General features: G+C 71.4%; 107 protein-coding genes, 6 pseudogenes and 1 riboswitch (2 of these 114 running past the window's edge). Of the genes and pseudogenes, 59 read left to right on the top strand and 54 right to left on the bottom strand.

Annotation, left to right across the window (positions count from 1 at the left end; genetic code table 11):
- The 5 genes from ACFY1J_RS09610 to ACFY1J_RS09630 form a co-directional block, all read right to left on the bottom strand.
- A protein-coding gene (locus tag ACFY1J_RS09610; RefSeq protein ID WP_390730977.1) for a carbohydrate ABC transporter permease crosses the window boundary here: on the bottom strand, positions 1–340 show its start. 497 nt of this gene lie to the left of the window's left edge; 340 of the gene's 837 nt are visible here — the first part of the coding sequence; it begins with the start codon at positions 338–340; its stop codon lies off the left edge, out of view.
- Positions 337–1,275, bottom strand: a complete 939-nt coding sequence (locus ACFY1J_RS09615) for a carbohydrate ABC transporter permease (protein ID WP_390711382.1) — start codon at positions 1,273–1,275, stop codon at positions 337–339. Before ACFY1J_RS09615 ends, ACFY1J_RS09610 begins: the two co-directional genes overlap by 4 nt.
- Positions 1,272–2,642 (bottom strand): ABC transporter substrate-binding protein, encoded by a 1,371-nt coding sequence (locus ACFY1J_RS09620; RefSeq protein WP_390730978.1) that lies wholly within the window; start codon positions 2,640–2,642, stop codon positions 1,272–1,274. The genes ACFY1J_RS09615 and ACFY1J_RS09620 overlap by 4 nt, the downstream gene beginning before the upstream one ends.
- 93 nt (positions 2,643–2,735) lie before the next feature.
- Entirely contained in the window at positions 2,736–3,506 is a 771-nt protein-coding gene (locus ACFY1J_RS09625) for a DeoR/GlpR family DNA-binding transcription regulator (protein ID WP_390711380.1), read from the bottom strand.
- Positions 3,507–3,820: 314 nt separating this feature from the next.
- The gene (locus ACFY1J_RS09630; RefSeq protein ID WP_390711379.1) at positions 3,821–4,630 is read right to left on the bottom strand and encodes an NAD-dependent epimerase/dehydratase family protein; all 810 of its coding nucleotides are present in this window, start codon (positions 4,628–4,630) and stop codon (positions 3,821–3,823) included.
- 221 nt (positions 4,631–4,851) lie between these two features.
- On the opposite strand from ACFY1J_RS09630, the gene ACFY1J_RS09635 reads away from it, so the two are divergent.
- The 17 genes and pseudogenes from ACFY1J_RS09635 to ACFY1J_RS09715 form a co-directional block, all read left to right on the top strand.
- Positions 4,852–5,793 carry a 5-dehydro-4-deoxyglucarate dehydratase gene (locus ACFY1J_RS09635; protein ID WP_390730979.1) on the top strand — a complete coding sequence of 314 codons (942 nt, stop codon included), beginning with the start codon at positions 4,852–4,854 and terminating at the stop codon, positions 5,791–5,793.
- On the top strand, positions 5,790–6,956 hold the full coding sequence (locus ACFY1J_RS09640; RefSeq protein ID WP_390711377.1) for a hypothetical protein: 1,167 nt from the start codon (positions 5,790–5,792) through the stop codon (positions 6,954–6,956). Before ACFY1J_RS09635 ends, ACFY1J_RS09640 begins: the two co-directional genes overlap by 4 nt.
- 174 nt (positions 6,957–7,130) lie before the next feature.
- Positions 7,131–7,718 carry a TIGR03086 family metal-binding protein gene (locus ACFY1J_RS09645; RefSeq protein WP_390711376.1) on the top strand — a complete coding sequence of 196 codons (588 nt, stop codon included), beginning with the start codon at positions 7,131–7,133 and terminating at the stop codon, positions 7,716–7,718.
- A gap of 51 nt (positions 7,719–7,769) precedes the next feature.
- A complete protein-coding gene (locus ACFY1J_RS09650; RefSeq protein ID WP_390711375.1) occupies positions 7,770–8,231 on the top strand; it encodes a DUF6368 family protein in 462 nt (153 codons plus the stop codon).
- A gap of 22 nt (positions 8,232–8,253) precedes the next feature.
- A pseudogene (locus ACFY1J_RS09655) lies at positions 8,254–8,998 on the top strand (MBL fold metallo-hydrolase).
- A gap of 157 nt (positions 8,999–9,155) precedes the next feature.
- Entirely contained in the window at positions 9,156–9,824 is a 669-nt protein-coding gene (locus ACFY1J_RS09660) for a GntR family transcriptional regulator (protein WP_390711374.1), read from the top strand.
- Complete coding sequence (locus ACFY1J_RS09665; RefSeq protein ID WP_390711373.1) at positions 9,821–10,732, top strand: dihydrodipicolinate synthase family protein; 912 nt, start codon at positions 9,821–9,823, stop codon at positions 10,730–10,732. The genes ACFY1J_RS09660 and ACFY1J_RS09665 overlap by 4 nt, the downstream gene beginning before the upstream one ends.
- Positions 10,720–12,462: an L-arabinonate dehydratase gene (gene araD / locus ACFY1J_RS09670; RefSeq protein WP_390711372.1), complete on the top strand. Its 1,743-nt coding sequence runs from the start codon at positions 10,720–10,722 to the stop codon at positions 12,460–12,462. The genes ACFY1J_RS09665 and araD overlap by 13 nt, the downstream gene beginning before the upstream one ends.
- A 111-nt stretch (positions 12,463–12,573) precedes the next feature.
- Complete coding sequence (locus ACFY1J_RS09675; RefSeq protein ID WP_390711371.1) at positions 12,574–13,509, top strand: carbohydrate ABC transporter permease; 936 nt, start codon at positions 12,574–12,576, stop codon at positions 13,507–13,509.
- Between the two features lie 8 nt (positions 13,510–13,517).
- Positions 13,518–14,390 (top strand): carbohydrate ABC transporter permease, encoded by an 873-nt coding sequence (locus ACFY1J_RS09680; protein ID WP_390711425.1) that lies wholly within the window; start codon positions 13,518–13,520, stop codon positions 14,388–14,390.
- A gap of 70 nt (positions 14,391–14,460) precedes the next feature.
- Complete coding sequence (locus ACFY1J_RS09685) at positions 14,461–15,606, top strand: Gfo/Idh/MocA family protein (protein ID WP_390730980.1); 1,146 nt, start codon at positions 14,461–14,463, stop codon at positions 15,604–15,606.
- Positions 15,606–15,935, top strand: a pseudogene (locus ACFY1J_RS09690) (DUF6807 family protein); the annotation flags it as partial. The gene ACFY1J_RS09685 and the pseudogene ACFY1J_RS09690, both read left to right, overlap by 1 nt.
- A gap of 101 nt (positions 15,936–16,036) precedes the next feature.
- The gene (locus tag ACFY1J_RS09695; RefSeq protein ID WP_390711369.1) at positions 16,037–17,371 is read left to right on the top strand and encodes an ABC transporter substrate-binding protein; all 1,335 of its coding nucleotides are present in this window, start codon (positions 16,037–16,039) and stop codon (positions 17,369–17,371) included.
- Positions 17,372–17,503: 132 nt separating this feature from the next.
- A complete protein-coding gene (locus ACFY1J_RS09700) occupies positions 17,504–18,283 on the top strand; it encodes a rhamnogalacturonan acetylesterase (protein ID WP_390711368.1) in 780 nt (259 codons plus the stop codon).
- Between the two features lie 16 nt (positions 18,284–18,299).
- Positions 18,300–19,613, top strand: coding sequence for a polysaccharide lyase family 1 protein (locus ACFY1J_RS09705; RefSeq protein ID WP_390711367.1), 1,314 nt, complete (start codon positions 18,300–18,302; stop codon positions 19,611–19,613).
- Between the two features lie 32 nt (positions 19,614–19,645).
- Positions 19,646–20,794: a pectinesterase family protein gene (locus tag ACFY1J_RS09710; RefSeq protein ID WP_390730981.1), complete on the top strand. Its 1,149-nt coding sequence runs from the start codon at positions 19,646–19,648 to the stop codon at positions 20,792–20,794.
- A gap of 26 nt (positions 20,795–20,820) precedes the next feature.
- Positions 20,821–20,979: pseudogene (locus ACFY1J_RS09715) on the top strand (pectate lyase); the annotation flags it as partial.
- A gap of 83 nt (positions 20,980–21,062) precedes the next feature.
- Here the strand turns inward: ACFY1J_RS09715 and ACFY1J_RS09720 are convergent.
- Positions 21,063–21,257 (bottom strand): annotated as a pseudogene (locus ACFY1J_RS09720) (zinc ribbon domain-containing protein); the annotation flags it as partial.
- Between ACFY1J_RS09720 and tnpA the strand changes: the two are divergent.
- The 3 genes and pseudogenes from tnpA to ACFY1J_RS09735 all read left to right on the top strand — a co-directional run.
- Positions 21,237–21,525: pseudogene (gene tnpA, locus ACFY1J_RS09725) on the top strand (IS200/IS605 family transposase); the annotation flags it as partial. The pseudogenes ACFY1J_RS09720 and tnpA sit on opposite strands and share 21 nt — an antisense overlap.
- Positions 21,526–21,779: 254 nt before the next feature.
- On the top strand, positions 21,780–22,577 hold the full coding sequence (locus ACFY1J_RS09730) for an HAD family acid phosphatase (RefSeq protein WP_390711365.1): 798 nt from the start codon (positions 21,780–21,782) through the stop codon (positions 22,575–22,577).
- A 161-nt stretch (positions 22,578–22,738) separates the two neighbouring features.
- Positions 22,739–24,019, top strand: a complete 1,281-nt coding sequence (locus ACFY1J_RS09735) for a right-handed parallel beta-helix repeat-containing protein (RefSeq protein ID WP_390730982.1) — start codon at positions 22,739–22,741, stop codon at positions 24,017–24,019.
- On the opposite strand, the gene ACFY1J_RS09740 is transcribed toward ACFY1J_RS09735, so the two are convergent.
- The 3 genes from ACFY1J_RS09740 to ACFY1J_RS09750 form a co-directional block, all read right to left on the bottom strand.
- Positions 23,996–24,826 (bottom strand): pectate lyase, encoded by an 831-nt coding sequence (locus ACFY1J_RS09740; protein ID WP_390711363.1) that lies wholly within the window; start codon positions 24,824–24,826, stop codon positions 23,996–23,998. The genes ACFY1J_RS09735 and ACFY1J_RS09740 overlap by 24 nt on opposite strands.
- A gap of 85 nt (positions 24,827–24,911) precedes the next feature.
- Positions 24,912–25,763, bottom strand: a complete 852-nt coding sequence (locus ACFY1J_RS09745) for a hypothetical protein (protein ID WP_390711362.1) — start codon at positions 25,761–25,763, stop codon at positions 24,912–24,914.
- Positions 25,760–26,329 carry a SigE family RNA polymerase sigma factor gene (locus ACFY1J_RS09750; protein ID WP_390711361.1) on the bottom strand — a complete coding sequence of 190 codons (570 nt, stop codon included), beginning with the start codon at positions 26,327–26,329 and terminating at the stop codon, positions 25,760–25,762. Before ACFY1J_RS09750 ends, ACFY1J_RS09745 begins: the two co-directional genes overlap by 4 nt.
- A gap of 236 nt (positions 26,330–26,565) precedes the next feature.
- Here ACFY1J_RS09750 and ACFY1J_RS09755 point away from each other — a divergent pair, with 236 nt between their 5' ends.
- Positions 26,566–28,017 (top strand): NCS2 family permease, encoded by a 1,452-nt coding sequence (locus ACFY1J_RS09755; RefSeq protein WP_390730983.1) that lies wholly within the window; start codon positions 26,566–26,568, stop codon positions 28,015–28,017.
- A 94-nt stretch (positions 28,018–28,111) separates the two neighbouring features.
- On the opposite strand, the gene ACFY1J_RS09760 is transcribed toward ACFY1J_RS09755, so the two are convergent.
- From ACFY1J_RS09760 to ACFY1J_RS09780, 5 genes are all read right to left on the bottom strand, one after another.
- Positions 28,112–29,566: a peptidoglycan D,D-transpeptidase FtsI family protein gene (locus ACFY1J_RS09760; RefSeq protein ID WP_390711359.1), complete on the bottom strand. Its 1,455-nt coding sequence runs from the start codon at positions 29,564–29,566 to the stop codon at positions 28,112–28,114.
- A gap of 53 nt (positions 29,567–29,619) precedes the next feature.
- Entirely contained in the window at positions 29,620–30,282 is a 663-nt protein-coding gene (locus tag ACFY1J_RS09765; RefSeq protein WP_390711358.1) for a response regulator, read from the bottom strand.
- Entirely contained in the window at positions 30,279–31,529 is a 1,251-nt protein-coding gene (locus ACFY1J_RS09770) for a sensor histidine kinase (RefSeq protein WP_390731027.1), read from the bottom strand. Before ACFY1J_RS09770 ends, ACFY1J_RS09765 begins: the two co-directional genes overlap by 4 nt.
- Entirely contained in the window at positions 31,526–32,494 is a 969-nt protein-coding gene (locus ACFY1J_RS09775) for a hypothetical protein (RefSeq protein ID WP_390711357.1), read from the bottom strand. Before ACFY1J_RS09775 ends, ACFY1J_RS09770 begins: the two co-directional genes overlap by 4 nt.
- Positions 32,495–32,580: 86 nt before the next feature.
- The gene (locus ACFY1J_RS09780) at positions 32,581–33,354 is read right to left on the bottom strand and encodes an IclR family transcriptional regulator (RefSeq protein WP_363297317.1); all 774 of its coding nucleotides are present in this window, start codon (positions 33,352–33,354) and stop codon (positions 32,581–32,583) included.
- 154 nt (positions 33,355–33,508) lie between these two features.
- Here ACFY1J_RS09780 and ACFY1J_RS09785 point away from each other — a divergent pair, with 154 nt between their 5' ends.
- The 5 genes from ACFY1J_RS09785 (at position 33,509) to ACFY1J_RS09805 (ending at position 38,418) form a co-directional block, all read left to right on the top strand.
- On the top strand, positions 33,509–35,038 hold the full coding sequence (locus tag ACFY1J_RS09785) for an aldehyde dehydrogenase (NADP(+)) (RefSeq protein ID WP_390730984.1): 1,530 nt from the start codon (positions 33,509–33,511) through the stop codon (positions 35,036–35,038).
- 270 nt (positions 35,039–35,308) lie between these two features.
- Positions 35,309–35,917: a DUF1349 domain-containing protein gene (locus ACFY1J_RS09790; RefSeq protein WP_390730985.1), complete on the top strand. Its 609-nt coding sequence runs from the start codon at positions 35,309–35,311 to the stop codon at positions 35,915–35,917.
- Between the two features lie 43 nt (positions 35,918–35,960).
- A complete protein-coding gene (locus ACFY1J_RS09795) occupies positions 35,961–36,482 on the top strand; it encodes a GNAT family N-acetyltransferase (protein ID WP_390730986.1) in 522 nt (173 codons plus the stop codon).
- 61 nt (positions 36,483–36,543) lie between these two features.
- Positions 36,544–37,260, top strand: coding sequence for a DsbA family oxidoreductase (locus tag ACFY1J_RS09800; protein WP_390711353.1), 717 nt, complete (start codon positions 36,544–36,546; stop codon positions 37,258–37,260).
- Positions 37,261–37,356: 96 nt separating this feature from the next.
- Positions 37,357–38,418 (top strand): aminotransferase class V-fold PLP-dependent enzyme, encoded by a 1,062-nt coding sequence (locus tag ACFY1J_RS09805; RefSeq protein ID WP_390711352.1) that lies wholly within the window; start codon positions 37,357–37,359, stop codon positions 38,416–38,418.
- A gap of 35 nt (positions 38,419–38,453) precedes the next feature.
- On the opposite strand, the gene thpD is transcribed toward ACFY1J_RS09805, so the two are convergent.
- From thpD to ACFY1J_RS09830, 5 genes and pseudogenes are all read right to left on the bottom strand, one after another.
- Entirely contained in the window at positions 38,454–39,338 is an 885-nt protein-coding gene (thpD, locus tag ACFY1J_RS09810; RefSeq protein ID WP_390711351.1) for an ectoine hydroxylase, read from the bottom strand.
- Positions 39,339–39,343: 5 nt separating this feature from the next.
- Entirely contained in the window at positions 39,344–39,748 is a 405-nt protein-coding gene (locus ACFY1J_RS09815) for an ectoine synthase (protein ID WP_390711350.1), read from the bottom strand.
- Positions 39,749–39,768: 20 nt separating this feature from the next.
- Complete coding sequence (gene ectB / locus ACFY1J_RS09820) at positions 39,769–41,040, bottom strand: diaminobutyrate--2-oxoglutarate transaminase (RefSeq protein ID WP_390711349.1); 1,272 nt, start codon at positions 41,038–41,040, stop codon at positions 39,769–39,771.
- A gap of 13 nt (positions 41,041–41,053) precedes the next feature.
- Positions 41,054–41,572, bottom strand: coding sequence for a diaminobutyrate acetyltransferase (gene ectA / locus ACFY1J_RS09825; protein WP_390711348.1), 519 nt, complete (start codon positions 41,570–41,572; stop codon positions 41,054–41,056).
- A 240-nt stretch (positions 41,573–41,812) separates the two neighbouring features.
- A pseudogene (locus tag ACFY1J_RS09830) lies at positions 41,813–42,734 on the bottom strand (aminotransferase class V-fold PLP-dependent enzyme); the annotation flags it as partial.
- Positions 42,735–42,884: 150 nt separating this feature from the next.
- Here ACFY1J_RS09830 and ACFY1J_RS09835 point away from each other — a divergent pair.
- The 5 genes from ACFY1J_RS09835 to ACFY1J_RS09855 all read left to right on the top strand — a co-directional run bounded on the left by ACFY1J_RS09835 (position 42,885) and on the right by ACFY1J_RS09855 (position 47,575).
- A complete protein-coding gene (locus ACFY1J_RS09835) occupies positions 42,885–43,739 on the top strand; it encodes a transporter substrate-binding domain-containing protein (RefSeq protein ID WP_390711347.1) in 855 nt (284 codons plus the stop codon).
- A 4-nt stretch (positions 43,740–43,743) separates the two neighbouring features.
- Entirely contained in the window at positions 43,744–44,577 is an 834-nt protein-coding gene (locus ACFY1J_RS09840) for an amino acid ABC transporter permease (RefSeq protein ID WP_390711346.1), read from the top strand.
- Positions 44,574–45,377: an amino acid ABC transporter ATP-binding protein gene (locus ACFY1J_RS09845; protein ID WP_390730987.1), complete on the top strand. Its 804-nt coding sequence runs from the start codon at positions 44,574–44,576 to the stop codon at positions 45,375–45,377. The genes ACFY1J_RS09840 and ACFY1J_RS09845 overlap by 4 nt, the downstream gene beginning before the upstream one ends.
- A 19-nt stretch (positions 45,378–45,396) precedes the next feature.
- Complete coding sequence (locus ACFY1J_RS09850; RefSeq protein ID WP_390711344.1) at positions 45,397–46,488, top strand: amidohydrolase family protein; 1,092 nt, start codon at positions 45,397–45,399, stop codon at positions 46,486–46,488.
- 151 nt (positions 46,489–46,639) lie between these two features.
- Positions 46,640–47,575: an SCO1860 family LAETG-anchored protein gene (locus ACFY1J_RS09855; RefSeq protein ID WP_390730988.1), complete on the top strand. Its 936-nt coding sequence runs from the start codon at positions 46,640–46,642 to the stop codon at positions 47,573–47,575.
- Between the two features lie 109 nt (positions 47,576–47,684).
- Here the strand turns inward: ACFY1J_RS09855 and cobC are convergent, their stop codons facing one another.
- The 6 genes from cobC to cobM are packed head-to-tail and all read right to left on the bottom strand — an operon-like array spanning position 47,685 to position 54,017.
- Entirely contained in the window at positions 47,685–48,761 is a 1,077-nt protein-coding gene (gene cobC, locus ACFY1J_RS09860) for an Rv2231c family pyridoxal phosphate-dependent protein CobC (RefSeq protein WP_390730989.1), read from the bottom strand.
- The gene (locus ACFY1J_RS09865; RefSeq protein WP_390730990.1) at positions 48,745–49,683 is read right to left on the bottom strand and encodes a sirohydrochlorin chelatase; all 939 of its coding nucleotides are present in this window, start codon (positions 49,681–49,683) and stop codon (positions 48,745–48,747) included. Before ACFY1J_RS09865 ends, cobC begins: the two co-directional genes overlap by 17 nt.
- Positions 49,680–50,264: a precorrin-8X methylmutase gene (locus ACFY1J_RS09870; RefSeq protein WP_390730991.1), complete on the bottom strand. Its 585-nt coding sequence runs from the start codon at positions 50,262–50,264 to the stop codon at positions 49,680–49,682. The genes ACFY1J_RS09865 and ACFY1J_RS09870 overlap by 4 nt, the downstream gene beginning before the upstream one ends.
- Positions 50,261–51,964 (bottom strand): precorrin-3B C(17)-methyltransferase, encoded by a 1,704-nt coding sequence (gene cobJ / locus ACFY1J_RS09875; RefSeq protein ID WP_390711339.1) that lies wholly within the window; start codon positions 51,962–51,964, stop codon positions 50,261–50,263. Before cobJ ends, ACFY1J_RS09870 begins: the two co-directional genes overlap by 4 nt.
- The gene (gene cbiE / locus ACFY1J_RS09880) at positions 51,961–53,202 is read right to left on the bottom strand and encodes a precorrin-6y C5,15-methyltransferase (decarboxylating) subunit CbiE (protein WP_390730992.1); all 1,242 of its coding nucleotides are present in this window, start codon (positions 53,200–53,202) and stop codon (positions 51,961–51,963) included. The genes cobJ and cbiE overlap by 4 nt, the downstream gene beginning before the upstream one ends.
- Complete coding sequence (gene cobM / locus ACFY1J_RS09885; protein ID WP_390711337.1) at positions 53,199–54,017, bottom strand: precorrin-4 C(11)-methyltransferase; 819 nt, start codon at positions 54,015–54,017, stop codon at positions 53,199–53,201. Before cobM ends, cbiE begins: the two co-directional genes overlap by 4 nt.
- Before the next feature lie 95 nt (positions 54,018–54,112).
- On the opposite strand from cobM, the gene ACFY1J_RS09890 reads away from it, so the two are divergent.
- Positions 54,113–54,841: a ZIP family metal transporter gene (locus ACFY1J_RS09890; RefSeq protein ID WP_390711336.1), complete on the top strand. Its 729-nt coding sequence runs from the start codon at positions 54,113–54,115 to the stop codon at positions 54,839–54,841.
- A 26-nt stretch (positions 54,842–54,867) separates the two neighbouring features.
- Here the strand turns inward: ACFY1J_RS09890 and cobI are convergent, their stop codons facing one another.
- From cobI to ACFY1J_RS09935, 9 genes are all read right to left on the bottom strand, one after another.
- Positions 54,868–55,599 carry a precorrin-2 C(20)-methyltransferase gene (gene cobI, locus ACFY1J_RS09895; protein ID WP_363297341.1) on the bottom strand — a complete coding sequence of 244 codons (732 nt, stop codon included), beginning with the start codon at positions 55,597–55,599 and terminating at the stop codon, positions 54,868–54,870.
- Positions 55,596–56,981 carry a cobyrinate a,c-diamide synthase gene (locus ACFY1J_RS09900; RefSeq protein ID WP_390730993.1) on the bottom strand — a complete coding sequence of 462 codons (1,386 nt, stop codon included), beginning with the start codon at positions 56,979–56,981 and terminating at the stop codon, positions 55,596–55,598. The genes cobI and ACFY1J_RS09900 overlap by 4 nt, the downstream gene beginning before the upstream one ends.
- Positions 56,981–57,589, bottom strand: coding sequence for a cob(I)yrinic acid a,c-diamide adenosyltransferase (gene cobO, locus ACFY1J_RS09905; RefSeq protein ID WP_390711334.1), 609 nt, complete (start codon positions 57,587–57,589; stop codon positions 56,981–56,983). Before cobO ends, ACFY1J_RS09900 begins: the two co-directional genes overlap by 1 nt.
- On the bottom strand, positions 57,589–59,598 hold the full coding sequence (locus ACFY1J_RS09910) for a putative cobaltochelatase (RefSeq protein WP_390730994.1): 2,010 nt from the start codon (positions 59,596–59,598) through the stop codon (positions 57,589–57,591). Before ACFY1J_RS09910 ends, cobO begins: the two co-directional genes overlap by 1 nt.
- Positions 59,595–63,302 (bottom strand): cobaltochelatase subunit CobN, encoded by a 3,708-nt coding sequence (gene cobN / locus ACFY1J_RS09915; protein WP_390730995.1) that lies wholly within the window; start codon positions 63,300–63,302, stop codon positions 59,595–59,597. Before cobN ends, ACFY1J_RS09910 begins: the two co-directional genes overlap by 4 nt.
- A complete protein-coding gene (locus ACFY1J_RS09920; protein WP_390730996.1) occupies positions 63,299–64,831 on the bottom strand; it encodes a cobyric acid synthase in 1,533 nt (510 codons plus the stop codon). The genes cobN and ACFY1J_RS09920 overlap by 4 nt, the downstream gene beginning before the upstream one ends.
- Positions 64,828–65,778, bottom strand: coding sequence for a cobalamin biosynthesis protein (locus ACFY1J_RS09925; RefSeq protein ID WP_390730997.1), 951 nt, complete (start codon positions 65,776–65,778; stop codon positions 64,828–64,830). The genes ACFY1J_RS09920 and ACFY1J_RS09925 overlap by 4 nt, the downstream gene beginning before the upstream one ends.
- A gap of 100 nt (positions 65,779–65,878) precedes the next feature.
- Positions 65,879–66,019: riboswitch (cobalamin riboswitch) on the bottom strand.
- Between the two features lie 158 nt (positions 66,020–66,177).
- The gene (locus ACFY1J_RS09930) at positions 66,178–66,405 is read right to left on the bottom strand and encodes a hypothetical protein (RefSeq protein WP_263207263.1); all 228 of its coding nucleotides are present in this window, start codon (positions 66,403–66,405) and stop codon (positions 66,178–66,180) included.
- Between the two features lie 32 nt (positions 66,406–66,437).
- Positions 66,438–67,685, bottom strand: coding sequence for an anion permease (locus tag ACFY1J_RS09935; protein WP_390711328.1), 1,248 nt, complete (start codon positions 67,683–67,685; stop codon positions 66,438–66,440).
- Positions 67,686–67,981: 296 nt separating this feature from the next.
- On the opposite strand from ACFY1J_RS09935, the gene ACFY1J_RS09940 reads away from it, so the two are divergent.
- From ACFY1J_RS09940 to ACFY1J_RS09950, 3 genes are all read left to right on the top strand, one after another.
- Complete coding sequence (locus ACFY1J_RS09940; RefSeq protein WP_390730998.1) at positions 67,982–68,713, top strand: class II aldolase/adducin family protein; 732 nt, start codon at positions 67,982–67,984, stop codon at positions 68,711–68,713.
- 123 nt (positions 68,714–68,836) lie between these two features.
- The gene (locus ACFY1J_RS09945) at positions 68,837–69,964 is read left to right on the top strand and encodes an alpha/beta hydrolase family protein (RefSeq protein WP_390711326.1); all 1,128 of its coding nucleotides are present in this window, start codon (positions 68,837–68,839) and stop codon (positions 69,962–69,964) included.
- Positions 69,965–70,154: 190 nt separating this feature from the next.
- Positions 70,155–71,588: a hypothetical protein gene (locus ACFY1J_RS09950; RefSeq protein ID WP_390730999.1), complete on the top strand. Its 1,434-nt coding sequence runs from the start codon at positions 70,155–70,157 to the stop codon at positions 71,586–71,588.
- 22 nt (positions 71,589–71,610) lie between these two features.
- Here the strand turns inward: ACFY1J_RS09950 and ACFY1J_RS09955 are convergent, their stop codons facing one another.
- Positions 71,611–72,024, bottom strand: coding sequence for a VOC family protein (locus ACFY1J_RS09955; RefSeq protein WP_390711324.1), 414 nt, complete (start codon positions 72,022–72,024; stop codon positions 71,611–71,613).
- Positions 72,025–72,826: 802 nt separating this feature from the next.
- Here ACFY1J_RS09955 and ACFY1J_RS09960 point away from each other — a divergent pair.
- The 3 genes from ACFY1J_RS09960 to ACFY1J_RS09970 all read left to right on the top strand — a co-directional run bounded on the left by ACFY1J_RS09960 (position 72,827) and on the right by ACFY1J_RS09970 (position 75,931).
- Positions 72,827–74,425 carry an ABC-F family ATP-binding cassette domain-containing protein gene (locus ACFY1J_RS09960; protein WP_390731000.1) on the top strand — a complete coding sequence of 533 codons (1,599 nt, stop codon included), beginning with the start codon at positions 72,827–72,829 and terminating at the stop codon, positions 74,423–74,425.
- Positions 74,426–74,760: 335 nt separating this feature from the next.
- A complete protein-coding gene (locus tag ACFY1J_RS09965) occupies positions 74,761–74,982 on the top strand; it encodes a helix-turn-helix domain-containing protein (protein ID WP_010355597.1) in 222 nt (73 codons plus the stop codon).
- A gap of 145 nt (positions 74,983–75,127) precedes the next feature.
- On the top strand, positions 75,128–75,931 hold the full coding sequence (locus tag ACFY1J_RS09970; protein WP_390711322.1) for an enoyl-CoA hydratase/isomerase family protein: 804 nt from the start codon (positions 75,128–75,130) through the stop codon (positions 75,929–75,931).
- A gap of 12 nt (positions 75,932–75,943) precedes the next feature.
- On the opposite strand, the gene ACFY1J_RS09975 is transcribed toward ACFY1J_RS09970, so the two are convergent.
- Entirely contained in the window at positions 75,944–76,663 is a 720-nt protein-coding gene (locus ACFY1J_RS09975; RefSeq protein ID WP_390731001.1) for a nucleopolyhedrovirus P10 family protein, read from the bottom strand.
- Positions 76,664–76,752: 89 nt separating this feature from the next.
- Between ACFY1J_RS09975 and ACFY1J_RS09980 the strand changes: the two genes are divergently transcribed.
- From ACFY1J_RS09980 to amaP, 5 genes are read left to right on the top strand one after another with little or no spacing between them, the layout of a single operon-like run.
- Entirely contained in the window at positions 76,753–77,232 is a 480-nt protein-coding gene (locus ACFY1J_RS09980; RefSeq protein ID WP_390711320.1) for an Asp23/Gls24 family envelope stress response protein, read from the top strand.
- Between the two features lie 48 nt (positions 77,233–77,280).
- A complete protein-coding gene (locus ACFY1J_RS09985; RefSeq protein ID WP_361814615.1) occupies positions 77,281–77,475 on the top strand; it encodes a hypothetical protein in 195 nt (64 codons plus the stop codon).
- Positions 77,472–77,855, top strand: coding sequence for a hypothetical protein (locus tag ACFY1J_RS09990; protein WP_390731002.1), 384 nt, complete (start codon positions 77,472–77,474; stop codon positions 77,853–77,855). The genes ACFY1J_RS09985 and ACFY1J_RS09990 overlap by 4 nt, the downstream gene beginning before the upstream one ends.
- A complete protein-coding gene (locus ACFY1J_RS09995; RefSeq protein WP_390731003.1) occupies positions 77,852–78,490 on the top strand; it encodes a DUF6286 domain-containing protein in 639 nt (212 codons plus the stop codon). Before ACFY1J_RS09990 ends, ACFY1J_RS09995 begins: the two co-directional genes overlap by 4 nt.
- Positions 78,487–79,074 (top strand): alkaline shock response membrane anchor protein AmaP, encoded by a 588-nt coding sequence (amaP, locus tag ACFY1J_RS10000; RefSeq protein WP_390731004.1) that lies wholly within the window; start codon positions 78,487–78,489, stop codon positions 79,072–79,074. Before ACFY1J_RS09995 ends, amaP begins: the two co-directional genes overlap by 4 nt.
- A gap of 12 nt (positions 79,075–79,086) precedes the next feature.
- On the opposite strand, the gene ACFY1J_RS10005 is transcribed toward amaP, so the two are convergent.
- Genes ACFY1J_RS10005 through ACFY1J_RS10025 form a run of 5 tightly spaced genes read right to left on the bottom strand, consistent with a single transcriptional unit; the run spans position 79,087 to position 84,082 of the window.
- Positions 79,087–79,842: an SDR family oxidoreductase gene (locus ACFY1J_RS10005; protein ID WP_390731005.1), complete on the bottom strand. Its 756-nt coding sequence runs from the start codon at positions 79,840–79,842 to the stop codon at positions 79,087–79,089.
- Positions 79,843–79,847: 5 nt separating this feature from the next.
- Complete coding sequence (locus tag ACFY1J_RS10010; protein ID WP_390731006.1) at positions 79,848–81,632, bottom strand: glycoside hydrolase family 15 protein; 1,785 nt, start codon at positions 81,630–81,632, stop codon at positions 79,848–79,850.
- A gap of 34 nt (positions 81,633–81,666) precedes the next feature.
- Positions 81,667–81,981 (bottom strand): hypothetical protein, encoded by a 315-nt coding sequence (locus ACFY1J_RS10015; protein WP_390711314.1) that lies wholly within the window; start codon positions 81,979–81,981, stop codon positions 81,667–81,669.
- Positions 81,978–82,544 (bottom strand): sigma-70 family RNA polymerase sigma factor, encoded by a 567-nt coding sequence (locus ACFY1J_RS10020; protein WP_390711313.1) that lies wholly within the window; start codon positions 82,542–82,544, stop codon positions 81,978–81,980. Before ACFY1J_RS10020 ends, ACFY1J_RS10015 begins: the two co-directional genes overlap by 4 nt.
- Positions 82,541–84,082, bottom strand: coding sequence for a sodium:solute symporter (locus ACFY1J_RS10025; RefSeq protein WP_390731007.1), 1,542 nt, complete (start codon positions 84,080–84,082; stop codon positions 82,541–82,543). Before ACFY1J_RS10025 ends, ACFY1J_RS10020 begins: the two co-directional genes overlap by 4 nt.
- Positions 84,083–84,250: 168 nt before the next feature.
- Between ACFY1J_RS10025 and ACFY1J_RS10030 the strand changes: the two genes are divergently transcribed.
- The 3 genes from ACFY1J_RS10030 to ACFY1J_RS10040 all read left to right on the top strand — a co-directional run bounded on the left by ACFY1J_RS10030 (position 84,251) and on the right by ACFY1J_RS10040 (position 86,876).
- Positions 84,251–84,466, top strand: a complete 216-nt coding sequence (locus tag ACFY1J_RS10030; protein WP_390711311.1) for a DUF3311 domain-containing protein — start codon at positions 84,251–84,253, stop codon at positions 84,464–84,466.
- Positions 84,467–84,540: 74 nt separating this feature from the next.
- Entirely contained in the window at positions 84,541–86,688 is a 2,148-nt protein-coding gene (locus ACFY1J_RS10035) for a carbon starvation CstA family protein (protein WP_390711310.1), read from the top strand.
- A complete protein-coding gene (locus ACFY1J_RS10040) occupies positions 86,685–86,876 on the top strand; it encodes a CstA-like transporter-associated (seleno)protein (RefSeq protein WP_390731008.1) in 192 nt (63 codons plus the stop codon). Before ACFY1J_RS10035 ends, ACFY1J_RS10040 begins: the two co-directional genes overlap by 4 nt.
- A 158-nt stretch (positions 86,877–87,034) precedes the next feature.
- Here ACFY1J_RS10040 and ACFY1J_RS10045 read toward each other — a convergent pair whose 3' ends face one another.
- The 3 genes from ACFY1J_RS10045 to ACFY1J_RS10055 all read right to left on the bottom strand — a co-directional run bounded on the left by ACFY1J_RS10045 (position 87,035) and on the right by ACFY1J_RS10055 (position 89,201).
- A complete protein-coding gene (locus ACFY1J_RS10045) occupies positions 87,035–87,832 on the bottom strand; it encodes an SURF1 family protein (RefSeq protein WP_390731009.1) in 798 nt (265 codons plus the stop codon).
- 49 nt (positions 87,833–87,881) lie between these two features.
- Positions 87,882–88,115, bottom strand: coding sequence for a hypothetical protein (locus ACFY1J_RS10050; protein WP_263207229.1), 234 nt, complete (start codon positions 88,113–88,115; stop codon positions 87,882–87,884).
- A gap of 90 nt (positions 88,116–88,205) precedes the next feature.
- The gene (locus ACFY1J_RS10055) at positions 88,206–89,201 is read right to left on the bottom strand and encodes a DEDDh family exonuclease (protein WP_390711307.1); all 996 of its coding nucleotides are present in this window, start codon (positions 89,199–89,201) and stop codon (positions 88,206–88,208) included.
- A gap of 204 nt (positions 89,202–89,405) precedes the next feature.
- Between ACFY1J_RS10055 and ACFY1J_RS10060 the strand changes: the two genes are divergently transcribed.
- The 8 genes from ACFY1J_RS10060 to ACFY1J_RS10095 all read left to right on the top strand — a co-directional run bounded on the left by ACFY1J_RS10060 (position 89,406) and on the right by ACFY1J_RS10095 (position 97,104).
- Positions 89,406–90,203 carry an acetoacetate decarboxylase family protein gene (locus ACFY1J_RS10060; protein ID WP_390711306.1) on the top strand — a complete coding sequence of 266 codons (798 nt, stop codon included), beginning with the start codon at positions 89,406–89,408 and terminating at the stop codon, positions 90,201–90,203.
- Positions 90,203–91,093, top strand: a complete 891-nt coding sequence (locus ACFY1J_RS10065) for an SDR family NAD(P)-dependent oxidoreductase (RefSeq protein ID WP_390731010.1) — start codon at positions 90,203–90,205, stop codon at positions 91,091–91,093. Before ACFY1J_RS10060 ends, ACFY1J_RS10065 begins: the two co-directional genes overlap by 1 nt.
- Positions 91,094–91,103: 10 nt before the next feature.
- Positions 91,104–92,387, top strand: a complete 1,284-nt coding sequence (locus ACFY1J_RS10070; RefSeq protein WP_390731011.1) for an amidohydrolase family protein — start codon at positions 91,104–91,106, stop codon at positions 92,385–92,387.
- Complete coding sequence (locus ACFY1J_RS10075) at positions 92,384–93,613, top strand: amidohydrolase family protein (protein WP_390731012.1); 1,230 nt, start codon at positions 92,384–92,386, stop codon at positions 93,611–93,613. Before ACFY1J_RS10070 ends, ACFY1J_RS10075 begins: the two co-directional genes overlap by 4 nt.
- A 25-nt stretch (positions 93,614–93,638) precedes the next feature.
- Entirely contained in the window at positions 93,639–94,349 is a 711-nt protein-coding gene (locus ACFY1J_RS10080) for a VIT family protein (protein ID WP_263207217.1), read from the top strand.
- Positions 94,350–94,493: 144 nt separating this feature from the next.
- The gene (locus tag ACFY1J_RS10085) at positions 94,494–95,360 is read left to right on the top strand and encodes a sterol desaturase family protein (RefSeq protein WP_390731013.1); all 867 of its coding nucleotides are present in this window, start codon (positions 94,494–94,496) and stop codon (positions 95,358–95,360) included.
- Entirely contained in the window at positions 95,357–96,022 is a 666-nt protein-coding gene (locus ACFY1J_RS10090) for a lysoplasmalogenase (protein ID WP_390731014.1), read from the top strand. The genes ACFY1J_RS10085 and ACFY1J_RS10090 overlap by 4 nt, the downstream gene beginning before the upstream one ends.
- A 38-nt stretch (positions 96,023–96,060) precedes the next feature.
- The gene (locus ACFY1J_RS10095) at positions 96,061–97,104 is read left to right on the top strand and encodes a zinc-dependent alcohol dehydrogenase family protein (protein ID WP_390731015.1); all 1,044 of its coding nucleotides are present in this window, start codon (positions 96,061–96,063) and stop codon (positions 97,102–97,104) included.
- Between the two features lie 12 nt (positions 97,105–97,116).
- Here ACFY1J_RS10095 and ACFY1J_RS10100 read toward each other — a convergent pair whose 3' ends face one another.
- The 5 genes from ACFY1J_RS10100 to ACFY1J_RS10120 all read right to left on the bottom strand — a co-directional run bounded on the left by ACFY1J_RS10100 (position 97,117) and on the right by ACFY1J_RS10120 (position 103,385).
- Positions 97,117–98,130 (bottom strand): CopD family protein, encoded by a 1,014-nt coding sequence (locus tag ACFY1J_RS10100; protein WP_390731016.1) that lies wholly within the window; start codon positions 98,128–98,130, stop codon positions 97,117–97,119.
- 100 nt (positions 98,131–98,230) lie between these two features.
- Positions 98,231–99,625 carry a CoA transferase gene (locus ACFY1J_RS10105; protein WP_390731017.1) on the bottom strand — a complete coding sequence of 465 codons (1,395 nt, stop codon included), beginning with the start codon at positions 99,623–99,625 and terminating at the stop codon, positions 98,231–98,233.
- A 22-nt stretch (positions 99,626–99,647) separates the two neighbouring features.
- The gene (locus tag ACFY1J_RS10110) at positions 99,648–100,175 is read right to left on the bottom strand and encodes a hypothetical protein (protein ID WP_390711296.1); all 528 of its coding nucleotides are present in this window, start codon (positions 100,173–100,175) and stop codon (positions 99,648–99,650) included.
- 98 nt (positions 100,176–100,273) lie between these two features.
- Positions 100,274–101,791: a S8 family serine peptidase gene (locus ACFY1J_RS10115; RefSeq protein ID WP_390711295.1), complete on the bottom strand. Its 1,518-nt coding sequence runs from the start codon at positions 101,789–101,791 to the stop codon at positions 100,274–100,276.
- 67 nt (positions 101,792–101,858) lie between these two features.
- Complete coding sequence (locus tag ACFY1J_RS10120; RefSeq protein ID WP_390711294.1) at positions 101,859–103,385, bottom strand: S8 family serine peptidase; 1,527 nt, start codon at positions 103,383–103,385, stop codon at positions 101,859–101,861.
- A 249-nt stretch (positions 103,386–103,634) separates the two neighbouring features.
- Here ACFY1J_RS10120 and ACFY1J_RS10125 point away from each other — a divergent pair, with 249 nt between their 5' ends.
- The 3 genes from ACFY1J_RS10125 (at position 103,635) to moaA (ending at position 106,758) form a co-directional block, all read left to right on the top strand.
- On the top strand, positions 103,635–103,991 hold the full coding sequence (locus tag ACFY1J_RS10125) for a DUF485 domain-containing protein (RefSeq protein ID WP_390711293.1): 357 nt from the start codon (positions 103,635–103,637) through the stop codon (positions 103,989–103,991).
- Positions 103,988–105,613, top strand: coding sequence for a cation acetate symporter (locus tag ACFY1J_RS10130; RefSeq protein WP_390711292.1), 1,626 nt, complete (start codon positions 103,988–103,990; stop codon positions 105,611–105,613). Before ACFY1J_RS10125 ends, ACFY1J_RS10130 begins: the two co-directional genes overlap by 4 nt.
- A gap of 155 nt (positions 105,614–105,768) precedes the next feature.
- A complete protein-coding gene (gene moaA / locus ACFY1J_RS10135) occupies positions 105,769–106,758 on the top strand; it encodes a GTP 3',8-cyclase MoaA (RefSeq protein ID WP_390731018.1) in 990 nt (329 codons plus the stop codon).
- A 16-nt stretch (positions 106,759–106,774) separates the two neighbouring features.
- Here the strand turns inward: moaA and ACFY1J_RS10140 are convergent, their stop codons facing one another.
- Together ACFY1J_RS10140 and ACFY1J_RS10145 are read right to left on the bottom strand one after the other, a co-directional pair.
- On the bottom strand, positions 106,775–106,987 hold the full coding sequence (locus ACFY1J_RS10140; RefSeq protein ID WP_390711290.1) for a hypothetical protein: 213 nt from the start codon (positions 106,985–106,987) through the stop codon (positions 106,775–106,777).
- Between the two features lie 242 nt (positions 106,988–107,229).
- Entirely contained in the window at positions 107,230–107,628 is a 399-nt protein-coding gene (locus tag ACFY1J_RS10145; RefSeq protein ID WP_390711289.1) for a DUF3099 domain-containing protein, read from the bottom strand.
- A 260-nt stretch (positions 107,629–107,888) separates the two neighbouring features.
- Between ACFY1J_RS10145 and ACFY1J_RS10150 the strand changes: the two genes are divergently transcribed.
- A complete protein-coding gene (locus tag ACFY1J_RS10150) occupies positions 107,889–108,170 on the top strand; it encodes a GlsB/YeaQ/YmgE family stress response membrane protein (protein ID WP_390711288.1) in 282 nt (93 codons plus the stop codon).
- Between the two features lie 72 nt (positions 108,171–108,242).
- On the opposite strand, the gene tyrS is transcribed toward ACFY1J_RS10150, so the two are convergent.
- From tyrS to ACFY1J_RS10165, 3 genes are all read right to left on the bottom strand, one after another.
- Positions 108,243–109,511: a tyrosine--tRNA ligase gene (gene tyrS / locus ACFY1J_RS10155; RefSeq protein ID WP_390711287.1), complete on the bottom strand. Its 1,269-nt coding sequence runs from the start codon at positions 109,509–109,511 to the stop codon at positions 108,243–108,245.
- A 66-nt stretch (positions 109,512–109,577) separates the two neighbouring features.
- Complete coding sequence (locus ACFY1J_RS10160; RefSeq protein ID WP_390731019.1) at positions 109,578–110,981, bottom strand: metallopeptidase TldD-related protein; 1,404 nt, start codon at positions 110,979–110,981, stop codon at positions 109,578–109,580.
- Positions 110,978–112,501: a TldD/PmbA family protein gene (locus ACFY1J_RS10165; RefSeq protein WP_390731020.1), complete on the bottom strand. Its 1,524-nt coding sequence runs from the start codon at positions 112,499–112,501 to the stop codon at positions 110,978–110,980. Before ACFY1J_RS10165 ends, ACFY1J_RS10160 begins: the two co-directional genes overlap by 4 nt.
- 461 nt (positions 112,502–112,962) lie before the next feature.
- Here ACFY1J_RS10165 and fabG point away from each other — a divergent pair, with 461 nt between their 5' ends.
- Positions 112,963–113,074: the beginning of a 3-oxoacyl-[acyl-carrier-protein] reductase gene (fabG, locus tag ACFY1J_RS10170; RefSeq protein WP_390711275.1), read on the top strand. It continues 608 nt past the right edge of the window; 112 of the gene's 720 nt are visible here — the first part of the coding sequence; it begins with the start codon at positions 112,963–112,965; its stop codon lies beyond the right edge, outside the window.

Here is a 113,074-nt window from a genome sequence, read left to right on the forward strand (position 1 = left end):
AGAAGAACAGGACGTCCGTCCACTTCTTCACCGGGCGGATCGACAGGGCGTACGCGGCCGGGAGCGCCAGCAGCAGCACGCACACCGTCGAGACCACCGACGCCACGGTGGAGTTGATCAGCGCGGGCCAGGGGCTCGCCCCGCCGCCCGTGCCGAAGAACTCGCGGTAGCCGTCGAGGGTGAGGGCGGCGGTGAAGGACGGCGGGTTCGTCGCCGCGTCCTGCTCGGAGTGGAAGGACGTGAGGGCCATCCAGGCGATCGGCAGGAAGAACACGATCCCCGCCAGCCAGGCCATCAGACCCAGGCCGAGGCCCTTGCGCCGCACGGCGGTTGTGGTCATGCGCGGGACACCCCCTCGCGGAACAGCGACGACACCACCCGCAGGGCGAAGGTCGCGATGACGATCGAGCCGATGACCACCAGGACGCCCGCGGCCGAGGCGAGGCCGTTCTCATGGGCCTGGTAGAAGCTCTGGTAGACGGTGTAGGGCAGGTTGGCGGTGCCGAGACCGCCGGAGGTGAGCGTGAAGACCGCGTCGAAGTTCTGGACGATGTGGATCGACCCCAGCAGGGCGCCGAGTTCGAGGTAGCGGCGCAGGTGCGGGAGCGTGAGGTGGCGGAAGATCTGCCAGTCGCTCGCGCCGTCCACCCGGGCGGCCTCGATCTGCTGCTGGTCCCGGCTCTGCAGACCGGCCAGCAGGATCAGCATCATGAAGGGCGTCCACTGCCACACCAGGGAGGCCTCGACCGCGAGCAGCGGGGTGTTCGAGATCCAGTCCGGCTGGGGGCCGCCGACATAGTGCAGCAGGCCGTTGAACAGTCCGTACTCGGGGTTGTAGAGGACGTGCTTCCAGAGCAGGGCCGCGGCGACCGGGACCACCAGGAACGGGGCGATCAGCAGGGTGCGGACGACGCCCCGGCCGCGGAACCTGCGGTCAAGGAGCAGGGCCAGCGCGAGGCCGAGCACCAGGGCGGCCAGCACCACCGCCGCGGTGAGCAGCACCGTCGTCCACACCGAGTGACGCAGGTCGGCGTCGGTCAGGACCTCGCGGTAGTTGTCGAGGCCGGTGAAGTGGCGGGCCTTGGGATAGAGGGCGTTCCAGTCGAAGAAGGAGATCACCAGCGTGGCCACGAACGGGAGCTGGGTCACGACGATCATGAAGACGAGGGCGGGCAGGAACGGGGCCCGGGTGGCCCAGGCGCGCAGGCGGGCGGAGGGCTGCCGCGTGGCGCGTACCGGTGTGGTCGCCAGGGGTGCTGTCGTGGTCGCGGTCATCGTCCCTCGTACTCCTTGGAGATCTTCTCGGCGAGCTGCTGGGACTTCTTCAGGGCCGAGTCGACGGACTGGCGTCCGGCGATGGCGGCGCTGATCTCCTGGGAGACCCTGGTGCCGAGGTCGGTGAACTCGGGGATGCCGACGAACTGGATGCCGGGCGCGGGGCGGGGCTGCACGCCGGGGTCGTCGGGGCGGGCGTTCTCGATGGCGTCCTTCGTCATGTCCTGGAACGCGGCGGCCTCCTTGCGGTAGGCGGCGTTCGTGTAGGTCGACGCGCGTTTGCCCGCCGGGACGTTCGACCAGCCGCTGGTGTCGCCGACCAGTTGCTCGTACCGCTTGCTCGACGCCCAGGAGACGAACTTCCAGGCCTTGTCGGGATTGCGGGAGGCCTTCTGGATGCCCCAGGCCCAGGTGTAGAGCCAGCCGGAGGAGTCCGTCTTCTCCACGGGGGCCGGGGCGTAGCCGAGCCTGCCCTTGACCGGGGACTCGGCCGCCTCCAGCAGGCCCGCCGCGGACGTGGCGTCGTACCACATGGCGACCTTGCCCTGGGTCATGTTGTTGAGGCACTCGGCGAAACCGGACTGGGCGGCGCCCGACTCGCCGTGCTCGCGTACGAGGTCTACATAGAACTTCGTCGCCTTTTCGAACTCGGGCGAGTCCAGGTGGGCCTTCCACCGCTGGTCGAACCAGGTGCCGCCGAAGGTGTTCACGACGGTGGTGAGCGGTGCCATCAGCTCGCCCCAGCCGGGCAGTCCGCGCAGGCAGATGCCCTTCATGCCGGGCTCGGCGCCGTCGGCCTTCGCGGCCAGGTCGGCCACCTGGGTCCAGGTCGGGTGCGCGGGCATGGCCAGGCCCTTCTTCGCGAAGACGTCCTTGCGGTACATCAGGAAGGACGACTCGCCGTAGAAGGGCTGGCCGTAGAGCCTGCCGTCGGCGCCGGTCAGGGACTGGCGCATCGGCTTGAGGACGTCCTGTTCGTCGTAGGAGGGGTCCTTGGTGACGTACGGGTCCATCTCGTGCAGCCAGCCGTTGCGGGCGTAGATCGGTATCTCGTAGTTGGAGAGGGTGGCCACGTCGTACTGGCCGGCCTGGTTGGCGAAGTCCTGGCTGATCTTGTCGCGGACGTCGTTCTCGGGCAGGACGGTGAAGTTGACCTTGATGCCGGTCTCCGCGGTGAAGTGGGCGGCGGTGAGCTTCTGCAACTCGGTCATCTGCGGGTTGTTGACCATCAGGACGTCGATGGAGTCGCCGCCGGAACCGGACCCGCCCGCCCCGGACCAGCAGCCGGAGAGCAACGGGGCGAGCATCGTCCCTGCGGCGGCCATGGCGAGCGCGGCTCGCGGCCTCCGTCGGCTCTGGGTGCGCATGGACCGCTCCTGGACGTATGTGGGGGGATGACGTATGGGGGGATAAGGGATTTCGACGGGCATGCGAATGCCCCGTGCGGTGGCGGCGGCTGCTCAGACCCGGATGACCTGTGGTCCCAGCAACGAGTAGCGATGGGCCTCGGACACCGGCAGCAGCGTGCTCGTCACGATCGCCTCCAGCGCGCCGACCTCGGCGAACCGGCAGAAGCTGACCGCCCCGAACTTGGTGTGCACCCCCGCGAAGACCGTGCGTCGCGCGGCCCGGATGGCCTGCGCCTTGACCTCGCTGACCGCGGGGTCGGGGGTGGTCATGCCGTGCTCGCGGGAGATGCCGTTGGCGCCGATGAAGGCGAGGTCGAGGACGAAGCCGGCCAGCATCTTCGTCGTCCAGTGGTCGACGGTCGCCAGCGTGCCGGGCCGGACCCGGCCGCCGAGCAGCAGTACCGAGATGTGCTCGGCCCCGGCGAGGGCGCCCGCGACCGGGAGGGAGGCGGTGACCACGGTCAGCGGCCTGTCCCTCGGCATGGCCTCGGCGATGAGCTGCGGGGTGAAGCCCTCGTCGACGAAGACCGTCTCCGCGTCCCCGAGCAGTTCCGCCGCCGCGGCCGCGATCCGGCGCTTCTCGGGCACATGGCTGGTGGCGCGATAGGCGAGCGTCGTCTCGAAGCCGGCGCTCTCCACGGGATAGGCGCCCCCGTGCGTGCGGCGCACCAGGCCGTGGTCCTCCAGGGCGCGCAGATCACGCCGGACGGTCTCCTTGGCCACGCCCAGCCGGACGGCGAGCGCGGTGACGTCGACCGAGCCCGTGGCTCGCGCGGCACGCAGAATCTCGCGCTGTCGTTCCTCCGCCGTACTGGTGCTCATGTCGTCACCCGCTTCCCTGTGGAATCGCCCGTTCGGGCCATGGGGGCAGTTCTACAGCGGGTGCGCGGCTCTGACCAGGCCTGTTGCCAGTTCGATGCTGCCCGTATCGGCCCGTTCACGGATCGGTGTGCCCGCCTCGGACCTGCGTGGCTGCGGGAGGGGACGTGAGAGCGGGCAGCACCCGTGCCCGAATGCGGGGGCGGACGGGTCCGATCGGTGTCCGAATGCGTGGGCGGGCGGGCCCGTTCGGATCACGCCCGCCTGTCCGTGAGAGCGATCGTTTCGCGTCCCTCGGAGCGATCCTTGCGCGTCCCTCAGTACGGCCAGATCGGCGGGTCGTTCACGAAGTGGCCGCCCAGATGGCTGTGGGCGGGGTTCTTCGGGTCCAGCTCGCCGTGCTCGGCGATCAGCTTCTCGGCGTACGGCTCCGAGTCGTCCCGCGGTTCATAACCGAGCGCCCGCGCGCTCGTCAGGTCCCACCACAGGCGCGTGTTGGCGGAGGAGCCGTAGACGACGGTGTGGCCGACGTTCTCGGCGGTGAGGGCGGCGTGGAAGAGGCGGGCGCCGTCGGCGGGGCTCATCCAGACCGAGAGCATGCGCACACCGGTCGGCTCCGGGAAGCAGGAGCCGATGCGCACGGAGACGGTCTCCAGGCCGTGCTTGTCCCAGTAGAACTGGGCGAGGTCCTCGCCGAAGGCCTTGGACAGGCCGTAGAAGGTGTCCGGGCGGCGCGGGGTGTCCACCGGGATCAGCGGGTCCGTGCCCCGGGGGGCCGGGGTGAAGCCGACGGCGTGGTTGGAGGAGGCGAAGACGATGCGCGGCACACCCCCCTGGCGGGCCGCCTCGTACAGGTTGTAGGTGCCCTCGATGTTCGACTTGAGGATCTTCTCGAAGGGCGCTTCCAGCGAGATGCCCGCGAGGTGCAGGACCGCGTCGACGCCCCGGACCGCCTCGCGCAGTGCCGCGGTGTCGGAGAGGTCCGCGGTGATCGCGTCCGGCTCGCCGTCGATGGGGCGCACGTCGAACAGGCGCAGCTCGTAGCCGTACTCCGGCAGGAGGGTCCGCATCAGGGTGCCGAGGCCGCCGGCGGCGCCGGTGAGCAGGACGGTGCGGGGAGCGGGCATCCACGGTCTCCTTGGCTCAACGATCGCATTCATGCCTGGCATTCACATTCGTGGACACGCTAGGGAGGGCTGACCTGGCTCGTCAAGTGAGGCGTGGCGTGCGGAAATCTGCTGCCCTGTTGCTCGTTTGTCCGCTTGACCGGTCCCGAGAAGGGCCCGTAGCGTGGACGCGTTCAGAAATATAGACGCCGATCAGAGACATGCACCGACAGGGAGCGCCCGTGACGCCAGCCCCTCTCGCCGCCCGACTCCGTGTCCCGAGCGGACCGCTGTTCTTCCCCGTCACGGCCTACGGCCCCGACGGCTCGGTCGACCTCGACGTCTACCGCACGCATGTGCGCCGGGGCGTCGAGGCAGGCGCCGCCGCCGTGTTCGCCTGCTGTGGCACCGGGGAGTTCCATGCGCTGTTGCCCGAGGAGTTCGAGGCCTGCGTACGGGCAGCCGTCGAGGCGGCCGGGGGGCGGGTACCGGTGGTCGCGGGCGCCGGGTACGGCACCGCCCTCGCCGTCCGCTACGCGCGGCTCGCCGAGGGCGCCGGTGCCGACGGGCTGCTGGCCATGCCGCCGTACCTCGTCGTCGCCGGCCAGGAGGGCCTGGTGCGGCACTACGGCGAGGTGGCCGCGGCGACCGGCCTGCCCGTGATCGTCTACCAGCGGGACAACGCCGTGTTCACCCCGCCGGCCGTCGTCGAGCTGGCGCGCACCGAGGGGATCATCGGCTTCAAGGACGGCCTCGGCGACCTCGACCTGATGCAGCGGATCATCAGCACCGTACGCGCCGAGGTCCCCGGTGACTTCCTGTACTTCAACGGGCTCCCGACCGCCGAGCAGACCCAGCTCGCCTACCGCGCCCTCGGCATCACCCTCTACTCCTCCGCCGTGTTCTGCTTCGCGCCGGAGATCGCCCTCGCCTTCCACCGCGCGCTGGAGTCGGGCGACGAGACCACCGCGCAGCGCCTCCTGGACGGCTTCTACCGGCCGTTCGTCGAACTGCGCGCCCAGGGCCGCGGTTACGCCGTCGCCCTCGTCAAGGCGGGCGTACGGCTGCGCGGCCTGGACGTGGGGGAGGTACGGCCCCCGCTGCAGGAGCCGACCGAGGACCATGTCAAGCAGCTCGCCCGGATCATCGAGCGTGGCTACGCGCTGCTGGAGGAGGACGCGTGAAGGCGTCGGCGTTCGTCTACCCCTGGGACGTCGTCGGGGACCCGGAGGCAGCCGCCCGCATCGCCGCGCTCGGGGTGGCCCAGGCGACCCTCGCGGCCGCCTACCACTCCACGCGCGCGCTGACCCCCCGCCACCCCCGCCACCGCGTCGTCACCGCCGAGCACGCGGCCGTGCTGTATCCGCCCGGCGACCGCTGGACGGGCCGCGCGATACGCCCGTACCCGGCCGGGGACTGGGCGCCCGGGGACGCCTACGGCGCGGCGGCCGCGGCGCTGGCGGCGGCCGGCCTGGAGGTGCACACCTGGGTCGTCCTCGCGCACAACTCCCGCCTGGGCGCCGAGCACCCGGACACCTCCGTCGTCAACGCCTACGGCGACCGCTACCCCTGGGCGCCGTGCATCGCACAGCCCGCCACACGCGCGTACCTCGTCGACCTGGCCGCGGAGGCCGCCGTACGGCCCGGAGCCCGGGGCACCGAGCTGGAGTCCCTCGGCTGGTACGGCCTCGCGCATCTGCACGCCCACGACAAGACCGGCGGAGTCGGCCTGGGCAAGGCCGGCCAGTACCTGATGTCGCTCTGCTTCTGTCCTGCCTGCCAGGACGGGTACGGCGGACAGGGCCTGGACCCCGACGAGCTGGCCACCGCCGTACGGGCCGCCCTGGAGCCGCTGTGGCAGGGGGCGCCCGACGACGGAGGCTGGGCGGGCGTGGAGAAACTCCTCGGCGTACAGCGGGCCGCCGCCACGCGCGCGTGGCGCGAGGAAACCGCCCGCACCCTCCAGGAGCAGGCCGTCACCGCGGTCCGCGCGGCCGCGCCCGACGGGTTCCAGGTGCTGCTCCACGCGGACCCGGTGACGTACCACTGCGGTGCCAACGCGGGCGTGGACCCGGCGCACATCCTGTCCGTCGCGGACGGTGTGGTCGTGCCCTGCACGGGCGGACCCGGTCCGCTGACGCCGTTCGCGGAGCAGGGGCGCGCGGACGCCGTTCTCGCCGCCAACTTCACCGTGGTCTCCGGGATGGGCGGCACCCCCGGCACACTCGCGGCGGACGCGGCCCGGGCGCGGGACCTGGGGGCGACGGAACTACGGCTGTATCACGCCGGGTTGGCGTCGGACGGGGACCTTGCGGCGGTGCGGGACGCGCTGCTCGACCGGCGCTGAGCGAGTACCCCGGCCGGAGCCGGACAGCGCGACGTCGGCCGGGCAGAGCGCCGTGTCGCGGTTGCGCAGGATGCGGGTCACGCTCCAGGAGGGCGCCCACCGATGAGTTCCGGGAACCCGGACAGTCCACCTTCCGTACGGAGATGTCCAGCGCAATACCCAAGGAGCAACCGGATGACCGACACGATCCTCGACCTCGGCCCGCAGACGCGCGAGCTGCTGCGGCTCGCCGAGGGTGTCACCGACGAGCAGCTCTCGGCCGCGACACCGTGTCCGGACTACGCGGTGCGCCACATGCTGGGGCACCTGATGGGGCTGTCCGTCGCCTTCCGCGACGCCGCCCGCAAGGATCTGGGTGCCACCACCGACACCAGCCCGAACACCGCCGAGCCGGACGTCGGCCCCGGTTGGCGCGAGGAGCTGCCCAAGGTCCTGGACGAGCTCGCCGAGGCCTGGCGCGAGCCCGCCGCGTGGACCGGTATGACCCGCGCGGGCGGCGTGGACCTGCCCGGCGCGGTCGCGGGTGCGGTCGTCGCCGACGAGCTGGTGATCCACGGCTGGGACCTGGCCCGCGCGACCGGCCAGCAGTACACCCCCGACCCCGCAGCCCTCCAGGCGTCGCACGGCTTCCTGCACGCCGCGGCAGACAACCCCGACCGCGGCAACGGCGCCTTCGGCCCCGTGGTCCCCGTCCCGGCCGACGCCCCTCTGCTGGACCGCGCAGTGGGACTGAGCGGGCGGGATCCGGGGTGGCGGCCGTAGGGCGGCACGAAAGAGAAACGGTTACGGAGCCGGGGCGAGGCGGACCGGGAGGTGGTGGCCGGTCTGCTTCCGTGGCCGGAGAGCTTCTGCGCACCGGTGCCGGTCCGGGACGACGGTGAGGTCGACTTCCGGGTCGAGGATCCGTCGGCGCTCGGACCGGGCGCCGATGCCGAGGGGACCGGTGCCTTCTTCTTGGCGGTGGACGAGCACGTCCCCGCGGCGGACGAGGACTATTCGGCCTCCCCGAGCCCGCCCGTCCAGGGGCTGGTCCTGGCCGCCGGCTCCCTCGGTCCGGCGGACCACCGGATGCTGGGCCACCTGGCGCTCGCGCTCGCCCGACGCCTCGACGCCCTGATCGACTTCGACGGGATGCTGGACGCGCCCGCGCTGCCCGGGCTGCTCGTCCAGGTGGCGTACGGTGCCGGTGCCGGCGGACGCGGGCTGCGTCATGTCGGGGACGCCGTATTCCTCGACGCGTGGCTGCGGCAGCCCGGATTTCGTCTGATCAAGTAGGCGGCGACATTACGCTCCGGGCATGCCCCTCACGCTCACCGTCCTCGGCACCGCCTCCCCGTACCCGCAGCCGGGGCGCCCGTGTTCCGGGTACCTGCTGCGGGGCGGTGGCGCCGAGGTGTGGGTGGCCGCCGGGCCCGGCACCTTCGCCGAGTTGCAGCGGCACACGGATCCCGCGCGGCTCACGGCGATCTGGATCTCGCATCTGCACGCGGACCACAGTGCGGATCTGCTCGCCGCCGATGGGGGTACCTCCCTGCTCGAACGAAGTTGAGGGCTTGGGGGAGCCTTCGCGTTCGGCGGCATGGCCCCGCCCGCGCCGGTTCCGGTGTACGCGCCGGGGGATTGTGCCCGGCGGCCGGCGGGCTTCTTCGGCAAGCCGGATGTGGACTTCCTGAGCGGTGTCTTCGACTTCCGGCCCCTGTGCGACGGCCATGTCGCCCAGCACTGGAATCTGCGCCTCACCGCCCGCTCCGTCGCCCACGACACCGAGGCCTACGGACGGCCCCTGTGCCGCGCTCGTCGAACTCGCCACCCGCGCCGACCTGTTCCTCTGCGAGGCGGACATCGACGGGCATCGCGAAGGCGAACGGATTCATCTGACACCGGAGGACGCGGGCCGTATCGCCCGCGAGGCCCATGTGCGCGAGCTGCTCATCACCCATGTCGGGCCCACCCTCAACCGCGAGTCGGCGACCGCCCGCGCCGCGGTGGCCTTCGGCCGGCCCACGGACACCGCCCGCGAGGGCGACAGCAGGATCGTCTGAGGCTCCCCGACGGCACGTCAACTTCCTTTGTCAGAAGCATTGACGAAACACAGAGGCGCTCCTACCTTCAACGCGTCGTACTTCGTACGTCATATATGAGACGCGATACGTGAGATCACATACGCGAGATCACATACGCGAGACCCGAGAGGCGCGCATGACCTCTGTGCCCATGCCGATCCCGTCCCGCACGCAGTTCGTGCTGAACGCGATCAAACACCGCATCCTCACCGGGCAGTTGACGCCAGGTCAGGCCCTGGTCGAGACCGAGCTCGCCGCACAGTTCGGGGTGTCCAAGACCCCGGTGCGCGAGGCGCTCAAGACCTTGGCCGGGACCGGACTGGTCGTGATGAGCCAGTACAAGGGCGTCACGGTGCGCATGGTGGACGCGGACATGGCACGCGAGGTCTACGACGTGCGGCTGCTGCTCGAACCGGAGGCGCTGAAGCGGGCCGTGCGGCTCGGCGCCTCCCTCGACGCCGCCCGTGACGCGCTGACCCGCGCCGACGAGGCGACGGACACCGCCGAACGCTCCCTCGCCAACCGGGAGTTCCACCGAGCCCTCTATCTGCCGTGCGGCAACCCGCTGCTCGGCCGGATGCTCGACGAGGTCCGCGACCAGGCCGCCCTCGTCTCCGCCGTCGCCTGGGCCGCCGACCCCTCCTGGGAACGGGAGGCCGGCGAGCACCGCGAGATCCTGCGGCTCGCCCTGGAGGGCGACGCGGACGGCGCGGCCGGCGCCCTGCACGCCCACATCGCGTCGTTCGTCCGGCGGGCGTTCCCGCAGGCCGCAGACGAGTCCCCGGCACAGGAAGGTCAGGAATGAGCGGCGTGACGTTCGAGACCCAGCGGGCGGCCCTGGCCGATGTGGTGGCGATCCCGGTGACCCCGTTCGCCGAGGACGGCACCGTCGACCGGGACGCCCACCGGGCCCTGCTGCGCAGGCTGCTCGACGGCGGTGTCACCACCCTCACGCCCAACGGCAACACCGGCGAGTTCTACGCCCTCACCCCAAAGGAGCGCCGGCTCGTCACCGAGCTGACCCTCGACGAGGTCGGCGAACGTGCCGCCGTCCTCGTCGGCGTCGGCCACGACGTGCCCACCGCCGTCGCGACCGCCCGGCACGCCCGTGAGCGGGGCGCCGGGATGGTGATGGTCCACCAGCCAGTCCACCCGTACGTCGCGCAGAGCGGCTGGGTCGACTACCACCGCGCGATCGCCGAGGCCGTCCCCGAACTGGGCGTCGTCCCCTACATCCGCAACGCCCAGCTGCCCGGCGCCCGCCTCGCCGAACTCGCGGACGCCTGCCCCAACGTCATCGGCGTCAAGTACGCGGTCCCCGACGCCGCCCGCTTCGCCGCCTTCTCCCGGGACGCGGGTCTCGACCGCTTCGTCTGGGTGGCCGGTCTCGCCGAGCCGTACGCCCCCTCGTACTTCTCCGCGGGGGCCACCGGCTTCACCTCCGGGCTCGTGAACGTCGCCCCGGCCGTTTCGCTGAACATGATCGAAGCGCTTCGATCCGGCGACTACCCCGCCGCCATGAAGGTCTGGGAGCAGATCCGTCGCTTCGAGGAACTGCGCGCCGCGAACGGCTCCGCCGACAACGTCACCGTCGTCAAGGAGGCCCTCGCCTCCCTCGGTCTGTGCCGCCCCGAGGTCCGCCCGCCCAGCAGGCAGCTGCCCGAGGACGAGTGCGCGGAGGTCGCCGCCATCGTCGCCGGATGGTCGATATGAACAACCGCATCAAGAAAGCGGAAGAGCTCAGAAGCCACCAGTGGTACGGCACCGACGGGCTGCGCTCCTTCAGCCACCGCGCCCGCACCCGCCAGCTCGGCTATCTGCCCGAGGAGCACCTGGGCAAGCCGGTCATCGCGATCCTCAACACCTGGTCGGACATCAACCCCTGTCATGTGCACCTGAGGGACCGGGCACAGGCCGTCAAGCGCGGGGTGTGGCAGGCCGGCGGCTTCCCGCTCGAATTCCCGGTCTCCACCCTCAGCGAGACCTTCCAGAAGCCGACCCCGATGCTCTACCGCAACCTGCTCTCGATGGAGACCGAGGAACTGCTGCGGTCCTACCCGGTCGACGGCGCCGTCCTGATGGGCGGCTGCGACAAGTCCACGCCCGCCCTGCTCATGGGCGCCGCGAGCGTCGACCTGCCCACGGTCTTCGTGCCCGCCGGGCCGATGCTGCCGGGCCACTGGCGGGGCGAGGTCCTCGGCTCCGGCACCGACATGTGGAAGTACTGGGACGACAAGCGCGCCGGCCTCATCGGCGACTGCGAGATGGCCGAGCTGGAGAGCGGCCTGGCCCGCTCGCCCGGCCACTGCATGACCATGGGTACGGCCTCCACGCTCACCGCCGCCGCCGAGGCGCTCGGTGTGACCGTCCCGGGCGCGTCCAGCATCCCGGCCGTGGACTCCGGGCACGACCGGATGGCCGCCGCCTCGGGCCTGCGCATCGTCGAACTGGTCCACCGGGACCGGACGTTGTCCCACATCCTCACCCGCGAGGCGTTCGAGGACGCGGTCACCACCGTCCTCGGGCTCGGCGGCTCGACCAACGCCGTGATCCATCTGATCGCCATGGCGGGCCGGGCGGGAGTGCGGCTCACCCTCGACGACTTCGACCGCATCGCCCGCACGGTCCCGGTCCTCGCCAACGTCCGCCCCGGTGGGCAGCGGTATCTGATGGAGGACTTCCACTTCGCGGGCGGCCTCGCCGGGTTCCTCTCCCGCATCCCGGACCTGCTCCATCTCGACCGGCCGACGGTCTCGTACGACACCCTGCGCGAGCAGCTCGCGGGCGCCCGGGTGCACGACGACGACGTCATCCGGACCCGCGACAACCCGGTCGCGAGCGAGGGCGGGGTCGCCGTGCTGCGCGGCAACCTCTGCCCGGACGGCGCGGTCATCAAGCACATCGCCGCCGAGCCGCACCTGCTCAAGCACACCGGTCCGGCCGTCGTCTTCGACGACTACCGGACGATGCAGCGCACCATCAACGACCCCTCGCTCGGCATCACCGCCGACAGCGTCCTCGTCCTGCGCAACGCCGGACCCAAGGGCGGGCCCGGCATGCCCGAGTACGGCATGCTGCCCCTCCCCGACCACCTGCTCAGACAGGGCGTGCGGGACATGGTACGGATCTCCGACGCCCGTATGAGCGGCACGAGTTACGGCGCGTGCGTGCTGCACGTGGCGCCCGAGTCGTATCTCGGGGGACCGCTGGCGCTGGTGCGCACCGGGGACTCCATCACCCTGGACGTCGAGGCGCGCACGCTTCAACTCCACGTGGACGACGAGGAGCTGGAGCGCAGGCGGGCCGACTGGACGCCGCCGCCCGTCCGTCACGAGCGCGGCTACGGCGCGCTCTACAACGAGCAGATCACCCAGGCCGACACCGGCTGCGACTTCGAGTTCCTGTCCCGGCCGGGCAAGGTGCCGGACCCGTACGCCGGCTGACCGGACCACCGCACACCGATCGTTGAAGCGCTTCACTCATGTGTATGAAGCAAGCGCTTCCTGTATCTGCTGCACCTGCTGTACCCGCCCCACTGCGAACGGAGAACAGTCATGGCCCAAGCCGCAGCCGTGGCGAAACCGCCCGCGCCACCCCGGCGGCGCCGTGCCTCCGCGACCCCGCGCAGGCTGCCGTACCTGCTGATCGCCCCGGCGGGCCTGCTGATGCTCGGCTTCATCGCCTATCCGGTCATCAGCGTCTTCTACTACAGCCTGCAGAACTACAACCCCACCAAGCCGTGGCGGAACGGCTACGCGGGCTTCGACAACTTCGTCCACGCCTTCACCGACGACCCCCAGTTCTGGGACACGCTGACCTTCAGCGCCAAGTGGGTGGTCGTGGAGGTGGGCCTCCAGCTGCTCTTCGGGCTCGCCCTCGCGCTGATCGTCAATCAGACCTTCGCGGGCCGGGCGCTGGGCCGCGCCCTGGTGTTCTCGCCGTGGGCCGTCTCCGGTGTGCTGACCTCCGCGATCTGGGTGCTGCTCTACAACTCCCAGACAGGCATCACGCGTTATCTCGCCGATGTGGGCATCGGCTCGTACGGCACGAGTTGGCTGTCGGACACCTCGACCGTCTTCCCGGCGGCGGTGGTCGCCGATCTGTGGCGGGGCGTCCCCTTCTTCGCGATCCTCCTCCTCGCCGACCTGCAGTCCGTCTCGAAGGACCTGTACGAGGCCGCCGAGGTCGACGGCGCGAGCCGGCTCAAGCAGTTCTGGCACATCACGCTCCCGCACCTGAAGGACGCGATCGTCCTGTCCACGCTGCTGCGCGCGGTGTGGGAGTTCAACAACGTCGACCTGCTCTACACCCTCACCGGCGGCGGCCCGGCGGGCGAGACCACCACCCTCCCGCTCTACATCGCCAACACCAGCGTCGACGCCCACAACTTCGGCTACGCGTCCGCCCTGACCACGGTCGCGTTCGTGATCCTGCTCTTCTGCTCGATCGTCCATCTGCGGCTGAGCAAGTTCGGAGGCGAGACCAAGTGATCACCGAGATCGCTCCCGCACCCGAGCGCGCGGTGTCCGAGCCCGCACGGCCGCGCCGCAGCCGCCGCTCCTGGGACGAGGTCCCACGCCGGCAGATATACCTTCCCCTGTCGGTCTACCTCCTCTTCACCCTGGTCCCCTTCTACTGGATCCTGCTCTTCGCCCTGCGCCCGGCCGGCTCCACCTCGCTCGTGCCCTGGCCGGTCACCCTCGACCACTTCCAGAAGGTGTGGACCGAGCGCAGCTTCGGCACCTACTTCGCCAACAGCGTGTACGTCGGCATCGCCACCCTGTTCCTGACCACGGTCGTCGCACTCGCCGGCGGCTACGCGCTGGCCCGCTTCGACTTCCGGATCAAGCGCGCGTTCCTGCTGGTCCTGCTGTGCTCCCAGTTCGTGCCGGGCGCGCTGCTGCTGGTCCCGCTCTTCCAGATCTTCGCCAGGCTCCAGATGATCAACTCACTGGGCAGTGTCATCGTGGCCGAGACCGTCTTCCAACTGCCGCTGTCGATGATCCTGATCAGCGGCTTCATCAGGAACGTCCCGTACTCCCTGGAAGAGGCCGCCTGGGTCGACGGCTGCAACCGTCTCACCGCCTTCCGGATCGTGGTACTCCCGCTGCTGCGGCCCGGGTTGATCGCCGTCGGCTCCTTCGCCTTCGTGCACGCCTGGAACCACTTCCTGTTCGCTCTGATGTTCCTCTCCGACCAGAGCAAGCAGACGATTCCGGTCGGCCTCAACACCCTGATGAGCTCGGACAGCGTCGATCTGGGCGCGCTGGCCGCGGGCGGCATCATCGCCGCCGTACCCGTGGTGATCGTGTTCGCGTTCATCCAGAAGTGGCTGATCACGGGCTTCAGCGCCGGGGCGGTGAAGGGATGAGACGCCATCGGGCCGCCCGCGTCCGGCCGCTTACCCTGCGGGGAAAGATCGACAACGCAGGGAGGATCCCGTGAGCACACCCGTCCCGATCGTCCTGGCGGGCGCACGCGGCCACGGCCGCTGGCACCTCGACAACATCCGCCGGCTCCAGGACAAGGGCGTCGTCCGGCTCGCCGGGATCTGCGAACTCACCCCGCTGACCGGGGACGAGGTCCCCGAGGGCCTGGGCGCCCCCCTCCAGTCGGCCGACTTCGGCGCACTCCTCGACCGCACGGACGCGCGGATCGCCGTGATCTGCACACCCATCCCCACCCACACCGACCTGGCCCTCACCGCGGCCGACCGGGGCGTCCACATCCTGCTGGAGAAGCCGCCCGCGCCCTCCTACGACGAGTTCCGCCGTATGGCCGACGGGGTCGCCAAGGCCGCAGTGGTCTGCCAGATCGGCTTCCAGTCGCTGGGCTCGCACGCCGTGCCCGCGATCAGGGAACTGATCGAGGAGGGCGCGATCGGGCAGATCACGGGCGTCGGCGGCGGCGGGGCCTGGGCGCGCGACGAGGCGTACTACCGACGGGCGCCCTGGGCGGGCAGGCGGCGGCTGAACGGCGTCGACGTGGTCGACGGCGTGCTCACCAACCCCCTCGCCCATGCGGTCGCCACCGGTCTCGCCCTTCTCGGCACCACCCGCGCCGAGGACGTCACCGGCATCGAGACCGAGCTGCTGCGCGCCAATGACATCGAGTCCGACGACACCTCCTGCGTCCGCGTGAGCACCGCGAAGGGCCCGGTCACCGTCGCCGCGACCCTGTGCGCCGAGGACCCCGGGGAGCCGTACGTCCTGGTGCACGGCGACCGGGGCCGGATCACCTTCTGGTACAAGCAGGACCGCATCCTGCTCCAACGCGCGGGCCACGGCCCGCAGGAGATCGAGTACGACCGCACGGATCTGCTGGGGAACCTCGTCGACCACCTCACCATCGGCGCCCCGCTGCTGGTCGAACCCGACGCGACGGGCGCCTTCATGAAGGTCGTTGAAGCGATTCGGCTGGCCGACGACCCGGTCGCGCTGCCCGCCGGCGCCTGGCAGCTCCTGCCCGGTGAGAACCGCCGGGTGGTGCCCGGCATCGACGGACTCGTCGATGCCGCCGCCGACACCCTCGCCCTCTACTCAGAGCTGGGCGCCCCCTGGGCGCCACCGAAACAGGGGAGCACCTGATGACGACCGACGACACCCTCGTCCTGCGCGCCGCGGGCCGCCCGGTCGGCCGCTACCTCACCCGTCCCGAACTCCCGGCCCGCCTCTCCCCGCGCCCCCATCTGCACCCCGTCACCACCCTGTCCGGCACCACGGTCACCGAGGTGGGCCCGGCCGACCACACCCACCACCTCGGCGTCGGTGTCGCCGTTCCCGACGTCGAGGGGCACAACTTCTGGGGCGGGCGGTCCCCCAAGCTCTCAACTTCGTTCGAGCAGGGAGGTGCCCCCATCGTCCGCGACCAGGGCCCCACCGAGCTCGACAACCACGGCGCCCAGCGTCACACCTCCTGAGTCCACCCGTACGCCTGTTGGGAGCCGCAATGACGCACCCCCTTGGCAAGCGCTTGCCGTCCATGTCTCCGCTGGATCCGGAAGAAGAGAGCCGACCGATGAAGAGCAGCATCCGCAGAAGCAGGCGCGCCGCCACGGCCGTCGCCCTGGGCTCCGTGCTCGCGCTGACCGCCACCGCCTGCGGCGACGACGGCAGCGGCGGCGCGGGCGACAAGGGGAACGAGGGCTCCGGCAAGGGCACGATCACCTTCTGGGACAACAACGGCGGTGTCAGGACCGACGTCTGGAAGCAGATCATCGCCGACTTCGAGAAGAAGTACCCGGACATCAAGGTCAAGTACGTGGGCGTGCCCGCCGCGAGCGTCCAGTCCAAGTACGACACCGCCATCCAGGGCGGCGGCCTGCCGGACGTCGGCGGCGTCGGCACCGCGATGCTCGCCGAGATCGCCGCGCAGGGCGCGCTGGAGCCGCTGGACAGCCGGATCTCGTCCAGTCCGCTGAACGGCAAGCTCAACGCGAAGTTCCTGGAGAGCGTGAAGGCGGCCGGCGGCGACGAGAAGACGTACACCGTGCCGACCTCGGCCAACAACGGCACGCTGTGGTACCGGACCGACCTGTTCACGGCCGCCGGGCTGGAGGCGCCGACCACCTGGACGAAGTTCTACACCGCCGCCGGCAAGCTCACCGACAAGGGCAAGAACAAGTTCGGCTACACCATCCGGGGCGGTGAGGGCTCGATCGCCCAGGCCCTGGACGCCACCTACGGGCAGAGCGGGATCACGTCCTTCTGGAACGGCGACAGGACCACGGTCAACGACGCGAAGAACGTGGCCGCGCTGGAGAAGTACGTCGGCCTGTACAAGAAGGACACCCCGTCCGCCGACGTCAACAACGACTTCACCAAGATGGTCGCCCAGTGGGACTCGGGCACGATCGGGATGCTGAGCCACAACCTCGGTTCCCATGCGGACCACGAGAAGGCGCTGAGCGGCAAGTTCAAGGGCCTTCCGAACCCGACGCTGGACGACGGGACCCGGGTGCAGGTGTCCAATCCCGTGGACGGGCTGGGGCTGTTCAAGTCGAGCGAGAACAAGTCGGCCGCCTGGAAGTTCATCGAGTTCGCGGCCTCTCATGAGTCCAACAGCAAGTGGAACGAGACGGCGGGGCAGGTGCCGGCCAACACGGAGGCGGCGCAGGACGCGTGGGTTCAGCAATCGGAGCCGACGCGACTTGCCGCCGAGGCGCTGAACGGGGCCGGCACGAAGATCGTGCAGCTGCCTTACTACCTGCCCGACTGGAACACCGTTTCCAAGGCGGACAACGAGCCGAACTTCCAGAAGGTGCTGCTCGGGAAGATGAGCGCGAAGGAATTCCTGGACACGCTTGCCGATCAGCTCAATGCGGCGCAGGTCGACTGGAAGAAGAACCACTGAGAGCTCGGGTGGTTTCGGTTGTGGGGTGACTGCGGGCCGGTTTGTGGCCGGTCGCGCCCACGCGGCGGAGCCGCAAGAAGATACAGCCTCGCGCCCCCGAGTATCCCAACCCCTGTTTGAAAGGCACCCGTTGTGTCCCTTACGCGCAGACAGGTGACTTCCGCGGCTCTGGCCGCGATTCCCCTTGCCGGTCGTTCTCCCGAGCGGCATCGCACCGTCCATCTCGCGGGTGATTCCACCGCCGCCCAGAAATACGCCGATGCCGCTCCCGAGACCGGGTGGGGAATGGCGTTTCCGTTCTTTCTCCGGAACGGATGGGTGGTCGCCAACCGCGCTGTGAACGGGCGGAGTTCGAAGAGCTTCGTCGACGAGGGCCGGCTCGACGCGATCCTCGCCGAGATCCGGGCCGGTGATCTTCTTCTGGTCCAGTTCGCGCACAACGACGAGAAGTCCGCCGACCCCACCCGCTACACCGAGCCCTGGACCACGTACCAGGACTACCTGCGGATCTACATCGACGGCGCCCGTGCGCACGGCGCCCGGCCCGTTCTCGTCACCCCGGTCGAGCGCCGCAAGTTCGACGCCGACGGCAACGCCGTGCCGACCCATGGCGACTATCCGGCGGCGATGCGCGCGCTCGCGCGGGAGGAGCGCGTGCCGCTGCTCGACATCGAGGCGTTGTCGCTCGCGCTCTGGCAGCGGCTCGGGGTCGAGGCGACGAAGACCTACTTCAACTGGACCGACACCGAGCAGGACAACACGCACTTCAATCCGCCGGGAGCCATCGCCGTGGCGCGGCTCGTCGCGCGGGAGTCGCTGCGGACGCGGGTGCTCGCGCCCCGCGACGTCGTTCGGCGGCACGACGAGATTCCCGTCTCTTGGATCAACTGGCCACCCGCATCGGATTCGTAACCGAGGAGACCGCACAGTGCGCACACGGATATGTCATGGACGTGTCATAACAGCTCTTGCCGGCTGCACGACCCTCGTGCTCGCCGTCACGGGCACCGCCTCCGCGCAGTCCCGGCATCCGGACCTCGCTCATCAGGTACTGGCCGCGAACGACGGATGGGGCGCGTACGGCACCGGCACCACGGGAGGCGCCGCCGCCGACTCCGCCCATGTCCACACCGTCACCACCTGGGAAGAGTTCAAGGCCGCCCTGGCCGACGGCGGCAGCGCGCCCAGGATCATCAAGGTGAAGGGGACGATCGACGCCGACGGGCCCAGCTGTCCCTCGTTCGAGGCGCCGGGCTACGACTTCGATACCTACCTCGCCAAGTACTCCCCGGAGAACTGGGGCCGCTCCACCAACCTGGACGCCGAACCCGACGACAGCCCCGAGGGCCTGCGCCGCGCCTCCGCCGCCAAGCAGGACGCCTACATCAAGGCGAACGTCCCGGCCGACACCACCATCGTGGGCATCGGCAGCAACGCCGGGTTCAAGGGCGCGAGCCTCCAGATCAAGGGCGTCGACAACGTCATCGTCCGCAACCTGGGCTTCGAGAGCCCGCTCGACTGCTTCCCCCAGTGGGACCCGACCGACACCACCGACGGCAACTGGAACTCCGAGTACGACAGCGCGGTGATCTACGGCTCCACGCATGTGTGGATGGACCACGACACCTTCACCGACGGGGACCACCCGGACAGCACGCTGCCGTCCTACTTCGGCCGCATCTACGAGCAGCACGACGGCGAACTGGACATCGTCAAGGGCGCCGACTACGTGACCGCCTCCTGGAACGTCTTCGAGGACCACGACAAGACGATCCTGATCGGCAACAGCGACAGCGCCGCCACGGCCGCCGTCGACCGGGGGCACCTCAACGTCACCTTCCACCACAACCTGTTCTCGAACCTGGTCGAGCGCGCCCCGCGCGTCCGCTTCGGGCAGGTCGACTCGTACAACAACCACTTCGTGGCCGAGGACGGCTTCTCCTACAGCTACGGCATCGGGATGGAGTCACAGCTCGTCGCCGAGCACAACGCGTTCACGCTGGCCGCCGGGGTCAAGGCCGGTTCGATCCTGAAGAAGTGGAAGGAGGCGCCGCTGACCGCCGACGACAACTACGTCAACGGCACCCCGACCGATCTCATCGCCGTCCACAACGCCGAAGTGCCGGGCGAGATCCTCCAGTCGGGCGCGGGCTGGACGCCGACCCTGCGGACCAAGGTCGATCCGGCGAAGGCCCTGCCCGGCATCGTCGACCACTGCGCCGGCGCCGGTCACCTGCGCTGATCCGCCGCCCTGCACCGCGAAGGAGCACGCTCATGCCCTCGCACCATCCTCGAACCTCCCTGTCCAGACGCGGTTTCCTCGTGGCGGGCGCCGCGCTGGGCCTGCTGCCGGCGGCTCCCGCGCGGGCCGACGGCGGGCCGCGCCCGTTCGGGCGGTACGGCTCACCGGCCCGCCGTCTCACCCCCGCCACCTTGTACGTCGACCCGCACGGCCGGGGCGACCACACCTCCGTCCAGGCCGCGGTGACCGCCGCTGGGGGCACCTCCCAGGCGTTGAGCACCGGGGGAGGGAGCGGCCGGACGCTGGTCATCGCACCGGGCACCTACCGGGAGACGGTCGTCGTCGACGCCGGCCGCACGGAGACGACCTGGATCGGCGCCTCGGAGGACCCCCGGGACGTCGTGATCGTGTACGACAACGCGGCCGGCACCCCCAAGCCCGGCGGCGGCACCTACGGCACCACCGGATCGGCCACCACCACTGTGCAGGCGGACGGCTTCACCGCCCGCTGGATCACCTTCGCCAACGACTGGCTGCGCGCCGACCACCCGGAGATCACGGGCACCCAGGCCGTGGCCGTCAAGGTGCAGGGCGACCGGAGCGCGTTCACGCACTGCCGGTTCCTCGGCCACCAGGACACCCTCTACGCCGACTCGATCGCGCTCGGCGTCTTCGCCCGCCAGTACTACCGCGACTGTTACGTCGAGGGCGATGTCGACTTCGTCTTCGGCCGGGCCACGGCGGTCTACGAGCGGTGCCACTTCCGCACCCTGAACCGCACCGACCTGACCGCCGCGCCGTACGGCTTCGTCTTCGCGCCCTCCACGGCGGTCGCCAACCCGCGCGGCTACCTGGTCACCCGCAGCCGTGTCAGCAGCGAGGCCCCGGACGCCTTCTACAAGCTGGCCCGCCCCTGGGTCCCCGGCTCCGACCCCACCGCCCGTCCGATGCTCACCGTCCGGGACACCCGGCTCGGCCCCGGCATCGACGCGGTCGCGCCCTACACCGACATGTCGGCCGCCTATCCGTGGCAGAGCCAGCAGTTCGCCGAGTACCGCAACACGGGCCCGGGTGCCGGGATCACCGTCCCGGAGAACCGGCCCCAGCTCACCGACGAACAGGCCGGCTCGGCGACCCGCGAGAGGTATCTCGGCGACTGGACCCCGTGGAAGGAGTGCTGACGACGATGCGCAGACGCACCCTCCTCGCCGCCGGCGCCGCCCGTCTCGGCAAGAACCTCGCGGTGAGCAACGGCAGCGGCCGGGCCAGCAAGGGCTCCTCGGTGGCCTCCGTCGGCAACAACTGGGACTCCGGCATCTCCATTCCGTCCTTCGTCTCCACGGACGCGTCCACGACGTACAACTCCCTTGACGTGCTCCTTGGCCTATAGTCCAGGGATTCCGGCCTGGGTCGTCCGACCCTTCCGGGGGCTTCCTGCTTCTACGCGCTGTGCAAAGGCTTGGGTCCGTCCCGGAATCCGCAGGCCGAGCAGACCTGCGAGGACGGGAAGGCCCGGTCCACCCTGGCGAAGGTGCGGCCGTGCTTGACCGCCTTGTACTCCAGTATGCCGACGAACGCGGACCATCCCGCGTCGTGCACGGACTTGGCGAGCCGGGTGCGCCCGAGGCCATCATGCGCAAGGTCTGCAAGGACTTCGAAGCGAAGTGAAGGAGTTCAACGGCGAACGCGATCACGTCCGCCTTCTGGTGCACTACCCGCCCAAGGTCGCCGTCTCGAAGCCGGTCAACAGCCTCAAGGGCGTCTCCGCCCGCCGGATACGGCAGGAGTTCACCGGCCGGATCAACCACGCCATCATGCACGGGCACTTGTGGTCACCGTCGTATTCTCCGCATCGTGCGGCGGAGCACCGTTGGCGACCGTCCGCCGGTACATCGAGCAGCAAGAACATCCGCTCCAAGGCGCATGTCAGAGCAGCCTTGAGATGTTTCGTCCCCGGCGTGAACGCCGGGGCTTTCACGCAAGATCACCGCTAAGCCGGACGGCTCACTGCCCTCGACGACGTTCCTGACGACGGGCAGTACGACCATCGGGGCGACCATGAACTGAGCCGGAAGGGTGATGTGAGGCCGGTGTCACCTGTGGGATAGATATCGATCAGGCAACGGGCCTCGCGCTCACCCTGGTGACGCGCGTAGAACTCTTGTCATGCATAAATCACTGCGTCTCGCGGCCGTCGCCGCCGCCTGTGCCGTCGCCGGTGGCGCCCTCTACGGGGCCGGCGCGGCCACCGCACACCAGTCGACGGCCAACTCCACCCACGAGCCCTACAACATCGGGCTCCTGGTGAAGGACATCGACACGTACTACGGCACCACCGCCGACAGCAACGGCGTGTACCAGGCGTCCCCGGACAGCCCGTACGCCAAGGACCTGGCGCGCATCGACGCCGCCGCCGAGCGCTACATCGACCGGGCCGCGCACAAGGCCCACCACCGGGGCGAGAAGCCCGCGGTCGTCTTCGACATCGACGACACGCTGCTGCTCAGCCTCGACTACGAGAAGCGCTACAACTACACCTACAACGGCACCACTTGGGCGGACTATGTGAACAAGGCCGACCGCCCGGCCGTCTTCGGCAGCCCCGAGCTGGTCCAGTACGCCGAGTCCAAGGGCGTCGAGGTCTTCTACAACTCGGGCCTGAGCGAGGCGCAGCGCACCGCCGCGGTCGAGAACCTGAAGAAGATCGGCGCCGATGTGAACCTCGACGCCGACCACATGTTCCTCAAGGACAAGGCCAACCCCCCGGCCTACCTGAAGGACTGCGCCACCCCGGGCGCCTGGAACTGCACGACCGTGCAGTACAAGGGCGGCACCCGCGAGCACATCGAGGACGACCTCGGGTACGACATCATCGCCAACTTCGGCGACCAGTACTCGGACCTCGACGGCGGCTACGCCGACCGGACGTACAAGCTCCCGAACCCGACGTACTTCGTGAGCTAGTCCGGTACGGGCCCAACGCTTGGACGGGATCGTCCCCTGCCCGGTCCATCGACCGGGCAGGGGACGATCCCGTTGCGTTTCCTTTCCTGCGGGCGCGGCAACCTCTTTTGGCCACGGCGGCGACTCGACTGCGTCCCATCCCCCTGGGAAAGGAGCGGTCAGTGCGTCAGAGCAGCGGACGCCACCGCAGGACGCGCACCCTCTCGATCGCCGCCGCGGTGGCCGCCTGCGCCGGGGCCGGCGGCGTCTGGCTCGGGCTGTCCAACAGCGGGGCCCAGGCCGCCACGACGACGGTCACCGTGTCGAGCACGGCCCAGCTGGAGTCGGCCGTGAAGAACGCCGCCGCGGGCAGCGTCATCCAGGTGCGCGGCGGCACGTACTATCCGATGGCCACCCTCAAGTCCACGGCCGACGGGACGAGTTCCAACCGGATCACGCTCCAGTCCTACGGCGCGGAGAAGGTGAAGATCGACGGGTCCAAGCTGCCCGCCGGCTCCTGGCTCGCCGGGATCCACGGCAGCTACTGGACCGTGCAGAACCTCACCTTCCAGAACTCCCCGGCCCAGGGCTTCGTCGTCACCTCCTCCACCGGCGGTGTCTTCAAGAACCTGGTCACGGCGGACAACGGCGACTCCGGCTTCACCCTGCGCGGAGACGACACGGTCGGCAACCTCGTCCAGGACCTGGACAGTTACGGCAACTACGACGCGTCCGGCCACGGCCGGAACGCGGACGGCATCGCCATCAAGTTCGGCTCCGGCAGCGGCAACAAGGTCACCGGCGCCCGCCTCTACAACAATTCGGACGACGGACTCGACCTCTGGCAGTTCTCCTCGCCGGTCACCATCGAGCACTCCTGGGCCTTCGGCAACGGCAAGAACCGCTGGCACGACTCGGCTTTCGAGGGCAACGGCAACGGCTTCAAGCTGGGCGGCGGGGGAGTCGCGGTCGCGCATGTCGTCAACGACAACGCGGCCTGGGACAACACCCTCAACGGCTTCACCGAGAACTCCAACACCGGTGCGATCGTGCTGAACCGCAACACCGCGTACGCCAACACCGAGGCGGGCTTCTACTTCGCCACCGGCAAGGCACGCCTCGCCCGCAATCTGGCGGTCGGCAACAAGGGGGGCCTGGCCAAACTGGGCTCCCGCACCGTGTCCGCCGCCAACAACTGGGACAGCGGCGTTGCCACCCCGCCCTTCAAGTCGACGGACGCGACGACGGCGTACGGATCCCGCGCGTCGAACGGCTCACTGCCCACGACCACGTTCCTGACCACGGGCGGCACGGCCATCGGCGCCACGATGAACCAGGAGCTGAGCCAGGCACAGGCGAACGCCCCCGCCGGTCGTCACCGGCGGGGGCGTTCTCATGCCGGCCGAGGGGGGCCAGGCCGGCGGATCGAGGTGGGTCGCTCACCCGTACGTGATGTCAGATGAGGAGAAGAGGCAGGAGGTTCCGTCGGGGCCGGTGCCCAGTTCCGTCGGTTCCTTGCCGGTGTTGTTGCCCTTGAAGCGGACACAGGTCTTGATCTTCTTCTTGGTGTCGCCGTGGATGCGGATCTTGCGCAGCGCCGCGGTGTCCCCGAAGTTGGAGTTGACACCGACGACGGCCTTGAGCGGCGCGGTGACATCCACGTCATTGATGATGATCGTCCGCTTGAACTGCTTCTTGCAGTTGCCGCAGGAGCGCACCAGCTTGCCGGAGTTCTCCACCTGGAACTTGCTGACCACCAGCTTGCCCGCGCCGTTGAACTGCAGCACCTTGTCGTCGGCGTTCTTCGCGCCACCCCCGTAGACCGTGTACACGGCCGAGGCGGACGTGCCCTTGAAGGTCGCGGCGTCCTCGCCGACGTCCAGCCACCACACGTTCCGCAGTGTGCAACTGCCCAGGCAGTGCACGCCGTCCGCGGCCGGGGTGCCGATGATGACGTTCTTCAGGGTCGCGCCGTCGGCGAGCTCGAAGATCGGGCCCTGGTTCTCGTCCTGGCTGTCGGTGCCCAGGGCGCCGGACCCGAAGAACTTGGTGAGCTTGCCGTCGTAGGTGCCCGACACCTCGATCGTCTTCGACACGGCCTTGCTGCCCTTGGCGGTCGGCCAGGAGGTCGCGGCGCCCGCGGAGGTCAGCATCGTCGTGGTGACGATCGCGGCGCCGGTGATGCCGAGGGCGGCGGAGCCGGCGATCAGCGCCCGCCGCTTCGTGACCCGGCGGCGGTGGCGGACGCGCTGTTCAGCTCGTGCAGTCATGCCCATTCCTTGCGTGGGGAGAGGAACCTTGCGCTTCCCGGTCGCCGCCGGTGGGGAATGGGTTGCCGCGTCCGCGGAATCTTTTTTACGAGTCGCCCGCGCCGGTGTCGTGCGCCGCGAAGTCCCCGGTCACCGCGTACTGCTTGCCGCCCGCGCCGCCCGTGATGGTGTAGCGGTCGTCCTTGGCGTCCCGGCCGCCGCGCTCATGGTTGTACTGCCCGGCGAACACCCACTGACCCGCCGCGACCTTGCGGTCCTCCTTCAGCGTCCACGTGTAGACCAGGAAGCCGTCCTCCTCGGTCACCGTCTGCGTGAAGTCGGTCTCCGGCAGCGAACGCCAGGCACCGGCCGAGGACACCCCGCCGGTCTGGGCGACCTTCAGCCGCACGGTGAGCGAGGTCAGTTGCTCCGAGGCCTTCAGGGTCACATTGCTCTGCGCCCAGAAGTCGTTGCTGTGCGGGTCCACCGAGCCGTCCGACCACAGCGGACCGTCCTGCTCGCCCCGCGCGGTGGGCGCCTGCGCGGAGCCGGAGGCCGTCGGGGCCGGCGAGGGGGAGGAACTCGGCCTGCGGGAATCGTGGGTGGCGCCGGAGCTGGGGGCCGGGTCCGCCGGTTGGACCGGCGGCCGCATCGTCGCGTCCGGCGACGGCGTGGGCGTCGGCGACACCGCGACCGTCTGCTGCGGCGGAGCCTTCTCCTTCACCGCGGACGCCACCGCGTACCCGCCGATCGCGAGGACACCGGCGACCGCGGCGGTGGCACTCACCACCCGCACCCAGCCGAACACGGGCGGGCGCGTGGCGCGGTGGTCGGGGCGGGCCTCGGCGGCCATGCCCCGCTCGACGCGGGCGAGGATGCGCGCGCGGTCGGGTTCGTGCGCCTCGGCCGCCTCGTACAGCCGGGCGCGCAGCTCGTCGTGCACGTCCTGCTGCCTCATCGGTTCCTTCCTCCGCTCTCGCCGCCACGCGCCGCCACCGCCGCGTGCACCTTCTGCGGAACACCCTGGGCGCCGAGCAGCTCCTGCAGTTCGGCCATGCCCTTGGACGTCTGGCTCTTAACCGTACCCACCGAGATCCCCAGGGCGAGGGCGGTGTCCCTTTCCGACAGGTCGAACGCATGTCGAAGCACCACACATGCGCGTTTGCGGAAGGGCAGCCGGCGCAGCGCCGACTGCACATCCACCACGCCCGCCACATCGGGGTTCTCGGTCTTCTCCTCGCGGTGCGACCAGAACAGGGCGATCCGGCGGCGCTCGCGGACCGCGCTGCGGATGCGGGTGCGGGCCAGATTGGCGACGACGCCGCGCGCGTACGCCACCGGGTGGTCGGCCGCGCGCACCCGGTCCCAGCGGTGCCACAGCGCGAGCAGCGCGTCCGCCGCGAGGTCGTCCGCGGCGTCCGCCTCGCCGGTCAGGAGGTGGGCGAGGCGGGACAGTTCGGCGTAGTGGCGTTCGAAGAAGGCGTGGAACTCCACCGAGGCGGCGTCGTCGACGACTGTGCCCACGGGTGACCTCTTCTGTCTGTGGGTGTCATGCGAATGACATGCGAGCATCCGGAGAAGTGCCGGACAGGATTCGGAGCGTAGCAGTGATCTTTTTGCCTGCTTCGTACGGGGGTTCGGACACGGTATGGCAGGCCGAACCCGATTCCGTAACACGGAGAAAACCTGAAACCGGTTCAACGTGGGAACAATCCAGCCAGCATCCACGCACGATCACTCAGACAACGAGGAGGACGACCATGTCCGAGATCCAGAAGGCAGCCGACCGGCCAAGTGCCGCGCCGCCCGCGGTGAACAGCGTCGACCGGTACTTCAAGATCTCCGAGCGGGGGTCCGGCCTCGGCCGGGAGATACGCGGCGGCTTCGCCACGTTCTTCACGATGGCCTACATCCTTGTCCTGAACCCGATCATCCTGGGCAGTGCCAAGGACAAGTTCGGCCACCAGCTCGACACCGGCCAACTGGTCACCGCCACCGCGCTGGTGGCCTGTGTGATGACGATCATCATGGGCGTCGGCGGCAACCTCCCGCTCGCCATCGCCGCCGGCCTCGGTCTCAACGCCGTCGTGGCCTTCCAGTTGGCCCCGCTGATGAGCTGGGCCGACGCCATGGGCCTGGTCGTCCTGGAGGGCATCCTGATCTGCGTCCTGGTCCTCACCGGACTCCGGGAAGCGATCATGAACGCCATCCCGCACCAGCTCAAGCAGGCCATCGGCGTCGGCATCGGCCTGTTCATCGCGTTCATCGGCTTCGTCGACGCCGGGTTCGTCAGCCGCATCCCGGACGCCGCGCACACCACTGTGCCGGTACAGCTGGGCGCCGTCGGCCGGCTCACCGGCTGGCCCGTACTGGTCTTCTGTCTCGGTGTGCTGCTGACCATCGCGCTGGTCGCGCGGAAGGTGAAGGGCGCGATCCTCATCAGCATCGTGACCATGACCGTCGTCGCGATCGTCATCAACGCCGTCGCCGACGTCAAGAGCTGGGGTCTGACCACCCCGAAGGTGCCCGACAAGATCGTCGCGACCCCGGACTTCGGACTTGTCGGTCACTTCAGCCTGTTCGGCGGCTTCGCCGAGGCCGGGGTGCTCACCGCGGTCCTGCTGGTCTTCACCCTGGTCCTGTCGGACTTCTTCGACGCCATGGGCACCATCGTCGGCATCAGCGCCGAGGCCGGGCTGCTCGACGAGAAGGGGCAGGTGCCGGGCATCGGCCGGGTCCTGTTCATCGACGGCGCCGCAGCCGTCGCGGGCGGTGTCGGCTCGGCCTCCTCCAACACCGCCTACATCGAGTCCGCGGCCGGTGTCGGCGAGGGTGCCCGAACCGGTCTCGCCAACCTGGTCACCGGCGGGCTCTTCGGTCTCGCGCTGTTCCTCACCCCGCTGCTGACCATCGTCCCGCTGCAGGCGGCGGCGCCCGCGCTGATCGCGGTGGGCTTCCTGATGATGACCCACGTCAAGCACATCGACTGGGACCGGTACGAGATCGCCATCCCGGCGTTTCTGACGATCGCCGCGATGCCGTTCACCTACTCGATCACCGATGGCATCGGGGCGGGGTTCTTGTCGTACGTCGTCATCAAGACGGTGCTGGGGAAGGCCAGGGAGGTCAACTGGCTGCTGTGGGGGGTTTCGGTGCTGTTCCTTGTCTACTTCGCGATTGATCCGGTGGAGCAGGTTCTGGGTGTGAAGTGACGGTCGCTGCGCGATCGGCTGCGGATCGGTTGTGGCTGGTCGCGCCCACGCGGCGGAGCCGCATATGGATACAGCCCCGCGCCCCTTCGGGCGCTTAGCTCAACGCCGCTTGCATCATCGCCTTGGCCACCGGGGCCGCCAAGCCGTTGCCGCTCACTTCCGACCTTGCCGCGTCCGACTGCTCCACCATCACCGCGACCGCGACCTCCTTGCCGCTGCTGTCGGACTTGCCGTACGAGGTGAACCAGGCATACGGCGTCTTGCTGTTGTTCTCGCCGTGCTGGGCCGTACCCGTCTTGCCGCCCACGGTCACGCCGTCGATCAGCGCGTTCGTACCCGTGCCGTCCTTGACGACCGTCTCCATCGCCGACTGCAACTGCTCGGCGGTGGAGGAGCTCACGATCTCCTTGGTGTCCGTGTTGTCGTCGTAGTTCTGCAGCACATCGCCACCGCTGTCCGTGATCTGCGAAACCATGTGCGGCGAGACCAGCTTGCCGTCGTTGGCTATGGCCGCCGACACCATGGCCATCTGGAGCGGGGTCGCCGTCACGTCGAACTGGCCGATGCCCGACAGGGCCGTCTGCGCCTTGTCCATCTTCGACGGGTACACGCTCGCGTAGGCGCGCACCGGCACATCCTGCTTGTCGTCGTTGAAGCCGAACTTCTCGGCCATCGCCCTCACCTTGTCCTGGCCGAGGTCGACGGCCAGCTTGCCGAAGACGTTGTTGCAGGAGTAGCGCAGGGCGACCCGGATCGAGGCGTTCTCACAGGGCGCCGACTTGTTCTCGTTGGCGAGGACCCTGGTGGTGCCGGGCAGCGTGTACGGGTCGGGGCTGTCCGTGTGTTCGTCCACGTTCTTGTACAGCCCGTCCTCCAGCGCGGCCGCCGCGACGACCAGCTTGAACGTCGAGCCAGGCGGCAGCGGCTGGCGCAGCGCGCGGTTGGTCAGCGGCTTGTCCGAGTCGGCGCCCAGCCGCTTCCAGGCGGTCCCCGCGGTGTTGGCGTCGGTGAGCGTCGTGGGGTCGTACGACGGGGTCGACACCACCGCGAGGATCTTCCCGGTCTTCGGGTCCATCGCGAGGGCCGCGCCCTTGTTGCCGCCCAGGGCGCGGTAGGCCGCCTTCTGCACATCGGGATCGATCGTCGTGACCACGTTGCCCGGATCGGCGCGCTTGCCGGTGACCGTGTCCATGATGTTCTTCAGCCGGTTGTCCGTGCCGTTGAGCAGGTCCTGGTAGATGCCCTCCAGCTGGGTCGGCGCATAGGCCTGGGACGCGTAGCCCGTGACCGCCGCGTACAACGCGCCGTTCTTGTACGTCCGCTTGTACGCGAGGTCGCCCCCCTTCGTCCGCGTCGAGCCTGTGATGGAATCGCCGGCCACGATGATGTTCCCGAGCGGCTCCGCGTACGTCTCGATCGCGTTGCGCCGGTTGTCCTTGTCGTCCGCGAGGGCCTGGCCGTCGTAGTACTGCACCCAGGTCGCCCTGATCAGCAGAGCGAGCACGAGCAGCAGAGCGAAGACGGACGCCCGCCTGATCGTCTTGTTCATCCCGGAAGAAGACGACCGACAGGGCCGCAATCGTTCCCGTACGCCCGTTTTTCTCATCGGGGTTTCAGAAAGCCCGCCTCGTACGCGGCGATCACCGCCTGTGTCCGGTCCCGTGTACCGGTCTTCGCCAGCACCGCCGCGACGTGTGTCTTCACGGTGGCGGGGCCGACCTCCATGCGCCGGGCGATCTCGGCGTTGGTGAGCCCGGCGGCCAGCTGCCGCAGCACCTCCTTCTCCCGGCCCGTGAGCCTGGCCACCCAGGCCGGAGGCGTCGGGACGGCGCGCGCGTACTCGGCGGCCAGCGTCCTCACGGCCGACGGGAACAGCAGGCTGTCGGTGCGCGCGACCAGTCGCACCGCCTGCACCAGCGCGTCGGCCTCGGCCCGCTTCAGCAGGAACCCGGCGGCCCCGGCGCGCAGCGCGTCGTACACATAGGAGTCGTTCTCGAAGGTGGTCACGACGACGATGCGGGGCGGCTCGTCGAGCGTGGCCAGGATCTGCTCGGTGGCCCGGATCCCGTCGGTCTCCGGCATGCGTACGTCCATCAGGACCACGTCGGGCCTCAGCTCCCGTACGACCGACACGGCCTCGGCGCCGGTCGCCGCCTCGCCGACGACCTCCAGGTCCGGCTCGGCGGAGAGAATGGCGCGCAGGGCCGTGCGCACCATGCGCTCGTCGTCGGCGAGGACGATCCGGACGGTCGGGGCCTGGGTCATACGGGTCCTTTCATCGGCAGTCGTACGTGCAGCCGCCACATCCCCTCGGCCGGGCCGGCCGTCACCGTGCCGCCCAGGAGGCGGACGCGGTCGGCGATGCCGCGCAGCCCGTGGCCGCCGCCGGGCCGGGAGGGGCAGGGGCCGTTCAGCGGGTTCTCCACGGTGATCTCCAGGTGCCCGTCGGCGTCCGCTATCCGCAGGGCGGCGGCGACCTCGGCGCCCGCGTGCTTGAGGACGTTGCTCAGGCCTTCCTGCACGATGCGGTAGGCCTCGCGGGAGAGCGGCGGCGGCAGCGTCGCCGGGTCGGCCGTGACGGCGGCCTCGACCCTCTGCCCGCCCGCCCGGGTGCGCCGCAGCAGCCCGTCCAGGTCGGCCGCGAGGGTCGGCGCGGGTGCCGTGCCGGGCGCGTCGCCGTCCCGCAGCACGCCGAGCACCGCGTCGAGTTCGCCCACCGTGCGCCGGGTGGTGTCCTCGATGGCGGCGAGGGCCTCGCGGACGAACTCCGGGTCGGTGTCCAGGACACGGCGGGCCGCGCTCGCCTGCAGGGTGACGGCGCTCAGGGCGTGGCCGACGGAGTCGTGCAGCTCGCGGGCGAGCCGGTTGCGCACGGCGAGGTCGGCGGCGCGCGCCTCGGCCGCCGCGAGCCGGTCCTCGGGGGTGGGCCCGAGCAGCGCGGGTGCCCAGCGGGCGAGGAGCGCCCCGGACCCGGCCGCGCAGCCGGCGAGCGCGAGCAGCATGGCGACACCGGCGACCGGCGCGAGGGCCGGCGCCCAGGTGTGGTCGAGGACTTCGGGCAGGCCGAGCCGGGTGTCGCGCAGCCACGAGAAGAGCGGCAGCGCGATCAGCACCGTCGCGAACGGCGGCACGGCGAGGGACATCCCCGAGATGATCCCGCCGAACCCCAGGTGCAGCGTGAACCAGGCCGCCGTCCGGCCCCTCGCGGCCCGGGTCCGGGCGGGACCGTGGGCCAGCGCGTCCGGGGCCACACCGCACAGGGCGCGGGCGGCACCCGCCTCCAGCGGGCGGGTCAGCGGGAACAGGGAGGTGACCGCGGCGATCGGCAACCCCACGGCGAAGGAGCCCAGTTGGACCGGCAGGTCGCCCCAGAAGCGGTTCGAGCCGAGGACAGGCCCCACGATCACCTCGCCGACGAAGACGTACGGCATGGCGAGCGCGCCGCCCAGGATCAGATGGATCCAGCGGCGACGCGCCCTACGGCCGAACAGCGGCCGGGCGAACCTCCTCACCACGCGGGCCGCTTCGGGGCCCGCGCGGACCGCTCGGCCAAGAACCGGGCGCCGAGGACCGCGACGAGGACGCCGGTCGCCACCTGGCCGGCGTAGGCGAGGTTCAGCAGTGCTGTCGGGCCGTCGGTGCTGTCGTTCACCCCGGCGAGCGGGGCCAGTGCCTGCCACGCGCCCCAGCAGGCCACCGCCCCGGAGCCGACCCAGCCCAGGGCGAGCGGCACGCCGACCGGCAGCGGGCGGCCGCGCCGGAAGGCGAGCTGCCAGGCGCCGATGACGGCGGCGGCCAGGAAGCCGACGTACACCACCTCCATCGCCCGGCTGCCGCTCGTGTCCCGCCCGGTCGTGACCCCACAGGCCCACAGCAGCCGGAGCGTGCCCGGAACCAGCGCGAGCACGGCCGCCGTCACGGCGATCGTCCGCTGCGCGGCCGACGCGCTCTGCGCGGGCAGGTCCCACACCCGCCCCTGCCACAGGTGTCCCCACCGCTCGCGGGCGTACCCGACGAAGAGCGCCCCCAGCGCGATCCCCTGCACGATGAACCCCCCATACACGACCCCGAACACCCACCCGTCGAGGAACGGCCGGTCGTCACCGGTGTCCGTACCCCCGTGGACGACCAGTTGCAGCGGAAATCCCACCATGATCGGCGCGAGAAGTCCCGTGGCGACCCACATCGGCACCGCGAGCAGCCAGGAGGGCACCCGCCGTCCCCACGGCCGGGTCAGCAACAGCGCCAGCACGATGACCGCCGCGTCCATCAGCACGGTGAGCCCGTTGGCGACCACCATGGTCACCCGGTGCTTCAGCAGCGGACTCCCGTCCGGGATGCCGAGGTGACTCCCGGCGATCCAGGCGAGCTTGAGGCAGAGATACGGCAGACAGGCGACGACGGCCACGAGCCGCAGCGCGCTGCGCCGGGAGCCGGTGGCAACGCGGGCCACGGCGGGCGCGGTTGAGAGGTTCATGCCTCAACGCTCCCGCGCCGACGGGCGGGTCCACCTCCTGCACGACGATGATCCACCTCCGCCGCACGGGGGAGACGCCGTCCCGCTCACAGCCTCCGCGTGGCCAGCGTCAGCCGGTCCCGGGCGTCGAACAGGGCGTCCTTGATCATCTGCTCATGGGCGGGGGTCAGCCGGGCCACCGGCACCGAGCAGCTGATGGCGTCGCGCGCGGGGGTGCGGTACGGGATCGCGACGCCGAAGCAGCGCAGCCCCAGCGTGTTCTCCTCGCGGTCCACGGCGAAGCCCTGCTCCCGGACCTGGTGCAGCTCCTCGATGAGCTGCTCCCGGTCGGTGATGGTGTGCTCTGTCAGCGCGGGCAGGGTCTCCGGGAGCAGCTTGCGGACCTGTTCGTCGGTGTGGGTCGCCAGCAGCGCCTTGCCGAGGGACGTGGAGTGGGCGGGCAGCCGGCGGCCGACGCGGGTGAACGGGCGCAGATAGTGCTGGGACTGCCGGGTGGCCAGGTACACCACGTTGGTGCCGTCCAGGCGGGCCAGGTGGATGGTCTCCGTGGTGTCGTCGGAGAGCCGGTCCAGGGTGGGCCGGGCCGCCGCGACCACCTCGTCGCCGTCGATGTAGGAGGTGCCGACGAGCAGCGCCCGCACCCCGATGCCGTACCGGGTGCCGGTCGCGTCCGTCTCCACCCAGCCCAGCTCCACCAGCGTGCGCAGCAGCATGTACAGGCTGGACTTGGGATAGCCGACAGCCTCCTGGACCGCCGCGAGGGAGTGCATACCGGGCCGGCCGGCGAAGTACTCGAGCAATTCAACGGTCCGCACCGCGGACTTGACCTGCGCCCCGCCGCCTGTCTCGCCTGCCGACATCGCCCTTGACCCCTTCGTTCGACGGGAAATAGTCTCCAACAGCATATTCATCATCAGAGACGGTGTTCAGTATATCGAACGCCCTGGTGAATGACCCAGATACTGCGGTAATTGCAGCGGCAATGCATCCGCAATGAACGTGGAGGGATCCGCGGTGGCAGCAGCACCAGTCTGGAGTGTCGACCCGCGTACCGGGAAGCAGCGTGAACAGGTTGCGGTGGAGGCCACGGCCCAGGAGGTGGACACCGCCGTCCGGGCCGCCCACGCCGCGCGGGGCTTTCTCGCCGACCGCGCGGTGCGCTCGGCCTTCCTGCGCTCCGCCGCCGCGGGCCTCGACGCGGCCAGGGACCAGCTGGTCGAGGCCGCCGACGCCGAGACCGCGCTGGGCCCGGTCCGGCTGACCGGCGAACTCGCGCGCACCACCTACCAGTTGCGGGCCTTCGCGGACATCGTCGACGAGGGCGCGTTCCTCGACGTCATCGTCAACCACCCCGACGACACCGCGACCCCGCCGATCCCGGACCTGCGCCGCTACAAGGTCCCGCTGGGCGTCGTCGCCGTCTACTCGGCATCCAACTTCCCCTTCGCCTTCTCGGTCGCCGGCGGTGACACCGCGAGTGCCCTGGCCGCGGGCAACCCGGTCGTCGTCAAGGCCCACCCCGACCACCCCGCGCTGTCCGAGCTGGTCGCCAAGGTGCTGCGCCGGACCGCCGCCGAGCACGGCATCCCCGACGGTGTCCTCGGCCTGGTCCACGGCTTCGAGGCGGGCGTCGAGCTCATCAGGCACCCGCTGGTCGCGGCGGCCGGCTTCACCGGCTCCGTACGGGGCGGGCGTGCCCTCTTCGACGCGGCCGCCGCCCGGCCGGTCCCGATCCCCTTCCACGGCGAGCTGGGCTCCCTCAACCCCGTCGTCGTCACCGAGGCCGCGGCCGCCGAGCGCGCCGAGGCGATCGGCACCGGTCTCGCCGGGTCGATGACGCTGGGCGTGGGGCAGTTCTGTGTGAAGCCGGGCCTGGTGCTGGTGCCGTCCGGCGCGGCGGGCGACGGTCTGGTCAAGTCGCTCACGGACGCGGTCAGCGACACCGAGGCGGGGGTCCTGCTCGACCACCGCATGCGGGACAACTTCGTCGCCGGTGTCGCCGAGCGGGCCGCGCTGTCCGGCGTGGAGTCCCCGGTGACCCCCGGCGCGGGCAGCGAGCACACGGTCAGCCCGGGCTTCCTGACGGTTCCGGCGGGCCGGCTGGCCGAGGAGGGGGCGTACGACCTGCTCCTGGAGGAGTGCTTCGGACCGGTGACCGTGGTGGTCCGCTACGAGGACCAGGACGAGGCGACCGCCGTACTGTCCCGGCTGCCCGGCAACCTCACCGCGACGGTGCACCTCTCGACGGAGGAGGCGGCGGGCGAGGGCCGCGGCGCGGAAATCCTGGCGGAGCTGACCCCGCTGGCCGGCCGGGTACTGGTGAACGGCTGGCCGACGGGTGTCGCGGTGGCACCGGCCCAGCACCACGGCGGCCCGTACCCGGCGACGACGTCCACCTCGACGTCCGTCGGCGGCACGGCCATCGAGCGCTGGCTGCGCCCGGTCGCCTACCAGAACGCCCCCGAGGCCCTGCTCCCGAAGGAGCTCCGCGACGACAACCCCCTGGGTCTGCCGCGCCGCTTCAACGGTCATCTGGAACGCTGACCTGCGCCTCGCGGCGGAAGGCCGACGGGCGAGGGCGCGGCGCGGAGATCCTGGCGGTGTTGGCGCCGCCGCCGGCGGGGGCGGGTTCTGGTGAAGGGCTGGCCGATGGGGGTGGCGGTGGCGTCGGCCCGGTAGCACGGCGGCCTGTGCCGGGCGACGACATCGACATCGGCCTCGAAGTCCGTCGGCCCCGCCGCTTCAACGGCCATCTGGAACGCTGAACCCGTACAGGGGCCGGTGACGGAGATCGGAAGCTGAGAGACTCTGGGCATGGACCTGGAACTTCCCGAACTTCCCTTTCTTCTCCGTACTTACGGTCCCGACGGTCACTGGTCCTATGAGGACGGCATCCTCAGCGGCTGGGCAGGGCCCCGGCAGGACCGGTTCGTGCCGCCCACCGACGAGGGGCTGGACCCCGCCTCCGACGCGCCCCGGCTGCTCGGGGCGCCGGAGGGGGAGTTCCAGCTGATCGCGCGGGTCACCGTCGGGTTCAGCGCCGCGTTCGACGCGGGTGTGCTCTACGTCCACGTGGGCGACCGGGCCTGGGCCAAACTCTGCCTGGAGTACTCCCCGGACGTGCCGACCGTGTGCACGGTGGTCACCCGGGGGCACTCCGACGACGCCAACGCCTTCTCCGTGGAGGGCAGTTCGGTCTGGCTGCGGATCAGCCGCACGGGCCGTGCCTTCGCCTTCCACGCCTCCCGCGACGGCGTGCGCTGGACCTTCGTCCGGCTCTTCACGCTGGGCGGGGAGAAGGAGACGGACGCGGCGCTGGTCGGCTTCATGACCCAGTCGCCGCTGGGGGAGGGCTGCGTGGTGACGTACGACCACATCGAGTTCAGGCCCGGCTGGCCGGACGACCTGCGCGACGGAAGCTGAGCCCCGGCGGAACCGGACCGCCTCCCGACTCGTCTTCCGCTGCATGATCAGAGAGCATCGGACCGTCGAATCCCTGGTGATCAGGACAGCCGTGCGCGCCGAGGCCCAGGTCATCGCCGACCTGCACTTCCGGGCCCGCTCCACCTACTACCCGGACGGCGTCCCGCAGTCCGACACGGACTGGAGTACCGCCTGGCAGAGCTCCATCGAGCGCCCGGACGGCCATGTGCTGTGTGCCGTCGCGCACGGCGCCATCGTCGGTATCGCCTCCTTCCGCACCCCGGAGGGCGCCCCCGCGGAGACGGTCAAGCTGTTCCAGTTCCACATCGACCCCGACCACTGGCGCTCCGGCCTCGGCACGGCCCTGCACCGGGCGTGCGTGGAGGAGTGGCGCGCCGACGGCAAGCGGACCGCCGTGCTCGACGTGCACGTGGACAACGCCCGTGCCCAGGCCTTCTACGCCCGCCAGGGCTGGGTCCCGGACCCGGACAACCCGCCCGCCGAGGGGGATCACCACCTCTTCCTGCGGTTCTCCGTGCCCGGGGAATTGAACCTCTCTGCTTGAACGTTCATGTACTGGGCGGAGAGAGCCTCCGCGCCCGTACGACCTGGAGAGAGCCGAAGACATGCGCGTCGAGATCTGGAGCGACATCGCCTGCCCCTGGTGCTACGTGGGCAAGGCCCGCTTCGAGAAGGCGCTGGCGGCCTTCCCGCACCGCGACGAGGTCGAGGTGGTGCACCGGTCCTTCGAGCTGGACCCGGGCCGCGCCAAGGGTGACGTCCAGCCGGTGCTGAGGATGCTCGCCAAGAAGTACGGCATGAGCGAGGCGCAGGCCCAGGCCGGCGAGGACAACCTGGGCGCGCAGGCCGCCGCCGAGGGCCTGGACTACCGCACCCGGGACCGCGACCACGGCAACACCTTCGACATGCATCGCCTGCTGCACTTCGCCAAGGAGCAGGGAAAGCAGGACGAGCTGATCCAGATCCTCTACCGGGCGAACTTCGCCGAGGAGCGCTCCGTCTTCAGCGAGGGCGACGAGCGGCTCGTGGCGCTCGCCGTCGAGGCGGGCCTGGACGCCGACGCCGCCCGCACGGTGCTCGCCGACCCGGCCGCGTACGCCGACGAGGTCCGCGCCGACGAGCGCGAGGCCGCCCAGCTCGGTGCGAACGGAGTGCCGTTCTTCGTCCTCGACCGGAAGTACGGGGTCTCGGGGGCTCAGCCCGCCGAGGTGTTCACGCAGGCGCTCAGCCAGGCGTGGGGTGCGCGTTCTGCGCTGAAGCTCATCGACGAGGGCGGCGCCGAGGCCTGCGGGCCGGACGGGTGCGCGGTGCCGCAGCACTGAAAACCGCAGGTCGGCGCGGACGTATAAGTGTTCCTAAGTGGATCCACGTATAGATTCGCAATGGACTTATGAATTCAGCGGCCGCAGAGTGGATCCATGGAGACCACGGAGACGTTCGAGAGCCTCGTCCGCGCCGAGTTCGCCCCGAAGAACACCTACCTCAACACCGCGAGCAACAGCCTGCTGCCGGCCCGCACCGTCGCCGCCCTGCACGAGGCGGCGCTGCTGCGGGCCGAGGGCCGTCCGCTGACCCCGCTGTTCGAGGACGTGGAGGCCTGCCGGGCCGCCTACGCCCGGCTCGCCGGAGTCCCGATGACCCGGGTCGCGGTGGGCGCCTCGGTCGCCGCGCACAGCGGGGTGATCGCCGCCTCGCTGCCCGCCGGCGCCGAAGTCCTCACCGCCGAGGACGACTTCACCTCCGTCCTGAACCCGTTCCACGTCCGCGGCGACCTCAAGGTCCGCACGGTGCCGCTGGAGCGCGTCGCAGAGTCCGTCCGCCCGGGCACCGCGCTGGTCGCGGTCAGCGCAGCCCAGTCGGCCGACGGACGCATCGCCGACCTGCCCGCCCTGCGCGAGGCCGCCCGCGAGCACGGGGCGCGCACCTACGTCGACCACTCCCAGGCCGCCGGCTGGCTCCCGATGGACGCGGACGCCTACGACTTCACCGCCGCCGTCTCCTTCAAGTGGCTGCTCGGCCCGCACGGCACGGCCTTCCTCGTGGTCCCCGAGGACTTCGGCGGGCTGAGCCCGGTGCTCGCGGGCTGGGTCGCGGGCGAGAACCCGTGGGACAGCTGCTACGGCCCGGTCGCCGAACTCGCCCACTCCGCCCGGCGCTTCGACCTCAGCCACGCCCTGTTCACCTTCGCGGGTCTGCGTCGCTCGCTCGACCTGATCGAAGAACTCGGCGTGGCCGCCGTCCACGCGCACGACGTGGCCCTCGCCGACCGGTTCCGGGCCGGACTCGCGACCCTCGGCCACGCGCCCGTGCCCGCCCCCGGCTCGGCCATCGTCTCGGTCCCCGCGCTCGGGGAGCGCCAGCCGGAGCTGAGCCGCGCCGGCATCGAGCTCTCCAACCGCGCGGGCAACCTGCGCGCCTCCTTCCACCTGTACAACACGCCCGCCGACGTCGACCGCCTGCTGGACGTCCTGTCGGGCTGACCCTCGCCGGCCCGGCTGTAGCCGGGTGCGGCAGCTCAGCGCACCGGGCTGAAGTCCCGTGCCCCGATGAACTCCGGCCGCCGTACCGGGGCCGCGAACGGCTCGACCGCCGCGTTCTCCACGCTGTTGAACACGATGAAGACGTTGCTGCGCGGGAACGGCGTGATGTTGTCGCCGGACCCGTGCATGCAGTTGCAGTCGAACCAGGTCGCGGAGCCGGCCCGGCCGGTGAAGAGCCGGATGCCGTACTCGCCCGCCATGGCGGTCAGCGCCTCGTCGGACGGCGTCCCCGCGTCCTGCATCTGCAGCGACATCTTGTAGTTGTCCTCGGGCGTGGCTCCCGCGCACCCGAGGAACGTCCGGTGCGAGCCCGGCATGATCATGAGCCCGCCGTTGGTGTCGAGGTTCTCGGTCAGCGCGATCGACACGGACACCGTCCGCATGTTCGGCAGCCCGTCCTCGGCGTGCCAGGTCTCGAAGTCGGAGTGCCAGTAGAACCCGCTGGCCCCGAACCCGGGCTTGACGTTGATCCGGGACTGATGGACGTACACGTCCGAGCCCAGGATCTGCCGGGCCCGCCCGACGACCCGCTCGTCCCGGACGAGCGAGGCGAACACCTCACTGATCCGGTGCACCTCGAAGACGGAACGGATCTCCTTCGACTTCGGTTCGACGACGGAGCGTTCGTCCGCGCGGATCGCCGGGTCGTCGACGAGCCGCTCCAGCTCCCGCCGGTAGACGGCGACCTCGTCGTCGGTGATCAGCTGGTCGATCGGAAGGAAGCCGTCGCGCTCGTACGCCTGCAGGTCGGCGCTCGCGATCGGGCCGGGGGTGTCGGGGGCGCCCCAGACGACCGGGTCCTGGCGCGGAACGGACACCTCGGTGGCGCCGCGGCTGGGATAGAGATCGGTGACGGTCATGGTCCTCACACCTCCTCGGGTTCGGTGAGCAGGGGGTAGACGCCGTTCTCGTCGTGGTCCTCCCGTCCCGTCACGGGCGGGTTGAACACGCAGATGCAGCGGAAGTCCTCCTGGACGCGGAGCGTGTGCCGCTCGTGCCCGTCGAGGAGGTACATGGTCCCGGGAGTGATGGAGTACGTCCTCCCGGTCTCGTGGTCGGTGAGCTCGGCCGCGCCCTCGACACACACGACGGCCTCGATGTGGTTCGCGTACCACATCGACGTCTCCGTCCCGGCGTACAGAACGGTCTCGTGGAGGGAGAAGCCGACCCGCTCCTTGGCGAGGACGATGCGCTTGCTCTCCCAGGTGCCGGACGCCGACCTCACATGCCGGTCGGTGCCTTCGATGTCCTTGAACGAACGGACGATCACGGTGGTGCACAGCCTCCTTGCTAGATGGTTTCGCGAACGGCCCGGGCGAGGACGCTCAGTCCCTCGTCCAGCTCCTCGGGGGTGACGGTGAGGGCGGGCAGCAGCTTGACGACCTCGCCCTCCGGGCCGGACGTCTCGATGAGCAGCCCGAGTTCGAAGGCGCGCCGCGCGACCCGGTCGGCGCGCGCCTTGTCGTGGAACTCCATGCCCCACACGAGCCCCCGGCCCCGGTACTCCTTCACGTCGGCGAGGTTCTCCTCGGTGATGGAGACGAGCGCCTGCTCGATCTGCTCGCCGCGGGCCCGGGTCTGCTTCTCCATGGCGGACCCGTCGGTCCAGTACGTCTCCAGGGCCGCGGTGGCGGTGACGAACGCGGGGTTGTTGCCGCGGAAGGTGCCGTTGTGCTCGCCCGGCTCCCAGATGTCCAGCTCGGGCCTGAACAGGCAGAGCGACATGGGCAGTCCGTAGCCGCTGATGGACTTCGACACGGTGACGATGTCGGGCACGATCCCGGCCTCCTCGAAGGAGAAGAAGGCACCGGTGCGGCCGCATCCCATCTGGATGTCGTCGACGATCAGCAGCATGTCCTGGCGCTCGCACAGCTCGGCCAGGGCGCGCAGCCACTCCGGACGCGCGACGTTGATGCCGCCCTCGCCCTGCACGGTCTCCACGATCACGGCGGCCGGCTTGTTGAGCCCGGACCCCTGGTCCTCCAGCAGCCGCTCGAACCAGAGGAAGTCGGGGACCTTGCCGTCGAAGTAGTTGTCGAACGGCATGGGCGTCCCGTGCACCAGCGGTATGCCGGCGCCGGCCCGCTTGAAGGCGTTGCCGGTCACGGCGAGCGAGCCGAGGGACATGCCGTGGAAGGCGTTGGTGAACGACACGATCGCCTCGCGGCCCTTCACCTTCCGGGCCAGCTTCAGCGCGGACTCCACGGCGTTGGTGCCGGTCGGCCCCGGGAACATGACCTTGTACGGCAGGTCGCGTGGCCGCAGCACCAGGTCCTGGAAGGTCTGCAGGAAGGACCGCTTGGCCGTGGTGGACATGTCGAGCCCGTGGGTGACCCCGTCGCGCATCAGGTAGTCGATCAATGCCCGTTTCAGTACGGGGTTGTTGTGGCCGTAGTTGAGCGAGCCCGCTCCGGCGAAGAAGTCGAGGTACCGGTGTCCGTCCTCGTCGTACATCAGGCTGCCCTGCGCACGGTCGAAGACGGTGGGCCAGCCGCGGCAGTAGCTGCGTACCTCGGACTCGAGGGTCTCGAAGACGCTGAGGTCGGGCTGGGTGATGGTCACGGTTGATCGCTCCTCAGTGCGATGTGTGGGGGGTCAACGGCCCGATGCGATACAGGATTTCGGGCTCGTGGGCGCCGTCGGGGAACAGGCCCGCGTCGAACAGCACCTCGCGGGTGACACCGGCGCCGTGCCGGTCGGCGTACGAGGTGAACAGGCGCTCGGAGGCGGTGTTGCCGGGGGTGATGGTCGTCTCGACGGAGGTGATCGGGCGCTCGGCGCCGATCCGCGCGGTCAGTCCGTCGAGCAGCGCGGCGGCGATGCCGCGCCCCCGGTGGGCCGCGTCGACCGCCACCTGCCAGACGAGCAGGGTGTGGGGGCGCTCCGGCCGTACATAGCCGGTGACGAATCCGACGGGCTTCCCGTCCGCCCCGCGCGCGACCGCCGATGTGCCGGCGAAGTCGCGGCACCACAGCAGATAGCTGTACGAGGAGTTCAGGTCGAGGTTCCCGGAGTCCTTGGCGATACGCCAGAGGGAACCCCCGTCCGTCACCTCCGGTCGGTCGATGAGCAGGTCTGCTTGTGCGGCAGTCATGCGGCTTGAATTTAGCGAGGCAAATTCAAAAATGCACGGAGTGGGGGTGTGGCCGTGATGGCATCGACTGGCTGAATATAGCGATTTGTACCGCGCAAAACGGGACAAATGCACTGCTTATGTGGAGTGTGTCACAGGGTTGAAACCAGGATGAAATTCCCCCTGTTTAGCTCCGCAAAAAGCGGGCAGAAGAACTCGGGAAAGCTATCGATGGAAAAGGATTCAGAAATTGCCCTGAATTCAGACCCCGGCAACTCCGTCGAGGTTTACGTTCAGGCCCTTCTCGGCGAGCGCCTTGCCCAGTGCCGTCAGGGAGTTCCGTACCGCCTCCGGGGTCGCGTCCGCTCCGTAGTGGTTGACCCTGATCATCTCCTTGGCCAGGACTCCGCTGCCCGCGGCCAGCGGGAGCGTGGGGTCGGACTCCAGGCCTCCGCCCAGGGCCACCGCGCCCGCTCGTGTCGCCGCCGCGGCGGACGCGTGGCGGGCCATGACCGCGTCCAGCCCCTCCGTCTCGATCCGCTCGACGCACGCCTCCAGTGCCGGCATCTCCAGCTGGGCGGGGGCGTGCAGCAGTGCCTTGCGGCCGCCGTCGATCCAGCGCTCCTTCCAGTCGAGGAGGGAGAGGTAGGAGCGGCGGGGCGCGTGCGGGTTCGCCGCCATCCGCGTCCACGCGCGCTCGCTCACCGACACCGCCGACACACCCGCCGGTCCGCCCATCGCCTTCTGCGCCCCGATCGCGCACAGGTCCACCCCCCCACGCGTCCGGCAGCACCGGCTCCGCGCCGACCGAGGCGACCGCGTCCAGGTGGAACAGCGCGCCGTGCGCCCGCACCACCGCGCCGATCTCCGCGACCGGGTTGGTGTTGCCGGTCGCCGCCTCCGCGTGCACCAGGGACACGAAGTCGATCTCCGGGTGCTCGGCGAGGGCCTCGTGGATCTGTGCGGCGTTGACCGCCGTGTGGAAGGGCACGGCCAGATCGATCACCGTGGCACCGCAGCCCCGCAGTCAGTTCCCGAAGGTCTGGCCGTACGGCCCGGTGATCACGTTCAGTGCCGTCGTGCCCGGTCCCGCAGCCGCACGGATCGCGCCCTCCAGGGGCAGCAGCGCCTCGCCCTGCATGATCACCACGTCCTGCCGGGTGTCCAGCAGCCGGGCCGAGCGTCACCGGCCGGGCCCGGCCCCCTTCGACCGTGGACTTCGCAGGCCGCGCAGCCCCGCTGCCATGGGTTTGGTTTGAGTGACCCAAACATCTCCTTATAATCGGAACTCCCGAAACCGGAATCCAAAGCTCCCCACAGGAGGTCCCCCCTCGTGAACACGCTCCTCGGGCGCCGGGCCCGCGTCCTGGCCGCAACCACCGCGACGGTCGGGCTCGTGCTCGTGGCCGGCTGCTCGTCGAGCGACAACGGCGGCGGTGCCAAGAAGACGGCCGCCGGCGGGGTCGAGCTCGCCAAGGCCGGTCAGCTCACCACCTGCACCCACCTGCCCTACCCGCCCTTCCAGTCGGAGATCGACGGCAAGGTGCAGGGCTTCGACGTGTCACTGATCGACCTCGTCGCCAAGAACCTCGGGGTGAAGCAGACGATCCTCGACACGCCGTTCGAGAACTTCAAGACCGGTGCGTTCCTGAACTCCGGCCAGTGCGACGTGGCCGCCGCGGGCATGACCATCACGGCCGAGCGCAAGAAGAACGTCGACTTCTCCGACCCGTACTTCGACGCCACCCAGGCCGTCCTCGTCGACAAGAAGAGCGGCGTCACCTCGCTCGCCGACGTCAAGGCCAAGGGCAAGAAGCTCGGCGCCCAGGCGCAGACCACCGGCGAGGACTACGCGAAGAGCAAGGGCTACGACCCGATCTCCTTCGAGTCCTCCGACGCGGTCCTCAACGGCCTGCGCACCGGCCAGGTCCAGGCGGTCGTCATCGACTACCCGGTCGTCCAGGGCTGGCTGAAGGACAAGGCCAACGCGGACGCCTTCAAGGTGGTCGACAACCTCAACACCGGTGAGCAGTACGGCTTCACGGTGAAGAAGGGCAACACCAAGCTCCTCGCCGCCATCAACAAGGCGCTCGCGGACGCCAAGTCCGACGGCACCTACCAGAAGCTGTACGAGAAGTGGATCGGCCCGTACCCCGCGTCCGCCTCCGCCTCGCCCTCCGCGTCCTGACCCCATGACCTTCACAGACGCACCACTCCAGCCGAAGAAAAAGGGTCTGACCCGGCGCCAGAAGCGCAGCCTGTCGCGTGGCGTCCAGTACACCGTCTTCGTCGCCGCCGTGATCGCCCTCGCGGTCACGGCGGACTGGGGGCGGCTGCAGAACCAGTTCGCCCAGCCGGACATCGCCCAGCAGATGTTCCCCGACGTCATCACGCTGGCGCTGAAGAACACCGTGCTCTACACGGTGTCCGGCTTCGTGCTCGCGATGGCCCTCGGGCTGGTCGTCGCGCTGATGCGGCTGTCGTCCGTGGGCCCGTACCGCTGGGTCGCGAGCGTCTTCATCGAGGTCTTCCGGGGCCTGCCCGCGCTGCTGATCTTCGTCTTCATCGGTGTGGCCGTGCCGCTGGCCTTCCCCGGCACGGAGATCCCGGGCGGCACCTACGGCAAGGCCGCCCTCGGACTGGGCCTGATCGGAGCCGCCTACATGGCGGAGACGTTCCGTGCCGGCATCCAGGCGGTCCCCAAGGGGCAGATGGAGGCGGCCCGCTCGCTGGGCTTCTCGCCCGCCCGCGCGATGGTCTCGATCATCATCCCGCAGGCGTTCCGGATCATCCTCCCGCCGCTCACCAACGAGTTCATCATGCTCTTCAAGGACTCCTCCCTGGTCCTGCTGCTCGGTGTGACCCTGGAGGAGCGCGAACTGTCGAAGTTCGGCCGTGACCTGGCCAGCACGACCGCCAACTCCACGCCGATCCTGGTCGCCGGCCTGTGCTATCTGCTCGTCACGATCCCGCTCGGCTTCGTCGCGCGCCGCTTGGAGGCCAATGCCCAGGAGGCGGTCAAGTGAGTAGTCCCGGCACCGCTGAGATCCAGGTCCGCGACCTGCACAAGTCCTTCGGCGACAACCAGGTGCTCAAGGGCATCGACCTGGAGATCGCCCAGGGCGAGGTCGTCTGCGTCATCGGCCCGTCCGGCTCCGGCAAGTCGACGCTCCTGCGGTGCGTCAACCTGCTGGAGGAACCCACCAAGGGCCAGGTCTTCGTCGGCGGCACCGAGGTCACCGACCCGGACGTCGACATCGACGCCGTACGCCGCCGTATCGGCATGGTGTTCCAGCAGTTCAACCTGTTCCCGCATCTGTCGGTGACCGAGAACCTCACCCTGCCGCAGCGCCGGGTGCTCCGGCGGGACAGGGCGACGGCCGCGCGCATCGCTGCCGAGAACCTGGCGCGGGTCGGTCTGTCCGAGAAGGCGGAGGCCTACCCGTCCTCCCTCTCCGGCGGCCAGCAGCAGCGCGTCGCCATCGCCCGCTCGCTGGCGATGGGACCCGAGGTCATGCTGTTCGACGAGCCGACCTCGGCGCTCGACCCCGAGCTGGTGGGCGACGTCCTCGCCGTCATGCGCATGCTCGCCGACGAAGGCATGACGATGATGGTCGTCACCCATGAGATGACCTTCGCCCGTGAGGTCGCCGACCGGGTCGTCTTCATGGACGGCGGCGTGATCGTCGAGGACGGCACCCCCGCCCAGGTCATCGGCAACCCGCAGCACGAGCGCACCCGCCACTTCCTCTCCCGCCTCCTCGACCCCGCGATGGCCGAGGTGGAGGAGGAGACCCCGGACCAGGTGGGGAAGTCCGAGGGGTAGCTGTCCTAAGGTGCGGTCCATGAGCGATCACGCGGTGCTGCACGTGAAGGGGCGGATCCTCGTCGGCCCCGACGAGGTCCGTGACGAGCTGTGGGTCGTCGGAGGGCGGATCTCCTACGACCGTCCGGCCGGCGCCCAGGACATCCGGACCGTCGAGGGCTGGGCGCTGCCCGGCCTCGTCGACGCGCACTGCCACGTGGGCCTGGGCGCACACGGTCCGGTCGACGCGGACGTCGCGGAGAAGCAGGCGCTGACCGACCGGGAGGCGGGCACCCTGCTGATCCGCGACGCGGGCTCGCCCTCCGACACCCGCTGGGTCGACGACCGCGAGGACCTCCCGAAGATCATCCGGGCCGGCCGGCACATCGCCCGTACCCGCCGCTACATAAGGAACTTCGCGCACGAGATCGAGCCGGACGAGCTGGTCGCGTACGTCGCGCAGGAGGCCCGGCGCGGCGACGGCTGGGTGAAGCTGGTCGGCGACTGGATCGACCGCGACCTCGGCGATCTGTCCGCCTGCTGGCCCCGCGAGGCGGTGGAGGCGGCCATCGCCGAGGCCCACCGGCTCGGCGCCCGGGTCACCGCGCACTGCTTCGCCGAGAGTTCCCTGCGGGACCTGGTCGAGGCGGGCATCGACTGCGTCGAGCACGCCACGGGCCTGACGGAGGACCTGATCCCGCTGTTCGCCGAGCGCGGTGTCGCGATCGTCCCGACCCTCGTCAACATCGCCACCTTCCCCCAGCTCGCCGCCGGTGGCGAGTCCCGGTACCCGAGCTGGTCGGCCCATATGCGACGGCTGCACGAGCGGCGCTACGACACGGTGCGCGGTGCGTACGACGCCGGGATCCCGGTGTACGTCGGCACGGACGCCGGCGGCTCACTGGCGCACGGTCTGGTCGCGGGCGAGGTGGCGGAACTGGTCACCGCGGGAATCCCGCCGGTCGAGGCCCTGTCGGCCACGGCCTGGGGCGCCCGGAAGTGGCTCGGGCGGCCCGGTCTCCAGGAGGCGGCTCCGGCGGACCTGGTGGTGTACGAGGCGGATCCGCGCGCGGACGTACGGGTGCTGGCGGCGCCGCGACGTGTGGTGCTCAACGGGAGGGTCGTCGAGTAGAGGCGAGCAGGGGAACGCCTGTGCCGTGAGATTCGAATGGGTTCGCGGAAAGTCCACGATGGAGTGAAGTAACGCAGGATTGCTGACCGTTCACCCACAGTGCGTAATTCTGACCGGGTCCCAAGCATGTCTCGTCTGGGGGTCCCACACCTTGAACGGCAACCACTTCCGCATGCCCGCACGCCGACTCGCGACCGTCGCGACGGCCTCGGCCCTCGCCGCCGGTCCCGCGGCGCTGGCCGGCGCGGGCGCCGCGCACGCGACCACCGACCACGGTCGTGCGAGCGCCGTCGTCCTGCGCACCGGGCTCGATGTGTCCCTGCTCAACAAGTCCGTGAACGTCCCGCTCGCGGTCTCGCTCAACGAGGTCCAAGCGCCGCAAAGCGCGTCGAAGACCGCGCTCACCGCCGAGCTCGACGGTGTGGCCGGCGGCAAGCCGTTCGCCGTGCTGGGCGCGGACGTCGCCGCGGCCAGGGCCACGGTCTCGGCGAGCCGCGCCGAGGGCTCCGTCCGCCTCGCCCACGCCAAGCTCCATGTCCCCGGCCTGCCCCTGCTGTCCCTCGTCGAGGTCGAGACGGTCACCGCGCAGGCGACCTGCGAGGCCGGCAAACAGCCCGTCGCGTCGTCGAACGTGCTGGGCGCGGTCACGGTGCTCGGCAAGCGCGTGACGCTCACCGCCGGCGGCCCGACGGAGGTGAAGGTGCCCGGGGCCGGCGAGGTGCGTCTGGATCTCTCCCAGCGGCAGACCACCTCCCGCACGGCCGCCGCCACCGCCCTCGAACTGAAGGTCTCCGTCAACCCTCCCCCAAGCTCTACGAGCAGGGGGGACCCCCAACTCAACGTGGCCGAGGTGGAAGGAACGTTGACCCTCGCCAGGGCGACCTGCGAGAGCCCCGCCGACCCGGCGAAGTCCGCCCCGCCGAGCACCGATCCGGCGCCCGACGTCAGACCGCAGGGAGCCCCGGGCGTGGCGGGCCTCGCGGAGACCGGCGGCAGCTCGACCACGCCCTACATCGCCGGCGGGGCGCTCGCACTGGTCGTGGCGGGCGGGGGAGCGCTGGTGCTGGCCCGGCGGCGCCGGGGCTGAGCGCCGCAGCCCGCTCGGCCTGGTCATCGGAGGCCGGACGGGCCGGTCATCGGAAGCCGGACGGCCGGTCATCGGAGGCCGGACGGGCCGAGCCGCCCGTCCGGCGGCCTCACCGTCCGGCCAGTGTCACGGCCTTGTCCAGGGCCTGCAGGAAGCCGTTCACCGTCCCCCGGTCCCGCACCGCGAGCCGCAGCCACTCCTCGTCCAGCCCCGGGAAGGTGTCCCCGCGCCGTACCGCATAGCCGAGGTGGCGCAGATGCCGGCGCACGGCGGCCGCCCGTGGCAGCCGTACGAGGACGAAGGGGCCCTCCGCGGGAGTCACCACCCGCAGCCCTTCCGGGGCGAACTCCTCCAGGCCCGCGACGAGATGGGCCCGGTCCGCAGCGATGCGATGGGCCGCGTGGGCCGCCTCCGCCAGGGCCCGGGGCGCCACACACGCCCGGGCCGCCGCCAGCGCGGGGGTGGACACCGGCCACAGCGGCTGGGCCCGCTCCAGTTCCGCGATCGTCTCCGGCGCGGCCAGCACGTAGCCGATCCGCAGCCCGGCCAGACCCCAGGTCTTCGTCAGACTGCGCAGCACCACCAGGCCGGGCACGTCGGTCCGCCCGGCCAGCGCCTCGCGCTCACCCGGCACCGCGTCCATGAACGCCTCGTCGACCACCAGGGTCCGCCCGGGACGGGCCAGTTCCGCGACGGCCGCCGCCGGGTGCAGCACCGACGTGGGATTCGTCGGATTGCCGATCACCACCAGGTCGGCGTCCTCGGGCACGGCCGCCGGATCCAGCCGGAAGCCGTCCTCCGCCCGCAGCAGCAGCCGCTCCACGGTGTGGCCCGCGTCCCGCAGCGCCGCCTCCGGCTCCGTGAACTGCGGGTGCACGACGACCGGCAGACGCACCTTCAGAGCGCGCGCCAGCAGCACGAACGCCTCGGCCGCGCCCGCCGTCAGCAGCACCCGCTCCACCGGAACCCCGTGCCGCGCCGCCACCGCCGCCCGTGCGGCCCGCCCGTCCGGGTAGGCCGCGAGACCGGTCAGCGAATCGGCGATCCGCTCCCGCAGCCACTTCGGGGGCGTGTCGGCGCGGACGTTGACGGCGAGGTCGACCAGTGCCGATCCGTCGTCCCGGACCTCGGCGTCACCGTGGTGGCGCAGATCGTGCCCGGGGGTGTCCTCAGTGCGCATGGGCATGTCCGCCGTGGTGATGATGCCCGTGCCCGTGGTGATGGTGTCCGTCGTCGTCCGGGTGGAAGTGCGGCTGCTGCGGGAGCCCCACCTTGTCCTCGAACCCGGGCAGCGCGATGCGGTACACGCACGAGTCGCAGTTCATCCGCAGCTCGCCCTTGACGGCCTCCTCGTACCGCTCCATCACCAGGTCGAGCAGTTCAGGCTCGGGCCCGATGACATCGGCCGCCCGCACGTCGAGTTCCGGATGCGCGGCCGCCCAGTCCTCGGTCTGCTGCCGCACCCGGTCCGGGAGGATGCCGGTGAACAGGAAGTACGGCAGCACGACGATCCGCTGCGCGCCCAGCTTCGCACACCGGTCGAGGCCGCTCGGCACGTCCGGCGCCGCCAGCGACACGAACGCCGTCTCCACGCCCGCGTATCCGCGTCCCTCCCACAGCAGCCGGGCCGCCTTGTGCACCTCGGCGTTGGCGTCCGGGTCCGTCGAACCGCGCCCGACCAGCAGCACGGTCACCTCGGCCCGGTCCAGCGGAGTGCGCCCACCGGCGTCGGTGCCCAGCGCCTCGTCCAGGCGCCGCTCCAGCACGCTCAGCAGCGCCGGATGCGGGCCCAGCGGACGGCCGTAGGTGTACGAGATCCCGGGGTGGCGTTCCTTCTCGCGGGCCAGCGCGGCCGGGATGTCGCCCTTGGCGTGCCCGGCGGACACCAGCATCAGCGGAACGGCGGCGAACCGGCGTACGCCCCGCTCCACCAGCTCGGTCACGGCCTCGCCCAGCGGCGGCGGGGACAGCTCGATGAAGCCTCCCGCGACGGGCAGTTCGGGGTGGCGGCGCCCCAGCTCGCGCACGAAGTCGCGGAACGCCTCGGCCCCGGCGTCGTCCCGGGTGCCATGGCCGGCGATGAGCAGGGCGGGCGGTGGGGTGGTCACGCGTTCTCCTTCGAAGTCGGGTGGTACAGAAGGGCGTTGAGCGCGGCCGCGGCGACCGCCGAACCGCCCTTCTCGGACACGTTGCTGACAGCGGGCAGCCCGCTCTCGCGCAACGCGGCCTTGGACTCGGCGGCGCCGACGAAGCCGACGGGCAGGCCGATGACGAGCGCGGGGGAGGCGTCCAGGGTGAGCAGCTCCTCCAGGGCGGTCGGCGCACAGCCGATCACCCAGAGGGCGCCGGGCCCGACCTGCTCGTACGCCAGCCGGATCGCGTGTGCCGAACGGGTGAGCCCCGGCCCGGCCTCGGCGTCCTTGAGTCGGCAGACGGTCTCCCGCCGGGTGATCCCGGCCGCGACCATCTCCACGTCCACGACCACGGGGGCCCCGGCGTGCAGCGCGGTGTGCGCCTTCTCCAGGTCGCCCTCGTCCATGACGAGGTCGGACGCGTACTCCAGGTCGGCGGCGGAGTGGATGACCCGCTCCACCACCGCCCGGGTCAGCGGCGCGAAGTGCGAGGTGTCCAGGCGGGCGCGCAGCCGCCGGAACGACTCCTGCTCGATCGGATGAACGACACGGTTCACTTGGCCTCCTCCGGGGAGCCTTCCTGCCAGCGGTAGCCGCGCGGGGTGACCATGCGCCCCGCGATGTCCCTGGTCGCGGTGTTGCCCACGGTCACGACCGTCATCATGTCGACCGTCGCCGGGTCCAGGGCGGCCAGCGTCGTCAGCCGGCTGGACTCGTCCGGCCGCGAGGCGTTGCGCACGACACCGACCGGCGTCGTCGGCTCCCGGTGCTCCGCGAGGATCGCGAGGGCCTTCGGCAACTGCCAGTCCCGGCCCCGGGAACGCGGGTTGTAGAACGTCACGACGATGTCCGCCGCCGCCGCGGCCCGCACCCGCCGCTCGATGACCTCCCACGGCGTGTGCAGATCGGAGAGGCTGATCGACACATGGTCGTGGCCCAGCGGCGCGCCCAGGATCGCCCCGGCCGCGAGCGCCGCGGTCACGCCCGGCACCCCGACCACGTCGATGTCGTCGGACGCCTCGGCGAGCGCCGGGGAGGCCATGGCGTACACGCCCGCGTCCCCGCTGCCGATCAGCGCGACCGCATGGCCCCGGCGGGCCTCGGCGACCGCCGTGCGCGCCCGCTCCTCCTCGGCCCCGAGGCCCGACTCCAGGATCCGGGTGCCGGGCCGCAGCAGATCGCGGATCTGGTCGACGTACTGGTCGAGGCCCACGAGCACGGAGGCGCGCCGTAGTTCCGCCTGCGCACGCGGGGTGAGCAGATCGCGGGCGCCGGGACCGAGCCCGACCACCGCGAGCCGTCCGCGCCCCGGCCGCCGTACAACGGCACACGTCGCCATCGCGGGCTGCCCGTCCGCCCGTACCGACTTCCGCTTGGGGACGAGGAGTTCACCCCCGCGCACCAGGGCGGCCGCCTCCGCCACGGAGGGCGTGCCGACCGCGGAGAGCGGCGCGTCGGAGGGGTTGGGCACCTCGACCGCCGCCAGCTCTTCGGCGGAGTACGTCACCAGGGGCACACCGAGGCGCTCGGCGGCGACGACGATCCCGGGTTCGTCCGACTTGGCGTCGACGGTGGCGAGTTCGGCGACAGACCCGGCAACGAGCCCGGCGTCCCGCAACGATGTCTCGATCAGCCCGAGCACCTCCTCGACGGAAGCGCCCCTGGACGCGCCGACGCCGACCACCAGGGACGGCGGGCGCAGCAGCACCTCGCGCTCGCCGGGTTCGACGGCACGGTCGGTCAGCCGGATCGTGTACGCGCCCCGCGCCGCCGTCGGCAGCGGAGGCAACGGCCACCGCACCTCGGCCTCCAGGGCGACGGGCTCGCCGTCCAGCAGGGCCCGCGAGACGGTCGCGACCGCCCCCTCGAACGGAAACCCCAGGGTGTCGAGGCCCGGCAGCCCGGCGGAGTCGGTCGCGGTCGTCACCACGGGCTCGGCACCGAGCAACCCGCCCACCTCACGGGCGAGTTCATTGGCCCCGCCGCCGTGCCCGCCGACCAGCGACACGGCGAACCGCCCGCCCTCGTCGACGCACACCACACCCGGGTCGGACGCCTTGTCACCCAGCAGCGGCGCGACGAGCCGGACCACCGCACCGGTCGCCAGGAAGCACACCAACTGCTCGCACTGAGCGAACGCGGCCCGCACGGCGTCCCCGACGGGACCCTCGTACACCCGCGTCCGGTCCGGCCACGCGGCCGCCAGCCGGTCCCGCGCCGCCGCGCCCGCCGCGGTGGCGGAAATGAGGCCGATCACCGAGCAACTCCCTCGATAGGTGCTGGAAGCCGGACGCCCCACAGCAGGAACACTGGATTGGTGGCCGCGAGCCGGGTCACGTCCCCCGGCAGCGGCGCGAGCCGCGACGACTGCAGCAGCACGCCGTCGCAGGAGAACCCGGCGCCGGTGAGCGCCTCGCGCGCGGCCGGCACCCGGTCGAGCGCGGCCATCGCGATCACCACCGTGCGCCGGGCCCGCCGCGCGCACGCGGTGACGATGGCGGGCAGTTCGCGGCCCCCGCCGCCGATGAAGACGGCGTCGGGATCGTCGAGTCCGGACAGCGCGGCCGGCGCTTCCCCGTGCACCACCCGCACGTCCACACCGTGCGCCGCGGCATTCGCCCGGATGCGCCCGGCCCCGTCCACGGTCTTCTCGACGGCGACGGCGGCGGCACCGAGCCGCGCGCACTCGACGGCCACGGACCCGGAGCCCGCTCCGACGTCCCAGACCAGGTCGCCGAGGCGCGGCCCCAGCCTGGCCAGTGCCAGGGCCCGCACCTCGAACTTGGTGATCATCGAGTCGCGGTGCGCGAACTCGGCCTCGTCCAGCGCCCATCCGGCGGGCCCGTCGAGCCCGCCCGCGACGGTCCGCACGGCGCCCAGCGCCCGCGACTCGTCCAGACACAGCACCACGCTGACCGCCGTACCCCAGTCCCGGGCCGCCGCCTCGGCGGGCGTCACCCGCTCCACGCGCTCGCGCCGCGGATCGCCGAGCGCACCGGCCACGACCAGGACGCGGTCGCCGGACACGGCGGCGCCCAGTTCGGCCGGACCGGCACCCGGCCCGGTCAGCACGGCGACCTTGGGATGCGCCCGGCACGCGTTGACGGCCGTACGCAGGTCACGCCCGTGCGCGCTGACCACGACCGCGTCGTCCCAGGGCAGCCCCAGCCGCGCGAAGGCCGTCGCCACGGAGGACACACCGGGCCGCACATCGAGCCGCCCGGCCCCGAACCGCTCCGCCAGCGCCCGCACGATCCCGAAGAACCCGGGATCCCCGGAGGCCAGCACGACAACCCGGGCGCCCTTGTCGAGATGCCGCTCGACGGCCTCCAGCGCGGGCGCCAGCGGCCCGAGGACGATCCGCTCCGCCGCCTCGGGCAGCCGTACGGCGTCCAGATGCCGCCGCCCGCCGACGACCAGAGCGGCCCCGGCGAGGACGTCCTCGGGAACCGGCGCCCCGGTCCCCGTACCGACGACGGTGATCGGCCAGGTCATGTGCTCGCACCCCGCTCGCGCAGCTCCTTGCGGGCCTGCGGGTCGGCCTTGCGGTGGCCGTGGAAGTGACCGGGGTGGTAGAGGTGCGAGCGGGTGCCGTGCGCGTCCAGGGCCGGGCCGACCAGGAACAGGGTGTGCTTCCAGAGCTTGTGCTCCTTGACCGTCTCCTCCAGCGTGCCGACCGTGCACCGCACGACCAGCTCCTCCGGCCAGGTCACCTGGTGGGCGACGATCACCGGCGTACTGGTCGGGTAGCCGCCCTCCAGCAGCTCCCGGACCAGCTGGCCGCTGCGGGCCGCCGACAGGAAGATCGCCATGGTGGTGCCGTGGCGCGCGAACTCACGGACCTCCTCGCCGGGCGGCATCGGCGTCTTGCCGCCGCCCAGCCGGGTCAGGACGACGGACTGCGCGACCTCGGGGATGGTCAGCTCGCGCCGCGCGAGGGCGGCCACGGCGGAGAAGGAGGACACGCCGGGCACGATCTCCGTGGCGATGCCGATCTCCGCGCACCGGTCGAGCTGTTCCTGCGTACCGCCCCACAGCGCCGGGTCGCCGGAGTGGATCCGGGCGACGCGCAGCCCCTCCTCCCGGGCACGCCGGTAGACGGCGACGACGTCCTCCAGGGACATGGTCGCCGAGTCGAGGATCTGTGCGTCCTCGCGCGCGTGCTGGAGGACCTCCGCCTGGACCAGGCTGGCCGCCCAGATCACGACGTCGGCCTCGGCGATGGCGTGCGCGGCACGGAACGTCAGCAGGTCGGCGGCGCCGGGGCCGGCACCGACGAAGGTCACCTTGCCGGTGGGGGCATCGGCCATGGGAAGGGGTCCTCTCGTACGAAATATCATGGTGTGGGCGGGTGGCAGTGTGGCCGGATGTGCGCGATCGGGGTGCGATCGGATAGCAAAGGCCTATGGCGGTCCTTGTCGCGCTCGGCGCGTTCCTGATGACGCTGGCCGGCGGCTGGACGGCACAGCGCGTGACCGACCGTCGCCACCTGGTTCTGGGCCTGGCCGGCGGTCTGATGCTGGGGGTGGTCGGCCTCGACCTGCTGCCCGAGGCACTGCGTGCGGCGGGCCGGGAGGTCTTCGGCGTACCGGCGGCCCTGCTGCTGTTCGTGGCCGGATTCCTGCTCGCCCATCTGGTGGAACGGCTGCTGGCCGCCCGGCAGGCCGCACACGGCGCCGAGGAGCACGGTCACCGCGCGCCCGAGGTGGGCCTCACGGCGGCCGCCGCGATGGTCGGCCACAGCGCCATGGACGGCGTGGCCATCGGCGCGGCCTTCCAGGTGGGCGGCGGCATGGGCGCGGCGGTCGCCCTCGCCGTGATCGCCCACGACTTCGCGGACGGCTTCAACACGTTCACCATCACCAGCCTGTACGGCAACGCCCGCCGCAAGGCGGTCGCCATGCTGGTCGCGGACGCGTGCGCGCCGGTCCTCGGCGCCCTGTCCACGGCGTTCCTCACCATCCCGGCGCCGCTGCTCGGCGGCTATCTCGCCCTGTTCGGCGGCGCGCTCCTCTATCTCGCCGCGGCCGAGATCCTCCCCGAGGCGCACCATGAGCACCCCGCCCGCTCCACCCTGCTGTGCACGGTGGCGGGCGCGGCCTTCATCTGGCTGGTGGTGGGCATCTCCGCCTGAGCCGGGCGGGGTTGCGTCCGAGTCGATCACAGCTTGCCGCCCCGGCCGCCGTCGCGCCGCGCGGGCGCGATCAGCGTGGAGAGGTACGGCAGCGGGGCCCCGTCGAGATCGCCCGCGGGCCGGATGGACTCCTCCGGCAGCCCGAGCGCCGACCCCCACACCGCGTCGTCGATCCGCCCGGTCTCCCGCAGCGCCTCGGCGACCTCCCCGGCCTGCCGTCCGAACTTGTACGCCACGACCGTCCCCGGACCGTTCAGCGCCTCCTTGAGCACGGCCGCCCCGGCGGTGACCGGAACGAGCGTCAACGGCTCGGTACCCTCGGTCAGCACGGCCCCCGAGCGCGCCGCGAGATCCTGCATCGCGGTGATCCCCGGCACGGTCTCGACGACCGTGCCCGGCACCAGCTCCGCGATCGTCTGCGCGAGATAGGTGAAGGTCGAGTACACGTTGGGATCGCCGATGGTCGCGAAGGCGACCGCGCCCCGCTCCCGGAGCAGCCCGGCGACCCGCTCACCGGCCGCGTCCCAGGCGGCCTCGCGGCGCCCCCGGTCGGTCCGCTCGTTGAGCGCGAACACGACCCGGACGACCTTCTCCCCGGGGACGTAGTGCAGCACGGTCGCCTCGGCCCGCCCGCGTTCTCCGGAGTCCATGACCGGTACGACGACGACATCGGCCGCGCGCAGGGCGTTGACGCCCTTGACGGTCACCAGCTCCGGGTCGCCCGGCCCCACCCCGACACCGATCAGCCTGCTGCTCATGACGTCCTGCACCTCTCCACGAACCGACGGGCCGCACCGGGCACGGACGCCCAGTGCGTGTGCAGATAACTCGCGTGCACACCCTGCTGTACGAAACCTTCGACCCGCCGTCGAGGGGCGCGCACACCCCAGGCGGGAGCCGCCCCCGAGCCGGGCTCGACGACGGTCCGGTGGAACTCGTGCCCCCGCATCCGCGTCCCCGCCACGGCGAGCACGCTGTCGCTCACGGCCACGGCGTCCCGGTACCCGAGTGTGAGCCGCTCGCTCATCCGGGCGGTGGCGTCGAGCACCCCGCACATGGGCCGTCCGTCCAGCTCCCGGCACAGATAGAGCAGCCCGGCGCACTCGGCGGCCACGGGAGCGCCAAATTCCGCGAGCGCCGCGACGGCCTTCCTGAGCGGCTCGTTGGCGGACAGCTCGGCCGCGTACACCTCGGGGAACCCGCCGCCGATGACCAACCCGCGTGTTCCGTCGGGCAGTTGCTCGTCGCGGAGGGGGTCGAAGGGGACGACGTCGGCGCCGGCAGCGGTGAGGAGTTCGGTGTGCTCGGCGTAGGAGAAGGTGAACGCTTCTCCACCGGCGACAGCCACTACGGGCGTCGGCTTCTCGGCCGACCGAGTCGGGTGCTCGTGGGTGGGCGGGGCGACGGCCTCGGCCGGGTCCCAGGCCGCACCCGACAACGCACCGGCACCACGCGCCAGCGCCATCAGCGCATCCAGATCACAGCCGTCGGAGACCTGTGCGCCCATCGCCGCGACGGCCGCTACCGCCTCCGCCCGCCGCTCGGCGACCGGCACCAGGCCCAGGTGCCGGGACGGCGTGTCCACCTGCGGCGCCCGCCGCAACACCCCCAGCACCGGCACCCCGACGGAGTCCAACGCGTCCCGCAGCAGCTCCTCGTGCCGGTCCGACGCGACCTTGTTCAGGATCACGCCCCCGACCCGCACCTCCGGATCCCAGGAGGCGAACCCGTGCACCAGCGCGGCCACCGACCGCGACTGCGACGAGGCGTCGACGACCAGTACCACCGGCGCCCGCAGCAGCTTCGCCACATGTGCGGTGGAGGCCAGTTCGCCCTCCCCGGCGGCCCCGTCGTACAGCCCCATCACCCCCTCGACGACCGCGATGTCGCAGCCGCGCGCACCGTGCACGAACAGCGGACCGACCAGCTCCGGCCCGCACAGGTACGCGTCGAGGTTCCGCCCCACGCGCCCGGTGGCGAGCGCGTGATATCCGGGGTCGATGTAGTCGGGGCCGACCTTGTGCGGGGACACGGCGAGCCCCCGCGCGGTCAGCGCGGCCATCAACCCCGTGGCGACGGTGGTCTTGCCGCTGCCCGATGAGGGCGCGGCGATGACCAGCCGGGGCACGGACGGGGACATCACCACTCGATGCCTCTCTGCCCCTTCTGACCCGCGTCCATGGGGTGCTTGACCTTGGACATGTCGGTCACGAGGTCCGCGAGGTCGAGAAGCTTCTCCGGAGCGTTCCGCCCGGTGATCACCACGTGCTGGGTCCCCGGCCGGTCGCGCAGCACCTGCACCACCTCGTCGGTGTCGACCCAGCCCCAGTGCATCGGGTACGCGAACTCGTCGAGCACGTACAGCTTGTACGTCTCGGCGGCCAGGTCCCGCTTGACCTGCTCCCAGCCCTCGCGGGCCTTCTCCTCGTTGGTCGAGTTGTCACCCTGAAGGTCCCGCTGGACCCACGACCAGCCCTCGCCCATCTTGTGCCAGTCGACGGTCCCGCCCTCGCCGGAGGCGCCCAGCACCTTGAGCGCGTTCTCCTCGCCGACCTTCCACTTCGCCGACTTGACGAACTGGAACACTCCGATGGGCCACCCCTGGTTCCAGGCGCGCAGCGCGAGCCCGAACGCGGCGGTGGACTTCCCCTTGCCGATGCCCGTGTGGACGACGACGAGCGGCCGGTTGCGCCGCTGCCGCGTCGTCAGCCCGTCGTCCGGGATCACACTCGGCTGCCCCTGAGGCATTACGCGGCCCTCCTCGATGTCCCCTGCACATTCCTGACCAACCCGGCGATGCTGTCGGCCCGCAGCTCGTCCAGCGTCACCGCCGTACCGCCCAGCTCACCCGCGAGCTGTCCGGCCAGCCCCAGCCGCACCGGCCCCGACTCGCAGTCCACGACCACGGAGGCGACCTGCTCGGCCGCGAACAGCCGCGCCGCACGCCCCGCCAGGGCGACCGGCTCCGGACCACCCGTGGCCCGCCCGTCGGTCACCACCACGACGAGCGCCCGGCGCGCCGGATCCCGCAGCCGCTCGACCCGCAGCACCTCGTGCGCCTTCAGCAGCCCGGCCGCGAGCGGGGTCCGCCCGCCCGTCGGCAGCGATTCCAGCCGGGCCGCCGCCGCGTCCACGGACGAGGTCGGCGGCAGCGCGACCTGCGCGTCCTTGCCGCGGAAGGTCACCAGTCCCACCTTGTCCCGGCGCTGGTAGGCGTCGAGCAGCAGCGACAGCACGGCACCCTTCACGGCGCCCATCCGCTGCCGCGCCGCCATCGATCCGGAGGCGTCGACCACGAAGAGCACGAGGTTCCCCTCACGCCCCTCGCGGGTGGCCTGCCGCAGATCGTCCCGGCGTACGACAAGTCCCGGCCCGGAGCGGCCGCGCGCCCGCTGATGCGGTGCCGCCGCCTGGACGGTGGCCGCCAGGTGCAGCTTGGACAGCTTGCCCTGCGGCCGCCGCGCCCCGGTCGTGCGCCCGTGCTCGGTCCGCGCCCGCGAACGCCGCCCGGCGGCGCCCTCGCCGATCCCGGGCACGCTCAGCACCTTCGTGCGGAAGGGCTCGGCGGCGCGGACGGGGGACCGCTCCGCGGAGCCGGACGCCTGCGGCTCGCCGCCCTCCCCGGTCTCGGGCCGGGCAGCCGTGTCACCGCCCTGCGGACCGGCGTCCGGCGCGGGCTGCCCGCCGCCCCCGCCCGGTCCGCCACCGTCGGGATCGGGATCGGGTTCGGAATCGTCGTCGCCGTCGCCGGAGAACTCCTCCAGCGTCTCGTCGAGCTTGTGCTCGTCGAGTCCCGGGGCGTCGAAGGGGTTCCGCCTGCGGCGGTGCGGCAGCGCCAGCAGGGCCGCCTGCCGTACGTCCTCGGCGAGCACATCGGTCCGCCCCGCCCAGGCCGCCAGCGCGGTCGCCGTACGCGCCATCACGATGTCGGCCCGCATACCGTCGACCTCGAAGGCGGCACAGGTGGCCGCGATCTGCCGCAGCGCCCCGTCGCCCAGCCGCACCTGCGGCAGCAACTCCCGTGCCGCCACGATCCGTTGCCGTACGGCGGCCTCCTCGCCGGCCCACCGCGTGGCGAAACCGTCGGGGTCGTCGTCGTACGCCAGCCGCCGCCGTACGACCTCCACCCGCTGGTCCGGCTCCCGCGAGGCCGCGACCTCGACGGTCAGCCCGAACCGGTCGAGCAACTGCGGGCGCAGTTCCCCCTCTTCGGGGTTCATGGTGCCGACGAGCAGGAAGCGGGCCGCATGCCGCACGGAGACACCCTCGCGCTCGACGTAGGAGGCGCCCATCGCGGCGGCGTCAAGGAGCAGGTCGACGAGGTGGTCGTGGAGCAGGTTGACCTCGTCGACGTACAGGATCCCGCGGTGCGCGTCGGCGAGCAGGCCGGGCTCGAAGGCCTTCACGCCCTCGGCGAGCGCCCGCTCGATGTCCAGGGCGCCCACCAGCCGGTCCTCGGAGGCGCCGACGGGCAGCTCCACCATGCGTGCCGGACGGGACTCGAACGCCCCCGGTTCGTGCGGCCCGTCCGGGCAGGCGGGGTCGGGGGAGCCGGGGGCACAGGAGAAGCGGCAGCCGGAGACGACGTCGACCTCGGGCAGCAGCGCCGAAAGGGCCCGTACGGCCGTCGACTTGGCGGTGCCCTTCTCGCCGCGCACCAGCACACCGCCGACCGCCGGCGACACGGCGTTCAGCAGCAGCGCGAGCCGCAGGTCGTCCTGACCGACGACGGCCGTGAACGGAAAGGGGGTACTCACTTCTCGTCGCCCTCCAAGTCGCCTTCCAGCTCCAGGTAGGTGGCCCGCAGCCGCTCCAGGGTGTCCGCGTCCGGCTCGGCCCACAGCCCGCGGTCGGCCGCCTCCAGCAGCCGCTCCGTGATCCCGCGCAGCGCCCAGGGGTTGGACTTCTTCATGAAGTCCCGGTTCTCCGCGTCGAAGACGTACTCGGCGCTGAGCTTCTCGTACATCCAGTCGTCCACGACGCCGGCCGTGGCGTCGTACCCGAAGAGGTAGTCGACCGTCGCCGCCATCTCGAAGGCGCCCTTGTAGCCGTGCCGCCGCATGGCCGCCATCCAGCGCGGGTTGACCACGCGGGCGCGGAAGACGCGATGAGTCTCCTCGCCCAGCGTCCGGGTCTTCACCTGGTCGGGCACGGCCGAGTCGCCGACGTACGCCTCGGGGGAGGCCCCGGTCAGATGGCGGACCATGGCCACCATGCCGCCGTGGTACTGGAAGTAGTCGTCGGCGTCGACGAGGTCGTGCTCGCGGGTGTCGACGTTCTTCGCCGCCACCGCGATCCGCCGGAACGCCGTCTCCATGTCCCCGCGCGCCGCCCGCCCGTCGAGCCCCCGCCCGTATGCGTAGCCGCCCCAGACGGCGTACACCTCGGCCAGGTCCGCGTCCGAGCGCCAGTTGCGGGCGTCGATCAGCGGCAGCAGCCCGGCGCCGTACGCCCCCGGCTTCGAGCCGAAGACCCGGGCCGTCGCGCGCCGCCGGTCGCCGTGCTCGGCGGTGTCCTCGTCGGCGTGGGCGCGCACGAAGTTCCGCTCGGCGGGCTCGGCCAGCTCGGCCACCGCCCGCACCGCGTCGTCGATCAGCCCGACCACGTGCGGGAACGCGTCCCGGAAGAAGCCCGAGATACGGACCGTGACGTCAATGCGCGGCCGGCCGAGCTCCTCCAGGGACACGATCTCGAAGCCGGTGACCCGGCGCGAGGCGTCGTCCCACACCGGGCGGCAGCCCAGCAGTGCCAGGATCTCGGCGATGTCGTCGCCCTGGGTGCGCATCGCGGACGTGCCCCAGACCGTCAGACCGACGGACTTCGGGTACTCGCCCGTGTCCTGCAGATACCGCTGCACCAGCGAGTCGGCGAGCGACTGGCCGACCTCCCAGCTCAGCCGGGACGGAATGGCCTTGGGGTCGACCGAGTAGAAGTTCCGGCCGGTCGGCAGGACGTTGACCAGGCCGCGGGTGGGGGAGCCCGAGGGACCGGCGGGGACGTAACCGCCGTTCAGCGCCCGGAGGATGTGGCCGATCTCGTCGGTGGTCCGCGCCAGGCGCGGCACGACCTCGGCGCAGGCGAACTCCAGCACGGCGACGGCGTCGGGGAGTTCGGTGCCGAGGGCGTCACGGACGAGGCCCGGGACCGCCGCCCCGTCCCAGCCGCGCTCCTCCATCCCCTCCGCGAACCGCCGGCACAGCTGCTCCAGCAGGTCGATGGCGTCGGCGGCCGTGCGCGAAGGAACAAAAGGGCGCGGAGCGCCTTCCTTGGAAGGGTGGTGGTGGGAGACGGGCGGGACCTCGACCAGGTCCGTCAGCTCCACCGGCACCTTCACCGGCGCGCCCGGCTCGGCGAGCAGCTCCTTCTCGACCAGCCCGAAGTGCTCGGCGAGCGAGGCCCGCAGCCCCGGCAGGGCGTTCGCCTGCCCGCCCCACACCTGCGAGGCGCGCAGCACGGCGAGGACCAGGTTGACGCGCGGCTCCGCGACCGGTCCGCCACCGAGAATGTGCAGGCCGTCCCGGATCTGCACGTCCTTGATCTCGCACAGATAGCCGTCGATGTGCATGACGAACGAGTCGAAGTCGTCGTCCTCGGGCTGCTCGTCCACGTGCAGGTCGTGGTGCAGCTCGGCCGCCTTGACCAGCGTCCAGATCTGCGCCCGTACGGCAGGCGCCTTGGTCGGGTCCAGGTCGGAGACCAGCGCGTACTCGTCGAGCAGCTGCTCCAGCTTGGCGAGGTCGCCGTAGGTGTCGGCGCGGGCCATCGGCGGGACCAGATGGTCGACGACCGTGGCGTGCCCGCGCCGCTTGGCCTGGGTGCCCTCGCCGGGGTCGTTGACGATGAACGGGTAGATCAGCGGCAGATCGCCGAGGACCGCGTCCGGCGCACAACCGGCGCTCAGACCAAGGCCCTTGCCCGGCAGCCACTCCATCGTGCCGTGCTTGCCCATGTGCACGATCGCGTCCGCTCCGAAGCTGTTCTCCAGCCAGCGGTAGGCGGCCATGTAGTGGTGCGACGGCGGCATGTCCGGGTCGTGGTAGATCGCGATCGGGTTCTCGCCGAAGCCGCGCGGCGGCTGGATCATCACGACGACGTTCCCGAACCGGAGGGAGGCGAGGACGATGTCGTCGCCGTCGACGTACAGCGAGCCCGGCGGCTCGCCCCACGCCTCCAGCATGCCGTCCCGCAGCTCGGGGTCGAGCTTGTCGAACCACGCCCGGTAGTCGGCGAGCGGCACGCGCGCGGGCGCCGCGGCCAGCTGCTCCTCGGTGAGCCATTCGACGTCATGGCCGCCGGCCTCGATGAGCCGGTGGATCAACTCGTCGCCGTTGTCGGGGTATTCGGTGAGGGAATAGCCGGCGTCCCGCAGCGCGTCGAGGACCCGGACCGCGGAGGCCGGGGTGTCGAGGCCCACCGCGTTGCCGACGCGCGAGTGCTTGGTCGGGTAGGCGGTGAAGACCAGCGCCACCTTCTTGTCCGCGTTCGCCTTGTGCTTCAACTGCGCGTGCCGTACGGCGATTCCGGCGACGCGTCCGGCCCGCTCGGGGTCGGCGATGTACACCGGGACGTCGTCCGGACCCTGCTCCTTGAAGGAGAACGGCACGGTGATCAGGCGGCCGTCGAACTCCGGGATCGCGACCTGCATCGCCGCGTCCATGGGGGAGAGGGCGGCGTCGGACGCGTCCCACGTGGCACGGGAGGAGGTCAGGCAGAGCCCTTGCAGCACCGGGATGTCGAGGTCGGCGAGCGCCCCGATGTCCCAGGCCTCCTCGTCGCCGCCCGCCGAGGCCTGTGAGGCGTGGGTGCCGCCGGCGGCGAGGACCGTGGCGACCAGGGCGTCGGCCCGGCCGAGGATCTCGTACAGCCCGGCGTCGGCACCGCGCAGCGAACCGCAGTACACGGGAAGCGCGTTGGCGCCCCGCGCCTCGATCGCGTCGCACAGCGTGTCGACGAAGGCGGTGTTGCCGCTCAGCTCATGGGCCCGGTAGAAGAGCACCCCGACGGTGGGCCGGCCCTCGACGAGGGCACGTTCGCCGTGGACGCCGTACTCGGGCATCTTCCGCGGCTCGTCGAAGCCCTCGCCCGTCAGCAGCACGGTGTCGGACAGGAAGCGCGCCAGTTCGGTGAGGTTGGCGGGTCCGCCCTCGACGAGGTAGCGCAGCGCCTCGGCCACGACACCGGCCGGCACGGACGACTCGGCCATCAACTCGGCGTCGGGTACCGTCTCCCCGCCCAGCAGCACGGTCGGGATCCCCGCGGCCTTCAGCGCGGCGAGCCCTTCCTCCCAGGCCCGCTTGCCGCCGAGCAGCCGTACGACGGCGAGGTCGGCCTGCCGGAGGAGTTCCGGAAGCTCCTCGGTGACGTCGACCCGGGTCGGGTTGCCGATCAGGTAGGACGCACTGGAGGCCCGGGCCGCCAGCAGATCGGTGTCGGCGGTCGACAACAACAACACTGTGCTCATGCGGGCGCTCCCGGTGGAATGAAGGGCAGTCCTTGCGGCGCGCCCGACTCGATGAGCCGCCAGAGCGCGTCCGTGTCCGCGTGCTGTTCGATCAGGTCGCCGAGCCGGTCGAGCTGCTCCTCGCGCAGCGCGGCGAACGAGGTGTCGGGCGCCGGTACGAAGCGGCGGCCCGCGGCGGCCGCCACCTCGCGCAGGAAGGCCCGCCGGAAAGCGTCCGACTCCAGGGAGCCGTGCCAGTGCGTGCCCCAGGTCTGACCGACCCGACAGCCGTCCAGGCTGCGTCCACTGCCGTCGGAGAAGAACGTCTCCCCGCCGTGGACGTCGGCGACCCCGTGGTGGATCTCGTACCCCTCGACGTGCTCGCCGAGGGCTTCGCCGACGGGCCGGGTGAGGGTCTTCTCCTTGGCGAACCGCACCCGCACGGGCAGGATCCCGAGCCCGTCCACGTGTCCCTCGCGGCTCTCGACGTCGTCCTCGATGTGCTCGCCGAGCACCTGGAAGCCGCCGCAGATGCCGAGAACGGGCCCGCCCTCGCGGGCCCTTGTGACGATGGCGTCCGCCAGTCCCCGCTTCCGCAGCCACTCCAGTGCCCGGACCGTGCCCCGGGTGCCCGGGATCACGACGAGGTCGGCGTCGGCGAGTTCCTCCGGCCGGTCCACGAACCGCACGACGACACCGGGCTCGGCGGCCAGGGCGTCCACGTCGGTGAAGTTGGACATGAGCGGGATCGCGCAGACGGCGACCCGCAGCACGTCCTCCCCGACGGGCGGGGCGACGGACGACTCGCGCACGGTGCCGCGCAGCGAGACGCGCAGCCCGTCCTCCTCGTCTATGCCGAGCCCGTGCCGGAACGGCAGCACTCCGTAGGTGCGCCGCCCGGTGAGCCCGTTCAGCATGTCGAGCCCCGGCTCCAGCAGGGACACGTCCCCACGGAACTTGTTCACCAGGAACCCGGCGACCAGTTCCTGGTCCTCGGGCGAGAGCAGGGCCACGGTCCCGAAGAAGGAGGCGAATACGCCCCCGCGGTCGATGTCGCCGACGACGAGCACAGGGAGCCGGGCGTTGCGCGCGATCCCCATGTTCACGATGTCGGTCCGCCGCAGATTGATCTCGGCGGGAGAGCCCGCCCCCTCACAGATCACCGCGTCATACGTGCCCCGCAGCTCGGCGAGACAGTCGAGAACGGTTCCGAGAAGTCTCTGCTGCCGGCCCCCGTGATAGCCGCGGGCGCTCAACTCGCCCACCGGCTTCCCCAGCAGCACGACTTGGCTGCTCTGCTCACCACCGGGCTTGAGCAGCACGGGATTCATCAGCGCGCTGGGCTCCACCCGGCACGCCTGGGCCTGCATGGCCTGTGCCCGTCCGATCTCGGCGCCCTCGCGCGTCACGAACGAGTTGAGGGACATGTTCTGCGCCTTGAAGGGCGCGACCTTGACGCCCTGTCGCACCAGCCACCGGCAGATCCCCGCCGTCACGACGCTCTTGCCCGCGTCGGAGGTGGTGCCGGCGACGAGCAGACCACCGTTCATGACGTGCCCCCCTTTGCCTTGCTTACGACGCCGCGCACGGCGACTCCGACGCCGAGCGCGAGCAGACCGACCCGACGGGAGAGCCGTACGGCCCGGTCGATGTCCTCGGTGGCCACGGCGCGGCCGGCACCGTTGAGCACGGGCCGGAGCTCGACCCGCCCTCCGTAGGAGAGGGTTCCGCCGAGCCGCACGCCCAGGGCCCCCGCGAAGGAGGCCTCGACGGGACCGGCGTTGGGACTGGGATGCCGGCGTGCGTCGGCCCGCCAGGCACGCAGGGCGCCGCGCGGATCCGGGCCCGCGACGGCGGCCAGTACGGCGGTGAGGCGGGCCCCCGGCCATCCGGCGACGTCGTCGAGCCGGGCGGAGGCCCACCCGTAGCGCCGGTACCGGGGGGACTTGTGCCCGACCATGGCGTCAAGGGTGTTGACCGCGCGGAACCCGAGCAGTCCGGGCACGCCGCCCACGGCGCCCCACACCAGCGCCCCTACGACGGCGTCGGACGTGTTCTCCGCGACGGACTCGACCACGGCCCGGGCGATCCCGTCGGCGTCGAGCGCCTGCGGATCGCGTCCGCAGAGGTGAGGCAGCCGGGCACGGGCCCCTGCCACGTCGCCCGCCTCCAGGGCACGCCCGACGGCCTGGGCCTCCCGGGCGAGCGAAGTCCCCCCGACCACGGCCCAGGTGGCGGCAGCGGTGAGCGCGACGGAGGCGGCGGGGGAGGGACGTACGGCTCGGCGGGCGAGGGCGCCGAGGGCCACGGCCCCACCGACGCACGCGGCGGTGTGCAGGGCGCCCCGGCCGCGGTGGTCCCGCCACAGCACCCGCTCCACGGCGCTTGCCGCACGCCCGAACGCGGCGACCGGATGCCCACGGCGTGGATCGCCCAGGAGAAGGTCACCGAGGAGGCCGGCGGAGGCGCCGTACGCGAAGACGCGATCGGCACGCATCGGCTCAGCCGGCCGTGGGGTCGAGCAGCGACCTGGTGCTGTACCTCAATCGGCAGCCGAGCATGGCGATATGTCCTCACTCAGGGTGTCCGCGCCCTGGTTCGACGAGACCGGCGGTGGGAGTTCCTGGCTTCCGGAGAGTTCTTCCCCGGTGACAGTGGCGGGACCGCGCCGGATTCACACCGGCTTCCTCCCTTGCCGCCGTACATGGCTCCGGCAGTCCACCACGCCCCCGGAAGGGCCGTCAACTTGCCGTTGACCTGCAAGGGGAGAGTGTGCTGAGGCCCACACCGGCGCTGCGCGGGCGGGTGTGGGGGCACGCGAAAAGGCTCCTCCCCGAAGCATCGGGGAGGAGCCCGGTGAAGCTCGCTCAGGCCTTGGCCGTGAGCTGGGCCGGGGTCAGGCCTTGGCCATGATCAGGTAGATGCCGTACGCCACCGCCGCCGCGCAGGCCGCGAAGCAGACGTACGCTCCGGTGACCGCGAGGGGGGCGGAGCCGCCCTGGGCCGTGGCGCGCTCGCGGTGCGCGAGGCCCTTGACGCCCAGGGTGAACAGGGCCACGAGGCCCACGGTGACCACGAGGCTGACGCCGAAGACGGAGCCGAGGGCTGCCCAGTCGATCTTCATGGTGATGCTTCCTTAGTAACCGGGTCTCGGGGTCAGACGGTGGCGGCCGGAGGGGCGGCCGGGTCGGTGGCGGGGGCAGTCGCGGGGGACGGGATGGTGGCCGTCAGGTCCTCGGTCACGGTGCCCGCCGGGGGCGGCGTCACGGCGGCCATCGCGGTGGTCACCACACCGGCCGGTTCCTCGGTGTCGTTGACGTTGCTGTGGTCGACCACCTGGCGGCGGGAGAGCTTCCAGATCGCGGCGCTGGAGGCGATCAGGAAGACGGCGACGACCGCGGTGCCCCAATTGCCCAGGTCGGTCACGGACTCCGCGAGCGCAGCGACCAGAGCGGCCGCCGGCAGGGTCAGCGCCCAGGCCACGACCATGCGGGTCGCGGTGGACCAGCGGACCACGCCGCCCTTGCGGCCCATGCCCGCGCCCATCACGGAGCCGGAGACGGCGTGCGTGGTGGAGAGGGAGAAGCCCAGGTGGGAGGAGGCCAGGATGACCGTCGCGGCGCTGGTCTGGGCGGAGAAGCCCTGCTGCGGCTGAAGGTCGGTCAGGCCCTTGCCCATGGTGCGGATGATGCGCCAGCCGCCGATGTAGGTGCCGAGCGCGATGGCGAGGCCGGCGGAGAGGATCACCCAGACGGGAGGGTTGGAGTCGGGGGCGATGGCGCCGCCGGCGATCAGCGCGAGGGTGATGATGCCCATCGTCTTCTGCGCGTCGTTGGTGCCGTGGGCGAGGGAGACGAGACCGGCGGAGGCGATCTGGCCGGCGCGGTAGCCCTTGCGGGTGGCCGCGCTGTCGGCGTCCTTGCCCAGCCCGTAGGAGAACCTCGTGGCGAGCATGGCGGCCACGCCGGCGACGATCGGGGCCGCGACGGCCGGGATCAGGACCTTGGTGACGAGCACGCCGCCGTGGACGGCGCCGGTGCCGGCCGACGCGATCGTCGCGCCGATCAGACCGCCCATCAGGGCGTGCGAGGAGCTGGACGGGAGCCCGACCAGCCAGGTCAGCAGGTTCCAGAGGATCGCGCCGACCAGGGCGGCGAAGATGACCTCGGGACGGATGCCGGTCTCGTCGACGAGACCCTTGGAGATCGTGTTGGCGACCTCCACGGAGAGGAAGGCGCCTACAAGGTTGAGCGCGGCGGACATGGCCACCGCGACCTTGGGCTTGAGCGCACCGGTCGAGATGGTCGTGGCCATCGCGTTGGCGGTGTCGTGGAAACCGTTCGTGAAATCAAACGCGAGTGCGGTTATCACCACAATCGCGAGGATCAGCGAGAAGTTTTCCATTTACCCAGGCAATCGTTCAGAGGACGTCATTGGCTGGTTGACCGTAGGCAACCTGGGTGAACGGAAGGTGAACTGGGGCAGGACTCAGGGTGTCGCAAACGAGGGGCCGCCGCTCCACTCCGGCCCGGCGGCCCAGACGCCCCTTGACCGGTTGCCCCGGGCGAACGACCTCAGCCGGTTCCACGGCCCGTCGAAGAGACTTTGGTCACCCCGCAGACGACCTGGTGGGACGGGACGCCGTGTCCCTTCGGCAGGCCCGCCGCGGACGCCGGGGCGCCGGCTGGCAGGATCGCCGCATGGCTGAGCAGCGGCGGGACCAGCGGGACGGACGCGATGACCGGGAGGGCGCACCGCCTGTGCCGGAGGTACGGAGGAGGTCTGCGTCCGACGGGGAGGCGCACGCCTGGGAGTCGCTCGTCGCGACGGCCCGCCGGACCGTGTCCGACGGACTGGTCGTCGGCACCTCCGGCAATGTGTCCGTGCGCGTCGGAGACACCGTGCTGGTCACGCCGTCGGGCGTGCCCTACGACCGGCTGACGCCGGACGACGTCACCGGGGTGGACCTCGCCGGGCGGCAGGTGCTCGGCACCCTCGTCCCGACCAGCGAGCTGCCCATGCACCTCGCCGTCTACCGCACCACCGACGCCCGCGCCGTCGTGCACACCCACGCCGTCCACGCGACCGCCGTCTCGACGCTCGTCACCGAACTCCCGTCGATCCACTACATGACCGGTGCCCTCGGCGGCCCCGTCCGGGTCGCCCCCTATGCGACGTACGGCACCGACGAGTTGGCCGAGAACATGCTCCAGGCCCTCACCGACCGCTCGGGCTGCCTCCTCCAGAACCACGGCACCCTCACCTACGGCACTTCCCTCGACCAGGCCTACGACCGCACCGCCCAGCTGGAGTGGATGTGCCGGCTGTGGCTGACGGCGTCATCGGTACCCGGCCTGACACCGTCGCTGCTGTCGGAGCGGCAGCTGGACGAGGCCGGGGAGCGACTGCGGGGATACGGCCAGCGCCGCTGACGGCCGTCGGGGAGGTCCGGCGCCCTCCGGGAACACCCGGTGCCACCGGCCGAAAACCGCAGGTGTCACCGGACGGGCCTGCGCCCACTGGCCGGTGACCGGGTCCGCCGGGACACTGGAGGCGTGCGCACTGTCACAGCGACGGCCGCAGCCGTCACCGCGGTCCTGGCGGCCGGCGCGGCCGGCGTCGCCGCCGGACGGATAGCCAGCGACGCCGCACTCAAGGCGCCGCCCGGCCGGCCACTGCCCACCGAGCCCCGGCTCACCGTGCACGGCACCGCCGCGGGCCGGATCACGCTCACCCGCGACCTGGCCTCCCTGCGCCCCGGCCTCTACGGCCTCTCCGGCGACGGCTCGCACGCCGTCGTCGGACCCGTCCTGGAGTCCGCCGAGCACAAGGCCGACACCGTCGTACGCCGCCTGGAACGGGTCACGCACGGCACCCTCGACTCCGGCGACAGGGTCTGGCTCACCCCGAACGTGCACGTCGGCAACCCGAGCACCGCCCTCGGCCTCGACCACGCCGACATCGACGTGCCCGGCGAACTCGGCGCCCTGCCCGCCTGGTTCGTGCCCGGATACCGGGACACCTGGGTGATCACCGTGCACGGCCTGGGCACCACCCGCGAGCACCCCATGAACGTCATGGGGTTCCTGCACCACCGGCGCCTCCCGGTGCTCGACCTCGCCTACCGCGGCGACCTCGGCGCACCCCGCCCGCCGGACGGACTCAACCACCTCGGCGAGACCGAATGGCGCGACCTGGACGCGGCGATCCGCTACGCCGTCCGGTACGGCGCGCGCCGCGTCGTCCTGTACGGCTGGTCCACCGGCGCCACCATGGCGCTGCGCGCCGCCCTGCACTCCCCGGTGCGCGACCACGTCGCCGGTCTGGTCCTCGACTCGCCGGTCCTCAGCTGGGAGGCCACGCTGCGCGCCCTGGCCACGGCCCGGCGCACCCCGGAGGCCCTGTTGCCGCTCGCGGTGCGCGCCGCCCAGGGCCGGGCCGGCCTGCACGCCGACCATGTCGCCGAGACCGCGGACCCCGACCAGCTCAGGGTGCCCACCCTGATCATCCACGGCCCGGACGACGAGGTGGCCCCCTGGGCCCACTCCCGTCGGCTCGCCGCCCGCCGCCCCGACCGCGTCGCCCTCCACACGGTGCCGCACGCCCCGCACGCGGCGATGTGGAACGCCGACCCGAAGGAGTACGAGGAGCGGCTGCGCCGGTTCCTGACCCCGCTGATGTGAGGTTTCCCGCACTCTCCCGCCTGCCGGGCGCCCGGGCCGCAAGCCCGGTCCCGGCCGTTCCGTTTAAGGCCGTACCACTGGCCTGAACCCGCCTCCCCGGCCCCCGCCGGAGCGCGTGCGTTGGCCAGCCCCGTCGCCCGCCGTGACATTCCGTTTGGGTTTTCGGACCGTCAACCGGAAGACTGCACCCGTGACGTCCCGTATCCCGCGCGACTCCAGGCTTCGACTTGTCCGACCGCGACCCCTGGCCGCCGCCCCCAGAGCGATGAACCAGCGGCCCTCGCGCCGCCCCGCACCGCGCCCTCCGGAGGGCACACCGGCCCCCGTGGAACTGGCCAGAATGGCGCGCTCCGGTCTGGCCGACGCGGCCCGCGTCGCCCACTGGGCCGACGCCGCCCTCGGCCCCGGCCGCGCCGGTGGGACCGACGACGGCAAGGCCACCCTCTCCGACGCGACCGCCGAACGGGCGGCCGCCGACCTGGGCCTGACCTCGGCTCAGGTCCGGGCCGACTGGGACATCGCCCGCCTCGCCGGCCTCGTCGAGGTGCACGGCGACAGCGCGCGCCCCGGCTGGCGGCTGCGCGCCTGGGACCGGGACGACAGTGCCGTACTGCGCGGCTGGGTCGCCCTCTTCGACGCCTGGTCGCTCGCCCACCCGGAACCCCCGGACCACGAGCCCGCCGCGGTCGCCGAGGTCGTCTCGGCCATGCCCCAGGTGCTCTCCTTCCTCCAGCTGTCCGCCGGTCCCGTCCCGGTCGAGCAGCTTCTCGACCTGCTCCAGCAGCGGGTCACCGAACTGCGCACCGAGCGCTGCGAAGTCCCCTACGAGCCAGGGCCCGCGAGCCTCACCACCGTCGTGCCCCCCGTCGGCGCCGACGCGGCGGAACCCGCACCCGTCGGGGACACCCCGCTCGCCCCCCTGCTCGACTGGTCCCTGCACGCCCTCGCCTCCGTCGGCGCCCTCACCTGCGGCGACGGCCAGGCCACGCTCACCCCGCTGGGCAGCTGGGCGGTCTGGGTCAAGCTGGAGCAGATCTGCGTGGCCGCGCAGAGCCCCGCCGGGAACATCGAGCAGGCCGCCGAGGCCATGCTGCGCGGCTGCGCCCAGCTCCGCCCCAACGCGGCCCGCGCCGAGTACCGCGCCTGGCTCGCCGCGCGCACCGTCGGCAGCGCCGTCACCGAACTCATCGGCGCCGCCCGTGGCGAGGACGCCCTGCTGCGCGGCCTCGCCTTCGAGGCGCTGCGTGTCGTAGGCGCCCCCGCCGAACCCGACGTCCGCGCGGTGGTCGACGATCCGACCCTGCGGCCGTACGCCCTGCTGTGGCTCGCCGAGCACGACGGTGCCGACCCGGAGGACGCCCACGAGGTCCTCACCCGGGAAGAGGCCACCTGGCTGTGGGTGGACACCGCCGCCGCGGTCGCCGACCACGGCGAGGCGCCGCTGCTCGTCCGCCACCTGGAGTCCGCGGTGCAGCCCACCGTCCCGCAACTGCTGGACGAGGTGCGCGCCGTCGGTCATCCCCGCACCGTGCAGGTCCTGGTCGCGCTCGCCGCGGCCCACCCCGACCCCGCCCTGGCCAAGGCCGTCCGCCGGGCGGCCTTCCAGGTGCATACCGGGGGATAGCCGGGCGGGCGAGAGGGGCCGCTCAGGCCGCTATCTCGGGGGCGTACGTGCCGAAGCTCCAGATGTTGCCCTCGGCGTCCCGGGCCATGTAGTCCCGCGAGCCGTAGTCCTGGTCCGTCGGGGGCATCAGGATGTCCGCGCCGTGGTCCACGGCGCGCTGGTGGTGTGTGTCCACGTCGTCCACGACGACGTACACACCCGCGGGGCCCGCGTCCTTCATCGCCGCGTCGAAGACGCCGCCGCGGCCCTTGGAGCCGATCATCACGGCCCCGTTGCCCTGCACCAGCTCGGCGTGCAGCACCGAGCCGTCCTCGCCCTCGTACACCGAGAGTTCGGTGAACCCGAAGGCCTCCGTGAGCTGTTTGATCGCGGCTTTCGCGTCCACGTAGAGCAACGTCGGAAAAATACTCGGCCGCCCACCGCCCGTACCTGCCATGCCGATCACTCCTCGTGCGTCGGTCCTGCACCGGTGTCGTGAGCCTGCTGCCCAGTCTGGCACCCCCCACTGACAACGCCCCGGTCCCGGAAACCAGGCCTCGGCGGAAGGTGTCGCACGGCGCGATGTCCACGGGGGCCGGGCGTACATGGCTGCGGCACGTCATATCCGCCGTCGGCGTCCCGCGCCGCCTGCCTCCGCTCCGAGCGGTGTCCGTGTCCCGGCGCCTGCCTACGGTTCGTCACGCCGGGGCCGCACCCGCACGCGGTCGCCCGGCTCGGTGCCCAGGGGCCCGGGAGCGTGCGCGGTGTCGCTGTCCGCGACCTGGGCTGGTTCGCCCCCGGTGCTCGCCGCACCTCTGTTCGCGGGTGCGGGTGCCCAGGTGCGCACGGCTGCGGCACGGCGTATCCGCAGTCCGTACCCGGCACCGCCTGCCCTCCGCTCCGAGCGGTGTCCGTGTCCCGGAGCGCGGGCGGTCGCACTGTCTGCGAGTCGGGCTCGTTCGCCGCGCGGTGTTTGCCGTCGGCGTGCGGTTCGTCACGGTCGGGGTGTTGTCCGGGCGGCCGCTCCATGTGTGCGGGCGGCCGGACCGTCCGCGGTGGTGCCGTTCGCGAGCTGGGGTGGAGTGGTCGGTGTGCGCCTGGCGCGGGAGCTCGGGCAGCCGCATCCGTGCGTCTGCGCGCAGAAAAAGCGCTTGCATCGCCCCGTTAGACTTGGCCCATGGCCATTCTCCTCGCGCATTAGACGGCGGGAACGTCCTCAGCCGCCCACCCGCCAACCCCCTCCGCCCTGGAGTCTGTCCGTGATCTCCGCCTCCGGTATCGAGCTGCGCGCCGGTGCCCGCATCCTCATCGAGAACGCCTCCTTCCGTGTCGCCAAGGGCGACCGCATCGGTCTCGTCGGCCGCAACGGCGCAGGCAAGACGACCCTGACCAAGGTCCTGGCCGGCGACGGCATCCCCGCCGGGGGCACCGTCACCCGCTCCGGCGAGGTCGGCTACCTCCCCCAGGACCCCCGCACCGGCGACCTCGACGTGCTCGCCCGTGACCGCATCCTCTCCGCGCGCGGCCTCGACGTACTGATCCGCAAGATGCGCGAGAACGAGGAGCGCATCGCCACCGGCAAGGGCACCACCCGCGAGAAGGCCCTCAAGCAGTACGAGCGCCAGGAGACCGAGTTCCTCACCAAGGGCGGGTACTCCGCCGAGGCCGAGGCCGCCACCATCGCCGCAGCGCTCAACCTGCCCGACCGTGTGCTCGGCCAGCCCCTGCACACGCTCTCCGGTGGTCAGCGCCGCCGTATCGAGCTGGCCCGGATCCTGTTCTCCGACGCGGACACGCTGCTGCTCGACGAGCCGACGAACCACCTCGACGCGGACTCGATCATCTGGCTGCGCGACTACCTGAAGACCTACCGCGGCGGCTTCATCGTGATCTCCCACGACGTCGACCTGGTCGAGACGGTCGTCAACAAGGTGTTCTACCTGGACGCCAACCGCTCCCAGATCGACATCTACAACATGGGCTGGAAGCTCTACCAGCAGCAGCGCGAGGCCGACGAGAAGCGCCGCAAGCGGGAGCGGCAGAACGCCGAGAAGAAGGCCGCCGCGCTCAACGCCCAGGCGGACAAGATGCGCGCCAAGGCCACCAAGACGGTCGCCGCGCAGAACATGGCCCGCCGCGCCGAGAAGCTGCTGTCCGGCCTCGAAGCGGCCCGCCAGTCCGACAAGGTCGCCAAGCTCCGCTTCCCCGAGCCCTCGCCCTGCGGCAAGACCCCGCTGATGGCCGAGGGGCTGTCCAAGTCGTACGGCTCGCTGGAGATCTTCACCGACGTCGACCTGGCCATCGACAAGGGGTCGAGGGTCGTCATCCTCGGTCTCAACGGTGCCGGAAAGACCACCCTGCTGCGGCTGCTCGGCGGGGTGGAGCAGCCCGACACCGGCGAGGTCGTCCCCGGCCACGGCCTCAAGCTCGGCTACTACGCCCAGGAGCACGAGACCCTGGACCCCGAGCGCACGGTCCTGGAGAACATGCGCTCGGCCGCCCCCGACCTGGACCTCGTGGAGGTCCGCAAGGTGCTGGGCTCGTTCCTGTTCTCCGGCGACGACGTGGACAAGCCGGCCGGTGTCCTCTCCGGCGGCGAGAAGACCCGGCTCGCCCTGGCCACGCTCGTGGTCTCGTCGGCGAACGTCCTGCTGCTCGACGAGCCGACCAACAACCTCGACCCGGCCAGCCGCGAGGAGATCCTCGGCGCGCTGCGCACCTACAAGGGCGCGGTCGTCCTCGTCACCCACGACGAGGGCGCCGTCGAGGCGCTCCAGCCGGAGCGCATCATCCTGCTGCCGGACGGCGTCGAGGACCTGTGGGGCGCGGACTACGCGGATCTCGTCGCGCTCGCTTGATCGAATCGGTGATCCACGGGTTATGGATCATTCGGCTTAGCCGTGATCCATCATCTGTGTGAGATCTCCTCGTATCGAGGTGTGTCCTACATCGATTTCGCGGCCGATCCCTTTGTCGACAAGAGGTCGGCCGTGCCGCGTCTCTGACCTGGCACTTCGCGAAAGAACCCGTTCGGCCGTATGGGTACACGTGTTCGGAATCGCAGATTCCGCTTGTGGGGATGTGCTCCTGTCGTCACAACCATGTCTCACGGACCTTGCCGAATGGGTGGCCATCACGCCCCGGAGGGGTGATCATGAGGGGACCAGAGCGCACTTCCCATGAGGAGGCACGGGTGGCCGAGACTCTGAAGAAGGGCAGCCGGGTGACCGGCGCCGCGCGCGACAAGCTCGCGGCAGACCTGAAGAAGAAGTACGACTCCGGTGCGAGCATCCGGGCGCTGGCCGAGGAGACCGGCCGCTCGTATGGCTTCGTACACCGGATGCTCAGCGAGTCGGGCGTCACGCTGCGTGGGCGTGGCGGAGCGACCCGGGGCAAGAAGGCCGCAACGTCCTGACCTCGGGCGGCCATCGGCTTCGATGGTGGCCACCCGGTCGGTCGGGTGATCGGCCGGGTGGTTACTGTGCAGTCACTTAGCTGTGCCGTCGTACGACCCGATGTCGTACGGTGCGCAGGAAGACCGCACCCATCGGAGGCGCCCCATGGCTTCGCCCGACCAGGACCTCGCTCCTGTACTCGACAAGGACGGCGTACGGCTCACCGTCGACGACGCGCTCGCCACGGTGACGCTGACCAACCCGGCCAAGCGCAACGCCCAAAGCCCCGCACTGTGGCGGGCGTTGGCCGAGGCCGGGCGGTTGCTGCCGGGCTCCGTCCGGGTCGTCGTGCTGCGCGGCGAGGGCAAGTCCTTCTCCGCCGGCCTGGACCGTCAGATGTTCACGCCGGAGGGGATCCCGGGCGAGCCGACGTTCACCGACATCGCGCGCCGCGACGACGCCGCGCTGGACGCGACCATCGCCGAGTACCAGGAGGGTTTCACCTGGTGGCGGCGCAACGACATCGTGTCCATCGCCGCCGTGCAGGGGCACGCCATCGGTGCCGGCTTCCAGCTCGCCCTCGCCTGTGACCTGCGCGTTGTCGCCGACGACGTGCAGTTCGCCATGCGCGAGACGAGCCTCGGGATCGTGCCCGACCTGACGGGCACGCACCCGCTGGTCGAGCTGGTCGGATACGCCCGCGCGCTGGAGATCTGCGCGACCGGGCGGTTCGTCCATGCCGAGGAGGCCGTCGGTTCGGGGCTGGCGAACCTCGCCGTGCCCGCCGGTGAACTCGACGGTGCGGTGCGGGACTTGGCGTCCGCGCTGCTCGCCGCGCCCCGGGACGCGGTCGTGGAGACCAAGGCCCTGCTGCGCGCCGCGAGCGGCCGTACGTACGAGGACCAGCGTGCCGCCGAGCGGCAGGCCCAGGCCCGCCGACTGCGGGACCTGGCCGGCGTGGGCGAATGAGCCGACGCGCACTCAGCTCACCGTGGTGACCAGCACCGCCACCGTCGGGTGATCGTCCAGCGACTCCCGCACCGCCGCGCGCACCTGCCGGGCCACGTCCAGGGCCCGGTGCTGTCCGTCCACCGCCACCTCCACCCGGACGTGGCGGTGTGGCAGCGTGGCGTCCTCGTGTCGTTCCTCGATGTGCACCGCCCGGCCAAGGCCGCCCAGGGAGCCGGTTAGATGGGTCACGCCCGGGACGCAGAGCGCTGCCTCCGCCGCGCGGATCTCGTCCGGATCCGTCGCCTCGCGAGCCCGCGCCGGCTGCGGCGGGCTCACCGCAGCGGGCTCCGTCTGCTCCTCCAGCAGGTCCGTCACCCGTAGGTCCACCTCCGCGACCGTGAGGCCGAGACCGTCCGCCGCCGTGCTCGCCAGCGCCAGACGCAGCCGGGACGCCGTCGACGGCAGGGGTTCGGCCGCCGTCGCCGCGAAGTCCGCCGTCACCCGGAGCGGTCCCGGGGGAAACCCCGCCGGCGGCGCCGGTACGGCGGCCTCGGGCGCCTCCTCCGGATCGGCGAGCGTGATCCGCAGCGGGCCCGGCACGACGCCCGGCACGTTTGCCGCCGCGCGCAGCAGCACCGCGCGGGCCGCCGCCTCCGCGATCCACACGCCGTCGCGCGGGCCGCCGAGCGGAAGCAGCCTGCCGAGACCGAGTTGATGCCGTACGGCCCGTGTCCATCCATCCGCCGTCATTGCTCCAGCCTGCCGCATCCCCGGCGCGCGACCGAGCAACCGCGCTTACGGTGGTCGGAGGGGACGACGACCGAAAGGGACGTACGGCCATGACCGACATGACGGAGCAGAACCGGACGACGACCCCCGAGGGCGATCAGCCGGTGTCCACGCGCAAGCCCACCCGACGCGGTGGCGGCGATCCGGCCGGCCGGGGGCGCACGACCATCGCCGACGGTGTCGTGGAGAAGATCGCCGGGATGGCCGCGCGGGACGTGCTCGGCGTACATGCCATGGGCAGCGGGCTGTCGCGGACCTTCGGGGCCGTACGGGACCGGGTGCCGGGCGGCTCGAAGTCGGTGGCCCGCGGGGTGAAGGCCGAGGTCGGCGAGGTGCAGACCGCCCTCGACCTGGAGATCGTCGTGGACTACGGCGTGTCGATCGGCGATGTCGCCCGGGCCGTACGCGAGAACGTGGTCGCCGCGGTGGAACGGATGACCGGACTCGAAGTCGTCGAGGTCAACATCGCGGTGAGTGATGTCAAGCTGCCCGAGGAAGAAGAAGAGGAGCCGGAGCCCCGGATCCAGTGACGCCCGGCGACCTGACAACGCACGGCTGAGGAGCTAGAGGAGCGCAGCATGAGCATGGCCGTGGTCGGCATGATCGCCGGGATGGCGCTCGGCTTCGCCGGATATTTCGGCGGGTTCGGTGCCTTCCTGCTGGTGGCGGCGCTGGGCGCCGTCGGGTTCGTCGCCGGCCGGTTCCTGGAGGGGGACCTGGAACTGGGCGACTTCTTCCGCACCCGTGACGACCGGCGCGACCGGCGGCGGTGACTTCCGTGCGCGAGGGAGCCGGTGACCTGCGCAGACTTCCGGCCGTGGTGGCACCGGGGGAGCGCGGTGCGCTGCGGATCGCCGACCGGGTCGTCGCCAAGATCGCGGCCCAGGCGGCACGCGAGGCGGCCGCACCGCTGGCGAAGGAAGCCGCTGCCCCGCAGGCCACGGTCGTCGTCCACCACGACGCGGTCCGGGTCCGCGTCCACCTCGAACTCGACTACCCGAGCGACATCGGCGCCCGGTGCGCGGCCGTGCGTCGCCATGTCGTCGAGCGGGTAGGCGCGTTGGTGGGAATGGAGGTGCCGGAGGTCGCCGTCCAGGTGGAGCGGCTGCACCCGGCGCACCCACAGGGCACGGCACAGGGGAGGACGCGATGAGCGAACCCCGGGGATCCGAGACGACGCCGCTGACCGTCATCGAGAAGGCGCCCGAGCCGCCCCCGCCGGCGGCGGAGGAAGGAACCGACGGCCGCAGCGACCGCTTCTGGTCGGTGCGCCGCGTTCCCGCGGGCTTCGTCGCGCTGCTGCTCCTGGTCGTCGCGGCCGCCTTGCTGTACGACATCGCCGCCGTACGAGCCCACCGGCCCGCGATGCGCTGGCGCCGCGAACTGGCCACCCAGCTCTCCACGCGGCCCCTGGACGACACCTGGGTGCTGGTCGGCGCCGGAGTCGCCGTAGCCCTCGGCCTGTGGCTGATCGTGCTCGCCGTCACGCCCGGTCTGCGCGCCCTGCTGCCGATGCGGCGCCCGCACACCGACGTCCGGGCCGGACTGCGGCGCGACGCCGCGGCCATGGTGCTGCGCGACCGGGCCATGGAGATCGCGGGCGTCCGGGCGGTGCGGGTGCGGCTGCGGCGGCGCAAGGCCGACGTCCGCGCGGTCTCGCACTTCCGCGACCTCGACGACGTACGCGCCGACCTGGACGGCACCCTCAAGGACGCGATCAGGGGGCTCGGCCTGACCCGGCCGCCCGCGCTGACCCTGCATGTCGCGCGGCCCGGACGGAAGGGGTGAGGGCGGTGCTCAGGGCGGTCAACCGCGTGCTGATCGGAGTCGTCGGGCTGCTGCTGGCCGTCCTCGGCGGCTCGGTGCTCGCCGTGGGCCTGGGCGTGCGGCCCCCGTCGTGGTGGATCCACGACGGGCGGCACGACGTCCTGCTCGGCGCGGCCCGGCGGACGCGCTGGCGGGACGCCGACTGGTGGTGGCCGACGGTGTTCGCCGTGCTCGCCGTCCTCGTCCTGCTCGCCCTGTGGTGGCTCGCCGCGGTGCTGCGCAGGCGCCGGCTCGCCGAACTGCTCGTCGACACCGGCGACGGCGAGGGCGCGCTGCTGCGCGGGCGGGCCCTGGAGGGCGTACTCGCCGCCGACGCGGCACGCCTGGACGGGGTGGCACACGCACACGCCACGCTGGCGGGCAGGCGCACGGCCCCCGAGGCCCACGTCTGGCTCCAACTGGAACCGGACGTCGACCCCGGAACGGCCCTGCACGACCTCACCACCGAATCCCTGACCCACGCCCGCGAATCGGCGGGCCTGGCGAAGCTACCGGCGGAGGTACGCCTGCGGGCGGTCAAGCACCGTGCAGAAAGGGTCAGTTGACAGCGACGGCCATCAGAACCCGTGCCGCATCCCCCCGTCGATGGGCACCATGATCCCGGTCAGATAGGAGGCGGCCGGAGACATCAGGAACGCGGCCACCCGCCCGAACTCCTCAGGCGTCCCGTACCGACGCAACGGAATGCGGGACTCGTTGGCAGCCCGAGTGGCCTCGGGATCCGCCGACAACCCGTCCAGCTCGCGCACGCGATCCGTGTCGATACGAGAGGGCAGCAGCCCCACGACACGGATCCCCCGCGGCCCGAGCTCGTCCGCGATCGACTTGGCGAACCCGGCAAGGCCGGGCCGCAGCCCGTTGGAGATCGTCAGCGCCGGAATCGGCTCGTGCACGGAAGCCGACAGCACGAAGCCGATGACACCGCCCGCCTCCAACTCGGCCGACGCGGCGCGAGCCAACCGCACCGCGCCGAGGAACACGGAGTCGAACGCCGTACGCCACTGCTCGTCCGTGTTGTCGGCGACGAAGCCGGGCGGCGGGCCGCCGACGCTGACGAGGATGCCGTCGAAGCCGCCGAAGTGCTCACGGGCGGCCGCGATCAGCCGCGCCGGAGCCTGCGGGTCGGCGTTGTCGACGGCCACCCCGGCCGCGTTCGGGCCCAGTTCGGCCGCCGTGTCCGCGACGCGCTTCTCGTCCCGCCCCGTGACGACCACCTTCGCCCCGTCGGCGACGAGCTCGCGCGCGGCGGCGTTGCCCAGTCCGCGCGTGGCCCCGGTGACGACGTACACCCGGTCCTTCAGTCCAAGATCCATGGCCCCTATCCTGCCCCGTCGCCCCCGAACAGGGCGAGAGCGGTGTTCACCAGGCCGATGTGGCTGAACGCCTGCGGGAAGTTGCCGAGCAGGCGGCCGGCCACCGGGTCGTACTCCTCGGCCAGCAGCCCCACGTCGTTGGCGAGGCCGACCAGCCCCTCGAACAACTCCCGTGCCTCGTGCGTACGGCCCGTCGTGTGCAGGGCGTCCGCGAGCCAGAACGAGCACGCCAGGAACACGCCCTCCTCGCCGGGAAGTCCGTCGACCGCTGCGCCCGAGCTGTCGTAACGGCGTACGAAGCCGCCGTGCCCGAGCGTCTCGCGGACCGCGTCCACCGTGCCGACGACGCGCGGATCGTCGGACGGCAGGAAGCCGACGCGCGGGATGAGCAGCAGGGCGGCGTCCAGTTCGCGCGAGCCGTAGTACTGCGTGAAGGTGTTCCGTTTTGGGTCGTAGCCCTTCTCGCACACCTCGCGGTGCACCTCGTCCCGCAGCGCGCGCCAGCCCGCCATGTCCCCGGGCAGCTGCGGATGCTCCTCCAGCGTGCGCACGGCCCGGTCGGCGGCCACCCACACCATGACCTTCGAGTGCACGAAGTGACGGCGGCCGCCGCGCATTTCCCACAGGCCCTCGTCCGGCTGCCGCCAGTGCGCGCGCAGCCACTCCAGCAGGACGCCCTGGAGCGACCACATGTGCGGCTTGGGCGACAGGCCCGCGCGCCGGGTCAGCCACAGCGAGTCCAGGACCTCGCCGTACACGTCCAGCTGGAGCTGGCTCACGGCGCCGTTGCCGATCCGCACCGGTGCCGAGTCGGCGAAGCCGGGCAGCCAGGGCACCTCGAACTCGGGCAGCCTGCGTTCGCCCGCCACGCCGTACATGATCTGCAGATGCCCCGGGTCGCCCGCCACCGCCCGCAGCAGCCAGTCGCGCCAGGCCTCGGCCTCCTTGTGGTAGCCCGCGGACAGCAGGGCGCCGAGGGTGAGGGTGGAGTCGCGCAGCCAGCAGTACCGGTAGTCCCAGTTGCGGATGCCGCCCAGCTCCTCGGGCAGCGAGGTGGTGGCCGCGGCGACGATGCCGCCGGTCGGGGCGTAGGTGAGGGCCTTGAGGGTGATCAGGGACCGCACGACCGCGTCCCGGTACGGGCCGTCGTACGCGCAGCGGACCGTCCAGCGCCGCCAGTCCGTGACGCTGGAGCGCAGCGCTTCGTACGGGTCGACGAGCCGGGGACGGGGCTCATGGGAGGGGTGCCAGGTGAGGACGAACGCGACCCGCTCGCCCTCCGCGACGGTGAACTCCGCGTACGTGCCGAAGTCCTTGCCCCACGTCCGCACGGCGGGCTCGCTGCGCAGCCACACCGAGTCCGGCCCGGCGACGGCGACCCGGTGGCCGCCGGATCTGCGCATCCAGGGGATGATCGCGCCGTAGTCGAAGCGCAGGCGGAGCACGCTGCGCACGGTGACGCGGCCGCTGACGCCCTCCACGATGCGTACGACGTCGGGGGCGCGTTCGCGCTGCGGCATCAGGTCGGTGACCCGGACCGTGCCCTCGGCGGTCTCCCATTCGGTGTCCAGCACCAGCGTGTCGGGGCGGTAGGCGCGGCGCGTGCAGGTGCCCGCGTTCTTGGGGGCGATCCTCCAGTGGCCGTTCTCCTCGTCCCCGAGGAGCCTGGCGAAGCACGCCGCGGAGTCGAAGCGCGGCAGACACAGCCAGTCGATGGAGCCGTCCCTGCCGACCAGGGCCGCCGTCTGTTCGTCGCCGATGAGTGCGTAGTCCTCGATGCGCGGGTGCACGCAGTTGCGGGTTCCCGGCGGGCCGAGGGGGCAATCAGGGCATCGGCCGGGGGAGTGACGCACCGGCGACGGCGGTGCCCGGTCCCGAGAAGATCACCCCCGGATCCGCCGGGGCCTGGTTGAGGACCCACAGGCCGATCAGCGTGGCCAGGGCGAAGACGACCGCGATCAGCACGGCGAGCACGAGCCGTCGCCGGCGTTCCCGGCGCAGCCACTCGCCGCGTGCCGTGCGATAGGCGTCGGGGGCGGCCCGCACCCCGCCCGCCAGCGCGGCCAGGGCCTCCTGCAGTTCCTGCTCCGTGCGGTCCGGACTGGTGCCACGCGACGGAGTCGCATCTCGATGCGTCATCGCCGGGCCTCCATCGCCTGGGTCAGTGCGGCGATGCCGCGCGCCGTGTGGGTCTTGACGGATCCGCAGGAGATCCCCATCGCCGCGGCGATCTCACTCTCCTTCAGTCCGAGCCAGTGCCGCAGCACCAGCGCCTCGCGCTGCCGGGCCGGCAGCTGCTGGAGGGCGTCGATCAGCACGCGCTGGTCGTCGTGCAGCAGCGCGGTGCTCTCGGCGGAGGCGACGAGTTCGTCCCTCGGCTTCTCCTCGTGCTTGCGGGCCACTTGGAGGTGACGTATGCGCATCCGCGTCAGATTGCAGACGGTGGACCGCAGATACGCCTCCGCCGCCTGGGTGTCCCTCAGCCGCCGCCACTTCCGGTAGATCTGGTAGAAGGCCTCGGCGACCACGTTCTCCGGGTCGTCGGCGCCGAGCAGCACGGCCAGGCGCAGCATCGAGGCGTACTGCAGCTCGAACAGGCGGGCAAGAGCCGCCTCCCGCTCCAGGTCGGCCGGGTCGCTCACCGCGGGGGTGAGGGCGGCGGGCCGGGGCAGCGGTACAGGTGCGCTGGATGTGCGTCTCACGGGTTGTTCGCTCCCGTCTCCGGGCGCCGCCTCACGGTCAGGCGCGGCGGCAGGTCGGTCAGATCGATGCCGCGCGGGACACCGAGGCGTTCGAGGACCGCGGTCGCGGCCACGGCGACGATCAGGTTGAGCACGAGGGCGGCGAGCCCGGCGTAGATCTCCAGCGGTCCGAAGCCCAGCGCCACGATGGACGAGAACCCCTCGCGCACGACCATGAAGGTCCCGGCCGTCATGCCCACGCCCCACCCGGCGAGCAGGGCCCGTGGATGCAGCCGCCCGGTGAACAGCCCCACGGCCACCGCCGGGAAGATCTGCAGGATCCAGACCCCGCCGAGGAGCTGGAGATTGACGGCGTCCTGGTCGCGCAGCCCGAACACGAACGCCACCGCGCCCACCTTCGCGGTCAGCGACACCGCCTTGGCGATGCGCACCTGCCGCTTGGGCGTGGCGGTCGGATGGACGTATTCGACGTACACATTGCGTACGAAGCTGGTGGCGGCCGCTATGGACATCACGGCGGCGGGGACCAGCGCACCCACGGTGATCGCGCCGAAGACCAGCCCGGCCAGCGGTGCCGGCATCAGCCGGTCCACCAGCATCGGTACGGCCGCCTCCGCGCCGCCGTTCGGCGCCCGTACACCCGTCGCCAGCGCCGCGATGCCGAGGAACCCGAACAGGGCGAGCAGCCCGGTCCAGGCGGGCAGCGCCACGGCGGTCTTGCGCAGGGTGTGCGGGCCGTCGGCGGCGAAACCCGCGGTGAGCACGTGCGGGTACATCAGCAGGGCCAGCGCGGAGCCGAGGGCGAGGGTGGCGTAGGCCGGCTGCTGCTCGGGGGAGAGGAGCAGCGCCGGGCCGCCCAGCCGCTGCGCCGCGCCGTCGAAGACCGCACCCGGCCCGCCGAGCCGCTCCAGGACCAGCCAGCACACGGCGGTGAGCGAGACGAAGACGGCGACCGCCTTGAGCGCCGAGATCACGGTGGGTGCGCGCAGCCCGTGTCGATAGGTCGCCACCGCGAGCCCGGCGAACAGCGCCACCATCACCAGATCGCCCATCGCGCCCCGCGGATACACACCGCCGGCCGTGAGCACCGCCCGTATGCCGAGCAGTTGCAGCGCCAGATACGGCATGGTCGCGAGGATCCCGGTCAGCGCGACCACCAGGGCCAGCGGCGGCGAGCCGTACCGGCCGCGCACGAAGTCGGCGGCGGTGACATAGCCGTGCCGGTGGGCGACGGTCCACAGCCGGCTCAGCAGGACGAAGGCGATCGGGCAGACGATCACGGTGTACGGCACCGCGAAGAAGGCGGGCGCGCCGTTGCCGTACGCCAGTCCAGGCACGGCGGTGAAGGTGTACGCGGTGAAGATCGTGCCGCCCAGCAGCAGCCAGGTCCACACGGGGCCGAGGCTGCGGTCGGCCAGTGCCCAGCCCTCCAGGGACGGCAGCCGGTCGCTGGGGCGCAGCCGCCGCGCGGTCACGGCGAGCAGCGACGCTCCGCCGATCACGGCGAGGAACGTCGCGGTCATGGCGCCGTCGGCCATGGGTCACCGTCCTTGGTGTGCCTGTGCCCTCGGGCGAGAGTTGCGCGAGAGGCCGGTTCGGATGACACACGACCGGCGTGAAATCTTCTGGAAATTCGCTGTCAACCGGTTCCGGTGGGTGGGCAACTCTTGCACAGACCGACAGCGAGCGGGAGAGGAGCGCAGGTCATGGCACGGACCGGTCGTCACCGGCTACGGCGCGTCGCGATCGCCGTACTGCTCCTCGCGCCCGCCGCAGGCCTGCTGTGGGTCCCCTGGTACGCCGGCGCGGAGCCGCGGCTGGCGGGGACGCCGTTCTTCTACTGGTACCAGCTCGCCTGGGTGCCGGGGTGCGGCCTCTGCCTGCTTGCCGCGTATGCGCTGACGGACCGACATCGCCGCTGACCCGCGCTGATCCGCGCTGGTCGGCGGGCACTTCTTGTCACACCTCGTCACACCGTTCCCGGTGAGGAGCCGCCATGCCCCCGTCCGCCCTGCCCGAATCCGGCCGCGAAGTGCCGGAAAAGTCACGAATGCGGTCCTTCGTGTTGTGGACTGCCGTCTCCCTGATCGGCGCGGTCGCGTGGGGAGTCATCGCGCTGGCCCGCGGGGAGAGGATCTCCGCCGTCTGGCTGGTCGTCGCCGCGCTCGGCTCGTACGCCATCGCCTACCGCTTCTATTCACGGTTCATCGCCCGCCGGGTCCTCCAGCTCGACGACACCCGCGCCACTCCGGCCGAGCGGCTGGAGGACGGGATCGACTACCACCCCACCGACCGGCGGGTGCTGTTCGGCCATCACTTCGCGGCCATCGCCGGCGCCGGGCCGCTGGTGGGCCCGGTGCTGGCCGCGCAGATGGGCTATCTGCCGGGCACCGTCTGGATCATCGCGGGCGTGATCTTCGGCGGCGCGGTCCAGGACATGATCGTCCTGTTCCTCTCCATGCGCCGGGACGGCAAGAGCCTCGGCCAGATGGCCCGGGACGAGATCGGCAGGGTGGGCGGTGTCGCCGCGCTGATCGGCGTCTTCGCCATCATGATCATCCTGCTTGCGGTGCTGGCGATGGTCGTCGTCAACGCGCTGGCCGAGTCCGCCTGGGGCACCTTCTCGGTCGCCATGACCATCCCCATCGCCCTCTTCATGGGCTTCTACCTGCGCTACCTGAGGCCGGGCAGGGTCGTGGAGACCAGCGTCATCGGTGTCGGGCTGCTGCTGCTCGCGATCCTCGGCGGCGGCTGGATCCAGAACTCCTCGCTCGCCGACCACTTCGTCTGGAGCCCCACCACCCTGGTCTTCTGCCTGGTCGGCTACGGCTTCGTCGCCTCCGTGCTCCCCGTGTGGATGCTCCTGGCCCCGCGCGACTATCTGTCGACCTTCATGAAGGTCGGCACGATCGCCCTGATGGCCGTCGGCGTCGTCATCGCCGCGCCCACCCTCAAGGCCGCCGACGTGACGAAGTTCGCGCACACCGGAGCCGGGCCGGTGTTCGCCGGGGCGCTGTTCCCCTTCCTGTTCATCACCATCGCCTGCGGCGCCCTGTCGGGCTTCCACGCGCTGGTCTCCTCCGGCACCACGCCCAAGCTGATCCAGAAGGAGTCCCAGGTCCGGCTGATCGGCTACGGCTCCATGCTCACGGAGTCCTTCGTCGCCGTCATGGCCCTGATCGCCGCCTGTGTGCTCGAACCGGGCCTGTACTACGCGATGAACTCCCCGGCCGCGCTGCTCGGCCCGACCGTGGAGAGCGCGTCGCAGGCGGTGAAGGGCCTCGGATTCACCATCACCCCGGACCAGTTGACGGCCGCGGCCAAGGCGGTCGAGGAGCAGACGCTGGTCGGGCGCTCCGGCGGCGCCCCCACCCTCGCCGTGGGCATGTCCGAGATCTTCTCCGGGGTGTTCGGCGGCGGGATGAAGGCCTTCTGGTACCACTTCGCCATCATGTTCGAGGCGTTGTTCATCCTCACCACGGTGGACGCGGGCACCCGGGTGGGCCGCTTCATGCTGCAGGACATGCTGGGCAACGTCTGGAAGCCGATCGGCCGGGTCACCTGGAAGCCGGGCATCTGGATCACCAGCGCCCTGGTCGTGGGCGCCTGGGGCTACTTCCTCTACGCCGGTGTCACCGACCCGCTCGGCGGCATCAAGCAGCTCTTCCCGCTGTTCGGCATCGCCAACCAGTTGCTGGCCGCGGTCGCGCTGGCCGTCACCACGACCATGCTGATCAAGTCCGGCAAGTCGCGCTGGGCCTGGGTGACCGGCATCCCGCTGGTCTGGGACGTGGCCGTCACCTTCACCGCCGGCTGGCAGAAGATCTTCTCCGCCGACCCGAAGATCGGCTTCTTCGCCCAGCGCGACCTCTACGCGGCCGCCATCGACGCCGGCAAACTGCTGCCGGGCGCAACGGACGTGGACGACATGCACACCATCGTCCTCAACAACACGGTCGACGGCGTACTCATGGCGATCTTCCTGCTGCTGGTCCTGATCGTCCTCGCCAACTGCGCGGTGGTGTGCGCCCGCGCCCTGCGGGCCGGCGAGCCACTGCCGACGACGGAGGCACCGTACGTGGAGTCGCGCATCGACGTGCCGGAACAGCGCAGCGACGACGCGCTGGTGGGGGCGGGCTCATGAGGACCGTGCGCAAGGCACTGGACACCGCGCTCCGGTACGCACGGGAACTGACCGGCGAGGCGGAGTACGACCGCTACTGCGAGCGGCACCGCCGCCACCACCCGCACGCACCGGTGCCGACCCGCCGGGAGTACGAGCGGATACGCACCATGCGGCGCGAGTACGAGTCACCCGGCCGCTGCTGCTGAGCCCCGCACACCTCACCGACGGCGGGCGTGCCCTCTCGGTCCTGTCGTCACATTCCCGTCGTCGCCCGCAGGGCAGGCGAGAATGTGACGACAGGGCCTGGGCCGGCCTGGGCCCCGACGGCACGCCCGCCCCGTAGGAAGGCGTCATGCGGGACGGCTCACACCGCGGCCGGCTCCGGGTCCTCGCTCGGCCGCTGCGCCGCCTCGATCCGGTCGCGCAGCTCACGTCGTACCAGGACCCACCAGCCCACCGGGACGCCCGCGGCGAACAGCCACCACTGGATCATGTACGCGTAGTTCAGCGGGGCGTCCTCCTTGCCGGGCCGGCCGATCAGCTCCGGGGTGTCGCCCTTCGGCTCGGGGGCCGTCTGTGCGATGTAGCCGCCGAGCACCTGGGCGTCGAGGCGCCGGGCCTCCTGCGCGCTGCTGATCAGCATGATCTGCCGGTCCGGCAGCCCCTTGAGGTCCTTGATGCCGCTCGCCGCGGTCGTCTCGTCGGGCATCAGCCGGCCGGTGACGGTGAGCTCGCCGCGGGGCGGGGCGGGGATCTCGGGGAACGCGGTCTGGCTCGTGCCGTTCGCGGGGATCCACCCCCGGTTGACCAGCAGCACCTTGCCGTCCGTCAGGACGAACGGGGTCAGGACGTGGTAGCCGATCGCGTCGTCGGAGTTGGTGCGCCGACGCACGACGACCTCGTGGCCGGTGTCGAAGCGGCCCTTGGCAGTCACGGTGTGGTACCGCTCGCCGCTGGTCACGGTGTGCCCGGGCGAGGTCAGCTGCTCCACGGGTACCGGATCGGCGTTCAGCGCGTCGGAGACCAGCTGGTTGCGCGCGCTGCGCTCCTGGTACCGGTGCTCCTGCCAGAAGCCGAGCTTGATCATCGCCGGGATCAGTGCGATCGCGACGAGGGTGAGGACCACCCACTGGCGGGTGAGCAGGAAGCGGTAGCGGTGCACCCCACGACGGTACAACTCGGTCGTGGGGTGCAATCGGGCGGGTACCGGCTCACACGCGGTCGACGATCCCCACCTTCCCCGCCTCGCGGGCGCAGTGGGCGCCGCAGTAGAAGTTGCCGTCGGCCTCGGCGCCCTGGCCGATGATCGAGACCTTGCAGTGCTCGCAGACCGGGGCCATGCGGTGGATCGCGCAGGAGAAGCAGTCGAAGACGTGCACCGCGCCCTGGGCATGGACCTCGAAGGTCATTCCGTAGTCATTGCCGCAAACTTCGCATTTCGCCATGAGTCACAGGGTGAGCCGTCGCCGTCGCCCGGGCGAGCGGGCTCCGGGTGAGTCGCACGGCAATCACCCATCCGTACGGTCACTTCACGGTCACTTCTCCGACGCGGGCTCGACGTCCCCGAGGAGCTGCCCGAACGCCGCCTCGTCCACCACCGGTGTCCCGAACTGGCGCGCCTTGACCACCTTCGACGTGCCCGAGTCGGGGTCGTTGGTGACGAGCAGGCTGGTCAGCCGGGAGATGCTCGTCGCAACATGCAGCCCGGCCTCGACCGCCCGGTCCTCCAGCAGTTCGCGGTCGACGGAGGTGTCGCCGGAGAACGCGACCCGCATGCCCTGCTTGAGGCGTTTGCCGTCCTCGTACCGCCCGGGGTTGGGGTGGGGGCACGCGGGCCGCTTGCGGGACGGACGCCAACTCGTCGGCCGGTAGCCGCCGTAGCCCCCGCCCACCTGACGGCCGATCAGGGCCGTAGGCCGGTCGTTCCACTCGGTCAGCGGCCGGCACTCCAGCAGCGGCAGCCGCACACCGCCCTGCGCCGCGGCCCGCAGACTGGGCCGGAACGCCTCCGCGAGCACGCGCGCGTCGTCCAGCGCGTGGTGCGCCCGCTGCTGCACGACACCGAAGTGCGCGGCGAGGGACTCCAGCTTGTGGTTGGGCAGCGGCAGTCCCAGTTCCTTGGAGAGCGCGATGGTGCACAGCCGCTGCCGCACCGGCGCCTCACGCTTCGCGCGCGCGTACTCGCGCGCGATCATCTGCCAGTCGAAGACCGCGTTGTGCGCGACGAGCACCCGGCCGTCGAGACGGGCGCCGAACTCCTCGGCGATGTCGTCGAAGAGCGGCGCCCCCTCCAGCACATCACTCGTCAGACCGTGGATCCACACCGGGCCCGGATCGCGCTCCGGATTGACCAGCGTGTACCAGTGGTCCTCGACCTCGCCGCGCGCGTCCAGCCGGTAGACGGCCGCGGAGATTATCCGGTCGTCCCGGGCCAGGCCGGTGGTCTCCACGTCAACGACCGCGTATCCCTTCGGATACGCGGCCGGCCACCGGGTGGGGGAGGACGCTGCGGTCGTACGGTCATCGAGCATGGTCACTGAGGATACGGGCCGCGACTGACAGTCCCGTCCCCCGGCCGCTCTCCTGACGCCCCGCCATGGCAGCCCGCTCGCACACCGCGCGCGTGCCGTGAATGGCGCGAATGTCTGGGCCCGCCGCTATGGACCTTTTCACCGCCCGGTGCAAGCGTGCTGGCGCCCGGGCGGATGACGGTCGACGGAAGGGCGGTACGGCGTATGGCACGCGTACGGTACGGCGCACGGACCGAGGCGGAGATCACCGCCGCGCGCACCGCGAGCGCGAAGCTCCCCGACATCTGGTCCACCGGTGTGGTGGCCGTCTGGGAGACCGACCCGGACGCGGTCGCCGCGGTCCTGCCGCCCCCGCTCAAACCGACGGCACGGCCACTCGTCCGGGTGAACATCAGCAAGGTCGATCTGCCCGGATACCCGCTGGGCGCCGGTTCGTTCGCGGTCGCCGCCGCCCATGACTCGGTCGAGGGCTGGTACCCGCTCGTCATGCCGATGACCCATGAACGCGCCCTCACCGGCGGCCGCGAGGTCTTCGGGGAGCCCAAGAAACTCGGCGAGGTGACCGTGGAACGCGACGGCCTCGTCGTCCGCGCCGCGCTCGCCCGGCACGGCATCGCCTTCGTGGAGGTGCGCGGGGCGGTGACCGGCCCCCTGCCCCTGCCGGAGCCCTCCCGCAAGACCGACTTCTACTTCAAGTTCCTTCCCGCCGTGGACGGTTCGGGCTTCGACGCCGACCCGGTGCTCGTGCACTGCGTGCGCCACGAGAAGGTCCGCAGGCTGGAGGGGATCACCGGGGACGTCGTCCTGCGGGAGTCCATGTACGACCCGGTCGCGGACCTGCCCGTCCGACGCCTGATGGAGATCACCCTCGGTGAGAAGACCAGCGACCAGAGCGGCCGGGTCGCCGAACGGGTCGACGCGCAGGCCCTGTTGCCGTACATCCACCAGCGCTACGACGACCCGCGGCAGGTACTCGACGCGCCTCCCGAGGGGAGCGCCTGATGGAACTGAGGGCGGGACAGGTCGCCGTCGTCACCGGAGCGGCGAGCGGGATCGGCCTTGCGATGGCCCGACGGTTCGCCGCCGAGGGTCTCAAGGTGGTCCTCGCCGACGTCGAGGAGAGCGCACTGGACAAGGCCGCGGCGGACCTGCGCGCCGACGGCGCCGACGTGCACGCGCGCGTGGTCGACGTCGGCGAGCGCGAACAGGTCCTGGGCCTCGCGGAGTCGGCGTACGACGCCTACGGAGCCGTCCACGTCCTGTGCAACAACGCCGGGGTCGGCTCGGGCGCCGAGGGACGCATGTGGGAGCACGAACCGAACGACTGGCAGTGGGCGTTCGCGGTCAACGTGTGGGGCGTCTTCCACGGCATCCAGGCCTTCCTGCCGCGGATGCTCGCCTCGGGCGAGCCCGGTCACGTCGTCAACACGTCCTCCGGCGACGGCGGCATCGCCCCGCTGCCCACCGCCTCCGTGTACGCCGTCACCAAGGCGGCCGTCGTCACCATGACCGAGTCCCTGTACGCCCAACTCAGGACCGAGCACGCGCGCGTGGGCGTCTCGGTGCTCTTCCCCGGGCCGCACATGCTGCGCACCGGCCTGTGGGAGTCGCACCGCAACCGGCCCGCCCGGTACGCCAAGCAGCGGCCCCGCAGGACCCCGTACCGCAGCCTCGGCCAGTGGGAGGCCGCGATGCGCGAGGCGGGCCGGGAGGTGCGCTTCACGCCGGTCGAGGAGGTCGCGGACCTCGTCGTGGACGGCATCCGCGCGGACCGCTTCTGGCTGCTGCCCGCGAGCGAACACAGCGACGCGCAGATCCGGGCCCGGGCGCGGTCGATGCTCGACCGCGCGAACCCGTCGTACCTGGAGAGCTTCATCCTGGACCGAGACTGAGGAGGCCGACGTGACCGGCCAGGACCCGTACCTGATCATCTCCTCCGACTGCCACGCCGGGCTGCCCACCGAGGAGTACCGGCCCTATCTGGACTCCCGCTTCCACCGGGACTTCGACGAGTTCCTCGCGGGCCGCGCGCGGCGCCGCGAGGAGATGACCCGGCTCGGCATCCGCAACGAGGCGTTCGCGAGCAAGTGGTTCCAGGACAACGAGGAGGGGCTGCGCGGCGGTTGGGACACCGCGCAGCGCCTGAAGGAGCTCGACGGGGACGGGGTGGCCGCCGAGGTGGTCTTCCCGGACGCCGACGCCGTGGACAGCGGCACGGCCGCGCCCTTCGGGGTCGGCCTCGGGCTGTCCGGCGACCAGGACCCGGAGCTGGGCATGGCGGGCGCGCGGGCGCACAACCGCTGGCTGGCGGACTTCGTGTCGCAGCACCCCGAACGGCACTGCGGGGTCGCCCTGTTGCCGATCACCGGCGAGGTCCACGACGTCGTCGCCGAGGTCCACCGGGCCAGGGAGTCAGGCCTCGGCGCCCTGATGATCCCCTCCATGTGGGTCGACAAGAAGCCCTACCACGACCGCCGTTACGACCCCGTGTGGGCGGCGGCCGCCGAGTGCGGGATGCCCGTGGTCACCCACTCCGGCGCGGCCCCGCGCCACGAGTACGGCGACCACCTGGGCATCTATGTCGCCGAGGTCACCTGGTGGCCCGCGCGGCCGCTCTGGTTCCTGCTGTGGTCGGGCGTGTTCGAGCGGCACCCCGGCCTGCGGTTCGGGGTCGCCGAGTCGGGCTGCTGGTGGCTGCCCAACCTGCTGTGGTTCATGGACCGGCTCTACCTCGGCGCGCACGGCGGCAAGAAGCTCTCCCCCTTCGAGGAGCTGAAACGCCCGCCGCACGAGTACCTCGACCGCCAGGTCTTCATCTGCGCGACCAACACCAAGCGCCGTGAACTCGCCCAGCGCTACGAGATCGGCGTCGACAACATCCTGTGGGGCAGCGACTTCCCGCACCCCGAGGGCACCTGGCCCGACACGCGCGCGTGGCTGCGGCGCACCTTCCACGACATCCCGGTCACCGAGACGCGCCGCATGCTGGGCCTGGCGGCGGCCGACGTCTTCGGCTTCGACGTCGAGCGGCTCACCCCGCTGGCCCGCCGCATCGGCCCCACGCCCGCCGACCTCGGCCAGCCGGACGACCAGGCGGCCGTCGAGGCGTCCTGGGCACGCTCGCGCGAGGCGGGCCGCCACTGGCTGACCGACAACGACTTCCCGGTCCTGGGGGTGACGCCATGAGCGACGACCGCTACACGGTGATCTCGGCCGACTGCCACGCGGGCGCCGATCTGCTCGACTACCGGCCCTACTTGGACAAGCGCCACCACGACGCGTTCGACGCCTGGGCGGCCACCTACGTCAACCCCTACGAGGACCTGCTCGCCGACACGGCCGACAGGAACTGGAACTCCGAGCGCCGCCTCGCGGAGCTGGAGCGGGACGGCATCGTCGCCGAGGTCGTCTTCCCGAACACCATCCCGCCGTTCTTCCCCTCCGGCTCGCTGATGGCCCCGGCACCGACCGCGGCGGAGTTCGAGATGCGCTGGGCGGGGCTGCGCGCCCACAACCGCTGGCTGGCGGACTTCTGCGCGGCCGCGCCGGGCCGCCGGGCGGGTGTCTTCCAGATCCTCCTGGGCGATGTCGAGGAGGCCGTGAAGGAGATCCGGTGGGCGGTGGCGGCGGGCCTCAGGGGCGGCCCGATGCTGCCCGGCACACCGCCCGGCTCCGGCCTGCCCGAGCTGTACTCGAAGGCGTACGACCCGATCTGGGCCGTCTGCGCGGAACTCGGCGTCCCCGTCAACCACCACGCGGGCTCGGCCTCTCCGCCGCTCGGCGACGAACCGGCCGCCCGCGCGGTCTTCATGGTCGAGACGACCTGGTTCTCCCACCGGGCGCTGTGGCACCTCGTCTTCGGCGGCGCCTTCCGCCGCCACCCGGGGCTGAAGCTGGTCCTGACCGAGCAGGGTTCGGGCTGGATCCCCGGTGTGCTCGACATGCTGGACTACTACCACGGCCGCATGGTCGCGGCGGCGGCGCGGGCGTCCACGGCGGAAGCCAAGTTCGGTGCGGGCCTCGCGGCCGGCATGGGCGCGGCGCCGTCCCGGGTGTGGCGCGACAACTGCTTCGTCGGCGCGAGCTTCATGCGCCCGCACGAGGTGCCGCTGCGCGACCGCATCGGCCTCGACAAGATCATGTGGGGCAGCGACTACCCGCACGACGAGGGCACCTACCCCTACTCCCGGGAAGGACTGCGCTTCGCGTTCGCGGGCGTGCCACGGGACGAGGTCGCCGCGATGCTCGGCGGCAACGCGGCCCGGGTGTACGGCTTCGACCTGGACTTCCTCGACCCGATCGCGGCGAAGGCGGGCCCCACGGTCGAGGAGCTGGCCAAGCCCCTGGCAGAGCCGCCGGCGGACGCGACGAGCCCGGTGTTCGCGCGGGGAGCGTCGGTCCGGGTCTGGTGACACCGAAGGTGCGATCCTCGGTCATATGACCGAACCAACCCATGACGAGGCGCACAGCGGGGCGCTCGGCTCCCGGCTGAACTGGCTGCGGGCCGGGGTACTGGGCGCGAACGACGGCATCGTGTCCACCGCGGGGCTCGTCGTCGGTGTGGCCGGGGCGACGGACGACCGGGCCGCCCTGCTCACGGCAGGCCTGGCCGGGCTGCTCGCCGGGTCGATGTCGATGGCGGCGGGCGAGTATGTGTCCGTGTCCACCCAGCGCGACTCGGAACTGGCCGCGCTGGCCATGGAGAAGCGGGAGCTGAGGGAGCAGCCGGACGCCGAACTGGAGGAGCTGACCGGGCTGCTGGAGGAGCGCGGGCTCACCCGGGACGTGGCGCGGGAGGCGGCGGTCCAGCTGACGGAACGGGACGCGCTGAGGGCCCACGCGCGCGTGGAGCTCGGTATCGACCCGGACGAGCTGACCAATCCCTGGCACGCGGCCTGGGCGAGCTTTCTGGCCTTCACCGTCGGCGCCCTGCTGCCGCTGCTCGCGATCGTCCTGCCGCCGGCCCAGGTACGGCTCGCGGTCACCGTGGTGTCCGTGCTGGCCGCGCTCGTCATCACGGGGTGGAGCAGCGCCCGCCTCGGCGCGGCCGACCCGAGGCGTGCGGTGCTGCGGAACGTGGCGGGCGGGGCGCTGGCCATGGGGGTCACCTACGCCGCCGGAAGCCTGCTGGGGGCGGCGGGCGTCTAGACCGCCCCGCGGATGGACTGCCGCGGATGGACCGTCCCGCGGATCCCTTTGGCGGAGATCGATAACAAGCAAGCGCGTACCCCCGGTAATACTTGTGGGTAGCAACCTCTAGGCGCGGCCCACGGGCGGCCCTACGGTGCACGCATGCCGAACCTCCCCGATGTAGTGCTGTGGTCCATACCGGCCTTCGTGCTGCTCACCGTCGTCGAGATGATCAGCCTCCGCCTCCATCCCGACGAGGAGACGGCCGGATACGCGCCGAAGGACACCGCGGCCAGCCTCTCCATGGGACTCGGCAGCCTGTTCTTCGACGCCATGTGGAAGATCCCCATCGTCGCGATCTACTCGGCCGTCTACGCGCTCACCCCGCTGCGCGTGCCCGTCCTGTGGTGGACGGTGCCGCTGATGCTGCTCGCGCAGGACTTCTTCTACTACTGGTCCCACCGCGGCCACCACGTCATCCGCATCCTGTGGGCCTGTCACGTCGTGCACCACTCCAGCAGGAAGTTCAACCTCAGCACCGCGCTGCGCCAGCCCTGGACGAGCCTCACCTCCTGGCCGTTCTACGTCCCGCTGGTCGCCGCCGGCGTGCACCCGGCCGCCGTCGCCTTCTGCTCCTCGGTGAGCCTCGTCTACCAGTTCTGGATCCACACGGAGCGGATCGACAAGCTGCCCCGCAGCTACGAATTCGTGTTCAACACGCCCTCGCACCACCGGGTCCACCACGCCTCCCAGGGCGGCTATCTGGACCGCAACTTCGGCGGGATCCTGATCGTCTGGGACCGGCTCTTCGGGTCGTTCGTGCCCGAGGTCGAGCGCCCCGTGTACGGGTTGACCAAGAACATCAACACGTTCAACCCGATCAAGGTCGCCACGCACGAGTACGTCTCCATCGCCAAGGACCTCAAGGCCGCGGGCAGTTGGCGGGAGCGCGCGGGACGGGTGTTCGGCGGGCCGGGCTGGCAGCCGGCGCCGGTGGCGGACGCGGCCGAGGAGACCGTGACCGCGTGAGACAGTCCCGTGCCCTGCTCGCCGCCTTCGCCCTCGCCACAGTCGTCGACCTCGTGTCCCTCGCCGTGGGGTCCGACATCGGGCACACGGTGGCCAAGCCTCTCCTGATGCTCCTGCTCGCCGCCCACGCGGCCCGCTGCGGCGCCCCTCGCCTCCTGGTCGCCGCCCTGCTGTGCGGCTGGGGCGGAGACGTCCTGCTCCTGTCGGACGCGCAGCCCGCTTTCATGGCCGGCATGGCCTGCTTCGCGGCGGGACACGTCTGCTACCTGGCCCTCTTCCGCGGTTACGGCCCCTCACGCGCGCGTGGCGGACTTCTGGCCCCCGCCTACGCCGTCGTCCTCGTCGTCACGGCCGCCCTCCTGTGGCCGGACCTGCCCGCCGGCCTCCGTGTCCCCGTCGTCTGCTACAGCGCCCTGCTGACCGCCATGGCGTACGGCGCGGCCGCCCGGCTCGGCCTCGTCGCCGGCCTCGGCGGTGCGCTCTTCATGCTCTCCGACACGCTCATCGCGACGGGCATCGCCGACTGGCCGCAGCCGCCCCGGCCCGACCTCTGGATCATGCTCACCTATGCCCTGGCACAGTTCCTGCTGGTCCGGGGCACCCTCGGCGAGCGGCGCGCACCGGCGGCGGCGTACCGTGAAGTGCGCTCGACCACCCCCTGAGCGCACCCGGAACCGCGGATCAGAGAAGGACCCTCGCCATGCGCGCCACCACCATCCACGCCCCGTACGACATGCGCGTGGAGGACGTTCCCGAGCCCGTGGTGCAGCTGCCCACCGACGCCGTGGTGCGCGTGCTCCGTGCCTGCATCTGCGGCAGCGACCTGTGGGCGTACCGCGGCGAGGCGGCCCGGCAGCCGGGCCAGCGGATCGGCCACGAGTTCCTCGGCGTCGTCGAGGAGACCGGCTCCGAGGTGAGCACGGTGCGGCGCGGTGACCTCGTGGTCGCCCCGTTCATGTGGTCCGACGGCGTCTGCGACTACTGCCGCGAGGGCCTGACGACGTCCTGCGAGCACGGCGGCTTCTGGGGCTCCGTCGGCTACGACGGCGGCCAGGGCGAGGCCGTGCGCGTCCCGTTCGCCGACGGCACCCTCGTCCAGCTGCCCAAGGACGCGGCCTCCGACGACCACCTGCTGTCCGCCCTGCTGACCCTGTCCGACGTGCTCGGCACCGGCCACCACGCCGCCGTCGGCGCGGGCGCCCGGCCCGGCGCCACCGTCGCCGTCGTCGGGGACGGCGCCGTCGGCCTGTGCGCCGTGCTGGCCGCCAAGCGCCTCGGCGCCGAGCGGATCATCGCGCTCGGCCGCCACCAGGTCCGTACCGACATCGCCCGCCGCTTCGGCGCCACGGACGTCGTCGCCGAGCGCGGTGACGCGGCCGTCGAGGCGGTCCGTGAACTCACCCGCGGCCAGGGCGCGCACGCCGTCGTCGAGGCCGTCGGCACCGAGCAGTCGATGCGCACGGCGGTCAACATCACCCGTGACGGGGGTGCGATCGGCTTCGTCGGCGTGCCGCACGGCAGTGGCACCGGCCTCGACCTGGGCGTCATGTTCGACCGCAACATCGCCCTGCGCGGCGGTGTCGCGCCGGTCCGCGCGTACATCCCCGAGCTGCTGCCCGACGTCCTGGACGGCACCGTCGACCCGTCGCCGGTCTTCGACCTGACGGTCGGCCTGGAGGGCGTACCGGACGGCTACAAGGCGATGGACGAGCGCACCGCGCTCAAGGTCCTCGTCACCAACTGAGCCGGCGGCCGGTCACCAGCGGATCGGCAGCGGCAGCGCCGTCAGCAGCCCCGACACCGTGACGACCACGCCGAGCGCGACGACCTCGGCCCGTGCGGGCACGCACGCGGTCAGCGGGTCGGGCGCCCGGCGCAGCCGGATCCGCGCCCACAGGGCGAGCAGGGCGACCACGGCCACGAGGATCACCTTGGCGAGCAGGGCGCGACCGTAGGCGGTCGCCGTCAGCTGGTGCAGCACCGTGTCCGCCGGCATCCGGCGCAGGGTGCTCCACAGGCCGGTGGCGGTGATCGCCGCGAGCAGTACGGCGGCCACGCGCGCGTAGAGCCCCAGCAGCGCGGCGCCCGCCTCGCCACCGCGACCGGGCCAGAGCCGCAGCGTCCGCAGCACGTGCAGCAGGGCGCCCGCCCACAGGGCCGCACACGTCAGGTGTACGAGCGTCAGGCCCGAGCCGACCAGCGGGCCGTGCTCCGTCGTGGGGTGTGCGCGCAGGGCCTCCGCGAGGACGACCGCGGCCAGGGGCCAGACCTGGGTGCCCGGCCGGCGCGAGAGGGCGCACAGACCGGCGACGAAGAACGCGTTGACCTCGATCAGCGCGAGCGCGCCGTCGCGCGTGGAGTACAGCCCCCCGATGTCGATCTGGGAGAGGCTGTGCGGCACCAGGTTTCCGGTCGCCACGACCGAGGCGAGGCCGAGCGCTGTGACGAAACCCGTCGCGGCCGCGTACGGGGACCAGCTGCGCGGTGTGTCCGGGGGAGCGCCGGGCAGCCGCTGGGCCAGCCGGTTCACGAACAGCTCGCCCACCGGTATGCACAGCGCGGTGAACAGCGCCGTGCGCAGCAGGGCTATGCCGCCCACGCCGGGCGCGGACGCCTCACCGGTGCCGTGCAGCGCGGCGGACGGCCCCAGCAGGGTTATCAGCGCGGCGAGCGTCACGAGGGCCAGGACGGCGGCGGCCCGGAGCACTCCGGTCCGGCGGCCGGCCGGGCTCTCGCCGTCCGCCTTCGCGGTCGGTCGTATCAACGTCACCCCTGGATCCTCGCCAGTGGTCACAAAACGGGGCAAGCAAAGGAAAGCAACCGGGGGATGGGCGTTCCGCCCACTGATACGTTTCCGGCCACCCCTGCGCTCAGGACCACCCCTGCGCTCGGGACCACCGGGGCGCGTCCGACCCCCAGGCTCCCGGCGGCTGCGCCCAGTCGGCCGGTCCGCCGGCGAAGGACACCGGTGGCGGGGCGTACCGCAGGCGCCCCAGCGCGCTGTCCCGTTCGGCGAGGCGGGGGTGTGCCGCGTCGTGGGCGGTGTCGCCCGCCGGGCCGTGCTCGATCCCGTGCGTCAGCCAGGCCCCGGTCCGGGCCAGGGCCAGCCGCACGAACCGGCTGCCGCCGTCGTACGACTGCTCCGTCAGCGCTCGCAGCACCGCGGCCGCCAGCAGATAGCCCGTGCCGTGGTCCAGGGCCTGCGCGGGCAGGGCGCCGGGCTCTGCGGCCGCCCCCTCGATCGCGGCGATGCCGGTCGCGACCTGCACCAGGCTGTCGAAGCCCCGCCGGCCGCCCCACGGCCCGTAGGCGCCCCATGCCGACACCTGCGCCACGACCAGCCCGGGCCGCCGCTCGGCGAGCGCCTCCGGGGACAGCCCGAAGCGGTCCAGGGAGCCCGGCCGGTAACCGGTGACCACGACGTCCGCCTCGGCCAGCAGATCCTCGAAGACCGTGCGCTGGGTGGCGAGGTCCAGCGTCGCCGAACGCTTTCCGATGTCCGTGTCCGCGTGCAGGTCGGGGAGTTCGGGCAGCCGTGGGGCGTCCACGCGCAGCACGTCCGCGCCGAGCAGGGCGAGTGTGCGGGTGGCGACCGGGCCCGCGAGGACCCGGGTCAGGTCCAGCACCCGCAGTCCGGCGGCCGGCAGCAGGGGAGTGCCCTCGACCGGCGCGAGCACGCGCGCGGGTGCCGGGTCCAGCCGCTCGCGCTCCACCAGTGGCCGCCCCACGAGCGCGGCGGACTGCTCGTGCGCGGCCCACTCCTCGGGCGTGCGCAGGGCGACGGCGAGGCCGCCCGCGCGGTACACCGTCTCCTCCACCTCCAGGGCGGACCGCCCGGCGAGCCGGGCGGCGACGTCCTCCACCGGGGCCGGGGCGTCCCGCGGCAGCCCCAGCGCGCCCAGCAGCCGTGCCCGATGGTGCGGATAGTTGGCGTGGGTGCGCACCCAGCCGTCCGCGGTCCGCCAGAACCGCGACAGCGGCGCGAAGACGACCGGCGCCCGCCCGTCCACCCGCACCAGCCGCTCACTGTGGAAGGCGGCCGCGACCGCCGCGTCGTCGACCCGGACCTCCGGCACCTCGGCGAGACCGGCCCGCCGCGCGCCCAGCTCGGCGGCGGCCAGCGCACAGGCGCCCACACAGGAACGCGCCAACTCCCTGACGGGCAGCCTCGCTTCGAGCGCTCCCCGGCGTACGACGGTCGACACACGCGAGAGCAGAGCGGGATCGCCGCCCACCGCGTCCCAAGCGAACTTGATTTCTGTCATGACTGCACTATGCAGTATTGATTTAATCAACCTTGGTGGCGGCGGTCCACCACAGGCGCACCTCCCTGCCGACATCGGTGGGGCGCAGTTCCCAGCCCTGGGCGAGGGCGACTTCGGCGACGTAGCCCCCGCCCGCACCGCGGTAGTCGCGCAGCGGTATCGCACACGCGACCGGCGGTCGCGGCTTCTTCGGCACGACCGGCCTCGACGCCCGCCGGGTCCAGTCGGCGACCCTCTTGTCGACCCGCGCCCGGTAGTAGCCGGTGTCGCCCTCATGCCGCAGCTCCGGCCAGGTCACGCACCAGGAGGGCAGCCTCGTCGTCCGGTCCAGCACCCGGTCCGTGAACCTGTCGAACCACCGCTCGGAGTCGCTGAACGCGGCGATCACCTCGGCCACCAGCCCCACGGCGAAGAGGAACGCCCACGACGCGGGGGCAAGCAGACACAGCACGGGCAGGTACGCGACCGTCGCCAGGAAGCGGAGCGCCAACTGTCCCCGGGGCCGGACCGGTTCGGGTCTCCAGGTCGCGGGATCTTCATACTCGAGCATGACGGAGATCCTGCCGCACAAGACGCCCGGGCCGGGCGGTCGTGCCGCCCGGCCCGGGTCATCTGCACACAGGCTCTACCTGGTCACCCGCACAGGCTCTACTTGGTCACCGCGGCGAGCGCGTCCGCCGTGCCCCAGCCGTAGAAGCCGTTGTAGTTCTTCACGCCCTCGCACACCGCGTCGACCTTGCCGTCGCCGTTGATGTCGTACGGGTCCGTGCACGGCGTGGCGTCCGCCTGGGCGTACAGCAGCGCCTTCACCAGTGCCGCCGGGGCATGCGGATGGGTTGACTTGATCAATGCGGCCACACCCACGACATGCGGGGTCGCCATCGACGTACCCGCCATGTAGCCCCACCTGCCGCCCGGCAGCGGGCCCAGGATCAGACCGCTGGTCGCCGGGGGCTCCGGCTTCTGGTAGGCCGTCGAGTCACCGCCGGGCGCGGCGATGTCGATGACCCCGAGGCCGTAGTTGGAGAACGACGACTTGATGCCCTTGGCGCCGGTCGCCGCGACCGTGACGACACCCGGCAGCTGGGTCGGTATGTCGTAGCACTTGTGCGGGTCGATCACCCGGTCCGACGGGGTGCCGTCGTTCGGCGAGACCGGGTCGGTGATCGAGTCGGACGCGAGGTCGTAGCTCTCGTTGCCCGCCGCCGCGACATTGACCGTGCCCTTCTTCTCCGCATAGCGGGAGGCCCGGGTGATGGCGTCGACGAGCGCCTTCTGGTCCGGGTCGTCCTTGCAGTTGAAGTACCACGGGTCGGTGTAATAGCTGTTGTTGGTCACGTCCACGCCGTGGTCGGCCGCCCACATGAAGCCGCAGACCACGGCCTCCGTGTAGAAGTAGCCGGCGGTCGTGGACACCTTGATGCCGGCGACCTTGACGCCGGGCGCGACACCGGTGATGCCGACGCCGTTCTTGGCGCCCGCGATCTCGCCCGCCACATGCGTGCCGTGCGGGCTCTCCGCCGCGCTCGGCCGCCAGGAGCCGTCGGTCGTGTCCGGCTTGCCCGACACGCAGTTGGCGGAGGCGTCCCGGTCGAAGTTGGGCGCGATGTCGGGGTGCGTGTCGTCGACGCCGGTGTCGATGACGGCGACGGTGACGTCCCGGCTGCCGAGGGTCTTCTCGTGCGCCTTGTCCGCCTTGATGGCGGGCAGGTCCCACTGCAGCGGCTCCAACGGGTCCTGCCCGTCGGCCGCCTGCGCGTGCGCGACCTCCTCGGCGCTCAGCACCTTCGGGGTGCCGACGTCGGCGGTCGACTGCGCGGGCAGCGGCGCGTTGCGCGTGGCACCGGCCGAGTCGACCCCGCGCACCGTGCGGACGGTCTTGGCGAAGTCCGGGTTCGCCGAGTGGACGACGATCACGCCGATCCGGTCGTACGAGATCACGACCGTGCCGCCGGCCTCGGCGATGGCCTTCTTCACATGCGCGGAAGTGCCGTGCCCGGGACCGACGTTGACGACATAGCTGAGCGAGGGCGCGTCATCGGCCACCGCCGTCGTGGCGTCGGCCGCTGAGGCCGTGACGTTCGGCAGGAACGCGAGGGCCGTCGCCATGGCCATCCCGACCGGGATCGCCATGGCACGGCGGTAGCGCGACTGGGGCGCTGTCATGGTGTCTGTGTCTCCAGTTCGTTCGCGGTACGAGTGGTGCCGTGCGGGAAGTCCTGCGCGCCGGGCCCTACTTGACCGCGCGCAGCGCGTTGACCACGCCGAACCCGTAGAAACCGTTGACCCGCTTGCCGCCGACGCAGGTGGCGTCCACGACCCCGTCGCCGTTACCGTCGTACGGGTCGGTCGGGCAGCCCGGGTTGTCCGCCTCCGCCTTGAGAAGGGCCTGCAACTGGGCCGGGGAGGCGTACGGGTGGGTGGACTTCAGCAGCGCGGCCACGGCGGCCACGTGCGGGGAGGCCATCGAGGTGCCCTGGAGGAAGCCGTACTGGTTGTTGGGCAGCGTGGACAGGATTCGGCCGTTCTTCGACGGCGTGTCCGGGATCTGGTACTTGTCGCCGCCCGGTCCCGCGACGTCGACGACGCCCTTGCCGTAGCTGGAGTAGTACGACTTGGTGCCCTTGACGCCCACCGCGCTCACGGTGACCACACCGGGCAGCTGGGTCGGCACGTCGAAGCACTCGTGCGGGTCGACCGTCCGGGTCGTGGCGGTCGAGTCGTCGGGGCTGGAGTCGTCGACGAGGGCGTCCGAGTCGAGGTCGTCGTTGGAGTTGCCCGCCGAGGCGACATTGAGCGTGCCCTTGTGCTGGGCGTACATCTGGGCCCTGTTGACCGCGTCGACGATGGCACGTTGATCGGGGTCGTCCATGCAGTTGTACAGCCACGGGTCAACGTAGTAGCTGTTGTTGGTGATCTCCACGCCGTGGTCGGCGGCGAACACGAAGGCACAGACGACGCTCTCCGGGTAGAACAGCTGCGTCGAGTCGGGCTGGGCGACGGTGATGCTCGCGACCTTCACCCCGGGGGCGACACCCGCGACGCCGATGCCGTTGCGGGCCGCGGCTATCTCGCCCGCCACATGCGTGCCGTGGTAGTGGTCGGCGTCCACCGGCCGCCAGGCGCCGTACGTCGTGTCGGCCTTGCCGCTCACACAGTTCGCCGACTGGGACGGCGAGAAGTTCGGGGCGATGTCCGGGTGGGTGTCGTCGACACCGGTGTCGATGATGCCGACAGTGACGTTCCTGCTGCCGGGGTTGATCGTGGCCGCCTTGTCGGCGCCTATCGCCCGCAGGTCCCACTGGTCGGCCTCAAGGGGCTCCTCGCCGGCCGTCGAGGTCTGCGCGACCTTCGCGGCCTCCGCCTTCGACAGGACCTGCACCGCGCCCTCGTCGGTCGTCCCCGCCGCGCTCAGCGGCGCGGTACGGGTGGCACCGGCCGACTGCACCCCGCGCACGGCGCGCATCTGCTTGCCGAAGTCCGGGTTCGCGGAGTGGACGACGATCACGCCGATCCTGTCGTACGTCGCGACGACGGTGCCGCCGTTCGCGGCTATCGCCTTCTGCACCGCCCCGATCGTCCCGTGGTCCGTCCGGGTGTTGACCACGTACGCGAGACGGGAGCCGTCCGCCGCCTGGGACGCCCCGGCCGTCGACGGGGCCGCCGAGGCCGCCGACGGCAGAAAGCCCAGCGAGGCGGTCAGCGACAGCACGACCGGCACGGCGAGAGCGAGCCGGCGTCTGGAGCGCAGATGAGCCATGGGATCTCCACATCATCCTGAAACGAAAACCGCCCGGGCACAGGTGGTGCTCGGGCGGGTACATGACGGGTGGTGCAGGGTGAAGCTATCTCCCTGTCTCATCGGCCAGCAATGACTTGGTCAAGATGAGTTCTGAAAGAACTCATAGGACTTGAACCGGTCCTCGCGTGGCGCCGTGGACCTTCGACAGGGAGCACGAGCACGATCGGACTCCCCCCGTCGCACCCACCCGCAGCACGAGGAGAATCCGTGGCCACCGAGACACCGCCCCCCTCGAAAGCGCAAGCCCAACTCCCCTCCAGCGAGGAGTTCGCCGACGTGCAGCAGAGCGCGGAGTTCGGTGATCTGCGCCGCTCCTACCGCTCCTTCGCCTTCCCGCTGACCGTCGCCTTCATTGCCTGGTACCTGCTCTACGTCCTGCTCTCCAACTACGCGGACGGCTTCATGGGCACCAAGGTGGCCGGCAACATCAACGTGGCCCTGGTCCTGGGCCTCGCCCAGTTCCTCACCACGTTCCTCATCGCCTGGTGGTACGCGCGCCACGCCGCCGCGAAGCTCGACCCCAAGGCAGCGGCCATCAAGTCCCGGATGGAGGGCGGCGCATGAGCATCGCGCAGCAGAGCGTGCTGGCGGCCGGCGAGGCCAGTGAGCACCGGCCGCTGATCATCACCCTGTTCGCGGTGTTCGTCGCCGCGACCCTGGTCATCACCGTCTGGGCGGGCCGGCAGACCAAGGACGCCGCCGACTTCTACGCGGGCGGACGGCAGTTCACCGGCTTCCAGAACGGCCTCGCCGTCTCCGGCGACTACATGTCCGCCGCGTCCTTCCTCGGCATCGCGGGCGCCATCGCCCTCTTCGGCTACGACGGCTTCCTGTACTCCATCGGCTTCCTCGTCGCCTGGCTCGTCGCCCTGCTCCTGGTCGCCGAGCCGCTGCGGAACTCGGGCCGCTACACGATGGGCGACGTCCTCGCCTACCGGATGCGCCAGCGCCCGGTCCGTACGGCGGCCGGCACGTCCACCATCGTCGTGTCCATCTTCTATCTGCTGGCCCAGATGGCGGGCGCGGGTGTCCTGGTCTCCCTGCTGCTGGGCATCACCAGCGACGGCGGCAAGATCGGCATCGTCGCCCTGGTCGGCGTGCTGATGATCGTGTACGTGACCATCGGCGGCATGAAGGGCACCACCTGGGTCCAGATGGTCAAGGCCGTGCTGCTGATCGTCGGCGCCATCCTGCTGACCTTCCTGGTCCTGCTGAAGTTTCACTTCAACGTCTCCGATCTGCTCGGCAAGGCGGCCGACAACAGCGGCAAGAGCGCCGCGTTCCTGGAGCCCGGCCTGAAGTACGGCGCGACCGGCACCACCAAGCTGGACTTCCTCTCGCTCGGCATCGCCCTGGTCCTGGGCACCGCGGGCCTGCCGCACATCCTGATTCGCTTCTACACCGTGCCCACCGCCAAGGCCGCCCGTAAGTCGGTCATCTGGGCGATCGGCCTCATCGGCGCCTTCTATCTGATGACCCTCGCCCTCGGCTTCGGCGCGGCCGCGCTGATCAAACCGGACGAGATCATCGCCTCCAACAAGGCGGGCAACACGGCGGCCCCGCTGCTGGCCCTGCACCTGGGCGGGGTGGACTCCAGCTGGGGCGCCATCCTGCTCGCCACCATCTCGGCGGTCGCCTTCGCCACGATCCTCGCGGTCGTCGCGGGCCTGACCCTGGCCTCGTCCTCCTCGTTCGCCCACGACATCTACGCCAATGTCATCAAGAAGGGGCAGGCCAGCGAGAAGCAGGAGGTCAACGCGGCCCGGTACGCCACCGTCGGCATCGGCGCCGTCTCGATCCTGCTCGGCGCCCTGGCCCGCGACCTGAACGTGGCCGGCCTGGTCGCCCTCGCCTTCGCGGTCGCCGCCTCCGCCAACCTGCCGACGATCCTCTACAGCCTCTTCTGGAAGAGGTTCACCACGTCAGGCGCCCTGTGGTCGATCTACGGCGGCCTGGTCACCGCCGTCGGACTCGTCCTGTTCTCGCCGGTCGTCTCCGGCAAGCCCACGTCGATGTTCCCGGACGTGGACTTCCACTGGTTCCCGCTGGAGAACCCGGGCATCATCTCGATCCCGGTCGGTTTCCTGCTCGGCGTCGTCGGCACCCTCCTGTCGAAGGAGGCGCCGGACCCCGAGAAGTACGCGGAGTTGGAGGTGCGGTCCCTGACGGGCACCGGGGCACACTGAGCGCACCGCACGCACGGCCGCGTCGAGGGCATCGTAGGGTCCTACGACGCGGCCGTGTCGCGCCTGGGGGTATCGCGCCTCGGCCTGTGTCAGTGGTGTCACGTAGGCTCGCAGGTGACGGAAGACGACTGATGCGGATCCGGGAGGGGGCCCACGTGCTCATCGACACCTACGGCCGAGTGGCCACCGACCTGAGGGTCTCGCTGACCGACCGGTGCAATCTGCGCTGCACCTACTGCATGCCCGAGGAGGGCCTGCAGTGGCTGGCCAAGCCCGACCTGCTCACGGACGACGAGATCGTCCGCCTGATCGACATCGCGGTCCGCGCGCTGGGTATCAAGGAGGTCCGCTTCACCGGCGGCGAACCCCTGCTGCGCCCCGGACTGGTCGGCATCGTCGAGCGCGTCGCCGCGCTGGAACCGCGCCCCAAGACGTCCCTCACCACCAACGGCATCGGCCTGAAGCGCACCGCCGGCGCCCTGAAAGCGGCGGGCCTGGACCGGGTCAACGTCTCTCTCGACACCCTCCGCCCGGACGTCTTCAAGGCGCTCTCCCGCCGCGACCGCCACCAGGACGTCATCGAGGGCCTGGAGGCCGCCCGCGAGGCGGACCTCACCCCGGTGAAGATCAACACGGTCCTGATGCCGGGCCTGAACGACGACGAGGCCCCGGACCTCCTGGCCTGGGCGATGGAGCACGCCTACGAGCTGCGCTTCATCGAGCAGATGCCCCTGGACGCCCAGCACGGCTGGAAGCGCGAGGGCATGGTGACGGCCTCGGACATCCTGGCCTCCCTGCGCACCCGCTTCGAGCTGACGCCCGAAGGCCAGGGGGAGCGGGGCTCGGCCCCGGCCGAACGCTGGCTGGTCGACGGCGGCCCGTACCGCGTCGGCGTCATCGCCTCCGTCACCCGCCCGTTCTGCGCCGCGTGCGACCGCACCCGGCTGACGGCCGACGGCCAGATACGGACGTGCCTGTTCGCCACGGAGGAGACGGACCTGCGCGCGGCCCTGCGCTCCGACGCCCCCGACGAGGAGATCGCCCGCATCTGGCGCCTGGCGATGTGGGGCAAGAAGGCCGGATCCGGCCTGGACGACCCGACGTTCCTCCAGCCGGACCGCCCGATGTCGGCGATCGGGGGCTAGACCGGGCTAGACCGGGCTAGACCGACGATTCCCACTCGGTCAGCAGGACGACGTCCTTCAGGAACCCCCGCATCCCGAGGAACTGCGACAGATGCTCCCGGTGCTCCTCGCAAGCCAGCCATGTCTTGCGGCGGTCCGGGGTGTGGATCTTCGGGTTGTTCCACGCCAGCACCCACACGGCGTCGGTGCGGCAGCCCTTGGCGGAGCAGATCGGGGTCTCGTCACTCACGGCGTCGTCTCACAGGGAATGGCGGAAAAGCGCTGTAGGAAAAGCGCTGTGGAAAAGGCGACGCCGAGCAGCCACGGGGGGAGCTGCCCGGCGTCGGTCCGTCGCTCCGACGGGGGATGCGGAGCGCGTACGCAGTATGTCATGGGTCACCCGTCGCCCGGCACTGGAACTGCATGATTGATCTGAGCTTTTCTTGAGCTTGGTGCGGGGTCGCATTCCGTTTACCCCGCGCCGAGCAGCCGTCACGCCGGATCGGCCCGCTGCTCGTGGACCCCCGGTGCCGGATCGGTCAGCACATCCTCCGGGACGGGTTCCGCCTGTGTGTCCTCGGCCCGGGTAGGGGCGATCATCGGCCGCGTCGGTCCGGCCACAAACGTCGAAGGGAGGGACTGCGGCCGTTCCCGGCCCGCGTTGGCGATCACCACGGCGACATAGGGGAGGAGCGCCCCCAGAACCAACGCCACGATCGCGACGTGCCGTTCGACGTTCCAGAGCGTCGCCGCGAGGATCACCGAGATGGTGCGGACCGTCATCGAGATGATGTACCGACGCTGTCGGCCGCGCACGTCCTCGGCCAGGCCCGTCCGGGCTCCGGTGATCCGGAACACCTGGGCGTTGCCTCCGCCGTGCTGCTTCCGCATCACATTCCACCATCCGCCCGCATCGGACCCTCCCCGGCCCACAGCCATTCCCCGCACGGTCGGGAAACCGGGCCGGGCCGTCATCAACGTTACGCCGCGCCTGCGCAGCCTTCGAGACCGGGTCGCCTCCTGCCTGGGCGAACGTCCTGCGCAGTGCGGCGTACGGCCGTAATCCGTCCGGCCGTACCCGACATGCGCCGTACGGCCGACGGGCCGAGACTGACCGTAGTGCTCACGTCGATCCGTACGAGGAGGCAGCCATGGGCTGGTTGTGGGCGATCATCGTCGGATTCGTGCTGGGTCTGATTGCCAAGGCGATCATCCCCGGAAAGCAGCACAGCCCCCTCTGGCTGGTCACGATCTTCGGCATCCTGGGCGCCGTCGCCGGCAACGCGATCGCCGCGGCGTTCGGCGTCGCGCAGACCCCGGGCATCGACTGGACCCGGCACCTCTTCCAGCTCGTCGCCGCGATCATCATCGTCGCCCTCGGCGACATGGCGTACATGGCGCTGTGGGGCAACAAGAAACAGCAGCGGGTCTGACGGCGGACCCGGCACCGGCACCGGCACACGAAAGGGCGGCTCCCCATTCGGGAAGCCGCCCTTCTCCGTGTCTCAGGCGCCCGTGACCTCGACCGCGGCCAGGTTCTTCTTGCCGCGGCGCAGCACCAGCCAGCGGCCGTGCAGCAGATCCTTCTTGGCGGGGACCGCGTCCTCGGCGGTGACCTTGGCGTTGTTCACGTAGGCACCGCCCTCCTTGACCGTGCGGCGCGCGGCCGACTTGCTGGCCACCAGGCCGACCTCGGCGAACAGGTCCACGACCGGGCCCAGCTCGGTGACCTGGATGTTCGGCAGCTCGGACAGGGCCGCGGCCAGCGTCTTGGCGTCGAGGTCCGCCAGCTCGCCCTGACCGAACAGGGCCTTGGACGCGGCGACCACGGCGGCCGTCTGGTCGGCACCGTGCACCAGCGTCGTCAGCTCCTCGGCCAGCGCACGCTGCGCGGCCCGCGCCTGCGGACGCTCCTCGGTCAGCTGCTCCAGCTCCTCGATCTCCGTACGGGACTTGAAGCTGAAGATGCGCAGGAACTTCGACACGTCCCGGTCGTCCGCGTTCAGCCAGAACTGGTAGAAGGCGTACGGCGTGGTGAGCTCCGGGTCGAGCCAGACCGTGCCGGACTCCGTCTTGCCGAACTTGGTGCCGTCCGCCTTGGTGATCAGCGGCGTGGCCAGCGCGTGCACCGGGACGTGCGGCTCGACCTTGTGGATCAGGTCGGCGCCCGCCGTGAGGTTGCCCCACTGGTCGCTGCCACCGGTCTGCAGCGTGCAGCCGTACCTCCGGTACAGCTCCAGGAAGTCCATGCCCTGCAGGATCTGGTAGCTGAACTCGGTGTAGCTGATGCCCGCGTCGGAGTGCAGCCGCCGGGAGACGGCCTCCTTCGAGATCATCTTGTTGACCCGGAAGTGCTTGCCGATGTCGCGCAGGAAGTCGATGGCCGACAGCCCCTGGGTCCAGTCCAGGTTGTTGACCATCGTCGCGGCGCTGGGTCCGTCGAAGTCCAGGAACTTCTCGATCTGGCCGCGCAGCCGCGCCACCCAGCCCGCCACCACCTCGGGGTCGTTCAGCGTCCGCTCCGCCGTCGGCTTCGGGTCGCCGATCAGCCCCGTGGCACCGCCGACCAGGCCCAGCGGGCGGTTGCCCGCCCGCTGGATCCGGCGCATCGTCAGGATCTGCACGAGGTTGCCGAGGTGCAGGCTGGGCGCGGTCGGGTCGAAGCCGCAATAGAACGTGACGGGACCGTCCGCGAACGCCTTGCGCAATGCGTCCTCGTCCGTGGAGAGGGCGATCAGCCCCCGCCACTTCAGCTCGTCGACGATGTCCGTCACGGTTCTCGTGTCTCCTTGGTGGTCCTCGGGCAGCCGGGTGACAGCCGACTGCGAATGCCTACGAGGTTATACGCCCTGACTGACAGAGCTCATATTGAAGTCCGGCACCCGCAGCGCGGGCATCGCGGCCCTGGTGAACCAGTCGCTCCACTCCCGGGGCAGCGTCTTTTCCGTGCGCCCGGCCTCGGTCGCCCGCCCCAGCAGGTCCACCGGGGACTCGTTGAACCGGAAGTTGTTCGCCGCGCCGGTCACCTCGCCGTTCTCGACGAGATAGACGCCGTCCCGGGTCAGGCCCGTCAGCAGCAGCGTCGCCGGATCGACCTCGCGGATGTACCACAGGCAGGTCAGCAGCAGCCCGCGCTCGGTCGCCGCGACCATCTCCTCCAGGGAGCGGTCCTCGCCCCCGTCCAGGATCAGGTTGCCGCCCGCCGGGGCCACCGGCAGCCCGGTCAGACCCGCGCTGTGCCGGGTGGTCGTCAGATGCTTCAGCTCCCCGTTCCCCACCCAGTCGATGCCGCCCGTCGGCAGCCCGTTGTCGAACACCGACTGATCGCCACCGGAGGAGTGCGCGACGACGAACGGCGCGGACTCCAGACCCGGCTCGTTCGGGTCGCTGCGCAGGGTCAGCGGCAGGTCGGTCAGCTTCTCGCCCAGGCGGGTGCCACCGCCCGGCTTGGAGAACACCGTGCGCCCCTCGGCCGCGTCCCGGCCCGACGCCGACCACAGCTGGTAGATCAGCAGGTCGGCCACGGCGGTCGGCGGGAGCAGCGTCTCGTAGCGGCCCGCGGGCAGTTCCACGCGCCGCTCGGCCCAGCCGAGGCGTACGGCCAGCTCGGCGTCGAGTGCGCCCGGGTCGACGTCCTTGAAGTCCCGCGTGGAGCGCCCCGCCCACGCCGAGCGCGTACGGTCCGGGGACTTGGCGTTGAGCTCCAGCGTGCCGTTGGGCTGGTCGTGCCGCAGCCGCAGGCCCGTGGACGTGCCGAGGTAGGTCGACACGAGCTCGTGGTTGGCGAAGCCGTACAGCTCACGGTCGCCCGCACGCGCGCGTGCGAAGGCCTCGCCGAGCGCGGGGGCGAAGTCCGCGAACACGCCCGAGGAGGTCTCGGCCGGCCCGTCCGTGAAGTCCGGCGACTCGGGTACGTCCGTGACCAGCGGCTGCGCGTCCTCGGCGGGCCCGGCGCCACGCGCGGCGGCCTCGGCGGCCCGGACCAGCGGCTCCAGGTCCTCCGCGGTCACGGCCGAGCGGGAGACGACACCGGAGGCCGTGCCCTCCTTGCCGTCCACGGTCGCCACGATGGTGAGGGTGCGCCCGCGCGTGACGCCGTTGGTGGTCAGCGCGTTGCCGGCCCAGCGCAGATTCGCGGTCGAGTGCTCGTCGGCGATGACGACGCAGCCGTCCGCCCGGGACAGCTCCAGAGCGCGCTCGACGATCTCGTGCGGCTTGTACGCCTTGCTGCTGCCCGCGCTCATCGACCGGCCTCCTGGGTGGTGTTGAGGATGTTGACGCCCTTGAAGAGGGCGGAGGGGCACCCGTGCGACACGGCGGCCACCTGGCCCGGCTGTGCCTTGCCGCAGTTGAAGGCACCGCCCAGGACATAGGTCTGCGGGCCGCCGACGGCCGCCATGGAGCCCCAGAAGTCGGTGGTCGTCGCCTGGTAGGCGACGTCCCGCAGCTGACCGGTGATCCGCCCGTTCTCGATCCTGAAGAAGCGCTGCCCGGTGAACTGGAAGTTGTAGCGCTGCATGTCGATGGACCAGGACCGGTCCCCGACGACATAGATGCCCCGGTCGACACCCCCGATGAGGTCCTCCGTGGACATCCCCGCCGGATCCGGCTGGAGCGACACATTGGCCATGCGCTGCACGGGCACATGCCCGGGGGAGTCGGCGAACGCGCACCCGTTGGACCGGTCGAACCCGGTCAGCTTCGCGATCCTGCGGTCCAGCTGGTAGCCGACGAGCGTGCCGTCCTTCACCAGGTCCCAGGACTGTGCCTCGACGCCCTCGTCGTCGTACCCGACCGTCGCGAGGCCGTGTTCGGCGGTGCGGTCACCGGTGACGTTCATCAGGTCGGAGCCGTACCGGAGCTTGCCGAGCTGGTCGAAGGTGGCGAAGGAGGTGCCGGCGTACGCGGCCTCGTAGCCGAGCGCCCGGTCCAGCTCGGTCGCGTGGCCGATGGACTCGTGGATGGTCAGCCACAGATTGGACGGGTCGACGACCAGGTCGTACAGGCCCGCCTGCACGCTCGGCGCGCGCATCTTCTCCGCGAGCAGCTCCGGGATCTGCTCCAGTTCGCTCTCCCAGTCCCAGCCGGTCCCGGTGAGGTACTCCCAGCCGCGTCCGACCGGCGGCGCGATGGTCCGCATCGAGTCGAACTCGCCGCTCGACTCGTCGACCGAGACCGCCGTCAGCTGCGGATGCAGCCGCACCCGCTGCTGCGTGGTGACGGTCCCCGCGGTGTCGGCGTAGAACTTGTTCTCGTGCACGGTGAGCAGCGACGCGTCGACGTGATCGACGCCGTTCGCCGCGAGCAGACGCGAGCTCCAGTCCGTCAGCAGCGCCGACTTCTCCTCGTCGGGCACCGAGAACGGGTCGATCTCGTACGAGGAGACCCACGTCCTGTCGGCGTGCACCGGCTCGTCGGCGAGCTCGACCTGCTCGTCGGAGCCGGCCGCCCGGATCACCTGGGCGGAGAGCTTCGCCATCGCGACGGCCTGCGAGGCGACCTTGGCGGCGGCGTCGAGGGTCAGATCCACGCCCGACGCGAAGCCCCAGGTGCCGCCGTGCACGACCCGCACGGCGTACCCGAGGTCGGTGGTGTCCGACGAGCCGGCGGGCTTTGCGTCCCTGAACCGCCAGGACGCGCTGCGTACCCGCTCGAACCGGAAGTCCGCGTGCTCGGCCCCGAGCGCACGCGCGCGTGCGAGCGCGGCGTCGGCCAGGGCGCGTAGGGGTAGCGCCAGAAATGTCGGATCGATTCCGTGGGCCACAGGAGGCTCCCCCAAGTCGATGAGTTCTCTTCTGTTCAAGCGGATGTCTTACGAGGTGGACGCGCCGCAGTGAAGTATGTCGCGCGGCCGTGACGGGGCCGTAGTGGATATCCGCGCGGCGCTGCGCCGAGCCGCCCCGCAACTCCCGCGCGCTCCTACCTCAGAGTGATCACGAGGTGGCATTATGACGCCCGCGCGCGGGCGGGGGAGTGACATTCGCGCCTGACTGCGGACGCCCGGCGGGCCGGGCATGCGCGATGCGCCCCCTTCATCGATCCATCGGCCTCGCCCAGGCGCGCCGCCGCCCGGTCGAAACTGTAGGGATCCGACAGCGACGCCCCCACGCCACTGTCGGTGCCCGCTTCACCACCGGAGGCCCCGTACCGATAGGTTTTCGATGAAGCCGCCTGTCATCAAGCTGTTCGGGCGGTGTGCCAGACCGCTATCGAAAGGGTGATCCGTTGAGCCGCTCGGTTCTCGTCACCGGAGGCAACCGGGGCATCGGCCTCGCCATCGCCCGCGCATTCGCCGACGCCGGCGACAAGGTCGCGATCACGTACCGCTCGGGTGAGC

It is taken from the genome of Streptomyces sp. NPDC001406 (genome assembly GCF_042895285.1).
In the GTDB taxonomy this organism is placed as follows: domain Bacteria; phylum Actinomycetota; class Actinomycetes; order Streptomycetales; family Streptomycetaceae; genus Streptomyces.

Coding starts and splice junctions, on each gene's coding strand:
- ACFY1J_RS10095 (WP_390731015.1), top strand. CDS start 96,061: ATGCGCGCCACCACCATCCACGCCCCGTACGACATGCGCGTGGAGGAC.
- ACFY1J_RS09900 (WP_390730993.1), bottom strand. CDS start 56,981: ATGTCCCCGTCCGTGCCCCGGCTGGTCATCGCCGCGCCCTCATCGGGC.
- ACFY1J_RS09760 (WP_390711359.1), bottom strand. CDS start 29,566: ATGAACAAGACGATCAGGCGGGCGTCCGTCTTCGCTCTGCTGCTCGTG.
- ACFY1J_RS09665 (WP_390711373.1), top strand. CDS start 9,821: ATGAGCGGCGTGACGTTCGAGACCCAGCGGGCGGCCCTGGCCGATGTG.
- ACFY1J_RS10105 (WP_390731017.1), bottom strand. CDS start 99,625: ATGACAGAAATCAAGTTCGCTTGGGACGCGGTGGGCGGCGATCCCGCT.
- ACFY1J_RS09805 (WP_390711352.1), top strand. CDS start 37,357: ATGGAGACCACGGAGACGTTCGAGAGCCTCGTCCGCGCCGAGTTCGCC.
- ACFY1J_RS09645 (WP_390711376.1), top strand. CDS start 7,131: ATGACCGACACGATCCTCGACCTCGGCCCGCAGACGCGCGAGCTGCTG.
- ACFY1J_RS10030 (WP_390711311.1), top strand. CDS start 84,251: ATGGCACGGACCGGTCGTCACCGGCTACGGCGCGTCGCGATCGCCGTA.
- araD (WP_390711372.1), top strand. CDS start 10,720: ATGGTCGATATGAACAACCGCATCAAGAAAGCGGAAGAGCTCAGAAGC.
- ACFY1J_RS10040 (WP_390731008.1), top strand. CDS start 86,685: ATGAGGACCGTGCGCAAGGCACTGGACACCGCGCTCCGGTACGCACGG.
- ACFY1J_RS09745 (WP_390711362.1), bottom strand. CDS start 25,763: ATGAGGCAGCAGGACGTGCACGACGAGCTGCGCGCCCGGCTGTACGAG.
- thpD (WP_390711351.1), bottom strand. CDS start 39,338: ATGACCGTCACCGATCTCTATCCCAGCCGCGGCGCCACCGAGGTGTCC.
- ACFY1J_RS10060 (WP_390711306.1), top strand. CDS start 89,406: ATGGCACGCGTACGGTACGGCGCACGGACCGAGGCGGAGATCACCGCC.
- ACFY1J_RS09780 (WP_363297317.1), bottom strand. CDS start 33,354: ATGTCGGCAGGCGAGACAGGCGGCGGGGCGCAGGTCAAGTCCGCGGTG.
- ACFY1J_RS09920 (WP_390730996.1), bottom strand. CDS start 64,831: ATGAACGGTGGTCTGCTCGTCGCCGGCACCACCTCCGACGCGGGCAAG.
- ACFY1J_RS09675 (WP_390711371.1), top strand. CDS start 12,574: ATGGCCCAAGCCGCAGCCGTGGCGAAACCGCCCGCGCCACCCCGGCGG.
- ACFY1J_RS09765 (WP_390711358.1), bottom strand. CDS start 30,282: ATGACCCAGGCCCCGACCGTCCGGATCGTCCTCGCCGACGACGAGCGC.
- cobO (WP_390711334.1), bottom strand. CDS start 57,589: ATGCCTCAGGGGCAGCCGAGTGTGATCCCGGACGACGGGCTGACGACG.
- ACFY1J_RS10115 (WP_390711295.1), bottom strand. CDS start 101,791: ATGACAGCGCCCCAGTCGCGCTACCGCCGTGCCATGGCGATCCCGGTC.
- ACFY1J_RS09625 (WP_390711380.1), bottom strand. CDS start 3,506: ATGAGCACCAGTACGGCGGAGGAACGACAGCGCGAGATTCTGCGTGCC.
- ACFY1J_RS10075 (WP_390731012.1), top strand. CDS start 92,384: ATGAGCGACGACCGCTACACGGTGATCTCGGCCGACTGCCACGCGGGC.
- ACFY1J_RS09955 (WP_390711324.1), bottom strand. CDS start 72,024: ATGGCAGGTACGGGCGGTGGGCGGCCGAGTATTTTTCCGACGTTGCTC.
- ACFY1J_RS09940 (WP_390730998.1), top strand. CDS start 67,982: ATGGCTGAGCAGCGGCGGGACCAGCGGGACGGACGCGATGACCGGGAG.
- ACFY1J_RS09850 (WP_390711344.1), top strand. CDS start 45,397: ATGAGCGATCACGCGGTGCTGCACGTGAAGGGGCGGATCCTCGTCGGC.
- ACFY1J_RS09620 (WP_390730978.1), bottom strand. CDS start 2,642: ATGCGCACCCAGAGCCGACGGAGGCCGCGAGCCGCGCTCGCCATGGCC.
- ACFY1J_RS09930 (WP_263207263.1), bottom strand. CDS start 66,405: ATGAAGATCGACTGGGCAGCCCTCGGCTCCGTCTTCGGCGTCAGCCTC.
- ACFY1J_RS10160 (WP_390731019.1), bottom strand. CDS start 110,981: ATGAGCGCGGGCAGCAGCAAGGCGTACAAGCCGCACGAGATCGTCGAG.
- ACFY1J_RS10025 (WP_390731007.1), bottom strand. CDS start 84,082: ATGGCCGACGGCGCCATGACCGCGACGTTCCTCGCCGTGATCGGCGGA.
- ACFY1J_RS09840 (WP_390711346.1), top strand. CDS start 43,744: ATGACCTTCACAGACGCACCACTCCAGCCGAAGAAAAAGGGTCTGACC.
- ACFY1J_RS09935 (WP_390711328.1), bottom strand. CDS start 67,685: ATGGAAAACTTCTCGCTGATCCTCGCGATTGTGGTGATAACCGCACTC.
- ACFY1J_RS09925 (WP_390730997.1), bottom strand. CDS start 65,778: ATGCGTGCCGATCGCGTCTTCGCGTACGGCGCCTCCGCCGGCCTCCTC.
- ACFY1J_RS09730 (WP_390711365.1), top strand. CDS start 21,780: ATGCATAAATCACTGCGTCTCGCGGCCGTCGCCGCCGCCTGTGCCGTC.
- ACFY1J_RS09800 (WP_390711353.1), top strand. CDS start 36,544: ATGCGCGTCGAGATCTGGAGCGACATCGCCTGCCCCTGGTGCTACGTG.
- ACFY1J_RS09995 (WP_390731003.1), top strand. CDS start 77,852: ATGAGCGAACCCCGGGGATCCGAGACGACGCCGCTGACCGTCATCGAG.
- ACFY1J_RS10080 (WP_263207217.1), top strand. CDS start 93,639: ATGACCGAACCAACCCATGACGAGGCGCACAGCGGGGCGCTCGGCTCC.
- ACFY1J_RS09695 (WP_390711369.1), top strand. CDS start 16,037: ATGAAGAGCAGCATCCGCAGAAGCAGGCGCGCCGCCACGGCCGTCGCC.
- ACFY1J_RS09755 (WP_390730983.1), top strand. CDS start 26,566: ATGTCCGAGATCCAGAAGGCAGCCGACCGGCCAAGTGCCGCGCCGCCC.
- ACFY1J_RS10035 (WP_390711310.1), top strand. CDS start 84,541: ATGCCCCCGTCCGCCCTGCCCGAATCCGGCCGCGAAGTGCCGGAAAAG.
- ACFY1J_RS10015 (WP_390711314.1), bottom strand. CDS start 81,981: ATGACGCATCGAGATGCGACTCCGTCGCGTGGCACCAGTCCGGACCGC.
- ACFY1J_RS09795 (WP_390730986.1), top strand. CDS start 35,961: ATGATCAGAGAGCATCGGACCGTCGAATCCCTGGTGATCAGGACAGCC.
- ACFY1J_RS09710 (WP_390730981.1), top strand. CDS start 19,646: ATGCCCTCGCACCATCCTCGAACCTCCCTGTCCAGACGCGGTTTCCTC.
- ACFY1J_RS09740 (WP_390711363.1), bottom strand. CDS start 24,826: ATGACTGCACGAGCTGAACAGCGCGTCCGCCACCGCCGCCGGGTCACG.
- cobI (WP_363297341.1), bottom strand. CDS start 55,599: ATGAGCAGCAGGCTGATCGGTGTCGGGGTGGGGCCGGGCGACCCGGAG.
- ACFY1J_RS10055 (WP_390711307.1), bottom strand. CDS start 89,201: ATGCTCGATGACCGTACGACCGCAGCGTCCTCCCCCACCCGGTGGCCG.
- ACFY1J_RS09970 (WP_390711322.1), top strand. CDS start 75,128: ATGGCTTCGCCCGACCAGGACCTCGCTCCTGTACTCGACAAGGACGGC.
- ACFY1J_RS09615 (WP_390711382.1), bottom strand. CDS start 1,275: ATGACCGCGACCACGACAGCACCCCTGGCGACCACACCGGTACGCGCC.
- cobC (WP_390730989.1), bottom strand. CDS start 48,761: ATGCCCATGCGCACTGAGGACACCCCCGGGCACGATCTGCGCCACCAC.
- ACFY1J_RS10145 (WP_390711289.1), bottom strand. CDS start 107,628: ATGCGGAAGCAGCACGGCGGAGGCAACGCCCAGGTGTTCCGGATCACC.
- cbiE (WP_390730992.1), bottom strand. CDS start 53,202: ATGACCTGGCCGATCACCGTCGTCGGTACGGGGACCGGGGCGCCGGTT.
- ectA (WP_390711348.1), bottom strand. CDS start 41,572: ATGACTGCCGCACAAGCAGACCTGCTCATCGACCGACCGGAGGTGACG.
- ACFY1J_RS09980 (WP_390711320.1), top strand. CDS start 76,753: ATGACCGACATGACGGAGCAGAACCGGACGACGACCCCCGAGGGCGAT.
- cobM (WP_390711337.1), bottom strand. CDS start 54,017: ATGGCCGATGCCCCCACCGGCAAGGTGACCTTCGTCGGTGCCGGCCCC.
- ACFY1J_RS09985 (WP_361814615.1), top strand. CDS start 77,281: ATGAGCATGGCCGTGGTCGGCATGATCGCCGGGATGGCGCTCGGCTTC.
- ACFY1J_RS10120 (WP_390711294.1), bottom strand. CDS start 103,385: ATGGCTCATCTGCGCTCCAGACGCCGGCTCGCTCTCGCCGTGCCGGTC.
- ACFY1J_RS10110 (WP_390711296.1), bottom strand. CDS start 100,175: ATGCTCGAGTATGAAGATCCCGCGACCTGGAGACCCGAACCGGTCCGG.
- ACFY1J_RS10150 (WP_390711288.1), top strand. CDS start 107,889: ATGGGCTGGTTGTGGGCGATCATCGTCGGATTCGTGCTGGGTCTGATT.
- ACFY1J_RS10005 (WP_390731005.1), bottom strand. CDS start 79,842: ATGGATCTTGGACTGAAGGACCGGGTGTACGTCGTCACCGGGGCCACG.
- ACFY1J_RS09660 (WP_390711374.1), top strand. CDS start 9,156: ATGACCTCTGTGCCCATGCCGATCCCGTCCCGCACGCAGTTCGTGCTG.
- ACFY1J_RS10050 (WP_263207229.1), bottom strand. CDS start 88,115: ATGGCGAAATGCGAAGTTTGCGGCAATGACTACGGAATGACCTTCGAG.
- ACFY1J_RS10130 (WP_390711292.1), top strand. CDS start 103,988: ATGAGCATCGCGCAGCAGAGCGTGCTGGCGGCCGGCGAGGCCAGTGAG.
- ACFY1J_RS09890 (WP_390711336.1), top strand. CDS start 54,113: ATGGCGGTCCTTGTCGCGCTCGGCGCGTTCCTGATGACGCTGGCCGGC.
- ACFY1J_RS10065 (WP_390731010.1), top strand. CDS start 90,203: ATGGAACTGAGGGCGGGACAGGTCGCCGTCGTCACCGGAGCGGCGAGC.
- cobN (WP_390730995.1), bottom strand. CDS start 63,302: ATGAGCACAGTGTTGTTGTTGTCGACCGCCGACACCGATCTGCTGGCG.
- ACFY1J_RS10085 (WP_390731013.1), top strand. CDS start 94,494: ATGCCGAACCTCCCCGATGTAGTGCTGTGGTCCATACCGGCCTTCGTG.
- ACFY1J_RS09975 (WP_390731001.1), bottom strand. CDS start 76,663: ATGACGGCGGATGGATGGACACGGGCCGTACGGCATCAACTCGGTCTC.
- ACFY1J_RS09775 (WP_390711357.1), bottom strand. CDS start 32,494: ATGAACCTCTCAACCGCGCCCGCCGTGGCCCGCGTTGCCACCGGCTCC.
- ACFY1J_RS09790 (WP_390730985.1), top strand. CDS start 35,309: ATGGACCTGGAACTTCCCGAACTTCCCTTTCTTCTCCGTACTTACGGT.
- ACFY1J_RS09630 (WP_390711379.1), bottom strand. CDS start 4,630: ATGCCCGCTCCCCGCACCGTCCTGCTCACCGGCGCCGCCGGCGGCCTC.